This is a genomic window from Mycoplasmopsis phocirhinis, from assembly GCF_004216495.1.
Lineage (GTDB): Bacteria > Bacillota_I > Bacilli_A > Mycoplasmatales > Metamycoplasmataceae > Mycoplasmopsis > Mycoplasmopsis phocirhinis.
The window spans coordinates 288,358-403,700 of record NZ_CP034841.1 but is presented as its reverse complement, the minus strand read 5'-3'; the positions used below and the strand labels follow the sequence as shown (position 1 = coordinate 403,700).

Here is a 115,343-nt window from a genome sequence, read left to right as displayed (position 1 = left end):
TAGCTAAAGTTGTTTTATCACCTACTCCGCCTGTTGAATGTTTATCAACCTTAATACCAGGTATAGAACTCAAGTCGATAATATCACCTGAATGCATCATTGTTTTAGTAAATTGAGCAGTCTCTTCTTTAGTCATTCCATTAAACATAACAGCCATGATAAAAGCTGCCATTTGATAATCTGGTGTTTGACCACTAACATAAGAAGAAATTAAATGATGAATTTCATCTTTTGATAATTCATTATTTAATCTTTTTTTCTCAATTAAATCAACAATTCGCATTTAAATAACTCCTAAAGCAACTTTCATCATGTTGGTAAAAGCGCTTTGTCTTTCTTCAGGTGTAGTTTCTTCATGAGTAGCGATATTGTCTGAGACAGTCAATAAACATGCGGCTTGTTTGCCTAATTTTTGAGCATTGGTGAATAAAGCTAACGATTCCATTTCAACACAAATTGCTTGAGTTTCGTCTATTCTTTGTTCAAGGCTTTGTGATGAATAAAATACATCTGAAGAATGCACTCTTCCCTCAACTAAATCAATATTTAATGTTTTAGCTGAATCTCTTAATTTATCATTTAATTCTTTGGAAGGTAAAGAAATATTCGATTCAAATTCTTTACCTAATACTAATCTTCTAAAATGGGTGCTATCCGCAATCGCTTCAGTTGCTAAAACCGTATCGTATAATTTTAGTTCTGGAATATAAGCACCAGTTGAACCAATTCTTACAATTGAATCAACATCATAAAATGCGAATAATTCATAACTATAAATACCGATTGAAGGACAACCCATGCCTGAACCAGCAATTGAAACTTCTTTACCGTTATATTTACCTGTGTAAATAAACATATTTCTAACAGTATTGACTAATTTAACATCTTCTAGAAATGTCTCGGCAATAAATTTAGCTCTTAATGGATCACCTGGCATCAATACAGTTTTAGCTATTTCGCCTTTTTTAGCGTGAATGTGTGGGGTCATATAATCTCCTTTATTATAAAAATCAAAATTGTTGAAAGTTCGTGAAATCTGATAAAGTGCGATTTATGTATACTAGCTTTCTTTATATAAATATATAAGTAAATTGTACCATATATTCTTCATTTTTTACTGATGTTTATTGCCTGCATTGTTCAAATTTTAAAAAAAGAGCATCAATTATTTTTGGTGCTCTGTATCTATCTCCGTGGTGGAAATTTAGGTTTTAAAAATTCACCCAAATTATCAAAATAATATGATAAATTATTAATTAAACCTATAAAGAAATGAAGTTGCTCATCAGTAATTGTTGTATCGTTTTGAGTAAGAGCATTAAATTGATTTGTTAATTTACGTATTTCTGGTTGAAACAGTGTATTTGAGCTATATTTTCTTATAAATTCATTTAATTTTCGTCTAGCTTTTGTGTAATTGCTTTCGTTGCTGCAAGAAATTGAAATCAAAGGTATTGTTGCGGTTGCTAAACCAGCAAAGAACAAGCCATTAATTTTTTTGAATTTCATGTTATTATCCTCCTAAAATAAAATATATTTGTAACATTTCGCTTATTTTACTTTTTTTTTTTTTTTTGCAAGAAAATCAACAAAATTGTTAAAAAAACAATATTTTTGTTTTAAACAAGCAAAAAACTATGAATAACAATAACATACAAACATTAGACAAAATAGTTAAAAGTAAGTTAATTTTGCCTCCAAAATTGATAATGTCTATTTAATTTTTATATCTAAATATAAAATTAATGTATTATTATCTAGACTATAGACAAATGTCGGAAAAGAGGAATTATGAAGAAAAAACCTATCGTTTTTAGTGATGTGGATGGCACAATATACACTAGCAACGGATATGTATCAATTTATAATTTAAACATAATTAAACAAAACGAATTAAGTTTTAATATAGCCACAGGTAATCCTATTTGTCCTAAAATGTTCAAACTTGCAAAATTAGTTAATGCTGATTATATTATTGGTTCAAGTGGAGTTCAAATCTACGATTTTAAACACTATAAATTTGTGCGTGAAGAATTCATTAAAGAGAGCGAAGTCAAAAAAATATTTGACTTATTTAGAGATAAAAAAGTTTCAGCCGCCGGCTGAAGCTCAGATGCATTTTATATATTTAAAGAAGAAGATAAAGAGTTTTTAAACCGCATCTATTTTAAATATGAAAATTTTGATCAATTTGAATTATATCAAGGTCAAGCTATTAAAAATGTATCAAAAATTGAAGTATATTTTGAAACTACTGAAAATGTTGACGAATTAATTGAGGTCCTAAAAAACTATGATGTTAAATTAATAAAAACTCATATGAATTTAGAAATTTTGCCACGCGGCGCTTCTAAAGGTAAAGCAATCACATGAATGATTCAAAATATTTTTACACAATATACAACTGAGGATGTAATGGTAATTGGCGATAGCGAAAATGATTTTTCAATGTTTAAACGTTTTAATTACTCGTACGCCATGGATAATTCAAAAGATATTGTCAAAGAAAAAGCAAAATATGTTACAAGATCGGTGCAAGAGCACGGTTTAGGTATTGCTATATTGGACTATATTGCTAGATTCAATAATGAACAAAAAAAGTAAGGAGATAAAATGGCAAGATTTATTGATGAAATCAAAATTCAATTAGTTGCTGGCAAGGGTGGTGATGGAATGATCTCTTTTCGTCGTGAAGCTCACGTCGATAAAGGTGGGCCTGATGGTGGCGATGGTGGTCGCGGTGGTAATATTTATTTTGTTGGTGATTTAGGCAAAAACACTCTTTTATCTCTATATGGTAATAAAAAAATAAGTGCTGAAGATGGCGTCAATGGAGGACCTAAAAATCTTTATGGTGCTGCTGGTAAGGATAAATATGTGTATGTTCCTATTGGCACAGTTGTATATCGTGATTCAAAAGTGGTGGCTGATATTATTGAACCTAAAGAATATTTAGTTGCTAAGGGAGGTCAAGGTGGTCGTGGAAACATGAAATTTAAATCGCCGCGAAACACAGCTCCAAGAATTAGTGAAAACGGAACTAAAGGTGAAAAATATGATGCTCACATAGTTTTAAAAATTATGTCAGATGTAGGAGTTGTGGGTAAGCCTTCTGCTGGTAAATCTACATTATTAAGTGCCATTTCAAATGCTAAAGCTAAAATTGCTGAATATGAATTTACAACTCTTGTCCCACAATTGGGGATGGTTAAATATTATGATAATTCTTTTGTTGTGGCTGATTTACCCGGTTTAATTCAAGGAGCTTCACAAGGCAAAGGTTTAGGAATTCAATTCCTAAAACATATTGAAAGATGTCGTGTAATTGCACATATTATTGATTTTGGCAGTGAAGATAAAGACCCAATAAAAGATTTTGAGGTTATTAACGAAGAATTAAAAAATTACAGTTTGAATCTTGAAAAAAAAGACCAATTAGTAATTGCTAATAAATCTGATTTAACAAACTTTGAACAAAACTTGAGTAAGTTTAAACAAAAATACCCTGAAATTAAACTTGTAGCTATCTCAGCTTTAGCAAGCAAAAATCTTGATGAAGTCAAAAAAGAATTATTTAATTTAATCGAGCTTAATAAATTAAAACCTGTTGAAGAAATAAAAGATGATACAGTGGTTGAAATTAAACTTGAACAAGAATATCAAGTCATTAAGCAATACGAAGGTTTTTATGAAATAAATGGACCGAAAATTAAACATTTATACGAAAAAATACCATTAATTAGTTACGACAATTTATTAAGATTTAACAATATACTTAAAAAAATTGGCGTTTGAGATGAATTAATCAAAAAAGGCGTACAGCCAGGCGACACTGTTAGAATTTTTGAATATGAATTTGAATGAGACGGTGATTATTAATAACATTTAATTTATATACTATAAAAACTTGATTAAAAACTCAAATTAACAAATTTGAGTTTTTTAATTGCTTAATGATAGAATTAATATGAATAAAATATTCATATAGAGGATTATATCGTGTCAAAAAAATTTAAATTAGAATTATTAAAATTATGCAATAAGTCGTTAATTACAAACGAAAAAGATTTAAATGAGGGTTATATTTATGAATATGAATCAAAAGAAGGTTGAGAGTATAATAATAAACTTTTTGAAATTTTTGGTGGGCAAAACCTAAACGATCGCCCCTTCACAATCGAAGAAATTAAGCAACAACCAAGACTCCCGAGTTTCCAAGTTGCAAATTAAAAAATTCCGTAAATACCTCATTTTAAGGTACTTTCGGAATTTTTTATAATTTAATTACATTGTAATTTTTGATTGATTGTTCAATTAATTCATATAACATTGTTTCCTTTTCATTATCAGTATTTTCAATGTTGTATTCGTTAATAATTTTGTTATCAATTAAAATTTGAATTTTTTCGGCATTTTTGATAGCGTCTACATAATTGGAAATTGAATAATTTTTGTCTATTTTTGTTTGTTTTTTAACATATTTATTCAAAATATTTAAACCATACTGTAATAAAACCAATGAAATAAAGCATAAAGTAATATAACCTTCAATATGATTTTCACTCCAAACATACATAGGTCTAATTTTTAAACAATTTTTTAAATTTCTAAAATTATTTTCAATTTGTCATTGTTTTTGATATAAATCAACAATATCTAATGGCTTAAGATCTGTTCTTGAAGTTTCATACACATAATAACCATCAAATTGTTCATCTTCACTAATTTTTTCTAAATCTAATTGATAATAAGAAGTTGCTCCAATTTTTTTAAAAAATTTATGCTTTTTGGCAGCTATTAAATCTGTTTCAATTACTCTACCATTTTTTTGTTTTTTATTGAAAATTTCAATTAGTTGCATACGATCATTAAAATCTTTTGCTGCTCGTTTTTTACTATGGGTCATTATTTGTCTTCTTTTATGACCGTTGAACCGTTTGTTTTTTCACAGCGACATAAATTCTATTTCTTTATATTTAAAATCTTTGTTTACACGAATATAATCGTTTTGGTTAATTGTGTATTCTTTTCTTTGTTTTGTACTAGATTTCAAACGATAAGAGAGTATGTAATCTATGTTTAAAGATTCTAAAAAGCGTATGTTGCGGTTTGTGCTCATTCCTCTATCTGCGACAATTGTTACATTTTTTATATTATAAATATCCCGTATTTCCAATATAAAAGGTATAAAAGTGTTCATATCAGCAGTATTTCCTTTGAATATTTTGAAATGAAATGGAATTCCATTACAATCAGTAATCATTCCAATTACTATTTGATCTTCTTTAAATTTTCCGTCTTTTGAATAACCAGGATATCTCAATCCTTTTCTCGCAAAACTTTCAAAATACACTGTTGTTGAGTCATATCACAACACTTCAATATCACGGCTAGCATTTGAAGTTAATGAGTTATTTAATTGTTTTAAAATTTCATTTTTATTATTGGTTACATAATCTAAACTATTATAAAAAGTAGATTTTTTGAAGTCATTATTGAAATCATAAAGATGTTTTTGTTGATACATTTTGATCAAACTATCTTGGTTGATGATCCGTGAAGTGATTATATATTTAGCAATATCTAAAAGATTTTTTGATTTGCTTTTTTCACACAATTTGAAAGGGTTGATTTTATCACATAATTCATATAATGCTTTTATACCAAAATTTTGTTTTCGGATTTCTTTTTTAGATTGAGCTAAAACCTCCTTTACTTTTGATAATATCTTTTCTTTATTTCATTCAGTATTTCAATCAGCACACGCAACCTTAAGGGCGTTTATAGGGTCTAGATTTAAAGTTTTTAATGTTTCTAAATTACCTATTCCAATTGATTTTTTATAACCTTTTCCAAATCCAGCCGGTATTGCGACCGAGACATATGTTTTATCTTTTCTTTTTGATTGTGTTATAACCCATTTCTCCATAGTTAAATTATATCATAATTACAATGTAATTTTGTAATTTAAAAAAATTTTTTTATACTTTAGTATAAAGATGGCGAAAAACGCTAAAAAATGACCCCTAACTTGGAAACCCGGGAAAAAATATTTTGATAAAGATAAATATCAATGAGATTTTGCTGTTGTAAGACAAGGTTATTACAATTATGATGAAAAAATTAGCAATCCAGAATTGCTAATATCAAATAGACAATATATTTTTATCAAGTATATTGAGAATTGTTCAAAAGAAATTTTGAATAAAATAAATTTTACAAAATTATCTAATACTAATACTACTATTAAAGGTTTTAGTAATACTGATTTAGTTGCTGAATATATTAGGTTAAAATCACTTTAATTAAAAACACTGTCGTCATATTTATCTGGTTGGCTAGCAGCCAGGTTTTTTAATTTATTTAAAAATGAATTAGGATTATTTGAACTTGCGAAACCTAAATAATCATATTCATGCGAACTTAATAGACCAAAGCCATATAAATTTGGGTCAATATTTTGCATAAATATAGCTACCATATCCCCATTTTCATCATATACAACACTACCCGATGCTCCCGAAATTAAATCAATATTAGAATTTAAAATTTCTTGATCTTTAACAGTAAATGTTTTAAAATGACCATATTTTTCATTCTCTCTTGGCTGGTCGTTTATAATGATTGATTCGGCTTGATTAATAATATGTTCGCGGTATCTACGGCCACCATTATTTTTATTATGAGAAATTGGGAATGAAGCTAAATATAATTTAACAAAACTAGCATCTGTTATGTAATTAGTATATTGAGATAATTTTAGCGGTTTTAAAGTAAATCAATTTTGTAAATATTTATAAACACGTTGATTATTTTTTTGTTTTGCTTTTTGCATTAAAGGCTCAATATCAATAATATTGATTGAATAATCAGCATTTGCATTTGTATTTGAAAGTTTAATGCCAGCTGTATTGCTTTGATCTTGTGCTACTCATACATTTAAATCTAATTGTGAGTCAAAAACTTCAACTGCACTTGATTCATCGTTGGCTGAAATTAAAGCATCGTTTTGATTTCAAATTACAAAATTTTTATTCACCCTAGCATCATTTCAATTGTTTTGTAAAATATCACTAACATGATGGTTAGTTATAAAATAAAATCTATAATCATTGGGGTTATTAGGCGATACTTTAGCTAACATTGTCATTGTGCCACCTCCAACAGAAAAGGTTCTTTGGCGAATTTTGTCAAATAAAGTTGTTGTGTTTTGGGGCAAATCCACTCTTTTGGCCTGTACTAATAAAGCATTTGGATCTAAATTAACATTATATAAATTTTCTAGTGAGCTTAATTTAGTGTGAAGCGAAGAAGTATTATTGTGTTCCGAAAGTGAAAAATTTTTATCTGCGTTTTTTGAAGTAAAATAACTAGCATCTATTAATGTATTGAATTTATCAATATAAATTTGACCATCTTTTAAATTAAACGAATTAAATACAAATGTGTTTTCATCACTATGTAATTCAACTATTAAATTATTATCATTATCAATTCGTGCATTGTATTCAATACCTAAATTAGGTAAATTAGCATCATAAGGGACAAATTCTTCGTTAACACTTGAAACTCGACCTTTAAATTTTAATAATGTGTCAATATTTAATTGAATGGGAATTACATATGATTTATTTCTATTTTCGCCTATTGCTTTAATTGAATTATTTTGGACAATAAAATAAAGCGTTAATTCTTTGTTTTTAAAATTTTGATTAACAAATTGCGATATATTTTTTTCTAATTTGATCGTGTTAGCATCTATTTGTTTAATTTCGTTTTCACCTAAAAATGTTGGCATAATTTTGCGAACATATTTTGTTAAATTGTTTTGATCATTAAAAAATATACTCATATCAGGGATATTTTTAATTTTATTTGTTTTTGCATTTTCAAAATTCATTCATTGTGGAATTTGATCAAGCGTATTGGCATCAAAAACATATGATACTGATTTATACATTTCACGCTTAAAATAATTTTTTATTATTTGAGTATTTAAATCAGTATTTTTTAAGACAATATTTTTTGGAAACACAATTTTATTAAATACATTTTTAAGATTTTTGCCTTCTATTTGATCAAAAAAATTAAGAGGTATATCGTCATTTGGTGTAGGAGTATTTGGTTTATCTTCAATATTTTTTGGTTCAGTTTGTTTTGAAGTGTTTGTATTTTGACCGATTTTGTCTGCTTGATTTGGTTCGCTTGGACCTGGTTTTAAGCCCATATTTGGATTATCAAATTTATTATTGTCTTGTTTTGTACAAGCAAGCACACTAGAAAGTGTTATTGTGCTTAAACCTAGTCCTAAAATTAAATTTATTTTTTTCATAATATTATTTTAGCAAAAGCAAAAAACAAATTTTGTTTTTAATTTAACTAAAATAAAAATAAATAAATTAGAGAAATTAAATTGAACCTTCATTTTTTAACAAAAACATTAAAAAAACGCTTAAAAAGTACTTAAAATGCCTTTTTTACTATAACTGTTTTTTTTTTTTTTTTTTTTGAATTGAATTATACTTTTAGCATAAAAAATTATAATACTTATGACATTAGAGGTAATATGAAATTTTTTAAAAATAAAAAGCTTAAAAAAATAACTCTTTCTCTTTTTTAAACTGTTACACTTGCTTCTGTAATTACGGCAACGGCTTATTTTACGTCTTCTAAACCAGCTGATGCTCTTGATTATCAAACAAATGCCAAAGCAAATGAAAAATTCATTCCTAAAGATAATCTAGATTTAAATAATACGTTAAATTCGTTAATTGATGTAAATATTAAAGAATTAGAAAAACCTGTAGAAATACCAAAGCCTCAGCCTAAACCAGAACCAAAAAAAGAAGAAATCATAAAAGTTGAACCAATAGAAACACCTAAACCAGAACCTAAACCCCAACCTGTACCTATTCCTGAACCCGAAAAACCTAAACCAGAACCCATCCCCCAACCAGAACCACCAAAACCAGAACCTATCCCTGAAATTAAACCTATTCCACAACCTGAACCTAAATCTACACCTGATGTAAAGGTTACTAAAGTTGATAAAGAAATATTTCAGCCCGAAAATGACGATAAAATAGTAATAGCTGGGGTTCCGGTTAAAGCACAAGTACAAAGATCAAGATCTCGTGATGTTTATAACTACGATGTGCAAAATAATATTGCTAATCCTCGTCCTTATCAAAATGACACAACAAGCAAAATTATTTCAGTTGAAGTTACTGATGAATTAAGAAATGCTGCATTAAGTCAAGCTAAAGGTGGTGGTGTTGGTTTAAATGGAGAAATGATCAAATATAATATTAAAAGTTTATTTGAAGTTAAGGAGGAAACACCTCAAAGTATAGAAAATGTCATTAGACAAAATGCAGAATATTGAGAGCAACAATTTTATAAATGACAACGTTTATTTGATACTGATAAAGTTAAAGAATTTTTAAACGAAGAAGGAAAAGCAAAATACGACACGTTTGATTTTGGTGGTTCAAAAAATTATAGATATGTTTGATTATATAAACATTTAGACTTTGATAAGTTTACAAAACTTTCAGCAACTGCCGAAAATTATTTAGCACAAGGTTATGTTTTAGATCCTCGTAATACATATTTTAATGAAAATGGTGAAATAGAATCGCATGGTTACAATTTACCTGATGAATATAATGGCACTATTTCAAGATTACAGCGTGATAATACGACTCGTCGAGTATTTGGATTTAATAGTCCATATAATAGAAGCCCTGAGGATATTAAAAATGGAACTTATCCTGGTTGAAAAAGTTCTGATGTTACATACACTCACGAAGCATTTAAGAATTTAGTTGTAGCTGGCGATGGCGTCAGAATTATTGAGATGAAAAGAGAAAGCCCAGTTAATGATCCAAATTTAATTAATGAAGGCTTAGTACTTGAAATTGACGCTGCCAATACCGCAGGTTATCAAAAAACAGTTGATTTAATTAAAAAAGTTAAAGAGCAAAACTTAAACGTTGTTTCATATCGTATCCGAAATATGGGTGAAAATGACACTGCCCAAAAATTCAAACATATCCTAAAAGAATTACCAGATAATTTATTACAAGTAGAATTATATTTTAGTGCTCGTGCAACTAATACAGGTTCATTAATTGAATTAGAAAATAAAAGTATTAAGGAATTATCTCTATTTACTTTAGGAAATTCATTACTTGATGAATGAAGCATTAATCCACTTGCATTGAGAAAAACTCAATGAATCAACACTAATGATTACAATGTTAGTCGTGATTTTGGCAATAATGTTACAGTAATTTCGCGTATAACTTTTGATACACTTGCTTTTGATGAACAAGATTATAATGAGTCTTCTTCAAATCCATATGAACGTATAAATTTAGGTTTAAGATTGGCATATTATACTCGTAATAATGAACCATTTTTCCAAGGAGGTTTTGGTCCTGGCTTAAACGCGGATCACAATGAAGGTGGAAATAGTTATCCAACTGGTTTAGATTTTGGTCGTGTTCCAAAAATCAAATCATTAAAAGGTTTAGAATTTCGCGACATAATCAAAGATTCTAATGCTCCTCGTAAAATTTGAAGAGCAACATTCTATAATAATAATAAATACTTTGAAATTGGCGCAAGTGATTTAGAAAATCCAGGTTTAGAAAACTTTGCTCAACCTTTTCGCATGATGAAACCAAAAATTAAATTTACCAATGGTCAAACAACTGTTGGCTTTAAAATTAGTGAAAATTTAACTTCAAACGCAATTGCTAATTTAGTTCGTTATAAAGAATTAGTGAAAAACGACAATCGTAGTTTTCCGGGCAAAATTCAATTAGCAGCTCAATTAGCGAATAACGAAGATTTAAAAAATAGATTACAAAGCGCCGGTTTTGAAGTTGAAATTGATAGTGGGTTTGAATTCCAATAATGAAAGGTAATTATGAAAAAAATCAAAAAATATTTAATTCTTTCACTTTCGGGTGTTTTAACTACTTTACCTTTAGTGGCAGCCGCATGTAACAATGAGCAGCAAAAACAAGAGCAAAAACAAAAACAAGAATCCGCAGATAAAACACAAATTCAAAAAGATTTAAGTGATGTCAGTTTGGATAATTTATTAGCCCTAAATTTTGATGAAGTGTTTAGTGTTAAATTTGGTGTTGGTGCTAATCAAAATATGGCCGATATTGATGCTTTGTCTTTGCGTGATAATTCAAATGCTTTAGTGCATTTAAAATTTAAAAATAATTTAGACAAAAGTTTTAATTTTAATTTACTTGCTGTAAATACAGAGCCAAATGCGAATACAACCGGTTTAGCTAGATTTAGTATTCAAATTTCAAAAAAAGATAACACAGAAACAAAAGTTAAAAGTTATGATTTAAGCGGTTTTAAAACAACACCTTTTGGAGCTGATAGTACTGGGACAATTCCTTTTGATTCACGTGTTAATTCAGTAACAAATACATATATTGATTCAAATCAATTAGAACGTTATAATTTAGATAACGAGGAATATTTAAAAGAATTAAAACAACAATATTTTAATGCCACTGAAAACGAAGTTAGAAGTAGTTTAAATTACACAAAAGAAGGTGCTCGTAAATTTAACGATTTAGCACAACAAGCAAAAATTCCTACTTATGAAGATGGTGTTTATAAAGGTTTTACTTTACCTGTTATTACACCTGAAGGTAATTTAGGTGGTTTATCTATTCATTCAGGTTCAGTACCGACAAAATATTCTAAAACCGATTTTTTAGGCGATAGAGATATTTTTAAATCTATTGGTTTAGCACGATTATTACCAAACGAAAAATATAGAGATATAGCTTATCAAACTGTATCTGCTAGTTTTTCTTATGCTGAAGATTATGCTTCTGAAATAGCTGAATTAAAAGAAAAAATTAAAAAAATGACTGAATGGAGAGATTCGAATCAAACTGTTAGACTAGCTGAATATATCCAAGCACTAGTAGATATTGAAAAACAAAATATTGAAATTCTTGAATTTGATTTGCAAGCAGAATTACAACACCCAACTACTGCCGATCGTGATAAAGAAGGCATTAAAAATCGATACCAAAAACAAAAAGACGAAATTAATGCTAAAATTGAAAATGAAATTAAAAAGTTAACTTTTGATCAAGTGATTAAAGGTTGGCAAGACGAAATAGAAAATTATAAAAAAGAAATAGCAACTGGTAGAAAATCTCGTAGTTCTTCAGGTACAATGTGGATTTTAGATTATGAAAAAACTGATAATCAAACCTATCCAACTAAATGATATTTCGGGACTAATTCACACGTAGCTAGAATTTTTCAACGTCAAGGGTTTAATGGTTTTGCATTGACAATTCTTAAATCAAATCCAGAAGTTGGTTTAAACACAAAATTAAAAATTACTGGTTTAGACCCTCACTTTGACACTTTCTTTTTTAACGGAGATAAAGTTAAAAATGCTGTTACAAGAATTTATGATGCAACAGATTATTTAACTACTTCGCCAAGTGAATATTTAGATGAAAAAGGTAAAGTTGAGTATGCTGGTGTTGAAGAAATGATTGATTTTGCTGTTGTAGAAGTTGATTTTGCTAAATTAGTTACAAATGAAAATGATAAATTCGGTTTAAGCAACAACAATAATGATTTAACAGAAGAATTTAAAAAAGATTTAGGCACACAAACATTAGCCCAAAAATTAGCTCGTGCGATGACTAATAATTATGCCGATTTAGACGAAAGCAAAAAAGTTAAATTTTTAGCAAATTCATATTTAAAAGACTATAACAAAATTGATTTTGATTTAGTTATTAAAAAGGATCAAAAACCTAAACAAACCGATCAATTATTTGCTTTGGGTTATCCAAAAGGAACTGAAGACTTCTTTTTAGATAAATATACTGATGATGATCAATATAGAGTAAGGTCAGCATATGAAAGTTTATGAATAAATTCAGATTATCAGTTTTATTACAACGCTACGGGTCAAGAAGGAAGCCAACAAAGTACTCCACAAGAAAAATTAGATAGAGGTAATTATTTATCATACCAAATCGGCTATCGTTCATTTATTGATAAACCCGGTTTAAATGATGGCTTTATTGTTAGTCCAATTCGTGGCAACAGTATTTATACAACTTTGGACGATCAATACGAATCAAAAAAATACTTTAACTCTGGGCTTCAATATATGTTAAGACATTTTGTGCCAATTGGTGGTTCATCTGGCTCAAGTGTGAGAAATCAAGATAACAGGTTAGTAGGGGTTCATAGCACTATTATTAAAGATGCTCGTACTGATTTTGTGGCCGCATTTAGATCAGAAGGCTGAGATTATAAAGGAGCATACGGTCAATATAATCTTGAGCAATATGACTTAATTTATGGCGGTGGTAAAAACCAAAAAACTTCATATCGTCAAGCATTAGAAAAAAAATATAAAGATCAAAGTGGTTTTAAAACTCAATTATTCCCTAATGGTGTTTCTAAAGATGATGTTCCCGAAGAATTTAAATTTAAAACTCAAGAATTATTGAATTCAAAAACAAGTGAATAATTCATAGAAAGGATTCTTAGTATGACAGATATTAATATTGAGAATAAGCGTGTTTATGATAATCATGAATCCGTGTCCAATAAACAAAAAAGAAACTTGGCAACTAAAATTTATCAATGAGTGTTATTATCGCTTTTATTTATAACAACATTATTAATATTTATTTTTGGCGAAAAAACATTATTAAGTAACGAAATTATTGCTAAATTTAGCGGTAGTAAAGAAACTTTTGCAATTTATCTTAATAATTTTAATAATCAATTCAAAGAAATTAACGCTATTATTTTTATTAGAATGACTCTATTGCTTTTTATCTTTGTTTATCCACTGTCCAAGGTTTTTGCCGATCTTGAGATAAATAAAGAAAAAATTCAGTACTATTGACCTTGATTTATTGTTTATGTTTTAATTTCACTAACTTCGTTTTTATTAATGTTTTTATTTCATTCAGCAATTATTAAAGATACTTTTATAGTTGCAGCTGTATTATTAGCAGTGATATTTCTAGGCGACTTTAGTAATGCGATATTCACCTTTTTCTTAAAAAGAAAAAGTGATCCAATTAACACAGGAAATTTGAATATTTTCATTATTACACAAGTATTTAAATTCGTTTTATTAATTACAACCATTGCGATTTTGTTTATTTGAAATTCAAGTGGTCCTTTATTATTGCAAAACAACAAATTCGCTATTTGATTTAAAGATTTATTTGAAGTTAAAAAATCAGCCAATTTAGTTATCATTATTGTATTGTTTGTAGCATTTTCGCTTATTGTCTTTTTTGCTTTTTACGACAAAATAAATATATTAATCACAAAACAATATTCAAAACAATATTTAAAGCAAAAATTAATATTTAATTTAGTTATTTTATTTGCTATATTGCTATGAAGTATCAAAATAATGACATTGGTTAAACCAAACACAAGCTTTTTAGTGGAGCAAACAAACACAGCTAACTACGCTTCATTAGCATTTATTTTAGTACCAATTTTATTGTTTGTGTTTTATATTTTAATAAACACAATTCCAAAAATTAGAATTAAAAGTCTTTTGATGAATACAGCAATTTTTGCTTCATTTAATTCAATTCTTTGAATAGCATTTAGCATTTTTACTTTAAATTCTAACGAACCTAAAATTGATCTTATAGTGTTATTTAGCTCAATAATTTCATCATTAATTATTTTAGGCGTATTTATCTATAGAAATTATTCAATTACTAAAACAAGCATTATTTTTATTAATTTATTAGCTATTATCAATATTATTGTGTTAAATATTTTTAGTTTTTCTCAACTTTTTATTTCAAAAGGAAATAATGAATTAAACTTTATTAATTTAACTTTATCAGTTCCCCAAATTTTTTCAATTGTTCAAGCAAGTCTTTCAATTGCTTTTCTAATAGGTACAATTACTCAATTTTGAATTGTGATTTTTAAAATTAACAACACTAAAAATATTTTTAAAAACGAGGTAAAACATGAAAAACACTAAAATTTCTAAAAAAGAACTTAATAGTTTTAAATTACAAACTGAATTAATGTTATTTGATTTGTATGCTGAATATGAACAAAAAAGAGAAAGCAAAAATTTTGTTTCTTTTACTCAATTGCACGCTTCAGTGTTGCTTTCGTTTGGAGATGGTTTTGAAGCACAAAGTTTTAAAACAATTCAACAACGTGTTAATTTAGCTCAAAATAAAAAATATGATATTGTTTTTAATAAATTTGTAATTAGCTTTGAAAGAATAACTAAATATAGTTCAAATATTTTATCACCTGTTATTGCTCAAGGTGAAAGTTCAACTAATGACGCAGTTATTCTTTCACACGATTCAGAATTAACTCTTTCAAGATATTTAGTTAAATTAAATCAAGAAATAGATAAATTAATTGACGAAGGAAATTTTGTTGAAGTTATTCCTTATGCTATTTTATATCGCTCAACGCAGTCGAAAAAACTAAAATTATCTTTTGGCAAAGAAATGTTAGCGACAATTAAGGAATAAGTATGCACTTCAAAAAAATTGAACAAAAAAAATCGAGCTTAGAAAATATTTACACTAGAGTTAATAACGACAAAAATATTTTGTTAATTGATATTATGAAATTAAACAAAAAGCTAAAATTTTATGTTGATAATGCTTTGGCTAATAAAAGTTTAATTACCAACTTGCGCCAAAGTTATAACATCCGCAATGACTTTATTCAAAATAAATCTTTAACCAACACTTTCATTAATAAAATTTTTAAATTTTTTGGCAAAAAACGTGAATTATGAGTTTATTTAACCGAAGAGCAAAAACACTCAACTGACTCATATTCTCGTTATGAAAAAATGATTTTAGAAAATATTAAAAAAACACAAGCCGATTTTATAGCCATTGGTGATAGAGCTATTGAATTTATTAAATCTAATAAGTTAAATTTAATTAAATCATTTAAACAAAACCACAAAAATGTGAATATTGCTAAAGAACTAACTTTTTTAATTAAATATTTATATGTAGATGAAGCTTATGATAGTGTTCGTTTTGTTATTAACACAAATAAAAATTTCAAAAACGCTTTTACAATTTTACCTTTAGAAAATTTTGATGTTGACCAATTATCGAATGAAATCAAACAACCAATTTTAAAGCCTGTTAAAAAATACGAAATTTATCCTAATTTAGAACAATTTATTGACAGTGAAATAAACATATTTTTATCAAATGCCATTCACTCCTTAATTATTGAATCATATTTTTATAATGCTAAAAACAATTTGATTAGTACAAACCAAATTATTAAACAACTAGACGAAGATATTTTGAAATTGAATAAAAAAATAATTAAATTTAAACGCGAAAAAGAAATAGAAGATATTGTAATGTTTTTTAGAAAAAAAAGAGGAGCAGATAATGAATAAAAACATTTTTGATATTCAAATTAATTCGCTTTCTAACGCCTCATTAAATTTTAAAAACGCCACACTATTTTTAAATGTTAATGAATTTAATGATTGAAAAATTGTTAAAAATGAATCTATAGCTAGTTATGAACAAACTCTAATTAAAATAAAAACAAAAAATAATATTGTTCTATACACTTTTGTTGATAATGCAAATATTGTTGTGGAAAATAATCATATTTTAATCAATACCTTTTCGAACATTAAATTAATGTTAAGTGATAAAAATAACTTTAAAAAATCAACTTTTAAAAACGAATTAAAAACAATATCTTCGCAAATTAATTATTTGATTGCCAGCCAAAACATTGGTATAAAACTAGATGAAGTTGCTAAACTTAACGAATTAAAACGTAGGCAATTTGAAATTAAAATGCTATTAGAGTTTTCTTTAGTTGAATACGAAGGAGTGTATAATGAGTAGAAAAAAACGTTTAATTTATTCATTAGGTTCTATTGTTTCGCTTTCGCTACCTTTAACTGTTATTAGTATGGGTGAAAACGGCACTGATAGCGAACAACCAAATTCACCAGATGATTCTAACGAAATTGATAAAAGCACTGTTGAGCAACCTAAAGATTACGATCCATCTTTTTCAACCTTTGAAGATTTTAGTGAAAAAAGAATAAAACAAGCCTTAACTGAATTACCTGAAGTTGTTATTAGTGCACTTAAAAATGAAATTGAAAAACTAAAAAACGATGATCAAATTGAATATCGTAAATCGCTTTCAAAACAAATTTATTTATATGCTTTATTAGACTTTTTTGAAGCAAATAAAGAAGATTTAAAAAATAATCCCGAAAATTATGGATTTTATATAACATTTCCTAATGTAGTATCAAAATTAAGACTATATGAACGTGGTAGTGTTCAATATAACGATAAAATTTATAGTAATGTAATTTTTGGTGCTAACGACCAAGCTGAAAACACTAAATATAACAGAGTTGTTTCTAATCCACAAAACGATATTAAAGTAGAAACTTCACAAGAAAAAAATTTCATTAACCGTGATAATTTTGAAAAAACAATTCGCCAATATGCTGTTGAATTGTTAAAGAGTGCTTTTGATATTTCTTTTAACGATTCGGATGTTTTACTTTTAGATAAAGATATTGAATTAAAACAAGAAAAAATTACTAATGACACTGAAACTATCAATGGTTTTAGTGTCACAACCCCTAAAGGTTATAATTCTTGAAAAGATTATATAATCGCGAAAATCAAGCCACGTTTTATAGATTTTGACTTAACTCAAAACCAACAATTCCAGCCCGAAGATCCTCAACAACAGCAACAACAAACTTCACCACCAAATATTCCACCATTGGTACCAAATCAAGGTCAACCAGCACCAGCTAATCCTATTCCACCTGATAGTGTAGCTGAAGCTATACCGAGTTTAGCTCCTTATGTACGAAGTGAGCACGCAACTAAATCGTTAAGCGAATTAAGTGCTTTGATCACTACTAATTCTAAAGATGTATTTTTCTTCAATAACCCAATAAATACTCGTTTTGAATATGAGGTAGTTGAAATTAAAGATAAAGAAGCAAGAGTTAGTGTTTATGAAAAGGAAAAACCTAATTTAAAACGGGTTTATCCGGTTGCGTTTAATTTTGAAGCAAATAGAGATCCAATTTTACAAAAAATTCGCTACACAACTGTAGAATCAATTAAAAACACAGTTTTAAAATTCTATGAATCATTAGGTCTAGATGACAAAATTGATTTCAAAAAATTAAATGACCCAATTTTAGCTAATAGTTTCTTTTCAGTAGTTGATTTATTTGTTAAATTAGTATATTCAGATCTTTTTGTTCAAGAACAAGAAAAAAATATAGACAACTGAAGAAAAAGAATTAGCAACATCAATGATAATAAAGCATTTAGTAAAGTTGCCAGACAAGCAAAAGCAATGTTTATTTCTTATGTGTTTCAAAGTAAATTAAACAATTCAAATGCGTGAACAACAATTCCTAATGCTTATGAAACTTTTGTTCAAAGATATAAAATCGATGTATTTAGATTAAATAAAGATATTATTACCGAAAATATCAATTTATTAAACACAACTTATAAAGAAAAATTAAATAACCAAACAACATACACTATTAGACCTATTGATGAATTTTTTGTCAAAACTGAACGTGATGTTTCGATATTAAAATCAAATTCAGAATCAAATCCTCGTAATTTAAATTCTTGGTATGATGAGTATATTCAACAAATTAGTGGTGTGCGTAAAAATTTTACTATTTTAAGAACATTAGCTGATTCTAAAAAAATAGATGATAATAACTTTAAAGACTACGATGCCGCTTACCAAGAAGCTTTAAAACAAAACAGCGAACGTAGCGTTAAAGTACAAGGAGTTAAAAAAGAATTTGGTATTTCAATGTTAGTGCTAGGTTCGTTAATTTTAACTTTATTTATAATTTTAATTGCTCTAAATATTAAAACAGTTAAACAAAGAAAATTAAGAAATGTGTATATCACTTTATTGGCAATTACACTGAGCGTTATGTTAGCTGGTGTATTACTAATTTTAATTTAGAAAGGAAAACATGGCCAAAACTACAAAAAATCCAGTAATTACATCTATTTTTGACTATATGGTTCAAGTTGAAGGTACATTTAATTACTCACAAAAACAAATGTTTATTGCTAAAGATAAACCACATATTAAGTTTATTTTAATTAATGCTGATAACAAAAGTGCAATTTTATTATCAAGTGATGAAGAACACCAATTAGCAGTTGGTGATGAACTAGAATTATTAAACACCAATTTTAGCGTGTTTACTTCACAATCTTATTTTGGAAAAGTTATTGATGTTGCCGGCAATATAATTTTGCCTAGTGCAATGCCTAAACCATCTTTTTCTCCAACATTACACTCAAGTCCAATTTTTAACCTAGCTCACGATTTGATGAGTGTTAAAACGCTAAATGAACAACTTTATACTGGTATTCCAGCCATTGACTTATTAATCCCAATTGGTAAAGGTCAACGTGAATTAATTATTGGTGATCGTCAAACTGGTAAAACACATATCGCTTTGAATACAATAATTAATCAAGCTAACAAAAATGTTAAATGTATTTATGTTGCTATTGGCCAAAAAAGAGAAACAATTGCAATGGTGTATTCAACATTGCAAAAACATAATGCTTTGAAAAATACAATTATTATTGATGCCTTCGCAACTTCAACTTATGATCAATATTTAGCTCCTTATGTGGGTATGGCTCATGCCGAAAACATTTCTCAAACTGATGATGTTTTAATTGTTTTTGACGATTTAACTAAACACGCAAATGTATTTAGAGAAATGGCATTACTTTCAGATGCTCCTGTTGGAAAAGAAGCAATGCCTGGGGATATTTTCTTTGCCCACTCACAATTATTGGAAAGATCAGGTAGTTTTGTTGGACGTAAAACTATAACAGCTTTACCGATTTTACAAACTATTGATGGCGATATTACTTCTTTAATTTCTTCAAATATCATTTCAATTACTGATGGACAAATTGTAACTAGTTCAGATTTATTTGCTGCTGGTAAATTACCGGCAATTAATATTGATTTATCAGTATCTAGAACTGGTTCAAGTGTGCAAAATCACACAATAACTAAAGTAGCTGGCGAAATTGGTAAAATTTATCGTAAATACAAACGCCACTTAAAATTAGCAACTTTAGATTATGAATTTAACGCTGAAACCTCGTTATTACTGTCAAAAGGTAAAATGATTGAAAAAATGTTTACACAAAGAGGGTATTCATTATATTCAAACAGATTTATTCTTTTAACTTCAAAAATAATTTCATGAGGTTTGTTTAAAGGTGTTAAAGATGAACAAAAAGCAATGAGTTTTCTAAATAAATTAATTGATGTTAATAACGAAGCCAAAAAATCATTTGAAATTATTTCTAGTTCTAACAAATACGATGACAATATGGTAAAAAACTTTTTTGCTTTTGCTCTAAAACAATATTCAGATTATTTAAATTTAGGTTGAGATGTTAAAGTTGAACACAAATTTATTGAACTTGATAAACAAGATCTTTCGTCAATTGCTTCAATGTTAGGAGATAAATAATGACAGGAAAAATTATTAAATTTAACACAGATGTTATTGAAATTCAGTTTGCGACTGAAAATTTACCTAAAGTAAACAACTTATTAACCTTGCACGATGGCAAAACCTATTTATTAGTTAAAAGAGTTTTAAACGATACTACTGTAAAAGCTATTGTTATTTATACTTATCAGCCTATTGCGCTGAACGATGAAGTATTAAATACAAATAAGAGTTTCATGGTACCTGTAGGTAAAAAATCAAAAAATAACATTTATAGTTTTACTGGTTTGCCGCTTTTACCACAAATTGATACACCCGAATATGTTGAAATGAATTCAACCATTAATAAAGATAAATTTATTGACACCAAAGTTGAATTAATTGAAACTGGAATTAAAGCAATAGATTTTTTCATCCCAATTATTAAAGGCTACAAAATGGGTATTTTTGGTGGAGCTGGAGTTGGTAAAACAGTTTTAATGAAAGAAATTATTTTTAATGTTAATAATGCCAATAAACAAACAAGTAACATATTCATTGGTTCCGGCGAGCGTTCGCGCGAGGGTATTGAACTATATAACGAACTAAAAAGTTCTAATTTATTAAAAAACTCAATTATGTTTGTTTCAAAAATGAACGAATCGCCAGGTGCTAGAATGTCTATTGTTCCGATTGGAATTACAGCTGCTGAATATTTAAGAGACAAAGAAAAAGAAGATGTATTATTATTTATTGATAACATTTACCGTTTTGTTCAAGCTGAAAATGAAGTTAGTTCATCGCTAGGTAAAAAACCTTCTGTAGGTGGTTATCAATCAACATTGGAAAGCGATGTGGCTAACATTGAACACCGTATGTTTAAAAATGCTAATGGGGCTATTACATCATTCCAAACAATGTTTTTACCAATGGATGACTTGTCAGATCCTTCTGCTGTGGCAGTGTTCAATCACCTTGACGGTAACCTTGTTTTATCAAGAGCTCAAACAGCAAAAAATATTTTTCCAGCCTTTGACCCTTTAGCTAGTCAATCAAACTCAGTCAATGAAACAATTATTGGTAAAGAACATTTCAACGCAATTATTGAAACAAAAAGAATTTTAAAAACTTATAAAGATCTAGAAGATGTTATTTTAATTTTAGGTTTTGATGAATTAGATGACGAAAACAAAACCATTGTTAAAAAAGCATTACAACTGGAAAACTTCTTTACTCAAAACTTCTTTATGACCGAACATTTTACTAAATCAAAAGGTGAGTTTGTTAAATTAAAAGACACTGTTAAAAGTGTTCAAAGAATTCTTAATGGTGAATATTTAAAACAAAGTCCTGAAATTTTCTCATATGTAGGTTCAGCTCTGAATATTCCAACTGATAAAGAATTAGGTCTATAATTAAACTTATAAATGCTCAGTTTTGAGTATTTTTTTATTTATTAAAATAAAAAACTCAGCATTATTATTGCTGAGTTAAACTTTAGATAATGAAAGAAATTAAACACTAGCAGCGTTTCTTCTAAGGGTTTTAGCTGTTTTTGCTGTAACTCTTAAAGTAACTTTTTTGCCATCAACATACATTTTAACTTTTTGTAAGTTTAAGTTAAATTTTCTTTTAGATGCATTCATAGCGTGAGAACGTTTATTTCCTGTTTGTGCACGCTTACCTGTTAATTGATCTACTCTAGCCATTTTGCTCCTTTCATTTAATAATTAATTATTCATAAAAAGTATTTTAATTATACTTAAAAATGGTTTTTTTAGAAACAAATTTTATCAAATTTTGCTTATTTATTTAAGTTTATTTTATCGATTAAAGTTTTAGCTGCTACACAGCCATCACTGGCCGCAGTTATTAATTGTCTAACTTTTTTAACAATAATATCTCCAGCAGCATAAATGTTTTTGACTGAAGTTTCCATATCTTCGTTAACTTTAATAAAACCTTTTTCATCGGTTAAATTTAAATGTTTATGAATTGAGTTGTCAGGCACAAAACCAATTAGTGAAAATAGTGCTAAAGAATTAAATTTTGTTATTTCATTTGTTTGGTTATTTTGAACCACGACTTCTTTAATTCCATCTTCATCACCGTTTAATTCTAAAATTTGTGATTGTGTATGAACGCTAATATTTGGGGTTTGTTTTAAAGCATCAACAAGTACTTTATCAGCTGTTATTTCATTTAAAACGATCATATCAACATGATTGACAAATCTAGCAGCAAAGATTGCTTCTTCAACAGCTGAATTACCACCACCTAAAACAACTATATTTTTGTTACGGTATAAAGGTGCATCACAAGTTGTACAGAAGTGAACACCGTTATTACGAAATTGCTCGTAGTTTTTAATAAATGTTGGTTCGCGGTGTTTTAAGCCAGTTGCTACAATAATTGATTTAGTTGTTATAACTTTGCTGTTTTTTAAAACTACTTCTTTTTCAAATTCAGATAAAGAATTAATTTTAACAACTTCAGCCATCAATAATTTAGCACCGTTTTCTTTTGCGTGATTTAGCATTTTTTCACCTAAATCATAACCAGAAATTGTGCTTGTACCTAATCAGTTTTCAACTGTAGCACTAGTAACAATTTTACCTCCGGTATTTTCTTTTTCAATAATTAAAGTTTTAAGTCCACCTCTAGCAGCATATAGAGCTGCATTTGAACCAGCAGGTCCAGTACCTATAATAATTACATCGTATTCCATTTTTATCCCCTTAATACTGTATAAACAGGTTTTTTTCTATCAAATAGTCTTGTTTTATTCACATGGTCTAAATATTTTTGTGGGTGTGAATAAATATATTTAAATCTGTATTTATTTTTAGTTTTTTTGTAATGTATTGGATTGAAGAACATAAAGTAAATAAACATTGCTGTTCCTAGTGCGATAAATACCAATGATGCGATGGTGTAGATTTGAAAAGCACTTTCACGTAAAGGTTCAAGAGCCAATCTTACTAAACCATATCACACAAAGTATAAGCCTGAATTTGAACCAGGTTTTAACAAACCAAATAAATTAATTATTCAAACTAGCACTAAATAGCCAGCAAGGTTTGCTAAACCTTCGTATAAAAATAATGGGTATCTAAATAAACCTGGTTGATTTAGTGATGCACTATACGCATCTGAAATAAATAGATTTTGGGCAAAAGTTTTACCAAAAATTAATACAGATGAACCATCTCAATCTACTTTTCCATAAACTTCATGGTTAGCGTAGTTTCCTCAACGGCCAATTACTTGTCCTATTAAAATTGTTGGAATAATAAAATCTAACACTTTTCTAAAATCGACATCGTGTCGACGATGATAAGCATAAATCATCCCACACGCAGCACTCAAAATTACTCCACCTTGAATACTTAAACCACCTTCTCAAACTTTATACCAATTTGAAAAATCATAATTTGGGTTATAAATAGCTTCTTCAACTAAATCTCATAAACGAGCACCAACTATTGAAGTCGGAATAACTATTACAATCAAAGTGTATAAAATATCTCATTTATATTTTTCTCTTTTTCAAAAAAACGCAATAGTTAAAATGGCCGCCAACATACCCATCATCAATGTAATTGAATATGTACGAATTGGCAAAGCTCCAATATTAAATAACACTGAAGCTGAATTGGCAGGAACACCAGCTACAATACCAAATTTATTTTCGATATTCATTTGACCTCCTTTTATTTTAATTTCTATTAATATTTATCTTTTTAATTATAATGTATATATAAATTATGTGTAAATTTAATAACATAATTAATGATGCAAAACGGTAGTTGCTCGAGTGGCTGAAGAGGTTTGTCTCGAAAACAAATAGTGGTGCAAATCACTCAAGGGTTCAAATCCCTTACTACCGGCCATTTTTTATTTATATTTTTTGTCTTTTAAATCTTTATTTTTTGCTAAATCATTTTTTTATTATTTTTACCAATTAAAGCGAAAATAAGCATTTTAAGATATTTTTTTTAATTATTTTTAAAAAAAATTAAATATTATAATTTTTACATAAATTATTGTAAGTTTTGCAATAAGGAGAGAGAATGAAATTTTTTAAAAATAAGAAAAATAAATTGATTAGTTTATCTGTTTTATCTACTATTAGTTTAACTTCAATTGCAAGTGTTGCTATATATTTAGCAGCATCTAAACCAGTAAATGCTATTGATTATCAAACTAATGCAAAGGCTAGTCAAAATTTTATTGCTAAAGACAATTTGGAATTAGACAAAACACTTAATTCACTCATAGACCTTAACCTTAAAGAAATTCCAAAACCTACACCTCAACCAAAACCAAAACCTGAACCAAAAAAAGAAATAAAAATCATTAAAATTACAGCCGAAGATAAACCTAAACCAAAACCTGAACCTAAAGCCGAAGTTAAACCTGTACCAAAACCAAAAATTGAACCAATTCAACAACCTAAACAAGAATTAAATAATTTAATTAGTGATGAAGATAGAGAAGTTGCTTATGAAGATAATTTAGCTAATTTAACTCTTGTAGGTGTTGATGTTCATGCTAAAATTGAAAATGCAAAAACTCGGCAAATTTTTAAATATGATGTTAAACATAGTATTACTAATCCAAACCCATACCAAAACGATACAACAGGTAAAATTATTTCTGTTGATGTCACAGATAAATTAAGAAAAGCGGCCGTTGAAAACGCCAAAGGTGGCCCTGTTGGCCTAAACGGGGATATGATTAAAATTTTGATTGATTCGTATCTTCATATCAAAGAACTAAATGGCACAAAAATAGATAATTTTGTCAAACAAAATAGTCATTATTGAGATAAAGAATTTTGAAAATGACAAAGATTATTTGACAGCGAAAATGTTAAAAAATTTTTAAATGAAGAAGGTTTAGCTCAATATGATACTTTTGATTTTGGAGGTAGTAAAGCCTATCGTTATCTTTGATTATATAATCATATAGATTTTTCTAAAGTAACTAAACTTTCAAAAGTAGCAGAAGATTATTTAGCAAAAGGTTATGTTTTAGATCAACGCGAAACCTATTTTACTGAAAACGGAGAATTAGAATCTAGCGCATATAATTTACCTGATGATTATAATGGCACAATTTCAAGATTAAAAAGAGATAATTTAACTCGTCGCGTATTTAGTTATGATTCGCCATACAATAGAAGTCCAGACCAAATAAGAGACGGAAGTTATCCAGGCTGAACTAGCAGCGATGTCACACTAACTGATAATGAATTTAAAGATTTAGTACAAACTGGCGACGGTGTCAAAATCATTTTAATGACTAGAGATAAATTTATTGAAAATGATCCAAAACAAATCAATCAAGGTTATGTGTTAGAAATTGATGCTGCCAATAAATTAGGTTATGATAAAACTATTAAATTAATTCAAAGAGTAAAACAAAACAACTTAAATGTTATTTCATATCGTATCAAAAACATGGGCGAAAATGACACAGCACAAGCTTTTAAACCGATTTTAAGAGAATTGCCAGATAAAATTCTACAACTTGAATTGCATTTTAGTGATCGTGCTACTAATACTGGTTCTTTAATAGAATTAGAAAATAAAAGCATTAAAGAATTGGCTCTATACACTCGGGGTAATTCACTATTAGATGAATGAAGTATAAATCCTCTTGCTTTGCGCAAAACAGAATGAATTAATACTAATGATTATAATGTTAGCAGCGAATACGCAGCTGGTGCAGTCATTTTTACGCGTATTACTTTTAACACTTTAGCCTTTGATGTTCAAGATTATGATAAAAATTCAACTAATCCGTTTGAACGGATTAATTTAGGTTTAAGAATGGCATATTATGCTCGTAATAATGAACCATTTTTTCAAGGAGCATATGGAAGTGGTTTAGATGCTGATCACAATGAAGGTGGCAATAGTTATCCTACTGGACTTGATTTTAGTCGTGTTCCTGAAATTAAATCGCTGCGGGGTTTAATCTTTAACGATATTATTAAATCTTCAAACAACTCACGTAAAATTTGAAGAGCAACTTTTTATAATAATGATAGATTTTTTGAAATTGATAATTTAAATTTGGAACAAGCCGGTTTTGAAAATTTTGCTCAAGCATTTGCGACTGAAAGACCAAAAATAAAATTTTCAAATGGCCCAACCACAGTTGGTTTCAAAATCAAGGAAGATTTAAGTTCAACTGCTATTGCTAATTTAATTCGTTTTAAAGAATTAGTAAAAAATGATAATAAGGATTTTTTAGGCAAAATTTTAGTGGATGTTGATACTCCAAATAAAGATAGTGTTGTTCAAAAATTGCAAAATGCTGGCTTTACAGTAGAGCAAGATAATGGATTTAGTTTCCAATAAAGAAAGGAAAATATAAAAATGAAAAAAAATAAATTATATTTAGTGTTTTCATTAGCCTCAATTTCAGCAACAATTCCGACAATTGCGGTAGCATGTGCTAAAAAAGAAAATGATAATATTGATGGCGGAGGACAAAATAACGATAAAAAAGGTACTGAAACAAAAAAAGATTTAAGTAATTTAGATTTACAAGCAATACAAGCATTGAGTTTTGACGAAGTGTTTGAGGCTAAATTTGGTCGTGGTGCTGATACGTCTAGATCTAATATTGATGCCTTGACACTATCTCAAAATAAAGATTTAGTAAACTTAACTTTGAAAAATAATTTAGATAAAAATTTTGATTTTAATTTGATTGCAATTGATGCTAAATTTGATGCTAATATAACTGGAATGGCTAGCTTTAAGGTTCAAATTACAAATAAAACTGATAAAACTAAAACTAGCTTAAAAAATTATGAATTAAGTGGTTTTAAAACCACACCAATGGGTGTCGATGCACAAGGAACTATACCAATTGATACAACTCGAAACACAGTAACGAGCGAATATATTAATGCCAATCAAACACAAAGATATCAAATTGATAATGAAGAATATTTACGTGAATTAAAGCAACAATACCAAAACCGTCCAATTAACGAAGTAAGAGATGGTTTAAACTATACACCTGAATATGCTCAAAAATTTAATGATTTAGCAGTCGAGGCTAAAATACCAAGTTATGAAGATGGTGTTTATAAAGGTTTTACTGTACCAAAGTTTAAACCTGATGGCGCAATTGAAGGTTTATCAATTAACACTGGTACACCACCAACAAGATACTCAAAAACAGATTTTTTAGGCAATAGAAATATTTTTCAATCTATTGGTTTAGCTCGTTTATTGCCTAACGAAACTTATAGAGATATAGCTTACCAAACAATGTCGGTGTCATTTTCATATTTTGATGATTTCGCTTCTGAAATCGAAGAATTAAAATCTAACATTGCTAAAATGAAGGAATGACAAGCAGCTCAAAATAACCAACGTTTAGCTGAATATATTGAAGCATTAGCGAATGTTGAAAGAGAAAAAATATTAGATTTACAATTTCAATTAAAACAACAATTAGAAGACCCACGTACGGCTGAAATTGATAAAGAAGGTATTAAGAAAAGATTTGAAGCAGACATTGCTCAAATTAATAACACAATCAATACTGAAATAAAAACATTAACTTTTGAAAAAGTTATCCAAAGTTGAGAAAAACAAATTCAAGATTATGAAACTCAAAAATCAAGTGGCAAAAAACTTCGTGCTTCTTCAGGTACTATGTGAATTATGGACTATGAAATCTCTAAAGATGGTAAATATCCAACCAAATGATATTTTGGAACCAATTCTCACGTAGCAAGAATTTTCCATCGTCAAGGCTTTAATGGTTTAAGTATTACTGTTCTACAATCAACGCCTGGAGTTGGTTTAAACACCAAATTAAAAATAACTGGTTTTGATCCTCATTTTTATACATATTCATTTAATGGCGATAAAGTCAAAGAAGCAGTTACTAGAATTTATGATGCTACAGATTATTTGAACACCTCACCTAAACAATATTTAGATGAAAAAGGAAAAAAAGAATACGCTGATGTTGAAGAAATGATAGATTTTGCTGTGATTGAAGTTGATTTTTCAAAATTCAACAGCATTGATAAAAATAAATTTAGCCTACAAAATGACCGCAAAGATAAAGAAGATGAATTTTTAAATTCGATTAACGGCAAAGATTTTGGTGAAGAAATTGCAAAAGCAGTGACAAATAATTACGCTAATTGAGAAGAAAATAAAAAAGTTAAATTTTTATCAACATCTTATTTAAAAGACTATGACCAAATTGATTTTGATTTAGTAATTAAAAAAGATCAAACACCGAAAAAAACTGATGAATTATTTGCTCTAGGATATCCTAAAGCCACAGAAGATTTCTTTTTAGATCCAATTACCGAAAAAGATCAATACGAAGCAAGACAATCATATGAAAGTTTATGAATCAACTCTAATTATGAATTCTATAACAACAAGGCTGTTGCTGAAGATGGACCACAAAACATATCTAAAGAAAAATTAGATAAAGGTAATTATTTATCATACCAAATTGGTTATCGTTCATTTATAGATAAACCTGGTTTAAATGATGGCTTTATTGTTAGTCCAATTCGGGGTAGAAATATTTATACCACTCTAGATGAGAATTATAAATCACAAAAATACTTTAATTCAGGCCTTCAATATATGTTAAGACACTTTGTACCAATTGGCGGCTCATCTGGTTCGAGTGTAAGAAATCAAGAAAATAGATTAGTTGGGGTTCACAGTACTATTATTAGAGATGCTCGTACTGATTTTGTGGCGGCATTTAGATCAGAAGGATGAGATTACAGAAATGCTTATAATGGGTATAATTTAGAACAATATGATTTAATTTATGGTGGTGGCAAAAACCAAAAAACATCATACAGACAAGCATTAGAAAAAAAATATAACAACACATTCAAAACTCAATTATTCCCTAACGGTGTTTCGCAAGATAATATTCCCGATGAATTTAAATTCAACAACCAAGATTTATTGAATAAAAAAACAAATTAGTAATTTTAATAATTTTGTATAAATTTATTGAAAACATTTGTTTAAAATATACAAAACTCTAAATTAAAAGTTGCAATTTTAGTGCAACTTTTTTTTCACTTTATTATAGGTTTAAACAAATTATCTAAATTTTTACTTGCTTTTTTGGTTTATTATATTTTTGTGGTATAACATATGATATTACTATTTATAAATTTCTTTTATTAATAATAAATTAAACACAGGAGGTATATGAACCCAACAAGATTAGTAGCAATTGGTGGTGTACAAGAAATTGGTAAATCTTCATTATTTGTTGAATATAAAGACAATATTTTTATAGTTGATGCGGGAATTAAATTTGCTGATACTGCACAAACTGGTATTAAAGGCATAATTCCAGATTATTCGTATTTAGCACAAAATAAACACAAAATTAAAGGTTTATTCATTACTCATGGTCACGAAGATCATATCGGAGGAGTTGTTTATTTAGTTAAACAAGTGGCTTTTAAAAAAATATTCGCCCCACGTATAGCAATTCAATATTTAAAATTAAAATTTGAAGAGCACAAAGTTCCAAGTGATATTGAATTTATTGAAATTGAAAAATCGGCTGTACATCGTTTTGGAGAATGTTGAGTAGATTTTTGATCAGCACAACACTCAATTCCAGATGCGTTTGGTATTCGTATTAATACTCCTAATGGTTCAATAATGTGCACCGGTGATTTTAGATTCGATTACAATCCTATTGGTGAAAGTTATACTGATTTTGCTCGTTTAGATCAAATTGGTAAAGAAGGTTTAACTGTTTTATTATCTGATTCAACAAATGCAATGCGTCCGTTTCATTCTCCTTCAGAAAACGATATTTTAAAAGATATTGAAAAATATATTAGGCAAGCAACTCGTAAAGTGATTATTACAGCTTTTGCTTCTAATTTAACACGTGTTAAAGCAATAATTGAATTAGTTGCAAAATTAGGCAAAAAGGTAGCCACCTTTGGTCGTTCAATGGTTAATGGCGTAAAAATTGGTCGCAAATTAGGTTATATTAATGTTGATAACAAGGTTTTGCTTGATAAAAAACAAGTGTCAAGTGTACCCGATAAAGATTTAGTTATTTTAACAACCGGTAGTCAAGGTGAGCAATTAGCTGCTCTTGCGAGAATGTCGCACGGTAAGCACCAAAGTGTAAAAATAGAAAAAGGTGATTTAATAATATTTTCTTCTAGTCCTATTCCAGGTAATCATATGGTGATTGAACTTCTAATTAACCGTTTGGCTAAACTAGGAGCAGATATCAAAGAAAATGGTGTAGATGGTTATTTACACACTTCTGGACACGCATATAAACATGAACACGATAAAATTTTTCAATTAACTAAACCTAAATACTTTATTCCTTACCATGGCGAATATCGTATGAGTATAGTCCATGGTCAAAGTGCTGTGCGCAACGGTGTAAATCCTAATAATATTTTCATTCCCGAAAAAGGTCGTGTTTATAACATTATTAATCAAGTAGTGAGTGAAAGTGATGAAAAAATAGATTATGGACCTATTTATATTGATGGGCATAATGTGTTAAATTTAAATGCCAATGTAATCAAAGAAAGACAGCAATTAGCTGAAAGCGGTTTTGTTAATATTTGTTTAGTTATAGACCGTCCGAATAAAAATATAATTGGACGACCATCGCTAATCTCACGAGGTGCGTTTTATGTTAAAACTTCATTAGCTTTAGTTAATGAAGCAAAGCGTGTAGCGCACGGCGCAGCTTTATACTATGTTAAAAACACACAAAATTTTAATATAGTAGAGTTAAAACAATTAATTATAGAACGACTTGAAAATCTTTTTTATAAGGAAAAAAGAAGAAAACCAATTATAATCCCAACGATTTTATACACAGATGATCCTAATGATGTAGTTTTACAAAACAGCGAGCTTAAATTTGATAAAAAAGAAAAAACTAATTCAAAAACTAAGTCAATTTTGAAAAATGTGCGTAGTGAAATGTTCGGCGATCAATCCGAACTTGAAGATGATATCCATGATGACGAAGAAGATATAGAATAAAGCAAGGCTCTATTTTTTGTTTTAAAAATTATTTATATAATTAAAATATGGACAATTTAAACCAGCAATTCAAAAAGTTTTGAGAATATATCAATAACTCTCAATTTATTACATTATTAACTCATAAAAATCCAGACGGTGATACAATCGGCACAAGCGTAGCTCTTAAACAAATTATTGAGATTAATTCAACAAATATTGAACAAGTACAAATTTCAGGAGGTGAGTGTCCGCGTAATTTGGAATTTTTATTTGATGCTAAACTAGATTTAGTTAGAGATGATTTTTTTGATAAATCATTAAAAATAGTTGTTGATACCTCAAACAAAAAAAGAGTTTTTGATCAGCGTGTTGATGTTACAACATCACTTAAATTAGACCACCACCCTGAAGAGGAAAAATTTATGTTTGGCATTGGCGGTGATCATTGACCAGCATGTGGTCAATTATTAGTTGAAATGGTTAAAAGCCTAAATTTAAAATTAAATCAAAAAGCAATGCAAGCTTTAGCGGTTGCTATTATTAGTGATACTAATAATTTCACACAACGAAATATAAGTACTTCTACTTTTGAGGCAATGAGTTTTTTAATGTCAAAAGGACTAGAATATAAACAAGTATTACAAAATTTAAAATTAAATAAACAAGAAAAACAAATTATTTTTGATGTGTTAAAAACAATTCAAGTTGATGGTTTAGTTTCATATATTGTTTCAGAACAAATTATTTCCAATGATATAGTACGACCATTAGTAAATTCATTTCTTGATATTGCTGATAGTGAAGTTTGTTTAGCAGTGTTAAAGAGCAAACAAGGATTTTATCGTTGCTCAATTCGTTCTCACTCATATTTTGATGTTTCAAAAATTGCTAATAATTTTGGTGGTGGAGGACATTTTCACTCTTCGGGTTTTAATATTGAGTCATTATCACAAATTAAAAAAGTTATTGAATTGATAAATAAATCTCAATAATTAACATCTTAAATTAAATTAAAAATATCAAGCAGTTTTAGTGCTTGATATTTAAAATTGTAATACACCAATATAAATATTGTTTTTAACTTTTAGATGTTAATTTGGTAAGAGTTTTTTTGATTACTTCACTTCCAAGATTTTCAAATATTTTTTTATCTCCGATTATGTAAAATTCTTTTCTTGCTCTCGTAGCCGCAACATTCATTAGATTAGGATTTTTAACGGCTCAATTAGCCGCGCCTGTATTTTTATCATCACAACCCAATACCAAAAAGACAACATCAGCTTCTTTACCTTGAAACGTGTGTACTGTACCAACATTTATGGCTTTATTGTTATTTGAATATTGAACAAATCCAATTTCATCTAGATCTTTAATAAGCCTATTTGCTACATTTTTAAACGGCGAAATAACATATATTGATTTATTAGGGTCAGTATCTTGAATTTTGATTATTTGATTGATTAACTCATTTGCTTGTTCTTTGACATACTTATCATCAGCATTTTTGCTTTCAACATCAATTCATTCGCCAACACCTGTTGTATTGTCATTTTTACCTTGAACCATTTTATCATCATACGAAATTGCATTAGATATATCAAACATTGGTGAAAGTCATCTTCGTTGTACTCACAATGGTATTCCTATTCAACTTTTATCTGCTTTTTGATAACCATATTCACTATGTTGGTCTACTAAATATTGTGTTGAAGAAAAATAATCATTATAAACATCAAAAGATTGTGCTATTGAGTGTAATATTTTTAAGTCTAATGTAAGAACAGGTTCAATTTGACTAGGATCGCCTACCACCAATAAACGTTTAGACCTAAAAATTGCTCCTACACTAGCTTGGGGCAGAGCTTGACCAGCCTCATCGATAAATAAATAGCCTATTGATTCCTTGGCTAAATTTTGAAACATCCTTGAAAAACTAGCAAATGTTGAACTAATTACTGGAAAAATTAAATTTATTCAATTTCACGCTTGCGTTATTAATTCACTTCTTTTCTTTGTAAATATTTTATTTTGATTAGTTCAAATTGTTTTTGCAGATTTGATGCTAAATCTATTTTCGTATAAAAACTGTTTTCTTACTTTTAAGGCTAATATAAAAAGATTAGATTGCAAAATTCGGTATTCTTGATTAAATCACGGATTACCTCGGTGAAAGTGATTATAATTTTCTGTAAAATCTAAATTTTTAATTCCTTTTGTTTTAAGCAAATTTACAATACTTTCTTTTTTGTTTAAAATTTGCACAAATTTATTCAATTCTTTTTTATAGTTTTTAACTAATTCGTTTTCGTTTTTTATTTCTTTGTCTATTTTTAATAATTCAATTGCATATTCTTGTTCTTGTTGTTCAAGGTCTTTAAATAATTTGCGTTTAAATAAGCGGATTAACCCATTTGGTTTTTGAATATTTAACGAATCAATATTTTGTTTAATTTGTGTTTTTTTATCAATCAAATTATTAATATTTTGCTCGATATTACTAATTTGTTGTTGGAGTGTTAACTGAATTTTTTCAAAATCATTATCTGATATTTGAGCATATTTAACTTTTTGAAAACTGGAATTATTAACGATTTTGACTTTATCTTGTTCAATATTTTTTAGCTTATTAGAATAATTTTGAATATCATTTTTAAATCTTTTTACATTATTGTATTCTTGTATAAATTGTGTATAAATTCGTGCATCAGGTTCATATTCTTGAAAACAATCAAAAACTTTATCTATGATACTCATCATTAACTCTGTATTTTGTTGTTTGCCACCCTCAATAGCAAATAAACCTCAATTTTCATTTTTACTTGTTTGTTGAAGTTGTGAATTTGAAATATTATAGAAATAATCTGCTTCAATAATCAAATCTTTTAAGGTTTTATGTTTATATTTAGGAATTTGGTTTTGATTGTCGATTTCATGAATGCGTGGTAATTCTTTAACAATATTTTGAACAGCAGCATTATTTGAACTAGCAACAACTATTCCTTTATTAGCTATTTGTTCAGGCACTTTAGCAATTTTATAATTTTGAATTTCTAAATCAATTTTTTCGTCAATATGTTTATTACCCAATTTACAAATTTCAAGAGCTTGTTTAACAACCAATTCGGCAAAAATATCTTTTAGCAATGTTGTTTTCCCAGTGCCTGGTGGCCCGTTAACGCTTTTTATATTAGTGTCATCTGAATCAAGTGCTAAATTGACAGCAACTTGTTGCATTAAAGATAAAGAATAATTTAAATTACTTGGAAAACGTGAGCAAGGATAATTTAGAGGCTGTAATATGTCGCTAAAAAGTCCAGCATTTTCTTTTTTGTTATAGTCTAGATTTTTTCTAGTTAATTTATTTCCTAATAAGTATGAATTTAAGTTTTGAGTATCTAGATTTAGTGCTTTTTCTAAATCTTTAATAAAAAATGAATGTAAATTATCAACTTGATTTTCTATATTATCCAGTATTAAAATTTTATATTTATTATTGTTTTCTATTTTTTTATTTATGTCAAATATTTTAGTATTTCAGTAAATGCTTTATTAAAGAAAAAACGAGGATGTAAATTTTGTTCATTTGTAAAAATTTGCTTAATTAATTGTTTATTTTCTTTTTCATATTCTAAAAATTTATCTTGTTTTGGAATTATCTCTTTATCTAAAATATAGCCACTGATAGTAAAAAAGGTTAACTCGTTAATTAAATTTAAATCTTTGTCAAAATATAAGGCAAAAGAGAATCTTTTATTAGTTTGAATTTCTTCGTCAAGATTGTCAATGTGGAATATTTTTTTAAAAATATCAATAATTTTATTTGAATCAAAAACATTAAACATTATAGCAACACCAGCTTTAGGTTTATTTTTTTGAGTTATTTTTTGATTTAAAAAATCGTATAAATTTTGCTCCAATCTAGAATCAAATATTTCGGTTTTATTTTCGTCAAAATTTCCTTCTGATATTTGTTCTACCAATATTCACGATCTTAAAATTTTCTCTTTTTTAGTCTTGATTTTACTCCGCTTTTTATATAACATCAAATAAAGGTGGTATAGATTAGGCAAAACCTTTAAATTTAATTAACAACAAAATTATGGTTATTGTTTTGTTGTTAATTTTTGCTCTTGTATTCTAATAATATTTTTTAAATCTTTAATTTCTTTGTTTGTTAAATTACGATATGTTCCTTCGGGCATTTTTTGGACATTGATATTCGCGTATGAAACTCTTTTTAAATTGATAACTTTTTTGTTAACTGATTCAAATAATTTTTTAACATGATGATAGGAACCAACATGTAAAGTTATCATGTAACTTTTGTTCTCGACTTGATCTACTATTTGGTGTGAAATTTTACCATTGACATTCACCCCTTTATTTAAAAGCATAAACTCTTTATAAGTTAGTGGTTCATTTATTCTAGCCCTATATGTTCTAGGAATTTCATATTTTGGGTGTGTAAGTTTATTAACTAATTCAAAATCGTTAGTTAAAATCATTACTCCGGTGGTATTATAGTCCAATCTACCAACAGGTACAACACGGATGTCATTAGGAACTAAATTGATTACGTTTTGTCTATTAAATTGATCTTTAACACTAGAAATTGTTTTAGTTGGTTTATTTAAAACATAATAAACTAACTTATCTTCTTTTTTAATTATTTGTTTATTATTGATTTTAATAATATCGTTTATTGAAACTCAATCGCCGATTTTAGCTATATTACCATTGACTAATACTTTTTTTTCGGCGATTAATTTTTCAGCTTGACGCCGACTTGCAAAACCACTATGAGCTATAAATTTTTGTAATTTTTGTTTTTGCATAATTTTAACCTAAATATTTTTGATAAATTTTGTTTGCTTCATCACTAAATTTAACACCTTTTTCAATATTATATTGATAATTCACTCGCACTACTTCTCTAAAACCTTCATCTAAATTTTCTAAAGCTAATTTGCGCAATTTTTGTACACCTGTAAAGGCTCGACCATCACAAATTTTATCCGCAATAAAAAGAATTTTATCTAGCGTACTTAATTGCTCTAATTTTAAAGTTGTATGACACGCAATTGCTTTAACTATATCATTGTCGTTTATTTTATAGATGTTTTTCACTCAAAGTGCACCACTGATTTGGTGTAATTTATGCCAAGGAAATTCGTGTGTGTCAAAACCGTTTAAGCCAAAAGAACTAATAAATTCTCTCATTGAATTTTCTTCAACTTCTTTACAAATATCATGAAATAAACCAGCATAATAACCTTGGTTATATTTAAGGCCGTTAGCTTTGGCTAATTTAGCCGCAAACTCAGCTGCTGCTACAGAATGTTTTGCTCTTTTAGCACTCAAGGTTGAATGTACAATTTCATGAGCATATAATTTATTTTGACCAATATACTCATTAACTTTTTGGGGTGTAAAGTCTAAAACACCTTGGCGGATTTTAGTTGAAGATTCTACATAAATTGGATTATTTAACTGAATAATATTGAATTTTTTTATATTTTTTTTATCTATATTTTTATCTCTTTTAAACACAATAAATTGGGCAGTTTTAGTGATTTCTTCTATATACTCTCACTTATGTAAACTTGGCAAAGAATCTGAACCTATAATAAAATAAAGTTGATCATTAGAATATTTATGAGCAAAATATCTAATTGTTTGATATGTATAACTTAAACCACCTTTTTTTAATTCAAATAAACTTATTTCAAAATTTTGAGAGCAATTTTCAAGTGCAAGTTCAATCATTTTTTGGCGATGATTATCTGGCGCATTTTTTTGTTTTTTCTTAAAGGGGTTAGTTGCTGCTGGAATAAATATTAATTTATCTAAATTTAATTTTTCATAGGCAAATTTAGCTATTTCTATATGACCATTATGTATTGGATTGAAGCTACCTCCATATAAACCTATTTTCATATTAATTTTCCTCTCTATCATTTTTTAAATAACGATTTTGGACATTTTCTTTGACTTTATCTTTTTCAAACTCGATTCCGGTTTTTAGAACTTTTTTTCTAATTTTTTTGTTTAAATCATCAACTAAAATTTTTAGTTTGTTTGTATCAGGAGTTTTTTGGTCTTCAAAAAGACTTTGGGGTTTACCAATATCAAATTCATTAACAAGTTGAGAAAGTTTGATACCAATTCCCCTTATCATTTGTTCTTTAAAAAGTTGATTAAATAAATTAGTGCCGTTTTTGTAAATTTCATCTGCGGCATTTATTGGGTGTTTAAGTGTTAATTGTTTGCGCCTTCATACCTTTTCTATACTTCTTAATGATACAGTTACTGAATAACCTAACATATTACGATTTATTGCTCTTGTTGAAACTTTCAAACTCAACTGATATAAAATTTTTAACAATTCTGTTCTATCATCTAAATCAATAGAAAGAAAAGTCAGTTCATTTCCAATTGATTTTAATTCATTACGGGCATAATTTAAACCAATTTTACCATTACCCTTTGCTTCTTCAATGAATACTGATGTTTGCGATTTAAAAATTTCATATAAATCATGATCATATTTATTTCTTGCCGCTAATTTACCGATTGTATTTATTCCGACATTTCTTAATTTTGTCGCAGTTGATTTTCCAATGCCAAAATACTCTTCTATATCCAAAGGTCAAATACGATTTTTAATATCACTAAATTTTGTTAATAAAACACCAAAAGGTTTAGCAAGATTTGTAGACAATTTAGCAATAAATTTATTAAATGAAATTCCTATGGAGATAGGTATTCTAAATTTTTGTTTTATTTGTTGTTGAATTTTGAGTGCCAATTGTTCGGCGTCGTTAAGATTAGTAATATCACTAACATCCATTCAACACTCATCTATTGAATAAACTTCAATCTTTTTTGTATAATTTTGGGCTAAATATTCAAAAATTTTTGTAGATAATTTTACATATAAATTAAAATCTGGCTTAATAAAAATAGTTCGTGGCTCCACTTGCAAAATTTTATAATTGGGTCAACCACTTTTGGCTCCTTTGTTTTTTAGTTCATAACTAACTGAACAAGCAATTGACCTTTTTTTATTGTCAGCAATAGCAATTGGTTTATTTTCATATTGGGGATTTAAAACTCGGTGAGCACTCGCAAAATATGAATCAAAATCAATATGAAAAATTATATTATTCATTTAATTTCTCTTTAATAGCACTTGAAAATAATGTAGCACAAAAGTATCTATTTGGGTGTTCGTTAACATTTTTAAATATCGCCAATTTACCCAGTTCATTTTCTAATTGTTCATTGCCGCCATTTTTAATGAAATTTTCGTATTTATCAATAAAATTCAATATTTGTTCTTTATTTTTACCAATAAAATGTTCTATTAATAAATCTGTCGAAGCAATCATAAAAGCACAACCTTTAGCGTCAAAATGTAAGTTTATAATTTTATTTTCATCCAGTGTATATTTGAATTCTAAATAATCTGCACATGTTTGTCCATATTTAATAAATTTTTCACCTGCTAAATTTTTTTTATAACGGGGTTGAGTATAATGTGACATTATAATTTCTCGTTTTTTATTTTGACTATATGACAAGGAAATCACCTCCTTTTTTTAGTGCCTCAACTAATTTGTTGATGTCATTTTTTGTATTATATACTCCCAGTGAAACACGCACATAAGAATTTACGTTTTTTATATTTCGTAAATAGTGGGCACAAAATAAACCTGAACGTACATAAATATTGTGTTGACCTAAATAATGGGCAATATCGTGTGAATCATAACCCTTAATATTAAATAAAATTATATGGTCATCTACTGATGAGTATATTTCAATATTATTAATTGTGTTAAGTTTTTTGTATGCATAATTTGCTAAAGTTTTCAAAATTTTATTAGTATTTTTGTAACCTATATAATTATTAAAAAAATCTATTGCTGCGTTGAACATATATATACCTGCTAAATTAATAGTTCCAGGTTCATATAAATCTATTGTTGGGATTTGTGTTCAATTATTATTTACATCAATATTTATTACTGAACCACCACCAAAATCAACTGGTTGTAATCGCTTTAACAAATCATTATTAATTGCAAGAACTCCTAAACCAGTGGGTCCGTAAAATTTGTTTGCGCTAAAAGCAATTATATGAGATTTTAGCATGCTAACATTTTCATAAATTATGGCCTGAGCCGCATCGTTAATCACATAGGCGCCTACTGATTGAGCTTTTTGAAAAATTTGTTCTAAATTATGTGTAATATTAAAGTTATTTGTAACTTGACTTAAAGCGATAATTTTAGTTTTAGGATTAATATAATCTAATAAATTTTCTTTTACAACTAATTTTGCCTTTGTTTTTTTAGCCACTTCAATTCAAGGAATAAAATTAGAGGAATGATTATATGGAGAAATTAAAATTTCATCATCACAGGTAATATTATTTTGGATCATTTTAGCAAAAATATTTAAAGATTGAGTAGTACCTGAAGTAAAAATTATTGAACTTTGTTCTAAATTTGTGTTTAAAAGTAAGGCGATTTTTTGACGTAAATTATTAATGATTTGAGTATTTTTTATACCTAACGGAGCATTGCTTGTTCTTGTGCTTACTGAATATTTTGTATAAAAATTGTTATTTGCTTTAATTGCTGAATTTGGTTTTAAAACAAGGGCTGCGCTATCTAGATAAGTGATATTTTTAGACATCTTAAAATAAGGTTTTAAACTTTTCATACTTAATATTTTATTGTAGTTTTAATTTTTTAAATAAAATTGCTTTTGCTTTTAAAATTTTAATGTATATTTTTAATTATATCGGACATCATTGTGTCATGATGTTTGTTATGCTCGGTTCGACGAGAAAATATCCAGTAAAAAATTATCCCGTTAACGAATTGAATGGCAATGCCAAAATTATGAGGAGAATCAATGAGACAAACAACAATTGTTAATAAACAAAACGCAAACAAAAAATGATACGTTGTTGATGCTGAAGGTCAAGTTTTAGGACGTCTAGCAGCAACTGTTGCCTCGGTTTTAAGAGGAAAAAATAAACCAACTTTTACCCCTAATGCAGATATGGGTGATTATGTAATTGTTGTTAATGCTGAAAAAGTAGTTTTAATAGCAAATAAAGAAAATGATAAAATTTATTACCACCACACCGGCTATCCTGGTGGTTTAAAAAGTATTAGCGCTGCTAAATTAAGAGTTAAAAAACCAACTGCTCTTGTTCAAAAAGCAATTGCAGGTATGTTACCACACACAAAATTAGGTAATAAACAAATTAAAAATCTTTTTGTTGTTGCTGGCCCAGAACATAAACATCAAGCACAAAAACCAGAAAGTTTAGAGGTAAAATAATATGGCACAAAAAACAGTTATTGAATATCGTGGTTTAGGACGTCGTAAAAGTTCAACGGCACGTGTTGTTTTAAAACCAGGAGAAGGTAAATTTACAATTAATAAGCGAGATGCTAGAGAATATTTATCTTCAGATTTATTTTTACAAGATGCTTCACAACCATTAGTTTTAACTGAAACAAAAGGTAAATTTGATATTTCAGTTAATGTTCGAGGAGGTGGTTTAAGTGGCCAAGCAGGTGCTATTCGTTTAGGTATTGCTCGCGCTTTATTATTAGCTAGCGATTCATATATAGCTAAATTAAAACCACAAGGAATGTTAACTCGTGATGCGCGTGTTAAAGAACGTAAAAAACCAGGTTTACGTAAAGCACGTCGTTCACGTCAATTCTCAAAACGTTAATTTTAATTTTTTATTTTATATTCATTAATGCTGTGGTATAATAACACCGCAGCAATTATGCGAGCGTAGCTCAGCTGGTTAGAGCACACGACTGATAATCGTGAGGTCGATGGTTCAAGTCCATTCGTTCGCACCATATCATTTATTTGACCAAAGTAGCGTATGCTACTTTTTTCGTTTCGTAAAAAAAAAAAAAAAAAATTATAATATTAAAAGAATATACAAAATTTGAAAGGAAAATATGAAAAAAAGCAGATTTTTATTAATTTTATTATCAATCTTTTTCGGTTATTTAGGTATAGATAGATTTTATGCCGGTCGTTGAGGTTTAGGTTTATTAAAATTATTTACAGGTGGTTTATTTGGAATTATGTATGTTGTTGATATTTTCTTCGCAATTTTCGGACTTCAAAGAGACGCTCGTTTAGAGAGAATTTAATATTAACAAAAAACAAGAAAATACTTAGTAAGTATTTTCTTGTTTTTTTGTTGCTAATTAATGTTATTTAATTTGGCCTTTTCTCCTTCCATATGGCAAATACGACAGCGTGCTTCGTATTCTGCGTCTCCTAAAACATTTAAATCTTGTGATTTAATTTTGCGAAATGAAAAACCTGCTGGTGCTTTACATTTAACGCATACTGCCTTTAATTTACACACCTCATCAGCAATTGCAATTATGTGAGGAGCGATACCAAATGGTTTTCTTAAAAAATCTAAATCCAAACCGGAAACAAGAACATTGACATTATTTTTCAATAATTCTTCAATTACTTGTGGAAAATCTTCATCAAAAAAATTCATTTCATCAATTGCCACGGCTTGATAATTTTTATTTCATAATTTTAATATTTCTTTTGAATTGCTTACATTTTGTGAATTCAAGCGAGCTCCTGTGCGCGAAACTAACTCACTTTCGCTAAAACGATTATCGAAAGAAGGTTTAATCACTAATGTGTTAACTTCAGCTCATTTTAATGTATTTATACGTTTTAATAATTCTTCAGTTTTACCTGAAAACATTGGTCCAGTAATTACTTCTAATCACCCTTTTATATTTCCTCTATTCATGTCTATTATTATAAAAAAACTAATTTAAAATTTGTTAGATATGCGATTTTTCTTTACATAATTATAAAAGCCTTATTTTAAAGTTTAAACGGCAATAATTGGATTGTAAAAGTAAAATTTAATTATTTTCTAACAAAAAAAATATTTAAAAATCTCGCAAATGCGAGAATTTTTTATTTTAATAGAGCTAATTCAGTTAATGTTTTGACCATAGGTGCTTGTGGTATTTCATTTATATCAGCAGTTCCAGCAATATCAATGTGAATATATTCAACATCTTCGGTAAATTCTTTTAAAAACATCGCCGCTGAACATGAACCAGCATTACCTGATAAATCTGTATTTTTTAAATCAGCAACTACAGATTTTTTAATATTTTGAGCAAACGCTTCATCAAAAGGCATTCTTCAAACTAATTCATTTGCGTTTTGAGCTGCTTGTGAAAGTTGTTGTCATGCTTGATCACTAGTAGCTCATACACCTGAATAAGTGTGACCCAACGCCACCACAATAGCACCAGTTAAAGTAGCCACATCAATAACACGAGTGGCCTTTAAATTTCTTACTGCGTATGTAATTGCATCAGCTAATACTAAACGACCTTCAGCATCGGTATTATTAATTTCAACACTTTTACCATTCATTGATTTTCACACTGAATCAGGTAATGATGCATCGCCATTAACTCTATTATCAGTAATAGCCATAACAGCAGCAAAATTTGCTTTTGGTTTCAGTTGAGCAATTGCTTTAAGCGCTGAAGCAACCACAACTGAACCAGACATATCGTATTTCATTCCCAACATTGAGCGTGAAGGTTTTAATGAATACCCACCCGAATCGAATGTTATTCCTTTACCAACTAAAACTGTTTTTTGTTGTGATTGAGGATCGCCATTATATTCAATAACAACTACACGAGCCTCATACATTGAACCGCGATTAACTGATAATAATAAGCCCATACCTAATTCTTCTATTTGTTTTTTATTTAAAACTTTAACATCTAAATTTTTGTACTCTTTAAAATCATCAACAATTTTTTGGGCTAAAACTTCCGAATTTAAAACATTAGGAGGTGTAACTTGTAAATTACGAGCATAATTTGTTGCTTTAGCTAAAATTAAAGCTTTAGCAATTTTGGTTTCTAATTCTGGTTCAACATCTTTTTTATATGGCTCTAAAGTTAATTTGTTTTCTTTTTGGTTTGATTTTAGGTTAAATAATTTAGCATTTTCAAAATATTGTCCACGGATAAATGCTTCCATAACTTGAGCAGCATCTAAATTTTTTGTGGTAAATGAATCTACATCAAATTGATAGTTGCGTGATAATGTTGTTGATAATTTAGCAAAAAATTTAACTAAAGTATTGAATGTTAATTTATCTTTTTTATCTAAATAAACATATGCTTCGTTATTGTGCAAAAATTCAGTGATAACTTGGCTTTTTTCAATTAAATGTTCTATTTTTTGGTCTTCTTTGAAGACGGCTTTCAATAAGACATCTTCATTACGATTTTGATTTATTTTTTCAAATAACATAATTCTCCTTTACTTATAAGTAACAATATTTTAGCACTTAAATTTACATATATAAATATTGATTTTATTGTTTCATTTTTTTGTTAATGTTAACGATAAAATGTATAATTATTTTATGCAAAATTATGAAAGCGATAAAGATTTTAAAGCATTTTCGCGTTGGTCGATTCGTAAAATTACTTTCATTGGAATTTTAATTGCAATTTCAGTTGCCTTTTTTTTGATTGTCTTTCAACTAATGCCTTTGATTTCTTTGCCTTCATATAAAATTAGTATTATTGGCTTGCCAATAAAAATTACTGGTTTTATTTTTGGGCCTTTTGTCGGTGCTTTTGTAGGCGCTGCTGCTGATTTGATTTCATTTATGTTTGTGCCGACTTACTTTAATCCCTTATTTTTACTAGCAGCTGTGTTGGATGGTGTTATTCCAGGTATAATTGGCTGATTGTTTGTCAGATTGATAAGATTTATGTTTGGTGGACCTTTTCAACATAGTTTGATTCAAGAAACTATTCAATCAATTTTTAAAAAAATTGAAAAACTTCAATTACAACCAAACAAAAATGATAAAAAAATAAAGACATTAGAAAATCGTATTATTAAATTATATTTACAACTAAATCAATGTGGAGTTTCAAAAAAATATAGTTCTAAACTTCTAAACATAAATATGGCCGTTTGCTTATCTATTTTGGCTATAGTTTCGATGATAGTTATTTATTTAATTGGCTTTAGAGTAAGTGATCAAACAATTAGAAACGGAATAATACCTAATCGTTGAGCCTTATTATTTTTAATGTTATCAGGTTATTTTGCGATGATATTATTTATTTTTATTACTAGATTTAAATTAAAATCTACTTTATATTTAATTATTGTTCCAATAGTTGTATTTTCTGCTTTAATAGAGTTATTCAATGTTCCAATTTTAGCTTTAGCCGAAAAACAATCAATTGGTTCAGGAACTTCTTCGTCTATTTTTGTTTATATGTTCCAACATATAATTCTTAGCCCAGTCAAAATATGAGGAAATATGTTTATTATTTTCTTTACATATAAAATTATTTCTCCACTTATTTATAAAAATCATAGCATCTCTTATTAAATGCTTTTATTTGTTTTTAATTTAAAACAAAATAGTATCAATCTTGCTAAATAAGTTAATGTTAAATTTTAAAAAAAATTAAACATTATTTTTAATAATAAAGTATTATAATTAAATAATGAAAAAATACAAAAACATTAGCTGAATTCTTACATTAACATCAGTTACAGCGACACCGTTTTTAGCTGCATCTTGTTTTAATTTTAATATAAATAAGTTTCCTGATCAAGAACAAAAAAAACCAAATAATACTGATAAAACTGATATAAATGACAGTGATATTAATCAAAAAAATGATAATAATGTAAATTCTAATACGCAAATAAATATTGTTGATACCAATAAGGATGAAACTCAAACACTTAAGCCAGCTATTAAACAAGAAAATCCAAATGAACCAACATTAACTCCTCTTGTTGAAAATGAGCAAAATAAACAGAATCAAAACACTAATATTGACGATAAACAACAAACTACAAACACTGATAAGAAAAATGGTTCAATCAATACAAACAATTCCCAACCTTCAAATTCGCAGCCAATTGTTGAAACCAAATATATTGACGAAACCGTTCAAACAAAACTATTAGATAATGGTAAAAAACAATTTAAAGATTTGGACTCAACTTCAAATCCAACTATTTTTTTTGATACCTATAAACACCTTGAAAACGATGATTATTACATCAATGTCAATAATATTGTTAATAAAATAATAACCAATAATAGTTCAAGAATTTTTAAAATTCAAAGCCAAACACCAAAAAAAGTTTCATTTAAAATAAACAATACTAATGTTTTAGAATTTGACGAAGAATTTGATACAGTAACTTTTGATTCACAAGATTCATTTGATATTACACCGTTGCGTGGCAATAGTTTTACAGATTCTTCAATTAAACAATCAAGAATAAGAAAACACAAAACCAACCCAAATACTACTATTAACTTGGCTAAATATAATATTGATGTAATTGTTGATAACGGAAATGTTTATTTACCAGTTTCAGTGTTTAATTTAATGTTTTTGAGCGGTTCATATTATAACTTGTATTTCAATAATGAAAGTTTTGTAGGAGCAAGTTATAGTACTAGTCGTTCTAATCCTAATTTATTATATAAATTTTATCGATCAACTAATCTTCATAGACCTTCAACACAAAGCCGTATCAATAATTATAATTTTTTAGCTTTATTATTTGATCACTATTATGGTTTAGCTAAACGCTTTTATGAAAAAAATAATGTTGAAAATTTCGATCAATTTGCCCTTAAAACTAATTTAAAACAAAAAATATTAAGTACTAACGTAAATGTTTTTAGAGAAGCATACCAGTGACTTTGATATAAATATTTAGATGATTTACATTCAAGATTGATTTCAAAATCATATTATGATGTTTATTCGGCTAGCATTGTTGATTATTTCAATTTTAAAGGTCGTGAATTAAGCGCCAAAAGCGAACAACATTCATCAAAAAACGATGAACTAGTTTCATATCGTGAAAATTCAATTACTCGCGATAGAAATGGAATTTATAATCTAAACAATAAAATTACTCATGTTCACGGCGATACAGCCCGCATTGTTCTTGATGAATTTGTTTCGGCAACCGAAGAACAAAAACAATTACCAGATCCTTGAAGATTTGATACATATTTAAAAATGCGTGCGGCGCTTGAACGTATTAGACAAGACGACCCACAAGGTAGAGTAAAAAATATTATTTTAGATATCTCATTAAATGGTGGTGGTAGTACGGATGCCTTACAAAAGGTTTTAGGTTTTTTGAGCAATAAAAATTTAAATTTATTAATTCAAAATCGCCAAACAGGCGAATATAATGAAATTAGTTATAAAGTTGATACTAATGGCGATGGTGTGGTAGATTCTAGAGATGGCTACACCAATTACAAATGATATATTTTAGTTGGAATTAATACATTTAGCGCCGCCAATCTTTTAACTCACGCAGCTAAAGAATTGAATTTAGCCACGATTATTGGCCAAAAAAGTGGAGGTGGGATGTTTTCGGTGTTGCCAACTGTTTTACCAGATGGCACAAATGTTGATATTTCTAGTGTAAATGGCTGAACCGGTATTGCTAATAAAACAATAAATTCACTTGAAGATTTACCATACACCGAAGATGGTGTGGAAGTAGATTATTTGGTTGATTATGAAAATTTTGCTGATCATGATATTTTAAACAAATTAAGAAAAAATCAATAATGCATTTTATTAATGTCGTTATTGATTTTTTGTTTTAAAATTCTATTATGAAATTCAAATTAAAATCTAAATTTATACCTCTTATAACTGCCGTTACATTACCAACTATTTCTTTAACTAGTTGTTTTAGTTCAAGTGATAAAAAAATCTATGTCACAGAGCAAATTCCAAATGAATTAACATTATTGGCTAATGTTAATTTTAATAATTTAAGTCGCGAATATCTGATAAAAAATCAAAATATAAATATTTTTGAAAATAAAACTAATAAAAATATTTATATTAACGTCAATGAAATATTCAAAAAATTAAATGGTTTTTTTGATTTAAAAAAACTTTCAAAAATTGATGTTGTTGATGCTAAAGCTATAATTCAAAAAAATAACGGTGATGTTGTCGAATTTTCAACTACAGATGATAAATTAGTTTTTACAGATTCGCAAGCTTTTGATTTATCCAAATCTTCTCTTACACACAATTACAACCAATATTTACATTTTTTAGATACTACATTTAAATCATTGCGCTCTAAAGATGAATTGTTGCCAACATTGAATTTAAAAAAATACGATATGCCAATATATACTCAAGATAAAAATATTTATATGCCTTTAAGTTTATTTAACTTATTGTTTATGTCACAAAATTATTACAATTTACAATACAATGGCACTTCTTTATTAGGTTATGATTACGAAAATTCACACTCATTTGCCCATCCTAAATATGTAAAATTTTATAGAGATGCCAATTGAACTTCAACAAGTGAGCAGCGTTTAAATAATTATAATTTTTTAGCCTTATTATTTGATAATTTTTATGGTTTATCAAACGAATTATATAAAAGACATAATTCAAGTGATTTTAACGAATTTACGCATATTACTGGCTTATATGACAAAATTATTGATCAAAATTATTCAACTTACTCAAATGCGTACGAACAATTATGATATGTTTATTTAAACGAATTACATTCAAGAATAATCACAGAAGGTTATTTAGCTCCAACAAATGATAATGTTAATAAATCAGACTCACGCCAATTATCGAGTAAATATGCTGATTACGAAAAAACATTAACTAAACTGCAAGATTTAAGAGCTTTGGAAAAACAAAAAAATAGTGCTGTAATCGAAGGGAATATTGCTCGAATTAAATTAGATGCATTTTTATCAGGAAGTAAAGAAGAAATCAATAGTAAACAACCATATTTATATGATTCATATGAGTTAATGAAAGCAGCTATTGCTAAAATAAAACGACTTGATCCCCAAAATAAAGTTAAAAGTATTGTGATAGATATTTCACAAAATGGTGGTGGTAGTTCAGCTGCTTTAGAAAAAGTTGTAGGTTTTTTAACTAAAAAACCATTTAATGTATTTATTCAAGATAGAATAACTAAAGCATATGTCGATTTAAAAATAGGTGTTGATACTAATTCAGACAATAAATATAACAATAAAGATGGTTATGACGAATATAATTGATATCTTTTAACCGGAATTAATACATTTAGTGCTGCTAATTTATTTGCGCATGTAGTTAAACAAACCGGGATTGCTAAAATAATTGGCCAAAAAAGCGGAGGTGGTATGTTTGCTGTTTTACCTACTGTTTTACCAGATGGTACTAACGTAGATATTTCTGGCCCAATAGCCTATTCAGCTGCTAGCGATAATGTCAATACCGTTGAAGATTTACCTATAAGTGAATTTGGTGTTGAACCAGATTATTTATACCCATATGATGATTTTTATGATTTAGAAAAATTATCTAAATTTATTAATGGAATTGAAAACATAAATTAAAATATATTTATTAAATTAATATGTGGAAGGAAGTGAATGAAAGATTTATTAATTAATAAAACAATTAGTCGTCAGACTGATTCACTGACTTTATTATTTGATTTGTTTAACAATTTAAATCATACCACGCAAGTAAGCAATCGTGACGATATTCCAACACCTATGGAGTGTGTTAAACGTATGCTCGATTACATCCCTGAAGACTTTTGAAAAAATAAAAATATTAAAGTTTTAGACCCGTGTTGTGGCTATGGTAATTTCGGTGCGTATTGTCAAACTAAAACTTATTTAAATAACATTTATTTTAATGAGTTAGATCGAGCAAGATTTCAGAAATGTCAAAAATTATTGAATCCTAAACATATTTCAAACGACGATGCATTTAAAATTTTTAACTCTGGTGCTAAATTTGATTTAATAATGGCTAACCCCCCTTATTCAGGAGGTGGTAACAAAAATCAATCACTTTCGAATAAATTTATTGAGGCTTCAATTGATAGTTTGAATAATGAAGGTTATATATGTTTTATAACTCCCAATAATTGAATGTCTTTTAACAATAATAATACAACTTTAAAAAAGTTGCTTGCTGAGGGAGAGTTTGTTGTTATTGATAACGATTGCAAAAAATATTTTCCGACAGTTGGTTCCTCATTTACTATTTTAATTTGAAAAAAAACTAAAATACCTCAATTCACGCTTGTCAAAAACAATTTTTTGATTAAAGATGAACAAATCGTTAAAATTCCCAAAAATTTACCTTTTATACCACTTTATTTATCGCAAGAAATTATATCAATCATTCAAAAATCTTTCAGTGAGCAAAGAAATTTGTTCAAGTATCGTTGTGATTTACACAACTACACAAAAAAGAATAATTTAAGCGATAATAAAGACAATATTTTTAAGTATGAAACAATTCACACTGTAAGAAAAACTAGATATGCGAATATCAAACAAGATATATATGAAAAATGAATTATAATTTTTCCACTCTCAACTTATTTTATTCCTTTTATCGAACATCATAAAAACACCACTCAATCAGTTGGTTATATGGCTTTTGATACTCAAAAACAAGCTCAAGATTTTTTACCTCATCTAAAGGAGGATTATATTAAGGTATTAATTCATATAACGCGTTATGGTAATTTTAATTGTGTTAAAGTTTTAAAACATATTATTTTTGACCAACCTAAATTTAACGATAAAGAATTACAAGTTTTAAAATTATTGAGGTCAAAAATTAAATATTAAAATTAACGTTTAGATCTAGTTTTTGTAGGTTTAATTTGAATATTAGCAAGAGGTTTTTGTTTAAATTGTTTCACAAACTGGTTAAGCATTATTTCCTCTATAGCTAAACTCATCGGAGTTGCTAATGGCGAAGATTTGATACCGTGAAAGGTATAAATTTTAGGTCCTTCACATGGGCATATATATAATTTAAAAATTCGCTGCGTGGAAAGCATGCTTTGCAAAATTTTTATGTTAGTTGTAGAAGCTGTTCGTCAATTATTTACATTTCCGCAATTATACGAATTCAAACGGTCTTTAAATGTTGTTTTACTTTGTCCAATTTTAATAATGTATTCATTATTTTCAACAATTGCTGTAAGCAAATATGCAATGCCTAAATTCTGTTCAAATATTTTTTTAGCATTTTCGTTAGTAAATGATACAGGAATTATTCTTTCGTGTTTATTGTGTATTTTTGAACAATCATAGTTAGTTTTAACATTCATTTTATATGCGATTAAGTCACAAATATAAATAAAGTCATTTTTACCTGCAAATTTAAAATCAATTAGTCTTGGTTGTTGCTTAATTTCTTCGATTGTGAAGGGGCGATCGTTTAGGTTTTGCCCACCAAAAATTTCAAAAAGTTTATTATTATACTCTCAACCTTCTTTTGATTCATATTCATAAATATAACCCTCATTTAAATCTTTTTCGTTTGTAATTAACGACTTATTGCATAATTTTAATAATTCTAATTTAAATTTTTTCCCGAGTTTCCAAGTTAGGGGTCATTTTTTAGCGTTTTTCGCCATCTTTATACTAAAGTATAAAAAAATTTTTTTAAATTACAAAATTACATTGTAATTATGATATAATTTAACTATGGAGAAATGGGTTATAACACAATCAAAAAGAAAAGATAAAACATATGTCTCGGTCGCAATACCGGCTGGATTTGGAAAAGGTTATAAAAAATCAATTGGAATAGGTAATTTAGAAACATTAAAAACTTTAAATCTAGACCCTATAAACGCCCTTAAGGTTGCGTGTGCTGATTGAAATACTGAATGAAATAAAGAAAAGATATTATCAAAAGTAAAGGAGGTTTTAGCTCAATCTAAAAAAGAAATCCGAAAACAAAATTTTGGTATAAAAGCATTATATGAATTATGTGATAAAATCAACCCTTTCAAATTGTGTGAAAAAAGCAAATCAAAAAATCTTTTAGATATTGCTAAATATATAATCACTTCACGGATCATCAACCAAGATAGTTTGATCAAAATGTATCAACAAAAACATCTTTATGATTTCAATAATGACTTCAAAAAATCTACTTTTTATAATAGTTTAGATTATGTAACCAATAATAAAAATGAAATTTTAAAACAATTAAATAACTCATTAACTTCAAATGCTAGCCGTGATATTGAAGTGTTGTGATATGACTCAACAACAGTATATTTTGAAAGTTTTGCGAGAAAAGGATTGAGATATCCTGGTTATTCAAAAGACGGAAAATTTAAAGAAGATCAAATAGTAATTGGAATGATTACTGATTGTAATGGAATTCCATTTCATTTCAAAATATTCAAAGGAAATACTGCTGATATGAACACTTTTATACCTTTTATATTGGAAATACGGGATATTTATAATATAAAAAATGTAACAATTGTCGCGGATAGAGGAATGAGCACAAACCGCAACATACGCTTTTTAGAATCTTTAAACATAGATTACATACTCTCTTATCGTTTGAAATCTAGTACAAAACAAAGAAAAGAATACACAATTAACCAAAACGATTATATTCGTGTAAACAAAGATTTTAAATATAAAGAAATAGAATTCATGTCGCTGTGAAAAAACAAACGGTTCAACGGTCATAAAAGAAGACAAATAATGACCCATAGTAAAAAAAGAGCAGCAAAAGATTTTAATGATCGTATGCAACTGATTGAAATTTTCAATAAAAAACAAAAAAATGGTAGAGTAATTGAAACAGATTTAATAGCTGCCAAAAAGCATAAATTTTTTAAAAAAATTGGAGCAACTTCTTATTATCAATTAGATTTAGAAAAAATTAGTGAAGATGAACAATTTGATGGTTATTATGTGTATGAAACTTCAAGAATAGATCTTAAGCCATTAGATATTGTTGATTTATATCAAAAACAATGACAAATTGAAAATAACTTTAGAAACTTAAAAAATTGTTTAAAAATTAGACCTATGTATGTTTGGAGTGAAAATCATATTGAAGGTTATATTACTTTATGCTTTATTTCATTGGTTTTATTACAGTATGGTTTAAATATTTTGAATAAATATGTTAAAAAACAAACAAAAATAGACAAAAATTATTCAATTTCCAATTATGTAGACGCTATCAAAAATGCCGAAAAAATTCAAATTTTAATTGATAACAAAATTATTAACGAATACAACATTGAAAATACTGATAATGAAAAGGAAACAATGTTATATGAATTAATTGAACAATCAATCAAAAATTACAATGTAATTAAATTATAAAAAATTCCGAAAGTACCTTAAAATGAGGTATTTACGGAATTTTTTAATTTGCAACTTGGAAACTCGGGAAAATATATTCCCAATACAACTACATTTCAATATAATTCTAATTGCAAAAACAGCACAGTATTGATAAGGAGAATTGCGAACAAAAAGTTAATATTAAATGTATAAATTAAACATCAAAATTAATAAAATTATTGACATAATATACATTTTAGTGAATTATCAAGCATAATAAATAATTGATTTTTTTTGCGATATTAGTCAAAAAAATTTTTGTTTGCTTGGTTTAAATTAAATTTTTTAAAAATTTTAGATTCTTTATTGAGTTAAGATATTATTTAATATTTAATTAAACGTGGTTTTGTTAAAATTTTATTAGGAGATAAAATGAAAAAAATATTTGCTTATGATTTAGATGGCACTTTATTTGTTAAAGATAATTTAATACATCCACAAACAGCGAACGCTTTAATTAAAACTCAACAAAAAGGACATTTTAATGTTATTAGTACAGGGCGAGCTCTTAATAACATAATTAATGCTTTAGGTGAAAAAATTAATTTTTTTGAATTTATTTTAGCTTCAAATGGTGCCATCTTATATGAAGTTAAAACAAAACAAATATCTATTTTTGGAAATGTAGGTTTAGAGGTTTTTGATCTGGCTTTTCAAACAGCACAACAAAGTGATTTTTTATTACGAATAGATACAACCGAACACTCAATGTGATACATTAACGATTTGGACAAAGCAATATGAATTCAAAGTCAAAATAGAATGGATCTTAAAAACATTTTAAATTTAGCCAGTGCTAATCAAATTCAAAATTTTGCTCTTTTAAATCAAAATCAATTGATTCAAATTGCTTTGCGTGGTGATAAAAACGAAATTTTGCAAACCTATCAAAAATACCATTTACTTTTAGGCAAGAATTACGAAGTTAAACATACAAATCAAATTTATGTTGATATAAATGCCTTAAATATTAATAAATGGAGTGGTTTAGTAAAAGTTAGTGAATTATTAAATATAAAACACTCAAATATAGTTGCCTTTGGTGATTCTGGTAATGATGTAGAAATGCTAAGCAATGCTGGTTTAGGTATTGCGATGGGTAATGCAACTAGTGAAGCTAAAGCGGTGGCTAAAAAAATTATTGGAGCTAATGACACAGATGCAATTGCTAAAGCAATTGAAGAGATAATATAAAAAAATATAAAGCTATGAAACTTTATATTTTTTTAATATTAATTATTTTTCAGCATCAATTAATAATTTCATTGCTTTAGTATCTGCTGCGTTTAAGAAAGTTTCATACGCTTTCATCATATCACTCAAGTTAAATTTGTGAGTAATTAGTTTTGAAACTGGCAATTTACCAGTTGAAACTCCATTGATTAATAAAGGAGTAGTGTTAGTGTTAACTAAACCGGTAGTAATGGTTAAGTTTTTAATTCATAGATTTTGAACATCAAAGTCTACTTTTTTACCGTGTACTCCAACTACAGCGATGTGACCACCTGCTTTAACAATTTTTTGGCATGTATCTCATGTTTGTGGCATACCAACAGCTTCAATGGCAACATCGACACCATCAGCCCCAACAATTTTTTGAACTTCAGCTACTAAATTTTCCGAAGGTACAAGAGTGTGAGTAGCACCTAATTCTTTAGCTAATTTTAGTCTGTTTTCGTCAAAATCAACTACGATAATGTTTGCTGGTGAATATAATTGTGAAGTTAATAAAACTCCCATTCCAACTGGTCCAGCACCCACAATAGCAATTGAATCACCTGGTCTTACATTACCGTATTTAACTCCAATTTCGTGTCCTGTTGGTAAGGCGTCTGATAACATAACAGCTACTTCATCTGAAATTGTGTCTGGATATTTATATAAACTATTGTCAGCAAAAGGCACTCTTACATATTCAGCTTGGGTACCGTTGATCATATAACCAAATTTTCAACCACCTTCTTCTTCACGGCAGTGTGAATATAATTGTTTTCTACAGTTGTCACATTTTCCACATGGGGTGATGCATGAAATTAGAACTTTGTCTCCAACTTTAACATTTGAAACACCTTCTCCAACTGATTCAACAACACCAATACCTTCGTGTCCTAGAATTCTACCTGAAGCAACTTCTGGGTTTTTACCTTTGTAAATTCCCAAGTCTGTACCACAAATTGTAGTTTTAGTTACTTTAACAATCGCGTCGGTTGGTTTTTGAATAACTGGTTTATCTACCATTTCTAGCGAAATTTTGTGATCGCCATGGTAAACTAATGCTTTCATTTTCATAATATCTGTATTCTCCTAAAGTTAAGATTGATAAAAAAATTTATCACAAATATTATAGTAAATTTGTTTTAAAATGATTGTTTTTTGCGAAAATTTATCTTGTTTAGTTTTAAAAATTCAAGAATATTTTTAAATTATTTCTTTAACTTTAAAAATAAAAATATAAAAGCTAATTTTATAAATTTAGTTAAATGGTGAATTTAATATTTTTTATAAACATTCTCATTTACAATATATATTAAAATTAATATTGAACTCTTTTTTACATATTAACTTCAAAATAAATTAATTATTTTGCAAAAAAAATGAAAAAAAGTTTTGCTTTTTATAATAATAATGTATATTTATATCACGGCGATATATCTGTCGTATAAGTAGTTTTTAAAAAAATAAAAAAAATTTTATTTATTTTAAAATTGTGCTATTATTGAATAGCAATTGCTCTAAAATTGCTTATTGTTCTTTGAAAACTAGATATATAAACATGACAAAGTCAATTTTTTCGAGAGTTTGATCCTGGCTCAGGATGAACGCTGGCTGTGTGCCTAATACATGCAAGTCGAGCGAAGTACTTGTACTTAGCGGCGAATGGGTGAGTAACACGTACTCAACGTACCCTTCAGTTTGGAATAGCAGTTGGAAACAGCTGATAATACCAAATACTTATTTTAATCGCATGATTAAAATATAAAAGGTGCCTTAAAGCATCGCTGGAGGAGCGGGGTGCGCAACATTAGCTAGTTGGTGAGGTAACGGCTCACCAAGGCCATGATGTTTAGCGGGGTTGAGAGACTGAACCGCCACACTGGGACTGAGATACGGCCCAGACTCCTACGGGAGGCAGCAGTAGGGAATATTCCACAATGGACGAAAGTCTGATGGAGCGACACAGCGTGCAGGATGACGGCCCCATGGGTTGTAAACTGCTGTGGTAAGGGAATAAAAAATAGTGTAGGAAATGCCACTATATTGAATGTACCTTATTAGAAAGCAACGGCTAACTATGTGCCAGCAGCCGCGGTAATACATAGGTTGCAAGCGTTATCCGGAATTATTGGGCGTAAAGCGTCTGTAGGTTGTTTATTAAGTCTGGCGTTAAATTTTGGGGCTCAACCCCAAACCGCGTTGGATACTGGTAAACTAGAGTTATGTAGAGGTTAGCGGAATTCCTTGTGAAGCGGTGAAATGCGTAGATATAAGGAAGAACACCAAGATGGCGAAGGCAGCTAACTGGACATACACTGACACTGAGAGACGAAAGCGTGGGGAGCAAACAGGATTAGATACCCTGGTAGTCCACGCCCTAAACGATGATCATTAGCTGATGGGGAACTCGTCGGCACAGCTAACGCATTAAATGATCCGCCTGAGTAGTACGTTCGCAAGAATAAAACTTAAAGGAATTGACGGGGACCCGCACAAGCGGTGGAGCATGTGGTTTAATTTGAAGATACGCGTAGAACCTTACCCACTCTTGACATCTTCTGCAAAACTATAGAGATATAGTGGAGGTTAACAGAATGACAGATGGTGCATGGTTGTCGTCAGCTCGTGTCGTGAGATGTTCGGTTAAGTCCTGCAACGAGCGCAACCCCTATTCTTAGTTACTAACATTTAGTTGAGCACTCTAAGAAGACTGCCCGAGTAATCGGGAGGAAGGTGGGGATGACGTCAAATCATCATGCCTCTTACGAGTGGGGCAACACACGTGCTACAATGGCCAGTACAAAGTGAAGCAACCTGGTGACAGTGAGCAAACCACAAAAAACTGGTCTCAGTTCGGATTGGAGTCTGCAACTCGACTCCATGAAGTCGGAATCGCTAGTAATCGTAGATCAGCTACGCTACGGTGAATACGTTCTCGGGTCTTGTACACACCGCCCGTCAAACCATGGGAGCTGGTAATGCCCGAAGTCGGTTTATTAACAAACTGCCTAAGGCAGGACTGGTGACTGGGGTTAAGTCGTAACAAGGTATCCCTACGAGAACGTGGGGATGGATTACCTCCTTTCTACGGAGTACAAAATCGATTAATATCGATATTAACCTTAATACAGACCTATTTTCATAAATTGTCATGGCTTATTAGGTCAATAGCAATATATCTAGTTTTGAGAGAACAACTCTCAATATGTTCTTTGAAAACTGAATAGTAAATATTTTAAAATATTACAACGACATCAAATAATAAATTAATTTGGTTAATTTGTTTTGATTCATCGAGTAGTTATTTAATATAACTCATTGAAATGTCTTAAAATACACATCATAACAACAATAGGAAATCTTAATTAATTTAATTAAGAACATACTTTTAAATAAGTAAGAGTTTGTGGTGGATGCCTTGGGTCTGGAAGTCGATGAAGGACGTGATTACCTGCGATAAGCCTCGTGGAGCTGGATATAAGCTACGAAACGGGGATTTCCGAATGGGGAAACCTAGCTAGGGTAATGCCTAGTTGCCTTCTTCTGAATACATAGGAAGTCGAGCGAGATACCATGTGAACTGAAACATCTTAGTAGCATGAGGAAAAGAAAATAAAAAATGATTTCTTTAGTAGCGGCGAGCGAACGAGAAAAAGCCCAAACCATTTTATAATGGGGTTGTAGGACAGTCTACATAGAGTTACAAAATTAAATGATAGCAGAAGCATTTGGGAAAATGCGTCATAGAAGGTGATAACCCTGTATGCGAAATTATTTAATCTCTTGACTGTATCCTGAGTAGGGCGGGGCACGTGAAACCCTGTCTGAATCTACCGGGACCATCCGGTAAGGCTAAATACTAACCAGACACCGATAGTGAACAAGTACCGTGAGGGAAAGGTGAAAAGAACCCCGGGAGGGGAGTGAAATAGATTCTGAAACCACTTACTTACAATTAGTCAGAGCCCATTTAAGGGTGATGGCGTACATCTTGCAGTATGGACCGGCGAGTTATGTTATCGTGCGAGGTTAAGCAGAAAAAAGCGGAGCCGTAGAGAAATCGAGTCTTAATAGGGCGCTTGAGTACGATGGCATACACCCGAAACCAGGTGATCTATTCATGAGCAGGCTGAAGCTTGGGTAACACCAAGTGGAGGGCCGAACCGTAGTACGCTGAAAAGTGCCCGGATGACTTGTGAATAGCGGAGAAATTCCAATCGAACTTGGAGATAGCTGGTTCTCCTCGAAATAGCTTTAGGGCTAGCGTGTGGTGTTAAGTGATGGTGGTAAAGCACTGAATGTGGAATGGCCGCGCCTAGCGGTACTGACTATAATCAAACTCTGAATACCGTCATGAATTACCATGCAGTCGGAACCGGGGTGCTAACGTCCCGGCTCGCGAGGGAAACAACCCAGATCGTCGGCTAAGGTCCCAAATTCGTGTTAAGTGAGAAAGGTTGTGAGGTTTCATAAACAACTAGGAAGTTGGCTTAGAAGCAGCCATCTTTTAAAGAGTGCGTAATAGCTCACTAGTCAAGAGACCTTGCGCCAATAATTTAACGGGACTAAAACACGAAACCGAAGCCACGGGTACATTTATGTACGTTAGAGGAGCGTTCTTAGGGCGGTGAAGCTAGACTGTGAAGACTAGTGGAGCGCTAAGAAGTGAGAATGCCGGTATGAGTAACGATTCGCAGTAAGAATCTGCGACGCCTATTGGGGAAGGTTTCCTGGGCAAGGTTCGTCCACCCAGGGTAAGTCAGGACCTAAGGCGAGGCCGACAGGCGTAGTCGATGGACAACAGGTTAATATTCCTGTACTTTCTATAATAGTGATGGAGTGACGGAGAAGGATAAACTTACCTCTTACTGGATTGAGGTGCAAGTATTCACTGGGAATTGTAGGCAAATCCGCAATTCATTAACCGGAAGATACAACGCATAGATTATAGCAATATAATTCAACAAGTTGATTTCATGCTTCCTAGAAAAGCTTCTAAACTTTAATATTATGGAAACCTGTACCGAGAACGGACACACGTCCCCAAGATGAGTATTCTAAGGCGAGCGAGAAAACTAGTGTTAAGGAACTCTGCAAAATGACCCCGTAAGTTCGCAAGAAGGGGTGCTCACGCAAGTGAGCCACAGAAAATTATGAGGGGCAACTGTTTATCAAAAACACAGCTCTCTGCTAAACCGCAAGGTGATGTATAGGGGGTGAAGCCTGCCCAGTGCCCGAAGGTTAAGTGGATGCGTTAGCTTTACGCGAAGCGTTGAAATGAAGCCCGGGTGAACGGCGGCCGTAACTATAACGGTCCTAAGGTAGCGAAATTCCTTGTCGGCTAAATACTGACCTGCACGAAAGGCGCAATGATCTCTCAACTGTCTCAACACTAGACTCGGTGAAATTATGGTCCCAGTGAAAACGCTGGGTACCCGCATCAAGACGAAAAGACCCCATGGAGCTTTACTACAACTTCGTATTGAAATTTGGTCTAACATGTGTAGGATAGGTGGGAGACAGTGAAACTAGAACGCTAGTTCTAGTGGAGTCAACCTTGAAATACCACCCTTGTTATATTGAGTTTCTAACTTGCCATCATAATCAGGTGGGAGGACAGTGCGTGGTGGGTAGTTTGACTGGGGCGGTCGCCTCCTAAAGAGTAACGGAGGCGTTCAAAGGTACACTCAATACGGTCAGAAACCGTATGTAGAGCGCAAAGGTAGAAGTGTGCTTGACTGTGAGACTTACAAGTCGAGCAGGTGCGAAAGCAGGACTTAGTGATCCGGCTGTACGTCATGGAACGGCAGTCGCTCAACGGATAAAAGTTACCCTGGGGATAACAGGCTTATCTTGCCCAAGAGATCACATCGACGGCAAGGTTTGGCACCTCGATGTCGGCTCATCGCATCCTGGAGCTGGAGTCGGTTCCAAGGGTTGGGCTGTTCGCCCATTAAAGCGGTACGCGAGCTGGGTTCAGAACGTCGTGAGACAGTTCGGTCCCTATCTGATGTGGGCGTTGGAATATTGATGAGAGCCGTTTTTAGTACGAGAGGACCGAAACGGACGTACCACTGGTGTTCCAGTTGTTCCGCCAGGAGCATAGCTGGGTAGCTAAGTACGGAAAGGATAACCGCTGAAAGCATCTAAGTGGGAAGCCTCCTCAAAGATTAGTATTCCCTTGAGATTCCTTATAGACTATGAGGTTGATAGGTTGGATGTGTAAGCATAGTGATATGTTGAGCTGACCAATACTAATAAATCGATAGGTTTAAAAGTAATGTGTATTTTATACATTTCAATGAGTTTTAAAACTTACTATTCAGTTTTCAGAGAACACGCTCCGTATGGAGTTTTTTTATTTATTTCTATAATGAAAAAATAATAATGATAATCAAATGCGACAACAAAAATTAACATTAATTTTGACAGAACCAATGAACATAAAAAAAGAAGTTAGAAATCAAAATTGAATTTATTAAATTAACATTCTTTTTTGACTTTTGTAGACAAATAATTTCCGATACAAAACTAATTAAAATTCAAGAATGATTTTATTTAAAATCACGATTAAAGCATCTGGAACAGATAAAGTGAAATTTACAAAAATCATGTATAAATTTAATATGGTATAAACATAAGTGCCCCGAGTTTCCAAGTTGCAAATTAAAAAATTCCGTAAATACCTCATTTTAAGGTACTTTCGGAATTTTTTATAATTTAATTACATTGTAATTTTTGATTGATTGTTCAATTAATTCATATAACATTGTTTCCTTTTCATTATCAGTATTTTCAATGTTGTATTCGTTAATAATTTTGTTATCAATTAAAATTTGAATTTTTTCGGCATTTTTGATAGCGTCTACATAATTGGAAATTGAATAATTTTTGTCAATTTTTGTTTGTTTTTTAACATATTTATTCAAAATATTTAAACCATACTGTAATAAAACCAATGAAATAAAGCATAAAGTAATATAACCTTCAATATGATTTTCACTCCAAACATACATAGGTCTAATTTTTAAACAATTTTTTAAGTTTCTAAAGTTATTTTCAATTTGTCATTGTTTTTGATATAAATCAACAATATCTAATGGCTTAAGATCTGTTCTTGAAGTTTCATAGACATAATAGCCATCAAATTGTTCATCTTCACTAATTTTTTCTAAATCTAATTGATAATAAGAAGTTGCTCCAATTTTTTTAAAAAATTTATGCTTTTTGGCAGCTATTAAATCTGTTTCAATTACTCTACCATTTTTTTGTTTTTTATTGAAAATTTCAATCAGTTGCATACGATCATTAAAATCTTTTGCTGCTCTTTTTTTACTATGGGTCATTATTTGTCTTCTTTTATGACCGTTGAACCGTTTGTTTTTTCACAGCGACATGAATTCTATTTCTTTATATTTAAAATCTTTGTTTACACGAATATAATCGTTTTGGTTAATTGTGTATTCTTTTCTTTGTTTTGTACTAGATTTCAAACGATAAGAGAGTATGTAATCTATGTTTAAAGATTCTAAAAAGCGTATGTTGCGGTTTGTGCTCATTCCTCTATCCGCGACAATTGTTACATTTTTTATATTATAAATATCCCGTATTTCCAATATAAAAGGTATAAAAGTGTTCACATCAGCAGTATTTCCCTTGAATATTTTGAAATGAAATGGAATTCCATTACAATCAGTAATCATTCCAATTACTATTTGATCTTCTTTAAATTTTCCGTCTTTTGAATAACCAGGATATCTCAATCCTTTTCTCGCAAAACTTTCAAAATACACTGTTGTTGAGTCATATCACAACACTTCAATATCACGGCTAGCATTTGAAGTTAATGAGTTATTTAATTGTTTTAAAATTTCATTTTTATTATTGGTTACATAATCTAAACTATTATAAAAAGTAGATTTTTTGAAGTCATTATTGAAATCATAAAGATGTTTTTGTTGATACATTTTGATCAAACTATCTTGGTTAATGATCCGTGAAGTGATTATATATTTGGCAATATCTAAAAGATTTTTTGATTTGCTTTTTTCACACAATTTGAAAGGGTTGATTTTATCACATAATTCATATAATGCTTTTATACCAAAATTTTGTTTTCGGATTTCTTTTTTAGATTGAGCTAAAACCTCCTTCACTTTTGATAATATTTTTTCTTTATTTCATTCAGTATTTCAATCAGCACACGCAACCTTAAGGGCGTTTATAGGGTCTAGATTTAAAGTTTTTAATGTTTCTAAATTACCAATTCCAATTGATTTTTTATAACCTTTTCCAAATCCAGCCGGTATTGCGACCGAGACATATGTTTTATCTTTTCTTTTTGATTGTGTTATAACCCATTTTTCCATAGTTAAATTATATCATAATTACAATGTAATTTTGTAATTTAAAAAAATTTTTTTATACTTTAGTATAAAGATGGCGAAAAAAGCTAAAAAATGACCCCTAACTTGGAAACTCGGGATAAATTGTTAGTTCAATATCGCTAGGCCTAATATTAATCGTGGCTTATGAAATTAAAAAAATTATTAATTTAAACATGGACAAAAAATATTAACATTTTTAATTAGCGAACGCCATAGCAATTTGTTGTGGCGTTTTTCATCCTAAATTTGATTGTATTCTTTCGTTGTTATATCAAAAAATATATTCCTTAATTTTATCATTTAATTCATCAAAAGTAATTTTTGTGTAATCTAAATCATTTAATAATTCAGTTTTAATCACACCAAATCAATATTCAATTTCTCTATTATCTAAAGAATTGCCAACTCTAGACATTGAAACTGTCCCGCCGAATTTTATAATTTTATTAATGTATTCTTGATTTGTATATTGAAAACCATGATCCGAATGAACGATAAATTTATCAAAATTTTCGTTTTGAATATCGTTAATATTATCTAAAACAAAATCTAGATTATTATTTTTGCTTAATCTAAAACCCACAATTTTTTTAGTTTTGTGATTGATGATAGCAGATAAATATACGTGATTTTCACGCACATCTTTTGGGGCATTTATGTATGAAACATCTGTGGCGAAAATATTTCTATTTTGGTTATCGTTATAATCTCTTTGAACGGTATTTGGGATCTGGCATTTTGTGTTTTTAATTTCTTTTCTTTTTCTTTTTTGTCTTAGCTTGCATTTAAGATTTAATTGATTTAAATATCTGCCTAAAGTTCTGTCATTTATGTGTATATTATATTGATTAAATATATAAATACTTAGCTTTTTTCTGCCAAATCTGCCTTTATTTGCTTCAAATGCTTCAACTATAATTTTTGAATGAGGAATTGTTTTTTCTGTATTTTGTTTAACTTTCGCATTAGAAATGGTTTGTCTACAAAGACTAAAAAACAATGCTAGTTTAATAAATTGGATTTTTAAATTTTTAGCTTCTTCTTTTTTCTCTTTTTTGGGTTTTTGGTTTGTTATTTCATAATATCTTTTTGCGATTTCAATTAGATCATTTCTGTCAAAAATATCTCAATCAAAATTTGGTTCTTTTCTAGGTCTTCCGCTACCTGGTTTTCTGTCTTTGCCTTTTTTAGTTAATAATTTTTCTTTCACGCCTAAATTATAATATTTTATTATTTTAGCAATTCTTACTGCAAGATATTTTTTCTTAACTAATTTTGTTTTTGGAGAGATATTTCAAAGTGTTTTTATAGCTTGTGATTTTCCATGTTTTTGGTAAACCTCAAAGATTAAATCGAATTCCTCCATTTTTAAATGTCTTGACATATTTAGTCCTTTCAATTTTTGTTTTTTTGATTTTTGGTGGGGTATACCCCACCCTCTATGGGTTGTGTACAAAAAATTAACACTTTACAATGTTAATTTTTGTTGTCCACCTTTAGAAAAGCTCATTTTTTAAATGCTTAAATTAACATATTGATGTTGTAAGGTATTATATTTTGCGTGGGTAGAAAGGCAAAAATGAAAAAAAACGAAATAAAATTTTACAAATACTTTCAAAATTGAATCGACATTTATAAAAAAGGCTCAATTAGAAAAATAACTTTTAATAAATATTTAACAACGCTTGACTGATTAATTAGAATATGCCCGGAATTAAAATTATGTGATCTAGATCGCATAACTTATCAAAAAATTTTAAACGAATATGCTGAATTCCACGAACGTCAAACAACAATGGATTTTCACCACCAACTCAAAAGTTGTCTTTTGGATGCTTTTGATGATGGCTTATTGCGTATTGATCCCACACGTAAAGTGGTTATTAAAGGCAAAATGCCATCCAAAAACAAAAAAATTAAATTTTTAAGTCAATTTGAATTACAGTTATTGATAAAAACACTCAATCTTAATGATACAATCAATTTTGATTGATTGATTTTATTGATTGCTAAAACCGGCTTAAGATTTTCCGAAGCACTCGCAATTACACCGGCTGATTTTGATTTTAATAAACAACAACTAAATATTACTAAAACTTGAAATTATAAAGACCATGATGGTTTTGCACCAACTAAAAATAAATCTTCTATTCGCAAAGTGCAATTAGATTGATTAACAACTTCGCAATTTGCAATGTTAATTAGAAATTTGGCTCAAGATAAACCAATTTTTGTCGATGAGAAAAAAATATTTAACTCCACAATTAACGATATTTTAGAGCGTCGCTGCAAAAAAGCAAATATACCCGTTATCTCAATTCACGGGTTAAGACATACGCACGCATCAATATTATTATACGCAGGTGTTTCGATTGCATCGGTGGCTAAACGTTTGGGACATTCTAGCATGAATACTACTGAAAAAATATATTTACATATTATTAATGAATTAGAAAATAAAGATATCGATTTAGTAATGCGATCGATATCTAGTTTATTTTAACTATATTATTACCCACAAATAACGACTAAAAATCGTTATTTTTAGTTTGGCGCAATTTTTCTAGTTCAGCCCGCGCTAGTTTTTGAACCCTTAAATCAGTGATTAAACCTCGGTAGTTTTTGTATAAATTTTTGCAATAATTTTTAACTTCAGTACTTATGTTTCAGTCTTGTATTAAATCATTTCAACCGTTATTTTCGTCAATATTTTGACTACGGTTATATAAGTTTCATACTTGAGTAAAATCTAGGTTAAATTTAAGTGCGTAATTTTCAATTTTTTGGCGCTCATGTGATTTTAAAATTTCAATAAGATTATTACCTGATTTAATATTGTCTCAATTATTTATTATTATATTAATTTGTTCGTTGGTTAAAACATTTCTTAATTTTTCTATAATTTCAAATTTATCAGCATTTTGCAAAATTTGTTCGTTTAGATTTTTTAGTCATTCAATATCTGTTATTTCGCTTTTAATAATAAAATCTATTTCATTTAAATTCAACACAACAGTAGATGTATCTAAAAGTTGAGTTTGGCTTGATTGATAAATTTCATTAATATCCACACTACGAATAGCACTTTTTAAACGCGGAATTATTTGCTTAATTTCATTAATATTGCTTTGGTATTGTTCGTATTCTTGTTCATTTTTTAATTTATTTAGTGAATTTCTGATTGTCAAAGAATTATCGTTGCGAACTAATTTTGTTACTTTTTCGGCTAAATTGCTAAATTCTTTTCTTGTTTCAATATCATTGTTATTTTCATCATCAAAAAGAATTACAATGTTTTCATTTTCGTCGGTATAAGCAATTTTTGTCAATATCTTTTTTATATCTTGATAAATATGGATTTGGTTTAAAACCAATTCTAAATCACTTACAGTTTGAATTTCATCTAGATCTTTTGCGTGAGCATATTCTAAAAAAGCTTCTTTGACATTTGATTTCATTCTTTGCGCAGCTTTAAAACAAACAATATTGCCGTGTTTTTTTTCATCATAATTTGCTGCGTTTAAAATTCTATTTGTTCGTGAAAACGCCTGGATTAAATTTTCCATTTTTACCATTTTGTCAAAATAAACTGTATTTATATATTTAGAATCATATCCGGTTAATAATTGGGATACAACAATTACAATATCTATTTTTTTATTATCAATTTCTTTTTTATTACCTCGTTTAAATATTAAATTGTTATATGGACCTTTGCGAGCTAATCTTTGTAAAATATCGTTTTTAAAACCATCTTTATATGTGTCGATATTGAAATTTGTTTTAAAATCCTCGTTATATTTTTGAATAATTTTTTCAATCGCGTCTTTTTTGAAATTATTTTTATCATAATCGCCAGTATTATCAATAGTTTCGTCGAAAATAGCGGTGATTTTATAATCATTATATTTTGGCTCGGAGCGAATTAATTGTTGAAACATATTGAAATAATTGACCGCTTCTTGAATACTTGAAGTGGCAAAAATAGCACTAAAATTACGCTGTGAACTACGGTTATAAAAATCTTTTAAAATAAAATTAGCCACACTATTTTTATAAAAACGATTTTGATAATACTGTTGGTCTAAAAGTTTATCTTCAATATCAGCTAAATCATTATCATCATTGTTGATGTGCATAATTGATTTGATACTTTGTCATTCTTGAACAAAAATGCTATCAGTTGAATTATTGAATTCTTCGTGAATTTGTGGGTAATTTTGTCTAAATTCATCTACTTTTTGCTGTAATTCTTCTTCACTATTTTGATTTATTAATTTGTTATTTTGTTTGATTCAAGTAAAAAAGGTAATGACTTCGGGAAAAGTTATATAGTCAATTGCAAATTTTAAAACTTTTTTATCTTTAATTCCATCCGAAATTGTATATTGATGCAATCTGTCTTTGCCAAAAATATCTTCGGTTGTTAAATTGTTTTTGGAGTTTTTTTCAAAAATAGGTGTTCCGGTAAAACCTAAAATAGCTGAAGCTGAAAATCACTGAATTATTGTGCTTAATTGTGAGCCAGAAGTAGAACGATGTGCTTCGTCAAAAATAAAAACATATTTTTTATCTTTAAATTTTGTAAAACTAGATTTATCTTCATTTTCATGAATCGTTTTATTGAGTCTATTGATTGTAGTAATGATTATTTTATTATCTTTAGTAGCCAAAACTTTTAGTAATTCGGTTGAATTTTTTGGCACATTAACTTTGCTTGCTTCTTCTTTTGTTCGATTTTCAAACCGGTTAAACTCTCTTTGAGTTTGATTATTTAACGCAATTCTATCAACAACAAAAATGACACCATCAGCAAATTTATAATCTAATAATAGACGCGAAACTATAAAACTTGTTAAAGTTTTACCAGAACCAGTTGTGTGTCAAACATAACCTGCTTTTAAAGAGTTATTGTTATAGTTTGAATCATTTCAAACACCATCTCCACCCGGCTTAAATTTTGCTAGTATTTTTTCCACAGCGTGAAATTGATAACTACGCAGCAAAATTAATTCATCATCTTCGTTGTTACCAATTGAATAATTTTGCACTAATTTATGTGAGGCTGGAATACTTAAAAATTGTTTTGCAATTATTTCTCAATTATTAATTTTTTCATTTTTTAAATTTGCCCAACTGGTAGCGTTTTTACGACTAGTATCAAATTGTTCGTGTTTAGTTGCATTTGGTCAATATTGCATTTTAGTAGGTGTCATTGCGACTAAAACGTGAACAAAACCAAAAATTCCTTGATACACTTTATCTCTATGATAATTTTTAATTTGATTTACTGCGTCACTAAATAAGTTGGCACTTCGTTTTAATTCAATGTGATAAAGCGGAAGACCATTAATCAATAATACTAAATCAAGACGTTTTTTTATATCAGCACGCTTAATTGATACTTCACTAGCAATTTGGTAAATATTATCGGCTGGATTGATTATTCCTTGTTTAAAAAAACGCAATTGGATTTCGTTGCCAAATCTTTCGCTTCTTTTTTCAAGCCGTTTAAAAGAGATTATTCCGTATTTTAACGCCTCGTTAGCAGAAGAAATTTTAGCCGTCATTGAATTAACTCGTGTTTTAATTTGTTCAAATTCCTCGTCGGTTAATGGATAACCCTCCAACTCGTTTTGGTTCATTTGGTTTAAGATCTGACGTCAATTTTGTCAAATATCTTCTTCGCTAACATGATTTAATTTGTTTGGTAAGTGTTGTTGAGAGGTATTTTTTCACTTACCTTCAGTAATTAATTTTTCAATTAAAGCACTTTGAAAATCTTTTTCATCATTAAAAAATTGCGGCATTTTATCCTCCATTTTAATTCTTTAATGTAATTATACTGATTTTAAACAAAAATAGACACTCAATGTGTCTATGATTGTCTATCCGTGGGTGTGAAATGAAAGCACAAAAATGGTAAAAATAATGCCCAAAAAAAACATAAATAGTGTAATAAACCATTTTTTCTTCTCTAAATTATTATGATAAAATTCGGGTAAAAATTCCACCATTGCCGTAAAGACCATTACTGAACCTATTGTGGCGGTAATAAATGCTTTTAGGGCAGGAATTTTTTCTAAAAATTCAGCTCCAAAAATACCTATAAATATAAATGGGATAATTAAAGCTAAACCTGCAATTGAATTTAATACTGCGTAAAAAGGTTTAATTCCCATTTCTCTTTGGCGATAATAAAACACAATTTCTTCGGGAATAGTGTGCATTACAAATGAAATAAAAAAAGCGATTGAAATTGCGTTGATATTTTGGTTGTGAATTAAATTAAATAAACTTATACCGATTAATAAACCTTCTGGTATGCGGTGTCCTAACAATAATATAAGCGCAGTTCATTTATTTTTTTGTTTATATTGTTTAGCTTCAACTTCGGCTAAATCATTAGTGTTTCAAATATGATCGCCGTGTGTGTGTTGGTGTTCTTTTTCGCCGTGGTGATGACCAGCTTCGTGAGTGTGGATGAATACAGAATTTTTTAAGTTATATTTTCTTTTAATTGTTGCATAAACAATATATTTGATTGTGAAAGCACTGATAATACCCAGTAGCGAACCACCTACAATTACTAAAATATTGTATAAATAAATGTTTGAAACAGCGATATTATCACCTTTTAGACCTCTGCCGCTACTTGTAATTTCAATAGCTTCGCGTAAATAACCAAATGAGCCTAAAATAATAAACATTCCAGTTATAAAAGAATACAAATATATTGAAAATTCTTTTTTTGGTTTTTTGATAAATAGTGGAACTACGGCAGCAATGATAATTGGAATTGAAAGTAAAATTAAAGACACAATTAAACCAAAAATGAATTTAGTGCCAATATCGGAAAGAGGAGTTTTTGCTAAATAATTATAGATTTTATACAAATAATTATTCATTATTTAGTTCCTTTAGTACTGATTTCAAAATTATGTTCCAAGTAATATAAAGGACGTTTGTTATTGTCTTTTTCGGCATTTTGTGAGGCTAATTGAGCCTTGAATGATATTGTTTTTTTGTCTTTATTGTAGTTTAAAAAAAGTGAATCTTTATTTTCAAGATAAATTTCAAATTTTAAAACTTTATCGTGGTCTTGAAACACGTTATTAATTACTTCTTCATGGATATGAGAAAAATTGCCGTTGCCATCTCAACCTTGATGCGGTCTTTTAGCAATTAATTTAATTAAAAAATATTTTTGAACAAAATCAATTGCTTGTTGCTGGGAATTAATGTTATTTAATTCCGGTATAACAATATTGTTAATTAATTGTTCGCTATAATTATTTTTTCATTCAATTCGCACACTATCTTCTTTAATATTTTTAAAATTTTGTTCATCAAGCTGTTCAAAATTAATTTTGCCTTCAACTTTTGTATATGTTCCATTTAATGAACATGAAACACTTAAAGCCACAGGCGTAAAAGAAAGAAGTGGTATGAATGATTTTATTCATTTTTTCATACTATTCCTTTCATGCGAAATAATCAATAATATTATTTGCATTAGTTAATTTTTCATTATTATTTTTAAATAAATACTCAAGAGTTAAATCTTCAATATTGTTTTTGCTTATTTGCTTGTTAATCGAGGTGTTATCAGCACCATTAAACCCATATCATTTTATTATTTTTTTTTGATTTTGTAAGTTAAGTAATGAATTTTTATTTTTATCTAGTAAATCAACTTTTAAAAGTACACAACCAGGTTCATCACATAAACCATTAAATTGAACACTTATATCGTCAATTCAAGTATTTTGATCTGTATTTAAGCCAATTAAATATTTAAAAACGTCTAAACCTAATAAAGTTTTAAGTGTTTGAATTATTATTTTGCGATTTTTAACCCGGTGCGCTTCAAATTTTGACATTGGAACATTGTCAAAAAGGGTTAAATTATCTTTAAAGCGGTAAACTTGAATGCTCATTAACTTCAATAAAATTTGCTCAAAAAATACATTAGGGTCAATTACTTTTTTGACCAAATTTTTTTGTTCTTTAGGCAGTCCTTCTTTTCAACCATATAATATTGGGTTTTTGAAATTTAAATCCGGTGTTATTTTATATTGAGCAAATGTGTGATAGTGAGCATTAATGTCGATTGAATACCATTTGAAATATTTAATTTCGCCATGTTTTGTTGTAACTTTAATTTTTAATTCGATTAGTGAATTTGTAGCATTTAAATATTCGTTATTGATTTTTTTATCTATAATTTCGTATTTAGCATCAATATGTTTTCTTCACGGAGGAACTTCTAAATTGAAGTATTGTTCATCGTTATTTAAAAATCACAAAAATGAGCGTGCTGTGGCTTTATTGAAATTAAAACTTGGGTTTACGTAAAATTCATATTGATTATCAGTTAATGCTAATGGATTTGTGTATGATAAAAGAGTTTGCGAACCAAAGTAAGCATTTACATATTCATTAAACAAGATTTCATCATCGTCAATATTCAAAGTGTGATTAAAATTACTTTTAGAATTATAATCGCGAAATAGTGATTTATATGTTTGTTGATTTTCGGTGTTATTTTTTAGTAAAAAATCATTATTTTTAAAACCAATTATTCATTCTTGTTCTCTAATGTTTTTGCTCAATAAAGATTCGCCATTTTCATTTAAAAAATCTATTTTAATTATTGGAGCATTAACAAATTCGTCATTTCTAATTTCTTCGATGTAACTAACTGGTGTAATTTTAACTTTTGCGATTGGCTTTAAATTTGAAAATTGAAATCGTTTTAATTCCAAGAGTATTAAATCTTCCCAATATTTTATCTGTTCTTCGTTTTTAATTCAAGCTTTTGCGCGCATTCAACGAGCACTGATAAAATTAGGATTCAAAATATTTAAAGCATCGTTTAATTCTGAAGAAGCGATACGTCTAAAAATACTAAATATATCCGGTCAGTTTGCTTGAGTTTGTTCAAAAATGTAATCATATTTTTCAAATAAAACATCATAACTGTCTAAATTATCTAAAGAGTGGTCACCTTGTATATATTTAAAATCTCCATTATTGACAAAATGTAATTTTAAAGGCTGTAAATATTTAAATTTTGGTATGAATTTAGTTATTTTCTCTTTTTTATTATCTTTGTTGATTAAGATGTTGTTTTGTTCAAAAATTATATCTTGGGAATTAATTTTATTTTCTTTTGAAACAAAAATAGGTGTATATTGATTAATAATTTGAAGTTGATCTTTGGTGTATGAATTAAGTAAATTATTGTGAAAAACTCCATATTCAATTTTATTATTGATTTGAATACTAAAATTATTATTGCAACTTGCAGCTACAATAGGTAATGAAAATATAGAAGTTAATATAAATAATTGTTTTTTCATTAATCCTTTCTTAATTTAATATCTTCAAAATAAATTAATTCATCTTCGCGAGTTGGTTTTGAAAATCAAGGTTGTATTAATTCATATTTAAAATTTGCTAAATCAACATTTGAATCAATATTATACGGAACTGAATAAAGTATTTTTATTTCATTAATAATTTTAATAATATCAAAATAATTAAATTGTGTGTGAAAATCAAAAACGGCTTTTTTGAGTTTTGAAGTTAGGTTTTTGTTTTTGCTTGTCAAGTCTTGTTGCTCTAAATTTGCATGCATAAACTGTGCAAATTTTTTTAAGTTGGGAAATAATTTAATATCAACGTACTTAAAAGCATTTAATAAATTTTGTTGTTCAATCAAATCAACTAAATAATCTATTGTATTTTGCGAATTAATGTTAAAAATTGAGTAATATTGTTTGGTTAAATTATTGTTTAAATCAACAATTTTAATTACTAAACGTGGGTCAATGCTATTGAAAATTTCATTAAGGATATTTAACATTTTTGTTTCTATTTTTTGAATATTTAAAGGAATAACAAAATGAATTTTTTTACTTTTTTGCTCATTATTTAATGTTAGATAAAATTTATTTAAAATACGAGTAATATTATTTTTAATTGAGCTATATCATGGTGATTGTAATTGTTTATAAATATCTAAATAACTATCTTTACTAAAAAAGTGATTTTTATTTTGTTCTGCATAATATTTATAAATTTTTTTATCAAGAAAGAGTGCGTTTTCATTTATGTGATCAATTGCGTCAATGATTTTTAAATAATTTGTGTTTTTAGCGTTGGAAATATTTGCGTCTGGCGAAATAAAATTATCATAATATTGAGTTTTAGCAACTATAAAATTTAAAGAAAATTTATTGATTATTTGAGTAATATTATTGCGAAATTCAAAACCAAGACCTTGGTAAAAATGATTTCAATTAATACCTGAATTATTGTTTGTTCCATACATTAACATTCTATACAGCGGGTCAATTTGGCTTGAATTAGGCTTTAAATTAAAACTTAAATATTTGTTTTGGGAATCATTTTTTGTTTTTAAAATATTTAATTTAATATTTTTATTTCCTGACTTAAATTTCCTAATTAAATTATTTTGTTGTGCGTCGTTAAAAATTGAAATATCTTGGCTCGAAACTAAACCTTGCTCATATTCATTGAGAATATGAATTCTATGTGTTTGGTTATCTGTTTGGCCAGCTGGGTTGTATTTTATAATAACTTGTTTAATATCTGAATTTGTCAAAGCAATATATTTTGTATGTTTTAAATCATTTGAACTTAAATAAAATGCACCAGCATAATAATTTGGTTTATAAGCAGAAAATAATTTATTTTCAATAATTTCGTTTAAAAATAACTCAATATTGTCAATTTTTGAAATATTAAATTGAGCATAATCATTAGTGAAATTATTTTGACTAACTAAATTAATATCAAAACCGAATAGTGTTAAATTTTGTGTTTGTTGCTCATTTAAATTCGCATTACGAAGTGAATTTAATAAATCATTAGGCAATACCTTAAATTGAGTTTGTTTTCCTTGTTTATCAAATCAAAATTGGTTCGGTTTAAAATAAAATTTAATACTCTTTGCTTGTTGTAATTTATTTGTAAAATTTTGTGAATTTATTGAGCGTGGGTTTGGAGAAACTAAAGAATAAATGTAATTTTTAAAACCTCTATTTATGTCTCGTTTAATTAAATTTTTTGGGACTTTAAATTCAATATCATCATCACTATCAAACACTGAAATATTTTGATTATTGTCAATAATTTGAATTTTATTAATTAGGCCAAATTTTAAATATTTGGCACTAATTCCATCTGCGAAAAAATAGTTATTTAAATAATCATATTTTGCTTCACCGATATATTTATAACGTAACAAATAATTACCACTAAGTGAATCATGAAGTGAATTTCTTTTAGCATAAATGCCACCTAGTTTTGGTACATTATTATAATTATTGTTAGCTTCATTTTTTTCAATAATAAAAATATTTTTAGCTGTATGAGTTTTTGAACATGAAAATGCTACTAAAGGTAATGTTGAGCAAGTAATAAGAGAAAGGATTATTTTTTTACGCATTTTCACCTCTTTGGTTGATGTATGCTCTATTTAGTTCAAAAGCTATATTTTTTAAGCTAAAGATATATATAGTAATTAATAAAGAGATTGTAATGATATATGAAGGGTTAATTTCAAAAAGATTTAAAGCCTCTAAAATTATAAGTCCCAGTAACAATTTAGTTTTATTTAAATTAAAAATTGAGATAGCTGAATAAGAAATAAAAGTTAAAGATATTTGTTCAATAGCTAGAATTAAAATATTGAAAAATAAAGGTTTTATTAAAGTTTTTGAAAATATATGTCACTGACTAAAGCCAATTGCTTTTTCTGCATTGATGAATTCGTTTTGTAAAATTTGAACGCTTTTTTGATAAGCAGTTATTGAAAGTGAAATAGTTGAAATAGTGCTAAAAATTACAATTGAATTAATTATATTAGGGTCTAGAACTAAAAACAAAAATAATGAGAATAAGATGTATGGTATAAGAGCAAAAGTTGTAAAAATTTTGTCGAATATTTTTGCTATTTCCTTTTTAAAATGTGTTGCGATTAATCCGCCAATAAATATTGATAAAAATATTGAAATTAATACAGATAAAGTTGAAATTAAAAGTAAATTAGCAAAAGAATAAATAATTCTGGCATAGATGTCAATTCCTTGTGAATTTGTGCCTAAAAGATATATGTTATTATCATTAAATATTTGATAAGCGTTAAATTTTACACTGTAATTAATTAAACCGTCATTATCATCTATTATTCGTTGAATAAAGACTGATTTTGGAAATTGCTTGGCAAAATCACGATAGACATTTAATTCGTCACTTTCAGGTAAAATTATATGTTTAAAACCATTTAAACTTGAAGGTAGTTCAGTATTTAAAGCAAAGGAGTTGTTGATGGCTTGATCTGGTTTGTGTTTATAAAAAACAAAAGAAAAAAAAGTACTTAATAAAATTACAATTAGAGCAACGAAACTAAATATTGCTATTTTTGAATTAAAAAATTTTTGACTAAATCTTTTAAATGCACTTTGTGCGTTTAATATTTCAGCACGTAGCAAAACATTTTTTTTAAATCTAAAATCATTTATTTGTTTCATTTATAAACTCCTATCTTAACAAACGTATACATTTTTTTTATATCTAAAATGTAAATTATTAAATCTGTTAAAGATTTGATAGAAAATATTAAAGTAATATTCAATAAAATCGAATACATTAATAAATTTAAATATTGAGGATTGTTTAAATATTGAAAAATAAATGATTGTCCAGGAATATAAAAAAATCTTTCGATAATCATTGAATAGGTGATTAAATAAATGTATATAAAAACAAGTTTTGATAATCCAGCACTAATTCAATTTCTAACAATGACACTCCAAAATATTTTATTTTTTGAAAAACCATTCGCTTTAGCTCATGAGTAGTATTCACTTTGTGTTATTTGTTTTAAAATTGGGTAATTAAAACCAATTACTAAAGGAATAATTACTAGTGACAAAACTAATATAGGCGTGAAAATAGATAAAAAACTTTGTCAATAACTACCTAAATATGTATCTATATATACTGTTGGTAAATTGAGTGTTTTGTTAAAAATTATTGCTAGTGGCCCTAAAATAAAAACTGGTATTGAACTAAATATAAAAATTAAAATATTGATTGATTTAATTGAAATAGTTTTATTTTTGTGTGCTAACAAATATGCTAAATAAAAACCAACAATAAAACTTATAATAAAACTTGACGAAACTAAAATCACAGTATTATTAAAATAGGAAAAATAGAGAGTACTAACGTTAATATTTAACACATTTTCTATATAACCATATTGAAACATCAATATATTATTTATATATTTTAGACTTTGCTTTATATTATGTTCTTTAATTAATATTGAACTAAATGTTAAGTGTAGTAGAAATATAACAACGATTATTATCAAAAAATTAATTAGTATATTTTTTAGCAAATATTTTAAATAATTAAAAAATTTCATATATCCGTTCTACGATTTAATTAAATCTAATTTATATTTATTGTACCACTTATTATGTTTAGTTTGCTTAAGACAATATCGTTTTTAAAAATTGTGTTGTGCTACTATTTTTTGTAATTTTTTTAGTCAATGATTAACACCGCTTTTGGAAATATGTATATTAAATTGTGAAGTAAATAAAATTGTTAAACTTGTTAAACTTTCTTGAGGATTTTGTAATAGTAATTTAAAGAGATTTAATTGGTTTTCATTGAAAAAATACTCTAAATTGTGTTGAATAATATAATTTATATTTTGTATATGTTTTTGATTAGCTGAAACAATTTTTTTAATATTTGCAACGTCAACATTATTTATTCTGTTCATTGAGTTATCAAAATCGCGCTTTATTCGCGAATCTTCAAATGCAAACATTGAATTAATTGCTTCGATTGCTTTTAAAAAGTCCGAAATTTTTTCATATTTTTTGATATAAATTAAATATTTACCTTGGTGTTTTATTTTTTGAAAACCAAATTCATATTCATTTAGTTTTGTTTTAAAAGCATCGACAAAATGTTCGTAATTAGAACTTAGTTGCAAATGATATGAAGAGCGCTCTAGACTACTAATTGTTCCCCCACCAATAAAAACACCTGCAAAAAAACAATTAGGTATTAAAAAAATTAAGTCCAAATCAAAATCTTCTTTATTTAAAAAAATAACACTATTTTGTTTTAAATAATATTCAATTTTAACTGTTTGCAATAATTTAATAATTTTATCTCGCGTAATTTGATTGCTGATTTTAAGTCGTATTTTTTCTTCTATCACAGCATTAGCAAAAATAAAACCACGCAAAAATTCAATGATTTCATTTTTCTTTTTCTTTTTGTTTAATATTTCATTTTTAATTAATTGGGTAAAATTATTGTTCATTGTTTAAATTTAAGGAAATTAATTTATTAAGGGAGTGTTTTATTTAATATTTACTAAATTTTTTGTATTTTAATTCATTTTCAAGAACTAAAGCATATTTATCATCTTTTTGAAATTCTACCATTTGTTCTAGTTCGCTTATTTTTGTTTCGTCATTGATAATTTGTTTATATCATTTAGCTGAATTAAAAACAATTTTTACTCCTGATGTAGCTCCAAAACCGTATTGCATTTTATCATTAGGTAAAATACCAATAAAAACTGTATTTAATCTAAATTGTGAAAGTTTATTCAGTAATATTGGATTTTTTGTAACTACGAATGTGTATTTATAGTCACCGTTTTGTACTGCTTTTACTATTTTGGAAATTAAAATATTTTGCTCATTGTCCATATCTAATTTATTAAGTAAATAATTAACTCAATTAGTATAGAATGAACTAGCATAATAATCATTTTCCGCTTGTTGATTAATAGTACGCATTACTTCAACAGCTCGTACAGGATATTTACCTGCTGCAGTTTCGTTTGAGAGCATAGTTGAATCAGCTCCGTATGAAGTTGCTCAATAAACATCGCTAACTTCAGCACGAGTAGGTTGTGGATTATTTTCTAATGAATCTAACATTTGAGTAGCTACTATTACAATCTTACCAATTTGACGGCATTTATCAATAATTTGTTGTTGTCAATAAGGAACTTCATAATATGGAATTTCAAGACCTAAATCACCTCGAGCTATCATAATTCCATCACTAGCCTCAATAATTTCATCAATATTATTAATAGCAATTTGACTTTCAATTTTAGAAATAATTTGAATTTGTTCGCCACCGTTATTGTTCAATAATTCCCTTAATTCATTTACATTTTTGGCACTATTAACAAAGGACGCGGCAATAAAATCAACACCATATTCAATACCGAATTTGATATCGTTTATATCTTTATCGCTTAAAAAGGGTAATGAAAAATCTACATTTGGTAAATTAATTCGTTTATTTGTTTTTAAAATATGTGAATTTAAAGTTTTGACAATTATTTCGCCAGGATTTATTTGAGTTACATTTGAACTTAATTTACCATCATCGAATAAAACTTTGTCTCCAACTTTTAAATCAACACTCATGTCATAAGCAACGCTAACTTGGTTTTGGTTACCTTCTAGATTTTGGTATGCTTGTGGAGTACTAATAATTTTTAATTCTTGGTTTTGTTCAATCAATACTGCTCCATTTTTGATTTTACCAACTCTGATTTCAGGCCCTTTTGTGTCCAGTAATAAAGATATATTAACTCCTAAATCGTGGGCAGCTTGCCTTGCTAAATCAAATTTTATTCGCTGTTCTTCAATGCTTCCATGGCTAAAATTTGCTCTAATTACAGTTGCCCCTGCTTTTATAACATTTTTCATCATTTCTAATGTAGTTATTGATGGACCAACGGTTATGGTTAATTTCTCTTTATGATTATCTAATTTCATCTTTTCTCCTTATTTTTAATATACAAATTGTAAATTATTTATTTTTTTGGCTTTGGTTAAATATTGATTTAGTTGCAAATTTAATGGAATATATTCCTTAAACATTATTTCGCGTGAATTAAATCCAAACAAAAAATCTAGCACTAGCTAGATGTTGTGGTTGCTGTGTTAATATCTTTAAAACCATCTAAAACAAATGTACCGTAATATGTGTTAATTCCATATTCTTGATCAGTATTATTTAATTTAAGTTCAAATGAAAAAGTAATTGCCGTATTTTGTTGCTCGCCTACAAAAGGAGTATTTTGAACATTTTTATCATTTTTAGGTTTTCTAAAATTATTTAATTGATATGAGAGTGTATAGTTAGCAATATTTGACTCATATTCACTAAATGTTTCGTTATTTGTGATTCTAGATATTGACGCATCATCGCTAAATTTTAAGTTTAACTCAGTAAAATAGCCATTATTTGAGTTTGGTTCAAGCGCGCTTGAAGAACGATGGAAATTAAGAGCATTTTGGCCAGATTGTGTGTATTGATTTAGAGGAACACCTTTTTTGCCAATTATTTGCACAAATTGTTTTGCTATTTTTTCTAAATTAAAATAATTTAGATAAATTTTTTGACTAAATTGTTGCTCAATTTCAACACTTTGGCTTCGAGCTAAGCTGTTTAAATTACCAATTTTAGCAGCTGGTATTTTGCGAGTTACGTAATAATTAATATTAATTTCGTTGACGTTATTTTTGTTTTTGCTAAATCATACGGGTTTATTTCAATTGATTTTAAACGAATTGTTATATGAATTGATGTTTTCTATACTGAATAAATTCTTGGTTAAAATTTCATTTTTGCTAATTTGCTCTTTATCAAAATTTGGCTCGCTAGCTAAAATGTTATTATCAATTAAATCGTGCACTGCGTTTACAGCAATGTCTTTGCCGTTTAATGTATATTTTTTATCGCGAAAAATATCATTTAAAGTATTAGTTTCTGAAATTTTAAATGAAGGTGTTAAAGTTGAATTAAGTGTTGTTTTCGAAGTTAATAAATCTTGAGTGTTATACGTTATTGGATTTGTGCTTTCTTGTTTTATTTTTTTAAAACCACCAATTTTAAAAACTTTTGATTTTCATGAGTCGATGCGAATTGTGTCACTAGTAGATTTATTTAAAAGCTCTTGTTCGCTTTTTGAACTAGGGTTTTTATCTTCGAGCAAAACTGATAAAAATAATTCGCCTGTAAAATCGTTGGCATAAGAATGATAATATATATTGTGAGTAGCTTTTAATACATCAATAGGAGCACTTGATTTAGAATTTCGCAAATAAAATAATTTTTGTTCTTGTCTTCTTTTGAATTCATCAACATTTGACTTTTCGTTATCATAACTAATTTCTAATTGATATGGTCAAAATTGATTCGCATAATTAGATGAATTTTTTAATTCAGGCTGAAATAAGACATTATCATCTGCACTACGAGTTGCTCGAAAATCATTGTACGAGGCAAAAGCATATTCGCTAGGAAAATGATTTTGAATTTGTTTTGCGAAATCTTGGCCGACGTAAAATTCATAATTGGCAATTCTTTTTTCAGCACTTGTTTGAGGATTATAAGCGTTCATCGCAACTGTTGTAATTGTAATTGCTGCTGCGCTAATAATTGTAGTTGCTAAAAGACCAGTTAAAAATTTTTTGTTTTTTTTCATAAGTCAACTCCTAGTTTAATTTTGGTTATGGTTGATAAAGAATTTTATCTATATATTCAACTAATTCATCTAAATTAATTTTTTTGTGGGCTGAAACTAAAAAAGTCTCTGAATTAAATTTGTAATTTTGAATTTGTTCAGCGTGTTTTTTAATTAAAGCTGATTTATCTTTTTGGTTTAATTTGTCTATTTTTGTGTAAACTAAAGAAAAACTTAAGCCTAAATGTGTGATAAAATCAATAATTTCATGATCAAGTTTTGTAATCCCGCTCCGGGAATCAAGCAAGATAAAAAGATGTTTAGGATTTGGTTCAAATTCTAAATATTGCTTAATTGAATTTAGCATTTGTTGTTGTTTTTGCTTACTCATTGTTGCGTAACCATAACCAGGCAAATCAACAATAAATTTATTGTTTAAATCAGTAAAATAATTGATTAATTGCGTGCGTCCTGGGGTTTTAGATACAAATGATATTTTTTGATTTGTTATAGCGTTTAAAAGTGAAGATTTACCAACATTAGAACGTCCTCAAAAAATAACTTGAATATTGCCGTTAGTGTCAATTCAACTATTTTTATCTAACGCACTTTTAACAAATTTTCACATTTTAATCCTTTTTGATTGCTTTTTGGTGTCTAATTAAAGTTGAACTTATTCCAATCATTTTATAATCAGGAATAATTAGAATTGTTTCTAGGTCACCCTTAACTTGATTATTACCAGCAGCAATATCTAATTCTGTTTTGTAATCAATATCGTTACGGGCTGAACGAATTAAAAAATTTATGCCTAGTTTTGCTGCTATATGAGCAATTAATTCATTTTTGTTAACAATTACCTTGATGCGAGCATCATTGGCATAATATTGTTTAATTTTTGAATATCGTTGTTCAATACCTTGTAAATTATTTTTGTCAGGGTTATTAGAAACAACAATTGTTAATTCATCAATTAATTTTAGTGCTTTTTGAATTACTGCTTTGTGTCCATCATGTAGAGGATCAAATGAACCAGCATAAATTGCTTTTTTCATTAGCTGAAAAGTTTTAAGGCATTTTGTGCAATTAAAAGTTCTTCGTTAGTGCGTACCACATATACTTTAATAGCGCTATCAGGTGTAGAAATTAAAGCATATTCTCCTACTTTGGCATTGTTTGCTTGTGTGTCTAATTTTATTTTTGCAAAATGTAATTTATCCACAACAGCTTGACGCAATCTTGGTGAATTTTCTCCTACACCAGCAGTAAATACAATAGCATCTACATTTTCAATTTTGTTAGCATAATTTGCAATGTAATCAACAATTTTTTGTATATATAATTCTTCAGCAAAAATTGCTTTTTTATTTCCTTGACTAATTGCTTCTTCAATATCACGCATATCTGAAGATACTCCAGAAACACCTAATAATCCTGATTTTTTGTTTAAAGTTTGTGTAATATCTTTAGCGTTTGTGTTTAAATGTTCACTTAAAAATTCAATTAAAGCTGGATCAATATCACCTGATCTTGTACCCATCATAACACCAGCTAAAGGAGTTAGACCCATAGTGGTATCAAATGATTTTGAATTTTTTATCGCACAAATGCTAGCGCCATTGCCAATGTGTGCGTTAACAATATTAATTGAAGATTTATTTAAAATTTTTTGCATTGTTTGATTGATAAATTGGTGCGAAATTCCGTGGAAACCAAAACGACGAATACCAAATTTTTCACTTCATTCGTATGGAATTGGATAAATTGCATTTACATCGGGTATACTTGTGTGAAATGCTGTATCGAATTCTGCTGAAAGTTTAGCATGTGGCATTACTTTTTTAAAGGCATAAATTGCTTGTAAAGCACCAGGGTTATGTAATGGTGCGTAATCTGAACATTTTTCAATTGCCTTAATTACTTCATCGTCAATAGCACTTGATTTTGTGAAATAAGTTCCACCATGTACAACTCTAAAACCTATAATTTCAATTTCTTTTACATCCTCAATAATTTTTGATTCTGAAAGTAAAGATAAAATGTTTTGAGCCGCTACTTCGTGATCTGGCATCGATACATTTTTTATGTATTTTTGTTCGTTTGCTTTAATTGTAATTACACCATCATCTAATGTAATTCTTTCGGCTAAACCGTTCGCTATAACATTCATTGAATTTTTTTCAAATAATTGTAATTTAATTGAACTTGAACCAGCATTGATAACTAAAATTTTATTACTCATTTTTTGCTCCTTGACTTTGTATCATTGTGATTAAAACTGTATTAACTACATCGTTTACTTTCGCACCTCTTGATAAATCATTAACTGGTTTTTTAGTTCCAACTATAATTGGACCAATAGCACCATAATCTGCTAAACGTTGCGTTAATTTATATCCAATATTTCCAGCTTCTAAATTTGGAAAAATTAAAGTGTTTGCTGGTTGGTTGTATGATTCGATAGGATATTTCGCTTTTCTTACATTTAAATCTAACGCAGCATCTAATTGCACTTCTCCAATTGCTTTTACACCATTGTATTTTTGGTTGAAATCAACAGTTGCGTTATGAACCATTTCGGTTTCTGGTGTTTTAGCACTAAAATTTGTTGAAAAACTTAAAAAAGCAACTTTGGGTTCTATTCCAAATCCATTAACAAATTGAGCAGCATTTAAACCAATATCTGTTAGGGCACTTTGATCTGGTTTAGGATTAACTGAAATATCACTGAAAAATAAAGTGTTTTCGTCTTTGTGCATTATCATTACTGAACTAATTGTTTTAATACCTTTTGAAGGGCCAATAACTTTAAAAGCAGCTTTCAGCATATCCGCGGTTGAATAAATCAAACCACCAACAACTCCATCAACTTCACCGGTTTCAAGCATCATCATTGCGTAAAATGGTCTTTGTTGCATTGCTTTTTGAATAGATTCTAATGTGTCTTTGTTTTCTTTACCTTTTGCTTTAGCAGCTGCTTCTCGTTGTTGAAATAACATTTGAGCAAATTGCAATTTTTTTGCTTCATCTTTATTCATATTTAACAATGTTGCGTTTGTTTCAATATTTTGTTCTTTTTCTAATAACAAAATAACTTCTAAATTTTTGTATTGTTCTAAAATTTTAGCAGCTTCAATTGCTCTTTGGTCATCGCCATCAACTAAAACAATACGTTTTTTTTGTTTAATTTGAGCAATATTACTTTGAATTAAATCTGTAAATTTCATTTTGTCTCCTTGAATAATTTAATTAATATTTTACAACATCTTAGGATTATGATGTTAATGATTTCATGTACAAAATATATTAAATTTTATTATTATTTTTAAGTGCTTCTAATAGGTTTTGAAATAATGAAACCACTGTTAAAGGTCCAACACCTCCTCTTGCAGGCGCTATTGCTTCAATATGACCTTCTAAATCGTCTATATCAACATCGCCACAAATAACTTTGCGACCATCTTTTTCTATTAAAGTAGCTCCTACATCAAAAACAATAGCACCCTGTTTGATATTTTTTTTGCTAATTAGGTTAGGGCTTCCAGCAGCAACGACTAAAATATCAGCATTTTCAACTCCTTTAATACCTGATTCGCGATTGTGGGTTGAAACATGAGCGCCCATTTCTTTAAATAAAGATGCAGCCGGCTTACCAACTAAAATTCCACGACCAATTACTGCTACTTTTTTGTCTTTAACATCTATATTGTAGTGATTAACTAGTGTAATTATTGCTTGCGCGGTTGCTGGCGTAAATTTAAATTCATCAGTTTTATTGTAAAAATTAAACGAATTTCTTGAACTTAAACCATCGACATCTTTATTAAAGCGAATTGAATCTAAAATTGGTTGTTTATAAATTGATAATTCACCACCGATTGGTAATTGAACTATAATTCCATCAGTTTCATCATTAATTTTATCGAGTTGTTTTAAAATAAATTTAAAACGTGATTTATCACCTGCAAATTTAAATACTTTAACATCAACTCCTAATTCTTCACCTTTTTCAATTTTTTTTTGGACATAAACATCAGTAGCACCTGTTATATCATCACCAATTCGAACAATACCTAGAACTGGTTTGCGACCTAATTCAATTGAAATTTGCTCAAATTCATTTTTTAATTGGTTTGTTAATTCTAACGCTACTTTTTTTCCATCTAAGATTTTCATTTCAATTCCTCCTTATATTGTTCTAATTCTTTTGTATATTTTTGTAATTTTTGTTGTTCTAGTTCAATTTTATTGCTTGGTGCTTTAGCAATAAAATTTGGATTATTTAACATTTTTTGAGCACGTTCAATTTCGTTTTCAAGTTCACCGATTTTGCTTTTGATTGAGTTAATATATTCGTTTTTTTGTTCAATACTTTGCTCAATATTAACTACGATATCTCCATCAACATAAACTGTGTCATTATTAATTTTAATTTGTGCGTTTGCCAGTTTAGCAATTGCGTCAATATTAAATTGATTTTTAGTAATATTAACATCATAAAAAAGGACGTTTTTTTTGCTAATTTGATTATCTTCACGATATTTTCTTAAAATACTAACGATTTTAATTATATTTTCGACATCAATAATATTTTGCTGCTTAATCATCCTTAATCTAAGAGGTCTAGAATTTAAGATTTCTTCATCAAAAAGCGTTTTATATAAATAATCACTAATAAAAGGTAATAATGGATGTAGAATTATTAGCAATTTCTTGAAATTGTTTAAAGCAGCATTTTTGTTTGGCATTATTTTTAGTAATTCTACATATCACGAAGAAAAATCGTTATAAATAAACTTATTTAATTCATAACCCACAACCGTTAAATCATAGTTTTTGAATGCGTTATCAATTTTTTTATTCATTTTAACCATACGATTGTGAATTCAATTGTCAGCAGCAGTATTGGATTTAGTTGTGTCATCGGGTAAATTTTGAATGTAACGAGCAATATTTCAAATTTTATTACATAATCCTCACGCTGAACGCATTTTATCTTCTGAATATCTTATGTCTAAACCTGGTGTTGTATTAGTAGTTAAAAACCATCTTAAAGCATCAGCTCCGTATTGATTTATGACTTCAATTGGGTCAATACCATTGCCCAATGATTTTGAGAATTTTCTTCCTTGTTCATCTCTTACTAAACCAGTAAGCAATAATTGTGAAAATGGTTTATTGTTTTGAAAACTAAGTGAGAAAAAATACATTCTAGCGACTCAAAAGAAGATGATGTCATAACCAGTTACAAGTAATGAAGTTGGAAAGTATCGATTTAATACTTGATTTGAATTTTCTGATGGCCATCCTAAGAATGAAAACGGAGCTAGTCCAGATGAAAACCACGTGTCTAGTACATCATTATCTTGTATTCATTGTTCGCCTGGTGAATTGACTTGAACTTTAATCTGGTTATCTTTATATCAAGCAGGAATACGATGACCTCATCATAATTGACGCGATATTGTTCAATCATGTGCGTTTTGCATTCATTTTTTAAGTGTTTGCTTAAATCGTTTAGGGAAAAATTTAATTGCCTGTGTTGTGTTTAAATGGTCAAGAATCGTATGATTTAATTGTTCCATTTTAACAAATCACTGCGGCATCACTAAAATTTCAACTGGTTCACCGCTTCTTTCTGAATAGCCAACATTTGAAATTGTTTTTTCGATTTTTACGATTAGATTATTCTCAATTAAATATTTTTCAATGGCTTTGCGGGCTTGAAAACGTTCCATTTTGTGGAATTGAGAATTAGGAGCATTAATAAAGCCATTTTGGTCAATAGTTTCGTTTATTTTTAAATTATGTTTTTTGATAAGGTCAATATCCACTTCTGCGTGGGCAGATAATTTCATTAAACCGCTTCCAAAATCTATTTCGGTGTATTCGTCTGGGATAAAAGGAATATTTTGTTTAGTTAAAGGATGGATAAGGCTTATATTTTGCATTGAATTATAACGCGAATCATTAGGATTATATATAACTGCCACATCAGAGAGCATTGTCTCTGGACGAACAGTTGCGATAGTTAAATATTCATTTGAATTTGCAATTTGATATTTAATATACAACATATTTTGTTCTGTTGGTTTAGCTATAACTTCAATATTTGAAATTGCAGTTTTTAATTTGGGATCTCAATTGATTGCTTTTGTACCCCGATAAATTAAACCTCGTTTATAAAATTCAATAAAAGCTCGATTTACGGCTTGATTTGATTCTTCGTCTAACGTAAAACGTTCTCGTTCATAATCTAAACCTAAACCTAAAACCTCTCATTGTTGTCTAATTGAAGCAGAGTATTCATCTTTTCACTCTCATATTTTTTTAATAAATTCTTCTCGGCCAAAATCGTGTTTTGTTTTACCGGTTAAATTATAAATATTACTTTCAACTTTACTTTGAGTTGCAATACCAGCGTGATCCATCCCGGCTATATAAAATACATCAAAACCCTTTAATTTTTTATAGCGAATAATCGCATCTTGAATAGATGTATTTAAGGCGTGGCCTAGATGTAATTTACCAGTAATATTTGGTGGTGGTAAAAGAATTGTAAATGGTTTTTTTGTTTGGTCATGTTCGCTAAAAAATTTTTTTAATTTTCATTTTTTTGAAATTTTTGATTCAAATTTGTTGGGTTGGTATAATTTATCTAATTGCATTTTTGACCTCATATAACTTTAAATTTATATATTTAATATATTATACCAAATTATTATTTAGCATTGGTTGCTGCGTAACTGTCGAGATTTAAAAATAGCCATATAATTATTGGCTATTTAATATATTTTTCATTTATTCAAATTAAAAACAAAATGTTTTTATTTTGTTCAGCAGCATTGTAGCAATTTATATTCTTTAAGTATTCATAAATTTATTGAAAGTGGGCTAATTTTTGTTGATTTGATAAAGATTTGTATAAAATTGTTTAGGTTTTAATACGCATCTGAATTTTGATCGATTAAAGCAGTATTTATTGCTTCATCATCATTGATTTTACTCATATTATATTCCCATGTCATCGTTTGTGATGATTGAATTTGATCGATCAAATTTAAGTCCACAATCATTGTTTCTTTAGTATTTGAATATGTTTCAAGTTCATTGATTAAATTTTCGTTTGTATCATGGTCGATATTATTTAAATTAGTGTATATACTGTCAATATTTAAACTTTTTATTTCACTGTTTGATGCAATTAAATAATGTTGTTGGTCATATTTAAAACATTCGTTAAAAATATAATTATGAGAATTAAATTCTACGCCTTTTGTGTTGTGCAATCATGAATGAAACACTGGATGTAAAGGGTTGTTAAAAATTTTTTCTTTATTACCAAATTCAATTAATTTGTTGTCAAAAAACACGTAAATATTGTCAAAATTTTGAAATTCAACAATGCTACGATCATTAGTTATAAAAGTATAAGTTAAATTATTTTTTTTAGCAATTTCGCCTACAATCCTTAAAAATTCACTTTTTAAATTTTGATCTTTTATATTTTCATCATCACTTATAAAAACAATTTGTGTTTCTTCCTTCAATTCTGCTAAAAAGCTCATTTTAAGACGTGATATTAGTGATATATTATTGAATGTTTTTGTTAAAGAATTATTACTAAAAGCTGCTGAGTTTAAAATTTGAATTAATTTAGTGAATAGGTCAATTTTAATTAAATTTGTTTTGCTTAAAGTAAATTTTGTAAAAATAAATTCACGCAATAATTCTAAATATTCAAATAAAAAGGCGACTGATTTAAGTGTATTGAATGAATTTTCAATTTGTTGAAACATTTGCTTATAATCATTTTGAAAATTTGGATTAATATTTAAATTATTAATTTTTTGTGCAATTTTGTCATTATAATCATTAATAGTTTTGTAATAAAATTTAATAAATTTAATTTTATTATTTATTAATTTATGTTTTGAGTTAAATTGCTTAAATTCACTTTGCAAAAGGGATTTTTTTCATTCAAATTCTTCATTTAATAATTCTAAGTTATTTTTTGCGTTTTTGATTTGTTCTTTATAATTTTCAATTCCAAACACATTTAATTTTTTTTGACTTATTTTCCTATACTTGTTGCGCAAATTTTTAATTTGGTTATTAAACAATTCTTGATTGAATCTGCTAATTTCAATATATGGAGTAAAGTCAAACCAAAATTCATTTGAAATTATTTTTTTGATTTTTGTCGAATTAAAATTTTGTTCAATATTTTTATTTGATAAATTGTTTGAAATAAATAAATTTAAACGTGAAATAAGGTTATTTTTCAGTTCATCAATATCTTTATGCTCTAAATATCTTAAGCTTAGTAATTTTTTATGTACTAATTTTGCAATATATTTTTTTAACAAAATCTGTTTTACGATGTAGCGAGTTTGTGCTGGACTATTAATAAAATAATTATATTTTTCTTGGTCAATTATGACTGATTTTTTAAATCAACTTATTAAAGATGTCATTGTTTTTTTACAATTAATACGTTTGAATGTTTTGAGTTGAATTAAATGTTTTAGCAATGATTTAATATCGCGTAAATATAATTCTCTTTTGATTGTTTCTTTGTTAGTTTTTTGCATTTTTAGCAAAATCTGTAATCTTTTTTGTTTTTTTTCAAGATCTATTTTTGTGTTAAATTCAGGACTTTTTCAATATCGTGAAGAAATATTAAGACTTATATTATAAATAGTTCTAAATAGGTCTAAAAACTCACCCATGATAAGTTCATTGTAATATTTTTGGTTTTCGATATAAGTTAAAATTTGATTATTTAATTCAACTGTACTATTTTGTGTAAAAATTTGTCAAAATTTATTACTCATTATTTGAGAATCTCTTTTTAAATCAGAAATTAAGGTATGTAATGAGTTTATTTTTGTTTCAAAAACACTTAGTATTTCTGTTTTTAATTGGTATTGATATGTATTTAAAATTTTGAATAATCATTGTATTGTTTGTATGTTATATTGATAATTTCGCTTGATACGTTGATATTCTCTTACAATTGAAATGTTGTTTTCGCTACTTTGTGGTGTTTCAAGATTATAAAAGGATATTTTTTTATCTATTGTTTTAGTATCGCTATGACACACGACATCTTTATATTCGTTATATTCATACAATATTTTAATATTATTTTTTTTGTTGATTATTGTTTTAAATTGTTTTTTAAACAATTCGGTATTTTCATCAATAATTAAAAAAGCATTTGCCGTATTTTTAAATAAATTTAATTGTGGAATAAACACATAATTTTTATTTTTCGCTGGCTGGAATAAATTTTCAATTGTTAATATTTTTTTATTTTTTGACATAGTATATAAAGTATATATTATTTATTTTTCTTAAAATTTAAATGAAAAAATAGTCAAGCGACTATTTTCATTAGTAATTAAAGTTTGATATGTGAATTAAACTAATTCAATAATAGCCATAGGTGCTGAATCACCTTGACGTGAAACAAGTTTGTAAATACGTGTGTAACCACCATTTCTTTGAGTATATTTTGGTGCGATTGTTGCGAATAAGTGTTTTAAAACATTATTTGAACCTTGTACAAGAGTTGGGCGTAAAAATGCAGCAGCTGCACGACGATTTGCCAGAGTTGGGTTTTTTGCTTTTGTAATAAGTTTTTCTGCGTGACGACGTAATTCTTTGGCACGAGTTAGAGTTGTGGTAATACGGCCATGAGCGAATAATTCGCTAACTAAAGTACGCATCACTCCTTTTCTTCATTTAGTATCACGACTGTAAATTTGTTTTGGATTAGCCATTATTCTTCTCCTTTAGTTAATTCATAATCGAATTCTTTTAATTTAGAAACAATTTCGTCTAGAGATTTTTTACCTAAGTTTTTTGTGTTTTCTAATTCTTCATAAGTCATAGCCGCAATTTGAGACAATGATGTTTTGCCAATTCTTCGTAAAGCATTTAACGAACGAACAGAAAGATTTAATTGAGTAATATCTAAATCATTTTCTTCTTTTTCAACTTCTTTTTCAACTTCTTCTTTCTTGAAAATTGAATCTACAACCATGTCGTCAACATTGCCGACTAATTTAAAATGAGCAACTAAAATTTCACATGCTTGTTTAATTGCTTCTTTAGCCCCTACAGTTCCATCGGTGGTGATGTTAAATTCTAATTTTTCTTCAATTTCGTTTGATGCAGAATTTAATTCACTCACTTTGTAATTAACATTTTGAATTGGACTGAAATTTGAATCGGTTGCTATTAAAATACCTTTTTTAATATTAGATTGGATTTGACTTAAAAAGTTAGATGTTGAAATAAATTTTTTGTTTTTATCGTTTGGTAAATAGCCGCGACCAGCACGTAAAAACATTTCTAAGTGCAAACTACCTTTAGCACTAAGAGTTGCTAAATGAACCGATTTGCTTGTAATTTCAATATTTGAATTGACAACTTCAAGACTTCTTGAAGTAACAACTCCGGGTTGGTCAGCTTTTAAAACTACCTTGATAATTTCATTATCATTAACTAACTCAGGTTTATATTGGAATTTAACTTTACGTAAATTCATTAATAATGTAGTAACATCCTCGACTACACCGTTTATAACTTCAAATTCGTGTTCAACGCCTTCGATTTTAACAGCACATAATGCTAAAGAAGTAATGTTTGATAATAACACTCTTCTTAAAGCAACACCAACTGTTTGTCCAAAACCTCTCTCAAGAGGTTGTAGTGCAAATGTTGTTGTATTAGCTTCTTTGGCGTTAGAATTTAAATTTTCCACTTGAATGTAGTCAAGTTTTGCCATTTTTTCCATATTTCCTCCTTCTTTTTATTTGTTTCTATCTCATTTTTTCGCGTTTAAGAATACGTTTTGGAGGTCTTGTACCATTGTGAGGTACTGGGGTAACATCCTTAATTTCTGTAACGGTAATTCCTGATACTTCGATTTGTTTACGAGCAGCATCTTTACCTGCTCCTAAACCTTTTAATTCAACTCTAACAGTTTTCATGCCACGCTCTTTTGCTAATTCAGTAGCTGCTTGTGCTGCTAAACCAGCTGCATAAGGGGTTTTTTTCTTCGAACCTTTATAACCGATTGCTCCTGATGATGATCAAGCAACAACATTACCTTGTTCGTCAGTAAAAGTAACAATTGTGTTTTGGTTAGTTGAGTGAATGTGAGCAACACCACTAACAACTAATTTTTTCTTAGTTTTTTTAGTTTGTTTTTTTGCTATAGCCATTATAAACTCCTATTTTTTCTTCCCGGCAACTGTTTTTCTTGGACCTTTACGAGTACGAGCATTACTTTTTGTTGATTGACCTCTAACAGGTAAACCTTTACGATGTCTCATACCACGATAACATTTAATTTCCATTAAACGTTTAATGTTTAATGAAACCTCACGGTGTAGATCACCTTCGGTTTGATATTCTCTTGCTACTTCACGAATTGCAGATAATTGTTCTTCTGATAAATCTTTTACTCTAATGTTTTCATTGATATTTGCTTTTGCAAGTATTTGTTTTGATCTTGTTAAACCGATTCCAAAAATGTATGTTAATGAAACAACAACACGTTTATTGTTTGGAATCTCAATATTTAAAATTCTAGCCATAAATTTTCCTATCCTTGTCTTTGTTTATGTTTAGGTTGTACACAGATAATTCTAATGATTCCTCTACGTTTAATAACACGACAATCTTTACACATTCTTTTTACACTAGCTCTTACTTTCATATCTTCTCCTTATTTGTGACGATAGATAATACGTCCTAATTGTAAATTATATGGACTAATTTCTACATCTACTGAATCCCCAGGTAAAATTCTAATATGATTTACGCGCATTTTACCTGATATGTGAGCTTTAATTACTAAACCATTTTCAAGTTCAACTTCATATTCATCAGTTGAAAAAGCTTGTTTAACAATGGCTTTAAATTTAATAGCATCTTTTGCCATTTAAATTCCTTTCGTTAATATTACACCCTTACCATCTTTTATTAGTACCGTATGTTCGTAATGGGCATTTGTTAAACCGCTAGCGCTAACAACAGTTCATTTATCTTTTTTTACTTTAATACGAGCATTTTTTTGCATAACCATAGGTTCAATACAAATTACCATGCCATCAACTAATAATGGGCCTTGTCCTGGTTTACCATCATTGTAAACATCAGGCTCTTCATGGACATTAAAACCAATTCCATGACCGCAATACTCCGAAGGGGTATAAAAATTATTTTTCTTGATTACTTGACCAATTGCAAAACTAATATCACCCACTCTAGCACCGGGTTTAATAGCTGCAAGACCCGCTTCAAAGGCTTGTTTGGCTACTTTAATCAATTTTTTATTTATTGGTGCGATTTCACCTACACCTTTTGTGAAAGCGCTATCGCTATTCATTCCGTTATAAGTGCAACCCATATCAAAAGAAACAATATCACCGCTTTTTAATACATAATCGCTTGGAATGCCGTGGATCAATTCTTCATTTACAGAAATGCATGCGGTTGCAGGAAAACCGTATAAACCTAAAAATGCTGGTTGAGCACCTCTTTTTATAGTTTCATTAAAAGCAATTGTATCCAGTTCTTTTAATGAAACTCCTGGTCTTATGTGGTCATAAACAACTTGTTTTACCTCAGCCAAGATTTGACAAGATTTTGTAATATCTTCAATTTGCTTTTGATTTTTGATATGAACCATCTTGCTCCTGTCATTTATATGTTATATATTAATATAACGAATTATATTTTAGCAAAAGTTGTCAAAATTTGAAGTAAATTTTATTTTAATTTTATTAGTAAATATCAATAAATAACATATTATTTTTAATATAGATTAGGAGCATAAATGAAAGCAAAACGAAAAAAAATAGCAATTATTGCAGGAAGTGTTGGAGTAGTTAGTTCAATTACTATTGGCCTAGGTTTAGGTCTAGGTTTAAATTCTTACAAAGATAATAAAATTGAGTTATTTATTGAAGGCTTAGTTGATAAAAACGGTAAAACCGGTTTATTAAACACATATAAAGGGAAAGAAATTGAATTAAATTTAATTACACCAGTTGGTAAAAAATTATCAAAATTATTAGTTGATGGTGTTGAAAAAACAAATGAAGTAGTTAATAATACATATAGTTTTGTTCAAAGTAATATTAAACAAATTAAAGCAGAATATTCTGATTTAATTTTTGAAGTTAAAAACACAAATAATCTTAAATTAGTGAATAAAGATATTGATTTATCAACGTTAAAATATGGTCAAAATATTGAATTTGAAATTATGAATCCTCAAAATTTAACCATTGACTCATTATTGATTAATAGTAAAGAAAGCAAAAATTTAATTAAAAATAACCGTATTAGTATAAATGTTAAAGAAAATTTAGAAATTAATTTAACTTTTGTTAACACCAAAGAGGAAAATTTTGAACCAAACGAGTCCAATGAAAATCTTCAAAATGGTTCAAGCGATTTGTCTGAACAAAAAAACAATATTGATAATGTGGTTGAAGAAGAATCAAATGTAAAATTAATTGGTTTTGAAAATAAAAATATAGTAACTAAAATTGGCAAAGAAGTAGTTGCACAATTGATTGTACCCAAAAATTCATCTTTACAATCATTATTAGTTGATGGTGTTGAGAAAAAAGATAGCGTAATCAATAATACATTCACGTTTACAACAACTAAACCAAATCATAAATTAATTGCTGTATATCAAGAAAATAAATATGTGCTTTCATTAGATCAGTATTTAAGTGCAGCAAATAATATTGAACTAAACAATATTTCATTTGGTCAAAATATCACAATTAATATTGACGTTCCAGAAGGTAAAGAAATTCAGACACTTAACGTAAATGGTTCAAACAAAAAACGTTTTGTCAAAAACAATTCTTATCAATTTATAATGCGTAATAACACTCAAATTAGTGTTCAATTTAAAGATAAATTACAACCAAAGCAAAATTATTCAATTAATTTAGGTTCTAATTTATATATGAATGAATTTATTGATAAAAACAATTTTAAACACGGTGAACAAGCAACAATTTTTATTGATATTCCCCAAAATAAATCTGTTAAAAATGTTCAATTAAATGGTCAAAATATTGATGTAGACACTTCAAAAGGTATATTTAAATATTTAATAACTCAAAATTCAAATTTTAGCGTTGAATTTAATGATATTAATGAAGAAAATAATGTTTATGTCAGTGGGGATAATAATTTTAAAGCAGCCGATGGTAATGATTCATTCAAAACCACACAAAAAGATAATTTTTTAGTGTTTAAAATAGATATTCCCCAAGGTCAAGAAATTGAAAGTGTTTTTGGAAATGATCAACCGATACCAGCAGAAAATATAGTAATTGATGGCAATTATATTTCAGTTAAAATTAATAATGATTTATATTACGCATTGAAGGCAAAATTTAAAGAAAAAATTGTTATTCTTCCAGATAAAAAAACACTACAAAAAACTGTAATTGTAGCTAAACAAAAACATAATTCAGTAACTTTTACAAATGAGCCTAATCAAATATTAAAAGACGAATTTGTTAATGTTTTAAACCAGGCTGAATCTATTTTAGATAATCAGGACGCAACACAAGAACAAATAGATTTAGTTTTAGAAAATTTAGAGCAAAAAATGAATAAATTGAGCGGAATTTACACAACTAAATCATTAGAATTTAAAAATACTACTTCAAGGCAAATATTGTTAGTTAATAACGACGGAAGCACAAAACAAGTAAGTTCAATTAATGCTAATAATGTAGACCCAAATAATTATTTAGTTAGAATAACTGATGATGAAACACAATATTTAATTCCAGTTAAATCTATTGAAAAAATGGGTGATCAATACAAATTGACCCTTAAACATAATAATTTGGTTTTATTTAACTCGCAAAATGATGTTATTGAAAATTACTCATTTTATGTTGATGAAATTAGTGATAAAGCAAATGTTTATAGTGATTTTAACACCTTAATTAATGCTATTAAATTAAATCCCAACGCAACCTTTTTAATCGGTTCAGATTTATACGCAAATTCAATTGAACAAGATCAATATATAGATATTGATTTTAGAGGTGTTTTAAAAAGTGTTGATGGAAAAAATTATGCTATACATAATCTAAATAAACCTTTGTTTAAAAACGTTATAAATTCAACTGTATCAAATTTTAAAATTTTAAATTCTAGAGTTGTAGTTGATAAGGATGCTGGAATTTTAGCAAAATCAATACAGAACAGTGTTATTAGTAATTTATTTATTGATGCTAATTTAGTTTTTAAACAAAATTCAATTGATTCAATTTCAGTTGGAGGTTTAAGTTTAATTTTAACTGATACAACAGTAAAAAATAATGTGTTAAAAATCAATTTAGATATTAGTAGTACAGATAAAAATGGTCAATATTTTGGTCTTTTAGCAGCAAAAGCAAATAATATAAATTCTACTGATAAAAAAATAGAAAAAAATTATATATCAGGTGTTATTTCAAACACCTTGCAAACTAATTTTACTAACACTAAATTAGGTAAAATTATCGGTAATATAAATAATTTAAGTGTTGAAAATAATATTATTGATGTTATGGCAGATAATATTGAACTATTTGGCCAAAAAACTCGTTCTGATATTTCAAATAATAAAATAATTAGTGGGCAAAATTCAAATACTTCAATTACAATTACCAAGGCAAAAGAACTATTAAGAGCATGAGGTATAGATATTGAATTAAATTCAAACAATAATTTTGATAAAGTAGATTATTCAACTTTAGCAGAATATGATTCTATGCGTCAAATTGCGTACGAAAATGTTGCTAAATTACTTCCCAATTATGACCGAAACACCATTACTAAATATGCTAATTTAATTAGTACTTCAGATTTGTTATTTAAAAAGAAAATATATTCACTTTTACCAATGCATGGTAATGAATTTGTGTCTAATTTATACGATAAAAACAGTATAAATCGCTTATTTGTTAAATTTGAAGATGGTAGTGCCACAACTTATGATTTAGCTAGTCCAGTTGAATTTGAACAAAGCGCTCGATTTGAATATAGATTAGGAGCAGATTTAATTTATTCACCAAATCAATATTTAAATTTAAACCAAAATTTAGTAGATGAAATAGTAGCAGAATTAAGTGTTTTAAGTTTAGATTCTACTGATTTTGTACAACAAGTTAAATTAAGTGAATACAATAATCAAATGAAGCAAAAATTTGTTAACTTTAGCAATGAAACAATTAAAACATTATATTTAGATTCTTCTTTTAAAGAAATAAAATTACATTTAGATGAAATTGTTAAATCTTTACTGGCTAATTATCAAAATAGCGATTACAATAATGAACAAGTAGCACGAGTAATTAAAAAAACAATTTTAGATAATAAAGTAAAAATTATGCTTGGCTTAACTTATATTAATCGTTTATTTAAAATTAATTTTGGGCAATATAACATTTTAAAAATAATGCTTTTTAATCCTAATTTTTATAATAATTTAATTAAAAATATTGATTTTTTAATTGAAATTGGTTCATTAAATTTTGAAGAATTATTAATAAAAAATAATTTTGCAACATTTAATAAATATTTTAAAAAATTAATTAACAAAAATTTATTTGAGTTTTTAGAATATAATCTAAAGGTTTTTACAAACAGCAGTGATATGGATGAATGGTTCAAAACTTCAACCAAAGCATTTATTAGTGAACAAAAATTACTTTCACAACCACAAATTAACATCAGTGCGTATCAACATCTTAAAACCAAATCTAATGCTAATGGTTATATATTACCTTTACTAAATTTACAAGAAAGTAATGTTTATATTATTTCAACGCTTGGAACTATCTTTTTTGGTAGTTACGGAAGAAATATAGATGAGCAATTATTAGTTGCAAACAAAAATGAATACCAAAATGAAATTAATAAATTAAAACAATTAATTATTGATAAATCAATTCAATACCGCAAATTTATGGAATTAATGTACAAAATTTCAAACCAAGAAGGCAAAGATTATTTAACTAAAACTACAACTGAAATTTTTGATGGCTATTTTATAGTCTCAAGTTTAAATGGTGTAGCTCAACCTAGATTTAATGGCCAAAAACGAAGATGAGCTGAACGTTTTGATGAACATTATTCAGCAATAAATGATTTTTTTGGTCCTATAAATAGATGATATCCTCAGTCTGTGCGCAAAGATTCTGCGTATGCTAATCAAAACACAAAAGTAATTAGATTTGATAGTGTTGATATTTTAGACACCGAAGGTATTGCAACTTTAACTCATGAATTAACCCATGCTTATGATACTAAAACTTGATTGCAAGGCAATCAATATCGTCCTGGGGTAGGGCCTGAAGCTTTTGCAACTGGTTTATTTGAATCGTTAACAAGTAATAATTCACCTAATTATGGCTTTAATTTTGCCCTTAATTTAAATGGAGCAGTCACATCCAATAATAATATTGACAGGTTTAATTCAAAAGAAGACTTCAAACAGTATTTAAGTGGTCTATTTGATGTTACATATTTACTTGATGCAATTGAAGCTGAAGTTATTTTATCTAAATCAATACAAAACCAAACCTTTTTCTTTAACCGGTTAGCTTTACATAAAGATGATAATTCAATGAAAAATGAATATGAATTGTATAAAAATGAAGATATAGCTAAAGGTTATACCCATGGTAGTGATAGAGTTATTCAATTAGATGCTAATTCAATAGCTTCACTTAATTTACAAAGTGTTTATGATTTGATTGATCATAATATTGTTTCTAAATTAGAAACATATGGTTTAAAACCCGGCACAAGTGATTATTTAAGAAATAATAATGAAAATTATTATAGTATTAATTTATTTAGACCAATTTTTGCTGCCTACTCAAATAATACAGGTGCTACTGGTGGTTTAATTTTTAGAAGAAATGCACTAGAATTGTTGGCTGAATTTGGTTGAGATGCCGGTTTTGTCAATTATGCTACGGATGTTTTAAGCACTCAATTAAGCTCAAATCAGTTATTAAGTGAAGATTTTGTCTTAAATAAAATCTTTGATTCTCGCTACGCTAATTACAACGAATTCAAAAAAGCAATGTTTAAAAAACGCCTTGATAAAAAAGATCAAATAAAATCTATAACAATACGTTTTAATAATCAAAATTACATAATTAATAATAGTCAAGATCTTAAAAATCTTTTCAACATTGCAATTGATAAAGATATACAAAGTTTATCTTTAAATAACCGAAACAGTTTTGTTTCTTACGAGTTAAAACGCTCAATCATTCAAGCCTATAACTCTTTAACCAAAAATTTTCAAGAAAGTATTTTTAAATAAAAAAAGCAATTAAACTTAAATCGGTTTAATTGCTTTTTAATTTATTTAAAAGTGTTTTTGCTATATCTTCGGCCTTGCCATTAGCGTCTATAGAAATTATTTTTTCGTTTTGTTGGTAAAAATCCAAAAGTGGTTTTGTTTCATCGTGGTAAATCTTTTGACGTACTTTGATTGCTTCAATAGTGTCATCTGGTCTTGTGGCTAAATCTACACCATCGTTTTCACATTTATTTTGCAATTTAGAAGGCATATATAAGATATGATAATTACTTTTACATTGTGGGCAAAATCTTCTACCTGATAATCTTTTTAAAATTAAATCTTCCTCAGCAAAAAGTGAAATTACTAGATAATTAAAGCCTTGAATTGCATCTAAAAATTTAACTTGGTTTAAGGTACGTGGGAAACCATCTAAAATAACTTTTTTGTTTTGCGACATTAATTCTTTTAACTTATTTTTTACAATTTCGTTAGTGATATCATCCGTAACATACTGCCCAGATTTTACGATTTGAGCAACTTTTAAACCTAGGGGAGTAGCTTTAGCTATTTCTTCTCTAAAAATGCTGCCAGTTGATAAATGAATAAATTCATCTGAATTTGCAATTAGAGCAGCTACTGTACCTTTACCAACTCCCGGCGGCCCCATAAAAACCATATTTAATTTTGAATTTTCTATCATAACAATCCATCTCCATTTGTTTTTTTGATTTTTTTGTTTTTGTTATCTAAATTTGGGCCGTGTTCAGTATATACGTTTTCGTAATTAATTTGCTCACTCACTTGGCGTGATAATTGTTTTTGTTTAGCAAAATGTGTTGTTTTTAATCTTGCCTTAAATTGACCAATTGTTTCAATTGCAACCGAAACTAAAATCATAATACTGGTGCCACCAAAAGCAATTGCGGCAGGTCATTTTAAAACAATTATTTGTAAATACTGAAATGAGGCAAGAATTATTAAATAAAATGCACTAAAAGTTGAAAGTCTTAAAACAACACCAAATAAATAATCTTCAGTTTGTTCACCGGGTTGAATTCCGGGAATAAAGGTTGAATTTTTGGCGAAATCTTCACTAATTTTATCAATTTTTGATTGCTGAATACCCATTAAATAACTAAAAAAGAATGTAATAACTACTAATAATGATAAACCTAACGGTGAAGTAAATTGCATATATTCGTTTATTCAAGCTTTAGCAGGATTACCAGTAGGTAAAATTCTTGCAATCATTAAAGGAAATGAAAGTATCATTGTTGAAAAAATTATTGGCATTATTCCACCAGGGTTTAATTTAATTGGCAATTTACCCATTTCATTAACATTTCTTGAACGCCCTGCTCCAGTTTGTTGAATAGGAATATGACGCTCCGAATTATAAACTAAAGCAACTATAAATATTGTTATCGCAAACACAAAAACATAGCCAACAAATTTTAGTGAACCAATAAATAATGAAGACGAAGAAGAATCACCTACAAAAAATGCTGTCGCTTGTCTAAATTGGTTTGGTAAAGCAAACGCCATCCCTGTAAAAATAATTAAAGAAGTACCATTACCGATACCTTTATCAGTAATTTGTTCAGCAATGAACAATGAAAATAAAGAACCACCAATTAAAATCATAGGCACTATAAAATATGTTGTTGCGATAAGCGATGATGAACCAAAAACAGGCAAAATTTCAATAAAAGGATTTTCACCACTACCTAATGATTGTGATAATAATATTGCTTGTGGAAAAGCAATGAAAAGAGTTAATACGCGCGTAATAACATTTAATTTTCTTCTTCCTTGCGGGCCGCTTTGACTCAATTTATGAATGGCTGGGAATAATCTAGTTTGTAAAAGAGACATAATCAGTGAAGCGTTAATAAAGGGACTAATACCTAACGCAACTAATGAAAAATTACGTAAACCTCCCCCTCCTATAAGGTTAAGAGTGTTAAAAAAGGTATCCTGGTTTATTAGATCAGCCTGATTTATGCGTACAAATGGGGCTCCAATTGTTGTCATTATCACATAAATAGCTAAAAAGGAAAGAGTGAATAGTAATTTTTTTGTTAGAGTTTTATGTTCTCAAAAACTTTTTCATCAGCGACTTAATTTGTATCAAACTTTAGACATACTATAGCCAATATTACTAAAAAATTGCTTCATATGATCCTTTCTTATATTTTTATTTTTTAATTAAATATAAAATAATATTAATTATACCTTAATAATTTTTATATCGTGTTTAAATTGGTTTTACAAAAACAAAATATCTAATATTTTAAACAATTATATTCAAATGAACAATATTAATTTTAATACATATAGATATAAAATTTTTGTGTGTATAATTTTAAATTATGATTAAAGTTAAAGATTTAGTTTTTAAATATCCCGACGCAAACAAAAATGCTCTTGACGGAATTAGTCTTGAAATACCAGATGGTAAATATGTTGCTATTTTAGGTCATAATGGTTCAGGTAAATCAACTTTTTCTAAATTATTAGTTGCCTTATATAAACCTAAAAGTGGCACGATTGAAATTAATGGAACAATAATTTCTCCTGATACTTTACGTAAAATAAGAAAACAAATAGGCATTATATTTCAAAACCCAGACAATCAATTTGTTGGTGCTTCAGTAGAAGATGATATTGCTTTTGGTTTAGAAAATAAACAATTACCTAGAGAAAAAATGAAACCAATTATTGCTGAACTAGCACAAAAAGTTGGTATGAATGAATTTTTGTCAAGAGAACCACACCTTCTTTCAGGTGGTCAAAAACAGCGTGTTGCTATTGCCTCAGTTTTAGCTTTAGATCCTGATGTTATTATTTTTGATGAAGTTACTTCAATGCTAGATCCATTAGGTAAAACGCAAGTTCTTAAATTAATTCGTGATATTCAAGCAAAGCGTCAAAAAACTTTAATTTCAATTACACATGATATGGATGAAGCAATTTTAGCCGATCATTGTGTTGTTTTTGCTGGTGGTAAAATTATTGCTCAAGGCTCACCTAAAGATATTTTAAAAAATCAAGAAATTATTGAAATAGCTAAAATAGATTCACCATTTATATACAAATTAAGTCAAAAACTTGAAGGTATTCAAGAAACTTATGACGAAAATGATTTAATGGAGCAAATATGGAAATAAAAATTAGACAATTATCACACACATATAGCCGTGGGACTAGAATGGAATTTACTTCATTAAAAGATGTAAATTTAAATATTAATCAAGGTGAATTTATTGGAGTTATAGGTCAAACAGGTTCTGGCAAAAGTACATTAGTTGAACATTTAAATGCTTTATTATTACCCACAAAGGGAAGTATTCAATGAAATTTTAAAAATATTAAAAAAAATAAAAACAATATAGATGAAGAAATTTTTGACGATCAAATAGAATTAAAAGCCTCTTGAATAGAAAAATCAGGTTTTAGGAATGGTTCAAAAATTGAAGTTTTTAAACAAAAAAAACTAAAAAAAGTTAAAAGAGCAAAAGAAATCAGAAAAAAAGTTGCTATCGCTTTTCAATTTGCTGAATATCAATTGTTTGAAGAAACAATTGAAAAAGATATTATGTTTGGCCCTCTTTCTTTTGGTGTTGATAAAACAGAGGCTAAAAACAGAGCACAAAAATATTTAAATTTATGCGGTTTAGATGATAGTTTTTTAGCAAAATCTCCTTTTAATTTGTCTGGTGGTCAAAAACGCCGGGTGGCATTAGCTGGTATTTTAGCAATTGAACCCGATATCATTGTCGCTGATGAACCTACAGCCGGTTTAGATCCAGTTGGTGTACAAGAGATATTGGAAATTTTCACAAAATTAAATAAATTAGGCAAAACTATTGTTATTGTTACTCACGATTTAGATAATGTTTTACAAGTAACTAGCCGAGTTTTGTTGATGAAGGATGGTCGTTTAATTAAAGATGGCACCACTCGCGAAATATTGCGTGATACTGAATTTTTAAACAAAAATTCAATGCAGCCACCCAAAATTTTAGAATTTATCACCAAATTGCAACAACGTGGCCTAAATGTTCCACACAATATAAAAAATATTGATGAATTGGCAAATTTTTTAAATCAAAAATTAGCTCAAAAGAGAGGTAAATAATGAATTCTGCTATTGGTACATATGTTTATGATGATACATATGTTCATCGTTTAGACCCAAGAGTTAAATTAATCATTAATATAATTTATATTGTTTTAACTTTTATAGCATCGCATTTTTGAACATTGGTTTTTTTGTTTTTACCTTTATTGATTGTGTTTTTAATAGGTACAAAAAGTTTTAAAAGAGCATTTTCATTGTTAAAAATGCCTTTGATTGTCGGTGTGATAGTTTTTTTTATTAATATATACACTCTAAAAGTGCCAACAGGCAATTCGCAAGCCGAAATTGCTCAACGTAACGCAATGCATATTTTTTTCTTTATTACTAAATCAAAAACTTATGCTCTTAGTTATGCGGTTATTGCTCAAACACTATCTTTAGTATTCCGAATTTATATAATGATAATGATAACAACATTATTTGTCTCAACTACAAAACCAATTTTATTAACTAAAGCCTTGGAAGATTTATTATTACCATTGAAATTGTTATTTATTCCAACCCATATCATCGCAATGGTAATTTCAGTTGCTTTACGCTTTATTCCGACTTTATTAATAGAAGCAAAACGAATAATGAAAGCTCAAGCTAGTCGTGGTGTGGATTTTGTTAATGGTAAATTTAAAGATAAAGCTAAAGCATTTACAACTTTAATTATTCCCTTATTTTCAACTTCATTTGCTAAAGCAGAAGATTTATCTAACGCGATGGAAACCAGAGGTTATGACCCCTATGCTAAAAGAACGCGTTATCGTTTGTTAATTCCAACTTGACGAGATTTTATTGTTTTTAGTGTGGTTTTAACTTTAGTTATTTTAACTGCCTTAATTAAACATAATGTGTTTGCTTTACCACATTGATATTCGATAACAAATTTTCACATTTAAATTTAAAACTCACCTGAGTTTTTTTATTTATTATAATAAACGTATAAGGAACAAAATGAAGCAAAAAATTAATGAATTAACTGAGCTAATTAATAAATGAAATTATGAATATTTTATTGAAAATAAACCTAGTGTTTCGGATTTAGAATATGATAAAACTTTATTAGAACTTGAACATTTAGAAAGTAAATACCCTGAATTAATCCATCCTCATTCACCTACACAAGTTATAGGTTATGGCGATAATATTTTTAACTCAAAATTTAAAAAAATTATTCATAAAAAACCAATGCTTTCGCTTGCAAAAGCATACAATTTTAGTGAAGTAATTAAATTTGCACATAATATAGAAAAGATAGTACCTCAAGAACAAATTCAATTTAGTATTGAACCTAAAATAGATGGTTTGTCAATAGCACTACACTATAAAAATGGCTATTTAATTCAAGCTTTAACTCGTGGTAATGGAATTGAAGGTGAAGATGTAAGTGCTAATATAATGCAAATTGAATCTATACCTAAAATAATTGATTATACCGCTGATTTAGAAGTGCGTGGCGAGATATTTATGCCTAAATCTCAATTTAACAAATTAAATTTAAAAATGGCACAAATTGGCGAAAAAACCTTTGCTAATCCTCGCAATGCAGCCAGTGGTACTTTGCGTCAATTAAACAGTGAAATTGTCGCTCAAAGAGGTTTAAAATGTTATATTTATGAATTAGTTGAAGCCCAAAAACATAATATTGATACCCAACAACAAGCATTAGAATTTTTTGCTAGTTTAAATATTCCGTTTAATCCTAAATCTAAGCTAGTTGATCTGGAAGAATTAGAACATGAAATTCAATTATTTGCTCCGCTTAAAAACCAATTAGATTACGATGCTGATGGTTTAGTGATTAAATTAAACAATTTAAATTATTGAGATAAATTAGGCTCAACTGCAAAATTTCCAAAACACTCAATCGCATTTAAATATGAAGTTGAAAGTGTAAATAGCAAAATTTTAAAAATTATAACTACTGTAGGACGCACAGGCAAATTAACTTATGTAGCCAATATAGAACCAGTTAATTTAAACCAAACAATAGTTAAAAATGCCACAATGCATAATTATAGTTTTATTGAACAAATGAATGTTAATGTTGGTGATGAAGTCACAATTATCAAAGCTGGTGAAATAATTCCCAAAGTTATTGCTTTGGCTAACAAAAACACTGATGGAATCTTTGAAAAAACTATTTTTTGTCCTTCATGCAAACAGCAATTAGTTGAAATAGACGATAATGTTGATCAATTTTGTGTTAATGAAAATTGTGAAGAAAAAATAATTAATAGTATTTACCATTTTGCTTCACGTCAAAGTATGAATATTGTTGGTTTAGGTTTAAACACTGTTAGTGATTTATACCATAATAATTTTTTAAAAAACATTGCGGATATTTATTCATTACATCAACATAAAGATTTAATTATTCAACTGCCTCGTTATGGAGAGTTAAAAACACAAAATTTATTGAATAACATTGAAAAAAGTAAAAAAAGTGAATTTAGTAAAGTCATTTTCGCTCTTGGTATCAAACACGTTGGCATTCGAGCGGCAAAATTAATTTCACAAAAATACCAAAATTTTAATCAACTTATAAATGATCCAAATTTAACAAATATTCAATTTATTGAAAATATAGGACCAAAAATTAGTGAATCTGTGGTTGAGTTTGTGGCTAATCCCAAAAATCAAGATTTAATGTTTTTTTTAGACTCGATATTTAGTTATAGAAATCAAAAACCTAATAGTTTTAAATTAATAAATAAAACGTTCGTAATTACAGGAAAATTAAACAATAGTCGTGATTTTTATGTAGATTTAATTGAAAAAAATGGTGGAGTTGTAGCTTCATCGATTTCAGCTAAAACTTCATATTTGCTTTGTGGTGAGCAAGCGGGTAGCAAAAAAGATAAAGCAATTAAACTCAATATTGAAATTTTAGACGAAGAAATGTTTAATAATTTAATAAAATAGTTAAATATAAATAAAAGGGGAAAAATGAAAAAAATTATTGTTGCGAATTGAAAAATGAATAAAACTTTCGAAGAAAGTGCTCAATGATTAGTAGAATTTAACAAAAAATTTAAAAAGCGTATTAAACTAGATAAACAATATCGTGAAGCAGTTTTTTCAAATGAATTTGGTATTGCGATGCCGCCAATTAATTTAGCAGCCCATGTAGCATTCAATAAAGAAAAACAATTACTATTAGTTGGTCAAGATGTTTCCGCATTTTATTCAGGAGCATATACCGGTGATGTTTCAGCTGAAATGTTAAGTGAATTTAATATTAAATATGTAATCGTTGGGCATTCAGAACGTAGAAAATATCACCACGAAACTTCTAGCGATGTTAATTTAAAAGCTAAAGCAGCGTTAGAATATGGAATTACACCGTTGATATGTTTTGGTGAATCGTTAGAAGAATATCAACAAGGTCGATCTAAAGAGGTTGTTAAGCAAAAAATTATGGAATCTTCTAGAGATCTAGACTTTAGTAAAGTAATTATTTCGTATGAACCTATTTGAGCACTAGGTACAGGACACAGTGCAACACCAGAATTTTTACACGAAATGGCTGATTATATCCGCTCAATCACTTCACCTCAAGCCCGTATAATTTATGGTGGTTCGGTAAATGCTAAAAACATTAAAGAATTAGCAAAAATTAAAGAAATTAATGGTTTTTTAATTGGTAAGGCTACTTTAGACATTGATACGTTTTTAGAAGTTATAGCCGTAGAATAAAAATTTAAAAGAATTGAAAATATAAAAATGTGTTATCAATTCTTTTATTTTTGTTTTTTATAACAAAAAACTATATTAATTTTTTGCGAAATTGATAAATTTAATTTAATCAAATCAAAAAGGAGTCAATATGAAAAAAACAATAAAAGATATTGAATTAAAAAACAAAAACGTGACAATAAGAGTGGATTTTAATGTGCCAATTAAAAATGGTATTATTCAATCAAATGAACGAATTGTAGCAGCATTAGACACGATTCAATATGCTCTAAAAAACGGTGCTAAAGTAATTTTACTTTCACATTTATCACGAGTAAAGAACAATAATGATCTAAACACCAAATCACTTTTACCTGTTGCTAATGAGTTAGCAAGATTATTAAACAAAAAAGTTCATTTTAGTAATTCATCAAGTGGTTCAAATTTACACCAAGCAGTTAAAAATTTAAATTTTGGTGAAATATTACTGGTTGAAAACACTAGATTTCAAGATTTAAATGATAAAGCCGAAAGTAAAAACGCACCTTGATTGGCACAACAATGAGCCCAATTCAGTGATGTGTTTATTAATGAAGCATTTGCCACAGCTCATCGTGAGCACGCTTCAAATGTAGGAATTAGTTCAAGAGTAAAAGAATCGGGGATTGGTTTATTGATTGAAAAAGAATTAAACGCCTTTGATCTAGCTTTTGCTAATGAATATTGTCCATTTGTAGCAGTTGTAGGTGGAGCAAAAGTTAAAGATAAGATTTCATATTTAACCAAATTAAGTCAAAAAGCAGATAAAATTTTAATTGGCGGCGCAATGGCATATACTTTTTTAAAGGCCCAAGGTTTTGAAGTTGCTAATTCACTAGTTGAAGATGATCAATTAGATTTTGCTACAAATTTAATGCAAGCATCCACAGCAAAAATTGTTTTACCACTTGATAATGCCAGTGTCACAAGTTTTGTTGATGTTGAGTGAGTATATTCGCTTGATCAAAATGTAGCTTTAGGCCGCGAAGGCATTGATATAGGACCTAAAACTGTTGAATTATTTAAGCGTGAATTACAAGACGCTAAATTAATTTATTGAAATGGACCATTAGGTGTTTTTGAAAAAGATTTTGGTTCATTCGGAACTCGTGAAATAGGTTTATTTATTGCTCAATCTAATGCATATTCAATTATTGGTGGTGGCGATACAATATCAGCGAGTGAAAAATTTAATTTTAAACACCAAATAAATCATGTATCAACAGGTGGAGGTGCAAGTCAGCAATATCTTTTAGAGCGTTATTTACCGGCTATTGAATCAATTCAAGATAAATAATTATATTTAGCGTTTAAATTAAAAATATAAAAATTAGGCCATAGCCTAATTATTTGTTTAAATTATTGTATTTTAAATTTAGTTATTTGTTAACTGTTGCGCATAAGTTTGAGCATATTCGCCCATTATTAATGTTATTTTATTTGAAGACATAAAAACACCACTAGCGAGTTTATTATTCATAATTTGATTAGCTTTCACTAAATCTTTTTTATCAACAACAATAAAAAGTCTTGAACCACTGGCGCTAACATCACTTATATTTTGTTTTCCCCCTAATAGACTTATTAACTCATCAACTTTATTTTGTGAGAGTGTAATTTGTTGTTTGCCGGTTAAAATTTGCTGGTGTTTTTTATTTTTTAAATATCAATATAATCAGCAAAAACCAAGTGTAAATATTGTTAAAATAACAACAAGGAATTTATCTTTTTTTGTCATATATTTATTATACTAATATTAATTTTTATACGCAATAACTAAATTTTTTTATTATTTTATATAATTAAACCGTATTTTTGGAGGTTAATATGAGCAAATTACGCTTGATTAGTGGAATTAAACCAACGGGTGATTTAACGTTAGGTAATTATATAGGGGCATTAAAAAATTTTGTTAAAATGCAAGACGATTATGATGCATATTATTTTGTGGCTGATTTACACGCTTTAACAACAGGCGGTGTGGATTCAAAACAAAATAAACAAGCACGCGAAGAAATAGTAGCAATGTATTTAGCATGTGGTTTAGACCCTCAAAAAAGCACTATTTTTTATCAATCGGATATCTACGAACACGCATATGCTCAATGATTAATGACTTCTGAAGTATCTTTAGGCGAATTAAACCGAATGACACAATTTAAAGATAAAGCTCAAAAATTAATTAAGCAAGATAATGGCACAGAAAAAATTCCGGTTGGTTTATTAATGTATCCTGTTTTAATGGCAGCAGATATTTTAATTTATAACGCAGATGTAGTTCCTATTGGTGAAGATCAAAAACAACATATGGAATTAACTAAAATTATTGCTCAAAGACTGAATAAAAGATACAAAACTGCGTTTAAATTACCTAAAGGCATAATTCCACCTGTAGGTGCCCGCATTAAATCTTTAAGCAATCCCGAATTAAAGATGTCTAAAAGTGATAAATCAGTAAACGGCACAATATATTTACACGACGATCCTGAACTTGCTTATAAAAAAATTATGAAAGCTGTCACAGATTCAGAAAACAAAGTTTATATCGCAGATCATAAACACGGTATCTTAAATTTACTAAATATTTACGCATCACTTTCGGACATTACACTTGAACAAGCACAAGAAAAATTTAAAAACGCTAATTACGCTGAATTTAAAACTGCAGTGGCACAAATAGTTAAAGATGAATTGATTAAAATTCAACAAAATTACACACACGCAAAACAAAATATAGACAAAATAATTGAACAAGGTGCTTTAAAAGCTAAAGCGATTTGCGAACCTATTGTGGCTGATTTAGCTAATAAAATGGGTTTTAACTAGAGGTATATATGAAAATTAAAGCAAATAAATTATTAAATCATACTTGCTCACATTTATTAGGAGCAGCTGTTGAAAAATTATATCCACAAGTAAAATTGGGTTTTGGCCCAGCAACAGAAGAGGGATTTTATTATGATTTTGAATTCCAAGACACTATTAGTGAATCGGAATTAAATAAAATTGAAAAATTAATGAAAAAATTAGCAAGTCGTAATTTAGTGACAGTCCAAATAGATGAAAAAGACTTTGATTTTAGCAATAAACCGTATAAAAAAGAACTTTATGATGAATTAAAACAAAAAGGTGAAAAAATTACTTTTTATGCACTCCAAGATCCCCTAAATCATGAATTAGTTTTTAAAGATTTATGCGCTGGAGGCCATGTTGAAAGTACTAAAAATCTTAAAAATTTTAAATTGCTATCTTTAGCCGGTGCTTATTGAAGAGGTGATTCTAATAATATCCAACTAACTCGCATTTATGGCACAGCCTGAGAAAGCAAAGAAGAATTAGACACTTATTTAGAGTTGTTAAAAGAACGTAAAGAAAGAGATCATCGTAAAATTGCTAAAGAAATGAAAATTTTTACTACTCATCCACTGAGTGGTCAAGGTTTCCCGATTTGATTAGAAGATGGCATGCATATTCATAATGAAATTCGTAATTTAGTGTTAAAAATGGATAGAAAATACGGATTTGTGGAAGTTTTAACACCTCATTTTGGCAATGAAGAATTGTATAAAATTTCAGGACATTTAGCCCATTATAAAGATGATATGTTTGCGCCTTTAATTGTTGAAAAAGAACGCTTAATTCCTCGTCCAATGACATGTCCACATCACAACCTTTGTTACAGTTTAGAAAAAAGATCATATCGCGACTTGCCAATAAGATTTTCAGAGCAATCACAACTTTATCGTTATGAAAAATCTGGTGCTTTAACTGGTTTAGAGCGAGTGCGGGCAATGTTATTAACTGAAGGTCATTTATACGTTAGAGAAGACCAAATTTTTGCTGAAATTATTCATATGTATCGCCAAATTGAAGAAACACTAAAAATTTTTAAAACCCAAATTAGTTTCATTTCGCTTTCTTTAAGAGATCCAAATGATAAACAAAAATATTTTAATGATGAACAAATGTGAATTAAGAGTGAAAAAATACTTAAAGATGCTCTTGATTCATTAAATGTTTCGTATGAAACTATACCTGGCGAAGCAGCATTTTATGGTCCTAAAATTGATATTCAAATCCACACCGCATTGGGCCACGAAGTAACAGTTGCTACAATTCAACTTGACTTTTTACAACCAATGAAATTTGATTTAAAATACACTAATAATGATGGTAATGAAATTCGTCCTGTAATGATTCATCGTGGTTTGATTGGTACTTATGAACGTTTTGTTGCAATTTTGCTTGAACAAACAAAAGGAGTTTTACCTTTTTGATTAGCTCCTAAACAAATCACTGTTATTCCAGTAAATTTAGAACAAAATTTAAGTTATGCTAAAAAAATAAATGATGAATTATTTGCTCATAATTTTAGAGTAAAATTAGACGATCGTGATGAAAGATTAAATAAAAAAATCCGTGAAGCTCAAATATCTAAATCTAAATTTCAAGTAATTTTAGGTCAACAAGAAATTAACGACAATACAATTTCATATCGTAAATACGGTGAAGAAAAAACTTATACAACTAAATTAGAAGAATTCATTTCAATGCTAAATAATCTTAAAGCCCATTATGAATAAATATGCATCTTTGCGCGCTATTTTTTATATCGCAGCAAGTATTGTTTTACCACTATTAATTATTTGATTATTTGCTACTAAAGATTTTAATAATCAACTTATTCATAACCAAAATATTATTATTTTTGTACCTATTTCAATATTTTTAGTTGGACTAACAATAAATATAATTTTAATAAAATTTAGTATTTTAAATCTTAAATCATTAAATTTTTCATTTCCCATAGCAATTTTATTTTTGAGTATAATTTTATTGTCTTTAACCTCATTGGCAATTTTTTGAAAATTTTTGATAGCTATTGCAATTGTAATCCCATCAACGTTAATAACTAATATAATTACTGGTAAAATTGAAGATTTTGTAGAAAATAAACATAAAATTAAACCTCAAAATAAGGTTTAATTTTAATTTTGCTTTTATTTTTTATGTTTCCCAGTTTAAGTATTAAAAACAAAATTGATTTTTTGCTTTTAATTAAATTATTTATGAATAAAACAATTTAAAAATGTATCTAATTATGATTGAAAACCGAAAGTTTAGGACATATTAATTTAAATGTGTTAACTTTAACATTGCAAGAATTAAATTTATTGTTTATAAAAGAATTTTTGTGCGAAAATTTAATGTGTTATTATTAAGTTATATTTTAATATTAATAAATTTAAGGAGTGAAATGTTAAAAGTTATTGAACATCCATTAATCTCAATTAAATTAACAAATATGCGAGATAAAAATGCTGATCATTTTGTGTTTCGTCAAAATTTAAACGAAATTACAGCATTAATGGTTTACGAAATAATGCGTGAGTATCAAACAAAAAGTAAAAGTGTTATAACTTCATTAAATAAAGAATTTATTGGTCAAACTTATGATAAAGAAATTGTCATTGTCCCAATATTAAGAGCTGGTTTAGGAATGACTGAAGGTTTATTACAATTAATGCCAACAGCAAGAGTTGGACATATTGGCTTATATAGAGACGAAATTACACACCAGCCTCAAACTTATTTTTATAAAATGCCCGAAGTTGCCAAAGATAGTTATGTTATTGTAGTTGATCCAATGTTAGCAACAGGAGGTTCTGCTGTTGATGCGATTGAAAAATTACGCTCGGATGGCTTTAGTAATATTCAACTTTTATGTTTAGTAGGAGTTCAAGAAGGAGTTGAACGAGTAAGTAAACATTTTGGTGATGAATTTAAAATTTATTTAGCTGCTTTAGACCCTTATTTAAATCAAAATAAATATATAGAGCCTGGTTTAGGTGATGCAGGCGATCGCATTTATGGGACAAAATAATGCATTATAATTCTAAAAGAGTAATTTTTAAAATTGTTTTAAGTGGATTATTTTTGGCTTTAGCGATCGTTAGTGATTTTGTTGGTTCGTTTTTAGCGTTTAATTCTTTTTTAAAATTTAATTTTTCACTAGTTTTTTCTTTAGCAGCATTTCGGTTTTTAGGTTTTGGTTGAGGTTTAATAGTTTTAGGTGGTATATTTAGCATTGGTCCTTCATATTCAGCACTAGGCTATGAACCAGCAGGTTTATTAGGTCACGCGATGCTTATAATTTCGCAATTTAGTTTTATTTTATTTTATTTATTGTTTTTTAAAATTTTTAGTAAAGAATTCAATCAACAAAATAGCATTAAAAAAGAAATATATACAAATTTAGTTGCGTTTAGTATCGCTACAGTTTTAGCAAGCATTGTTTTAACCTTGATTAATATTTTTATAGCTACTCCACTTTTTTTCTTTTTATTTAAATATTTACCAGATGCGAGTTTTTTAAGTTTATATAAAACTTATGACGCTAATTTTAAACCATTTTTTTTCTTTATACCTAATTACTTTTTAGGAGCCAGCGTTGTGTTTATGAGTTTTAATTTGGCGAATTACTTAATAAATTCAATATTTTTATTTTCAATATTTACTACAATTAATCGCAGTAATTTCAAACATTATTTCACTAATTAAAATACAAAGGATATTCCATGATAAAAAAATTTAATTATAACCAACATGATATTGAATTAAAATGGCAAAAATATTGAGACAATACACAATATTCAATTCCATCTGATGATTTTAACTTACCCAAAAAATATATTTTAAGTATGTTTCCGTATCCATCAGGCAATATTCATATGGGACATGTAAGAAACTATTCTATTAGCGATGTATTAGCCCGTTATTATCGTCGTAAAGGTTTTAACGTTTTGCATCCTTTTGGCTGGGATGCTTTTGGTTTGCCAGCAGAAAACGCTGCGATTAAAAATGGTATTCACCCCAAAAAATGAACTTACGAAAATATTGCCAAAATGAATCCACAATTAAAAAGATTAGGAATTTCATTTGCTTGAGGAGATCATGAAGTAATTACCAGTGATATTCAATATACAAAATGAGAACAAATGTTGTTTATCGAAATGTGACAAAAAGGTCTAGTCTATCGCAAAAAATCACCACTAAATTGGTGTGAAAATGACCAAACAGTGTTGGCTAACGAACAAGTTATCAATGGTTTTTGTTGGCGCTGTGACCAAAAAGTTGTTCAAAAAGAAATGGAACAATATTTTTTAAAAATTCGAGATTATGCCGATGAATTGCAAAGTGATCTAGATTCACTTAAAACTCATTGACCTGAAAAAGTTTTAACAATGCAAAAAAGATGAATTGGTTTAGAGCGCGGTTATAAAACCAATTTCGATATCATTGCTAATGAGAAAAAAATTGATACAATTAGTGTTTTTGTTAAAGATATTCAACAATTAAAAACTTTCAATTTTTTAGCTCTTTCGGCTACACACCCTTTAATACAAAAACTAATAAAATTAGGTTTAATTACTCAACAAAATATTGATTTTATTGAAAAAATTAAATCAAATGCAAGTGCTAAAGATTTTTCACAACGATTATGCTTAAAACTTGATGTAAAAGCAATTTCTAATCTAAATACGCATAAATATCAAGTTGTTGTTAGTGATTTTGCATCTGTTGGAGGAGGTGATCGTTATATATTAGTTGACGTCAATAAATCAAAAACACACCAACAATTTGCTCTAAAAAATAATTTAATTATTGAGCAAAATGAATTTGATATTAATATTAACAATTTACAAAAAGATACACAAATGAATTTAAAAGATTGAGGTATTTCTCGTCAAAGATATTGAGGAGCGCCTATTCCAATGATTCATTGTGAGCGTTGTGGTGTAATTCCTGAATTAATTGAAAATTTACCTGTTGCTTTACCTGATGATGTAGATTTTACTAAACCCGGCAATCCTTTACAAACTAATCAAAAATGACTAAATATTAAGTGTTATCAATGTGGCTCTAAAGCTAGACGTGAAACTGATACTTTTGACACCTTTTTTGAATCTAGTTGATACTTTTTAAGATACACTGTACCACCTAAATTACGCAATAAGTTAGCAATTGATTCTATTTCTTCAAGATATTGAAACCAAGTTGACGAATATATCGGTGGTATTGAACATGCAATCTTACACTTGTTATATGCTCGCTTTTTTAACAAAGTTTTAGCTGATCTAGGTTATATTGATTTTAGAGAACCGTTTGCTAATTTATTAACTCAAGGTATGGTGCTCAAAGACGGTGCTAAAATGTCAAAATCAAAAGGCAATATTGTTAGTCCTAATGAAGCAATTGCCCAATATAACGCTGATACTTTAAGATTATTTATTTTATTTGCGGCTCCACCTGAAAAAGAATTAGAATGGTCAACATCAGGTATTGAAGGAAGCAATAAATTTATTCAAAAATTAATTGAAAAGGCGTCAAAATTGAATGTAGTTAAATTTGATAACATTGATTTAGACCAATTAAATGAAGACGAAAAATTAGCTCGCCGCAAATTATATTTGGGTCTAAAAAAGCAAGAAGAAATATTTAATGATCGCCGCAATAATTATTCATTTAATACTTTAATAGCTTGATGTATGGAAACTACCAACGCTTACGAAAAAATTAATAATGATCAATTAAATACTGAATTTTTTTACGTAACACTTAATTTATTAGAACCTTTTATTCCACATTTAGCTTGAGAATTATCTTCGCGCTTTTTTGAATTAAAAAATTTATATGATTTTACAATTGACCAAAGAGCCCTTGAATTAGAGTGCATTAATTATGGAGTTACAATTAATGGCAAAATGCGAGCTCAAATTAGTGTAGATAAACAACATAACACAAAAGATAATGTTATTGCTTTGGCTAAATCACATGTTGTGAATTGATTAAAAGATGCCGAAATAATAAATATAATTTTTGTGCCAAATAAAATAGTAAACATAGTTATAAAGGCTAAGTAGCCTTTTTTATATATATTTAATAATTAATAATTTTGTTTATTTTTAGCACTCGCACTTCCATTGTGCTAAAATATATAT

89 protein-coding genes, 2 tRNA genes and 2 rRNA genes (1 of these 93 running past the window's edge) are annotated in these 115,343 nt (G+C 28.2%); 44 read left to right on the top strand and 49 right to left on the bottom strand.

The features are described 5' to 3' along the window. The 3 genes from EG856_RS01605 to EG856_RS01595 all read right to left on the bottom strand — a co-directional run. Positions 1–283, bottom strand: partial view of a pyrimidine-nucleoside phosphorylase gene (locus EG856_RS01605; protein ID WP_130429393.1) — the 5' end (the start) only. The gene continues 1,016 nt to the left of window position 1, outside the view; the window shows 283 of its 1,299 coding nt (coding positions 1–283); its start codon is at positions 281–283; the stop codon falls past the left edge of the window. Beyond that, entirely contained in the window at positions 284–988 is a 705-nt protein-coding gene (deoD, locus tag EG856_RS01600) for a purine-nucleoside phosphorylase (protein ID WP_130429392.1), read from the bottom strand. It lies immediately after the preceding gene. A gap of 197 nt (positions 989–1,185) precedes the next feature. Continuing rightward, a complete protein-coding gene (locus EG856_RS01595; RefSeq protein WP_130429391.1) occupies positions 1,186–1,509 on the bottom strand; it encodes a hypothetical protein in 324 nt (107 codons plus the stop codon). A gap of 282 nt (positions 1,510–1,791) precedes the next feature. Here EG856_RS01595 and EG856_RS01590 point away from each other — a divergent pair, with 282 nt between their 5' ends. From EG856_RS01590 to EG856_RS01580, 3 genes are all read left to right on the top strand, one after another. Continuing rightward, positions 1,792–2,604, top strand: a complete 813-nt coding sequence (locus EG856_RS01590; RefSeq protein WP_130429390.1) for a Cof-type HAD-IIB family hydrolase — start codon at positions 1,792–1,794, stop codon at positions 2,602–2,604. A gap of 9 nt (positions 2,605–2,613) precedes the next feature. After that, positions 2,614–3,879, top strand: coding sequence for a GTPase ObgE (obgE, locus tag EG856_RS01585; protein WP_130429389.1), 1,266 nt, complete (start codon positions 2,614–2,616; stop codon positions 3,877–3,879). 120 nt (positions 3,880–3,999) lie between these two features. After that, positions 4,000–4,230: a hypothetical protein gene (locus EG856_RS01580; protein ID WP_130429388.1), complete on the top strand. Its 231-nt coding sequence runs from the start codon at positions 4,000–4,002 to the stop codon at positions 4,228–4,230. Between the two features lie 43 nt (positions 4,231–4,273). Here EG856_RS01580 and EG856_RS01575 read toward each other — a convergent pair whose 3' ends face one another. Further along, the gene (locus EG856_RS01575; protein WP_130429387.1) at positions 4,274–5,929 is read right to left on the bottom strand and encodes an IS1634 family transposase; all 1,656 of its coding nucleotides are present in this window, start codon (positions 5,927–5,929) and stop codon (positions 4,274–4,276) included. Between the two features lie 70 nt (positions 5,930–5,999). On the opposite strand from EG856_RS01575, the gene EG856_RS01570 reads away from it, so the two are divergent. After that, positions 6,000–6,305: a hypothetical protein gene (locus EG856_RS01570; protein WP_130429386.1), complete on the top strand. Its 306-nt coding sequence runs from the start codon at positions 6,000–6,002 to the stop codon at positions 6,303–6,305. Here EG856_RS01570 and EG856_RS01565 read toward each other — a convergent pair. Beyond that, positions 6,302–8,332, bottom strand: coding sequence for a hypothetical protein (locus tag EG856_RS01565; protein WP_130429385.1), 2,031 nt, complete (start codon positions 8,330–8,332; stop codon positions 6,302–6,304). The two genes, EG856_RS01570 and EG856_RS01565, sit on opposite strands and share 4 nt — an antisense overlap. 359 nt (positions 8,333–8,691) lie before the next feature. Continuing rightward, positions 8,692–8,946 carry a hypothetical protein gene (locus EG856_RS01560; protein WP_130429384.1) on the bottom strand — a complete coding sequence of 85 codons (255 nt, stop codon included), beginning with the start codon at positions 8,944–8,946 and terminating at the stop codon, positions 8,692–8,694. Here EG856_RS01560 and EG856_RS01555 point away from each other — a divergent pair. From EG856_RS01555 to EG856_RS01515, 9 genes are read left to right on the top strand one after another with little or no spacing between them, the layout of a single operon-like run. Beyond that, a complete protein-coding gene (locus EG856_RS01555) occupies positions 8,852–10,924 on the top strand; it encodes a putative immunoglobulin-blocking virulence protein (protein ID WP_318025464.1) in 2,073 nt (690 codons plus the stop codon). The genes EG856_RS01560 and EG856_RS01555 overlap by 95 nt on opposite strands. A gap of 12 nt (positions 10,925–10,936) precedes the next feature. Beyond that, a complete protein-coding gene (gene mip / locus EG856_RS01550) occupies positions 10,937–13,555 on the top strand; it encodes an Ig-specific serine endopeptidase MIP (RefSeq protein WP_130429382.1) in 2,619 nt (872 codons plus the stop codon). Between the two features lie 21 nt (positions 13,556–13,576). Further along, positions 13,577–15,055, top strand: a complete 1,479-nt coding sequence (locus EG856_RS01545) for an MSC_0624 family F1-like ATPase-associated membrane protein (RefSeq protein WP_130429381.1) — start codon at positions 13,577–13,579, stop codon at positions 15,053–15,055. After that, positions 15,042–15,569, top strand: coding sequence for an MSC_0623 family F1-like ATPase-associated protein (locus tag EG856_RS01540; RefSeq protein WP_130429380.1), 528 nt, complete (start codon positions 15,042–15,044; stop codon positions 15,567–15,569). The genes EG856_RS01545 and EG856_RS01540 overlap by 14 nt, the downstream gene beginning before the upstream one ends. Positions 15,570–15,571: 2 nt before the next feature. Continuing rightward, positions 15,572–16,471 (top strand): MSC_0622 family F1-like ATPase gamma subunit, encoded by a 900-nt coding sequence (locus tag EG856_RS01535; RefSeq protein WP_130429379.1) that lies wholly within the window; start codon positions 15,572–15,574, stop codon positions 16,469–16,471. Further along, a complete protein-coding gene (locus EG856_RS01530) occupies positions 16,464–16,937 on the top strand; it encodes an MSC_0621 family F1-like ATPase epsilon subunit (RefSeq protein WP_130429378.1) in 474 nt (157 codons plus the stop codon). The genes EG856_RS01535 and EG856_RS01530 overlap by 8 nt, the downstream gene beginning before the upstream one ends. Beyond that, positions 16,930–19,074, top strand: a complete 2,145-nt coding sequence (locus EG856_RS01525) for an MSC_0620 family F1-like ATPase-associated subunit (RefSeq protein ID WP_130429377.1) — start codon at positions 16,930–16,932, stop codon at positions 19,072–19,074. Before EG856_RS01530 ends, EG856_RS01525 begins: the two co-directional genes overlap by 8 nt. Positions 19,075–19,084: 10 nt before the next feature. After that, positions 19,085–20,623 (top strand): MSC_0619 family F1-like ATPase alpha subunit, encoded by a 1,539-nt coding sequence (locus EG856_RS01520; RefSeq protein WP_130429376.1) that lies wholly within the window; start codon positions 19,085–19,087, stop codon positions 20,621–20,623. Beyond that, entirely contained in the window at positions 20,623–21,999 is a 1,377-nt protein-coding gene (locus EG856_RS01515) for an MSC_0618 family F1-like ATPase beta subunit (RefSeq protein ID WP_130429375.1), read from the top strand. Before EG856_RS01520 ends, EG856_RS01515 begins: the two co-directional genes overlap by 1 nt. Positions 22,000–22,098: 99 nt before the next feature. Here EG856_RS01515 and rpmB read toward each other — a convergent pair whose 3' ends face one another. From rpmB to lgt, 3 genes are all read right to left on the bottom strand, one after another. Next, positions 22,099–22,293, bottom strand: a complete 195-nt coding sequence (gene rpmB, locus EG856_RS01510; RefSeq protein ID WP_130429374.1) for a 50S ribosomal protein L28 — start codon at positions 22,291–22,293, stop codon at positions 22,099–22,101. A 95-nt stretch (positions 22,294–22,388) separates the two neighbouring features. Next, the gene (locus EG856_RS01505) at positions 22,389–23,312 is read right to left on the bottom strand and encodes an NAD(P)/FAD-dependent oxidoreductase (RefSeq protein ID WP_130429373.1); all 924 of its coding nucleotides are present in this window, start codon (positions 23,310–23,312) and stop codon (positions 22,389–22,391) included. A 2-nt stretch (positions 23,313–23,314) separates the two neighbouring features. Continuing rightward, positions 23,315–24,286, bottom strand: a complete 972-nt coding sequence (lgt, locus tag EG856_RS01500; RefSeq protein ID WP_130429372.1) for a prolipoprotein diacylglyceryl transferase — start codon at positions 24,284–24,286, stop codon at positions 23,315–23,317. 101 nt (positions 24,287–24,387) lie between these two features. Here lgt and EG856_RS01495 point away from each other — a divergent pair. From EG856_RS01495 to EG856_RS01475, 5 genes are all read left to right on the top strand, one after another. After that, a tRNA-Ser gene (locus EG856_RS01495) sits at positions 24,388–24,477 on the top strand. 180 nt (positions 24,478–24,657) lie between these two features. Continuing rightward, the gene (locus EG856_RS01490; RefSeq protein ID WP_130429371.1) at positions 24,658–26,955 is read left to right on the top strand and encodes a putative immunoglobulin-blocking virulence protein; all 2,298 of its coding nucleotides are present in this window, start codon (positions 24,658–24,660) and stop codon (positions 26,953–26,955) included. 18 nt (positions 26,956–26,973) lie between these two features. Further along, positions 26,974–29,586, top strand: coding sequence for an Ig-specific serine endopeptidase MIP (gene mip, locus EG856_RS01485; protein WP_130429370.1), 2,613 nt, complete (start codon positions 26,974–26,976; stop codon positions 29,584–29,586). 231 nt (positions 29,587–29,817) lie between these two features. After that, positions 29,818–31,650, top strand: coding sequence for a ribonuclease J (locus tag EG856_RS01480; protein ID WP_130429369.1), 1,833 nt, complete (start codon positions 29,818–29,820; stop codon positions 31,648–31,650). A 47-nt stretch (positions 31,651–31,697) separates the two neighbouring features. Further along, positions 31,698–32,624 carry a DHH family phosphoesterase gene (locus tag EG856_RS01475; RefSeq protein ID WP_232954237.1) on the top strand — a complete coding sequence of 309 codons (927 nt, stop codon included), beginning with the start codon at positions 31,698–31,700 and terminating at the stop codon, positions 32,622–32,624. Positions 32,625–32,709: 85 nt separating this feature from the next. On the opposite strand, the gene EG856_RS01470 is transcribed toward EG856_RS01475, so the two are convergent. The 7 genes from EG856_RS01470 to EG856_RS01440 form a co-directional block, all read right to left on the bottom strand. Continuing rightward, entirely contained in the window at positions 32,710–34,866 is a 2,157-nt protein-coding gene (locus EG856_RS01470; RefSeq protein WP_130429368.1) for a DEAD/DEAH box helicase, read from the bottom strand. A 278-nt stretch (positions 34,867–35,144) separates the two neighbouring features. Then, positions 35,145–35,612, bottom strand: a complete 468-nt coding sequence (locus EG856_RS01465) for a hypothetical protein (RefSeq protein WP_130429367.1) — start codon at positions 35,610–35,612, stop codon at positions 35,145–35,147. 123 nt (positions 35,613–35,735) lie between these two features. Continuing rightward, entirely contained in the window at positions 35,736–36,467 is a 732-nt protein-coding gene (locus tag EG856_RS01460) for a pseudouridine synthase (RefSeq protein ID WP_130429366.1), read from the bottom strand. A gap of 4 nt (positions 36,468–36,471) precedes the next feature. Beyond that, positions 36,472–37,569, bottom strand: coding sequence for a nicotinate-nucleotide adenylyltransferase (locus tag EG856_RS01455; protein WP_130429365.1), 1,098 nt, complete (start codon positions 37,567–37,569; stop codon positions 36,472–36,474). A 1-nt stretch (position 37,570) separates the two neighbouring features. Beyond that, positions 37,571–38,803, bottom strand: coding sequence for a Y-family DNA polymerase (locus tag EG856_RS01450; RefSeq protein WP_130429364.1), 1,233 nt, complete (start codon positions 38,801–38,803; stop codon positions 37,571–37,573). Next, complete coding sequence (locus tag EG856_RS01445) at positions 38,796–39,179, bottom strand: iron-sulfur cluster assembly scaffold protein (RefSeq protein WP_130429363.1); 384 nt, start codon at positions 39,177–39,179, stop codon at positions 38,796–38,798. Before EG856_RS01445 ends, EG856_RS01450 begins: the two co-directional genes overlap by 8 nt. 25 nt (positions 39,180–39,204) lie before the next feature. Then, complete coding sequence (locus EG856_RS01440; RefSeq protein ID WP_130429362.1) at positions 39,205–40,362, bottom strand: aminotransferase class V-fold PLP-dependent enzyme; 1,158 nt, start codon at positions 40,360–40,362, stop codon at positions 39,205–39,207. Positions 40,363–40,557: 195 nt separating this feature from the next. On the opposite strand from EG856_RS01440, the gene rplM reads away from it, so the two are divergent. The 4 genes from rplM to EG856_RS01420 all read left to right on the top strand — a co-directional run bounded on the left by rplM (position 40,558) and on the right by EG856_RS01420 (position 41,834). Further along, the gene (gene rplM / locus EG856_RS01435; RefSeq protein WP_130429361.1) at positions 40,558–40,992 is read left to right on the top strand and encodes a 50S ribosomal protein L13; all 435 of its coding nucleotides are present in this window, start codon (positions 40,558–40,560) and stop codon (positions 40,990–40,992) included. 1 nt (position 40,993) lies between these two features. Continuing rightward, entirely contained in the window at positions 40,994–41,395 is a 402-nt protein-coding gene (gene rpsI, locus EG856_RS01430; protein WP_130429360.1) for a 30S ribosomal protein S9, read from the top strand. A 59-nt stretch (positions 41,396–41,454) separates the two neighbouring features. Then, positions 41,455–41,531: transfer RNA gene (locus EG856_RS01425), tRNA-Ile, on the top strand. A 105-nt stretch (positions 41,532–41,636) separates the two neighbouring features. After that, positions 41,637–41,834: a TM2 domain-containing protein gene (locus tag EG856_RS01420; protein ID WP_130429359.1), complete on the top strand. Its 198-nt coding sequence runs from the start codon at positions 41,637–41,639 to the stop codon at positions 41,832–41,834. Between the two features lie 53 nt (positions 41,835–41,887). On the opposite strand, the gene EG856_RS01415 is transcribed toward EG856_RS01420, so the two are convergent. Both EG856_RS01415 and EG856_RS01410 read right to left on the bottom strand, forming a co-directional pair. Beyond that, entirely contained in the window at positions 41,888–42,466 is a 579-nt protein-coding gene (locus EG856_RS01415; protein ID WP_130429358.1) for a thymidine kinase, read from the bottom strand. A 173-nt stretch (positions 42,467–42,639) separates the two neighbouring features. Further along, complete coding sequence (locus EG856_RS01410; protein ID WP_408634175.1) at positions 42,640–44,013, bottom strand: M17 family metallopeptidase; 1,374 nt, start codon at positions 44,011–44,013, stop codon at positions 42,640–42,642. Positions 44,014–44,125: 112 nt separating this feature from the next. Here EG856_RS01410 and EG856_RS01405 point away from each other — a divergent pair, with 112 nt between their 5' ends. From EG856_RS01405 to EG856_RS01390, 4 genes are all read left to right on the top strand, one after another. After that, positions 44,126–45,115 carry an ECF transporter S component gene (locus tag EG856_RS01405; RefSeq protein ID WP_130429356.1) on the top strand — a complete coding sequence of 330 codons (990 nt, stop codon included), beginning with the start codon at positions 44,126–44,128 and terminating at the stop codon, positions 45,113–45,115. A 118-nt stretch (positions 45,116–45,233) separates the two neighbouring features. Next, positions 45,234–47,348, top strand: a complete 2,115-nt coding sequence (locus tag EG856_RS01400; protein ID WP_130429355.1) for a S41 family peptidase — start codon at positions 45,234–45,236, stop codon at positions 47,346–47,348. A gap of 47 nt (positions 47,349–47,395) precedes the next feature. Further along, positions 47,396–49,159, top strand: a complete 1,764-nt coding sequence (locus tag EG856_RS01395; RefSeq protein ID WP_130429354.1) for a S41 family peptidase — start codon at positions 47,396–47,398, stop codon at positions 49,157–49,159. A 36-nt stretch (positions 49,160–49,195) separates the two neighbouring features. Further along, complete coding sequence (locus EG856_RS01390; protein ID WP_130429353.1) at positions 49,196–50,416, top strand: Eco57I restriction-modification methylase domain-containing protein; 1,221 nt, start codon at positions 49,196–49,198, stop codon at positions 50,414–50,416. A gap of 2 nt (positions 50,417–50,418) precedes the next feature. On the opposite strand, the gene EG856_RS01385 is transcribed toward EG856_RS01390, so the two are convergent. Continuing rightward, positions 50,419–51,213: a GIY-YIG nuclease family protein gene (locus EG856_RS01385; RefSeq protein WP_130429352.1), complete on the bottom strand. Its 795-nt coding sequence runs from the start codon at positions 51,211–51,213 to the stop codon at positions 50,419–50,421. A 70-nt stretch (positions 51,214–51,283) separates the two neighbouring features. Between EG856_RS01385 and EG856_RS01380 the strand changes: the two genes are divergently transcribed. Further along, entirely contained in the window at positions 51,284–52,939 is a 1,656-nt protein-coding gene (locus EG856_RS01380) for an IS1634 family transposase (RefSeq protein WP_130429351.1), read from the top strand. 393 nt (positions 52,940–53,332) lie between these two features. Then, positions 53,333–54,154: an HAD family hydrolase gene (locus EG856_RS01375; protein ID WP_130429350.1), complete on the top strand. Its 822-nt coding sequence runs from the start codon at positions 53,333–53,335 to the stop codon at positions 54,152–54,154. A gap of 42 nt (positions 54,155–54,196) precedes the next feature. On the opposite strand, the gene EG856_RS01370 is transcribed toward EG856_RS01375, so the two are convergent. Next, positions 54,197–55,249: a zinc-dependent alcohol dehydrogenase family protein gene (locus EG856_RS01370; RefSeq protein ID WP_268810687.1), complete on the bottom strand. Its 1,053-nt coding sequence runs from the start codon at positions 55,247–55,249 to the stop codon at positions 54,197–54,199. Between the two features lie 498 nt (positions 55,250–55,747). Here EG856_RS01370 and EG856_RS01365 point away from each other — a divergent pair. Together EG856_RS01365 and EG856_RS01360 are read left to right on the top strand one after the other, a co-directional pair. Then, positions 55,748–57,260: ribosomal RNA gene (locus tag EG856_RS01365) — 16S ribosomal RNA — on the top strand. Between the two features lie 301 nt (positions 57,261–57,561). Continuing rightward, positions 57,562–60,454, top strand: a 23S ribosomal RNA gene (locus EG856_RS01360). The 16S and 23S rRNA genes sit together here, the layout of an rRNA operon. 434 nt (positions 60,455–60,888) lie before the next feature. On the opposite strand, the gene EG856_RS01355 is transcribed toward EG856_RS01360, so the two are convergent. After that, positions 60,889–62,544, bottom strand: coding sequence for an IS1634 family transposase (locus EG856_RS01355; RefSeq protein ID WP_130429349.1), 1,656 nt, complete (start codon positions 62,542–62,544; stop codon positions 60,889–60,891). A 214-nt stretch (positions 62,545–62,758) separates the two neighbouring features. Continuing rightward, positions 62,759–63,946 (bottom strand): IS3 family transposase, encoded by a 1,188-nt coding sequence (locus EG856_RS01350; protein ID WP_130429348.1) that lies wholly within the window; start codon positions 63,944–63,946, stop codon positions 62,759–62,761. Positions 63,947–64,141: 195 nt separating this feature from the next. Here EG856_RS01350 and EG856_RS01345 point away from each other — a divergent pair, with 195 nt between their 5' ends. Beyond that, positions 64,142–65,065: a site-specific integrase gene (locus EG856_RS01345; protein ID WP_130429347.1), complete on the top strand. Its 924-nt coding sequence runs from the start codon at positions 64,142–64,144 to the stop codon at positions 65,063–65,065. A gap of 25 nt (positions 65,066–65,090) precedes the next feature. On the opposite strand, the gene EG856_RS01340 is transcribed toward EG856_RS01345, so the two are convergent. From EG856_RS01340 to map, 24 genes are all read right to left on the bottom strand, one after another. Continuing rightward, complete coding sequence (locus EG856_RS01340) at positions 65,091–68,372, bottom strand: type I restriction enzyme subunit R domain-containing protein (protein WP_165381417.1); 3,282 nt, start codon at positions 68,370–68,372, stop codon at positions 65,091–65,093. A gap of 78 nt (positions 68,373–68,450) precedes the next feature. Then, positions 68,451–69,470, bottom strand: coding sequence for a ZIP family metal transporter (locus EG856_RS01335; RefSeq protein ID WP_130429345.1), 1,020 nt, complete (start codon positions 69,468–69,470; stop codon positions 68,451–68,453). Then, on the bottom strand, positions 69,470–70,036 hold the full coding sequence (locus EG856_RS01330) for a hypothetical protein (RefSeq protein WP_130429344.1): 567 nt from the start codon (positions 70,034–70,036) through the stop codon (positions 69,470–69,472). Before EG856_RS01330 ends, EG856_RS01335 begins: the two co-directional genes overlap by 1 nt. 1 nt (position 70,037) lies before the next feature. Further along, on the bottom strand, positions 70,038–71,927 hold the full coding sequence (locus EG856_RS01325) for an MAG3240 family lipoprotein (RefSeq protein ID WP_130429343.1): 1,890 nt from the start codon (positions 71,925–71,927) through the stop codon (positions 70,038–70,040). Beyond that, complete coding sequence (locus EG856_RS01320) at positions 71,927–74,041, bottom strand: OppA family ABC transporter substrate-binding lipoprotein (protein WP_130429342.1); 2,115 nt, start codon at positions 74,039–74,041, stop codon at positions 71,927–71,929. The genes EG856_RS01325 and EG856_RS01320 overlap by 1 nt, the downstream gene beginning before the upstream one ends. Beyond that, entirely contained in the window at positions 74,034–75,125 is a 1,092-nt protein-coding gene (locus tag EG856_RS01315; RefSeq protein WP_130429341.1) for an ABC transporter permease subunit, read from the bottom strand. The genes EG856_RS01320 and EG856_RS01315 overlap by 8 nt, the downstream gene beginning before the upstream one ends. After that, a complete protein-coding gene (locus EG856_RS01310; protein ID WP_130429340.1) occupies positions 75,113–75,790 on the bottom strand; it encodes an ABC transporter permease subunit in 678 nt (225 codons plus the stop codon). The genes EG856_RS01315 and EG856_RS01310 overlap by 13 nt, the downstream gene beginning before the upstream one ends. Before the next feature lie 321 nt (positions 75,791–76,111). Beyond that, positions 76,112–76,945, bottom strand: a complete 834-nt coding sequence (whiA, locus tag EG856_RS01305) for a DNA-binding protein WhiA (RefSeq protein ID WP_130429339.1) — start codon at positions 76,943–76,945, stop codon at positions 76,112–76,114. A gap of 43 nt (positions 76,946–76,988) precedes the next feature. After that, on the bottom strand, positions 76,989–78,428 hold the full coding sequence (gene pyk / locus EG856_RS01300) for a pyruvate kinase (protein WP_130429338.1): 1,440 nt from the start codon (positions 78,426–78,428) through the stop codon (positions 76,989–76,991). 143 nt (positions 78,429–78,571) lie between these two features. Next, on the bottom strand, positions 78,572–80,143 hold the full coding sequence (locus EG856_RS01295) for an MAG1430 family protein (RefSeq protein WP_130429337.1): 1,572 nt from the start codon (positions 80,141–80,143) through the stop codon (positions 78,572–78,574). A gap of 25 nt (positions 80,144–80,168) precedes the next feature. Continuing rightward, positions 80,169–80,750, bottom strand: a complete 582-nt coding sequence (gene yihA, locus EG856_RS01290) for a ribosome biogenesis GTP-binding protein YihA/YsxC (protein WP_130429336.1) — start codon at positions 80,748–80,750, stop codon at positions 80,169–80,171. A 1-nt stretch (position 80,751) separates the two neighbouring features. After that, positions 80,752–81,177, bottom strand: a complete 426-nt coding sequence (gene coaD / locus EG856_RS01285) for a pantetheine-phosphate adenylyltransferase (protein WP_130429335.1) — start codon at positions 81,175–81,177, stop codon at positions 80,752–80,754. Then, on the bottom strand, positions 81,177–82,364 hold the full coding sequence (locus EG856_RS01280; RefSeq protein ID WP_130429334.1) for an acetate/propionate family kinase: 1,188 nt from the start codon (positions 82,362–82,364) through the stop codon (positions 81,177–81,179). Before EG856_RS01280 ends, coaD begins: the two co-directional genes overlap by 1 nt. Further along, complete coding sequence (locus tag EG856_RS01275; RefSeq protein WP_130429333.1) at positions 82,357–83,349, bottom strand: phosphotransacetylase; 993 nt, start codon at positions 83,347–83,349, stop codon at positions 82,357–82,359. Before EG856_RS01275 ends, EG856_RS01280 begins: the two co-directional genes overlap by 8 nt. Positions 83,350–83,428: 79 nt before the next feature. Further along, a complete protein-coding gene (locus EG856_RS01270) occupies positions 83,429–84,298 on the bottom strand; it encodes a bifunctional 5,10-methylenetetrahydrofolate dehydrogenase/5,10-methenyltetrahydrofolate cyclohydrolase (RefSeq protein WP_130429332.1) in 870 nt (289 codons plus the stop codon). Beyond that, positions 84,286–86,790: a valine--tRNA ligase gene (locus EG856_RS01265; protein ID WP_130429331.1), complete on the bottom strand. Its 2,505-nt coding sequence runs from the start codon at positions 86,788–86,790 to the stop codon at positions 84,286–84,288. The genes EG856_RS01270 and EG856_RS01265 overlap by 13 nt, the downstream gene beginning before the upstream one ends. Before the next feature lie 273 nt (positions 86,791–87,063). Next, positions 87,064–89,451 carry an MAG1360 family OppF-related protein gene (locus tag EG856_RS01260; RefSeq protein ID WP_130429330.1) on the bottom strand — a complete coding sequence of 796 codons (2,388 nt, stop codon included), beginning with the start codon at positions 89,449–89,451 and terminating at the stop codon, positions 87,064–87,066. A 96-nt stretch (positions 89,452–89,547) separates the two neighbouring features. Then, positions 89,548–89,910 (bottom strand): 50S ribosomal protein L17, encoded by a 363-nt coding sequence (rplQ, locus tag EG856_RS01255; protein WP_130429329.1) that lies wholly within the window; start codon positions 89,908–89,910, stop codon positions 89,548–89,550. Next, positions 89,910–90,929, bottom strand: coding sequence for a DNA-directed RNA polymerase subunit alpha (locus tag EG856_RS01250; RefSeq protein WP_130429328.1), 1,020 nt, complete (start codon positions 90,927–90,929; stop codon positions 89,910–89,912). Before EG856_RS01250 ends, rplQ begins: the two co-directional genes overlap by 1 nt. 25 nt (positions 90,930–90,954) lie before the next feature. After that, positions 90,955–91,359 carry a 30S ribosomal protein S11 gene (gene rpsK, locus EG856_RS01245; protein WP_165381416.1) on the bottom strand — a complete coding sequence of 135 codons (405 nt, stop codon included), beginning with the start codon at positions 91,357–91,359 and terminating at the stop codon, positions 90,955–90,957. Between the two features lie 9 nt (positions 91,360–91,368). After that, entirely contained in the window at positions 91,369–91,734 is a 366-nt protein-coding gene (gene rpsM / locus EG856_RS01240) for a 30S ribosomal protein S13 (RefSeq protein WP_130429327.1), read from the bottom strand. 8 nt (positions 91,735–91,742) lie between these two features. After that, complete coding sequence (rpmJ, locus tag EG856_RS01235) at positions 91,743–91,856, bottom strand: 50S ribosomal protein L36 (protein WP_029608718.1); 114 nt, start codon at positions 91,854–91,856, stop codon at positions 91,743–91,745. A 9-nt stretch (positions 91,857–91,865) separates the two neighbouring features. Beyond that, positions 91,866–92,081, bottom strand: a complete 216-nt coding sequence (gene infA / locus EG856_RS01230) for a translation initiation factor IF-1 (RefSeq protein WP_130429326.1) — start codon at positions 92,079–92,081, stop codon at positions 91,866–91,868. Next, a complete protein-coding gene (map, locus tag EG856_RS01225) occupies positions 92,082–92,831 on the bottom strand; it encodes a type I methionyl aminopeptidase (protein WP_130429325.1) in 750 nt (249 codons plus the stop codon). Between the two features lie 147 nt (positions 92,832–92,978). On the opposite strand from map, the gene EG856_RS01220 reads away from it, so the two are divergent. Then, positions 92,979–98,510, top strand: coding sequence for a ZmpA/ZmpB/ZmpC family metallo-endopeptidase (locus EG856_RS01220; protein ID WP_130429324.1), 5,532 nt, complete (start codon positions 92,979–92,981; stop codon positions 98,508–98,510). Between the two features lie 25 nt (positions 98,511–98,535). Here EG856_RS01220 and EG856_RS01215 read toward each other — a convergent pair whose 3' ends face one another. Both EG856_RS01215 and secY read right to left on the bottom strand, forming a co-directional pair. After that, on the bottom strand, positions 98,536–99,192 hold the full coding sequence (locus EG856_RS01215; RefSeq protein WP_130429323.1) for an adenylate kinase family protein: 657 nt from the start codon (positions 99,190–99,192) through the stop codon (positions 98,536–98,538). Next, entirely contained in the window at positions 99,186–100,670 is a 1,485-nt protein-coding gene (secY, locus tag EG856_RS01210; RefSeq protein ID WP_130429322.1) for a preprotein translocase subunit SecY, read from the bottom strand. The genes EG856_RS01215 and secY overlap by 7 nt, the downstream gene beginning before the upstream one ends. Before the next feature lie 194 nt (positions 100,671–100,864). On the opposite strand from secY, the gene EG856_RS01205 reads away from it, so the two are divergent. The 6 genes from EG856_RS01205 to EG856_RS01180 all read left to right on the top strand — a co-directional run bounded on the left by EG856_RS01205 (position 100,865) and on the right by EG856_RS01180 (position 107,638). Continuing rightward, the gene (locus EG856_RS01205) at positions 100,865–101,662 is read left to right on the top strand and encodes an energy-coupling factor transporter ATPase (RefSeq protein WP_130429321.1); all 798 of its coding nucleotides are present in this window, start codon (positions 100,865–100,867) and stop codon (positions 101,660–101,662) included. Then, positions 101,653–102,633 (top strand): energy-coupling factor transporter ATPase, encoded by a 981-nt coding sequence (locus tag EG856_RS01200; RefSeq protein ID WP_130429320.1) that lies wholly within the window; start codon positions 101,653–101,655, stop codon positions 102,631–102,633. Before EG856_RS01205 ends, EG856_RS01200 begins: the two co-directional genes overlap by 10 nt. Continuing rightward, positions 102,633–103,523, top strand: a complete 891-nt coding sequence (locus EG856_RS01195) for an energy-coupling factor transporter transmembrane component T family protein (RefSeq protein WP_130429319.1) — start codon at positions 102,633–102,635, stop codon at positions 103,521–103,523. Before EG856_RS01200 ends, EG856_RS01195 begins: the two co-directional genes overlap by 1 nt. A 55-nt stretch (positions 103,524–103,578) precedes the next feature. Further along, entirely contained in the window at positions 103,579–105,549 is a 1,971-nt protein-coding gene (ligA, locus tag EG856_RS01190) for an NAD-dependent DNA ligase LigA (protein WP_130429318.1), read from the top strand. 24 nt (positions 105,550–105,573) lie between these two features. Then, complete coding sequence (gene tpiA, locus EG856_RS01185; RefSeq protein ID WP_130429317.1) at positions 105,574–106,323, top strand: triose-phosphate isomerase; 750 nt, start codon at positions 105,574–105,576, stop codon at positions 106,321–106,323. Between the two features lie 130 nt (positions 106,324–106,453). Continuing rightward, positions 106,454–107,638 (top strand): phosphoglycerate kinase, encoded by a 1,185-nt coding sequence (locus tag EG856_RS01180; RefSeq protein ID WP_130429316.1) that lies wholly within the window; start codon positions 106,454–106,456, stop codon positions 107,636–107,638. A gap of 78 nt (positions 107,639–107,716) precedes the next feature. Here the strand turns inward: EG856_RS01180 and EG856_RS01175 are convergent, their stop codons facing one another. Further along, positions 107,717–108,079: a PTS sugar transporter subunit IIA gene (locus EG856_RS01175; protein WP_130429315.1), complete on the bottom strand. Its 363-nt coding sequence runs from the start codon at positions 108,077–108,079 to the stop codon at positions 107,717–107,719. Between the two features lie 89 nt (positions 108,080–108,168). On the opposite strand from EG856_RS01175, the gene trpS reads away from it, so the two are divergent. The 6 genes from trpS to EG856_RS01145 all read left to right on the top strand — a co-directional run bounded on the left by trpS (position 108,169) and on the right by EG856_RS01145 (position 115,265). Further along, on the top strand, positions 108,169–109,167 hold the full coding sequence (trpS, locus tag EG856_RS01170; protein WP_130429314.1) for a tryptophan--tRNA ligase: 999 nt from the start codon (positions 108,169–108,171) through the stop codon (positions 109,165–109,167). Between the two features lie 8 nt (positions 109,168–109,175). Beyond that, a complete protein-coding gene (gene thrS / locus EG856_RS01165; protein WP_130429313.1) occupies positions 109,176–110,924 on the top strand; it encodes a threonine--tRNA ligase in 1,749 nt (582 codons plus the stop codon). Further along, positions 110,917–111,327, top strand: a complete 411-nt coding sequence (locus EG856_RS03630) for an MAG3450 family membrane protein (RefSeq protein ID WP_165381415.1) — start codon at positions 110,917–110,919, stop codon at positions 111,325–111,327. The genes thrS and EG856_RS03630 overlap by 8 nt, the downstream gene beginning before the upstream one ends. A 271-nt stretch (positions 111,328–111,598) precedes the next feature. Beyond that, positions 111,599–112,225 carry a uracil phosphoribosyltransferase gene (gene upp / locus EG856_RS01155; RefSeq protein WP_130429312.1) on the top strand — a complete coding sequence of 209 codons (627 nt, stop codon included), beginning with the start codon at positions 111,599–111,601 and terminating at the stop codon, positions 112,223–112,225. Further along, entirely contained in the window at positions 112,225–112,902 is a 678-nt protein-coding gene (locus tag EG856_RS01150) for an MPN527 family putative ECF transporter permease subunit (protein ID WP_130429311.1), read from the top strand. The genes upp and EG856_RS01150 overlap by 1 nt, the downstream gene beginning before the upstream one ends. A 17-nt stretch (positions 112,903–112,919) precedes the next feature. Then, on the top strand, positions 112,920–115,265 hold the full coding sequence (locus tag EG856_RS01145) for a class I tRNA ligase family protein (protein ID WP_130429310.1): 2,346 nt from the start codon (positions 112,920–112,922) through the stop codon (positions 115,263–115,265). The last annotated feature ends 78 nt before the right edge of the window (positions 115,266–115,343 follow it).